The sequence below is a fragment of the Polynucleobacter sp. UB-Raua-W9 genome (assembly GCF_018687435.1).
GTDB lineage: Bacteria > Pseudomonadota > Gammaproteobacteria > Burkholderiales > Burkholderiaceae > Polynucleobacter.
This window is the reverse complement of sequence record NZ_CP061290.1, coordinates 1687945-1800215: the sequence shown is the minus strand read 5'-3', so window position 1 is coordinate 1800215 and position 112271 is coordinate 1687945. Positions and strand designations below refer to the sequence as shown.

Here is a 112271-nt window from a genome sequence, read left to right as displayed (position 1 = left end):
GCCATTACAAATTGTGCTTGGTGATTTGCACGGTCTAAATACGCTGGAATATCAGCCTGTAAAAGTGGCTGCAATGGAAGGCATTTGGGAGACAACAAAAGGTGCCCCCGCGGTTTTGTTTGCCATACCTGATGAAAGTCTGAAAGCCAATCAATACGAAATAGCTATTCCAAAGCTGGCATCTTTGTATTTAACGCATTCATGGGATGGAGAAGTAAAGGGTTTGGATGCCTTTCCTGGCGCCACCCCGCCAGTTAGCCCCGTATTCTTTGCTTTTCGCATTATGGTGGGCATTGGCATGCTGATGCTCTTTACTGCGGGGGTTGGTTTTTATCTGACTAGAAAAAGCAAAGCGCCGCCAAAGTGGTTCTTAAAAACTCTAAATGTTATGACCTTCTCTGGTTGGCTAGGAGTGCTTGCTGGTTGGTATGTGACCGAAATAGGTAGACAGCCTTATCTTGTTAGTGGGGTGCTCAAAACTGCTGATGCAGTTACAAAAGTGCCCACCAATATGATTTTAGGCACGCTGGTGATGTATGTAGTACTTTATTTAGGTCTCATTGCTTCTTATATTTGGGTGGTTTTTTATTTGGCAAGACAAGCCAATTCAGCGCAGGTGATTAATGGACAAAAATCAGGCTTAACTAATAGCACTGTAGGAGCATAAAAATGATTCCTAATTTATACGAACCCTCCGGTTGGCTACCCCTTTTCTTTTTGGTTGCAATGGGCATTGCTATGGTCGCTTACGTTGTTCTAGATGGATACGATCTGGGCGTGGGCATCTTGTTGAATCAGGCAAGTGAGTCAGAAAAAGACATCATGATTTCATCAATCGGACCTTTTTGGGATGCCAATGAAACATGGTTAGTGCTTGGAGTCGGCGTACTCCTGATTGCCTTTCCAATGGCTCACGGAATTATTTTGACTGAGCTTTATCTGCCAGTAGGCATTATGTTGGCCGGCTTAATATTGCGAGGCGTGTCTTTTGACTTTCGCGCAAAAGCACATTTGAGCCAAAAATCAGTTTGGAATTTTTTATTCTTTTTTGGTAGCTTTTTGGCCGCAGCATCTCAAGGAGTGATGGTTGGTAGAGAGGTGATTGGTTTTGATTCCGGTTACTTGGGTTGGATATTTTCTTTCATCGTTGCGCTTTGTCTGCCTGCTGGATATGCCCTATTAGGAGCCAGCTGGTTAATCATGAAGACGTCTGGTGAACTACAGCGAAAGGCTGTTGGATGGGCAAGAAAGTGCCTTTTGTTAACAGCATTAGGCGTAGGAATCATTTCGATAGCTACGCCATTCTTTAGTTCAGAGATTGCGGCTAAGTGGTTTAATTTTCCTAATATTTTTTTCTTATTGCCCTTTCCAGCTCTAACCTTGGCATGTTTTATCTTGATTGATTTGAACTTGATAAAAATGCAAAGAGATAAGCCAGCGCCAGTTTGGATTCCTTTTGCCCTGAGTGTAGCGATTTTTGTTTTGGCTTTTTTAGGAATCGCTTACAGCATGTTCCCCTATATCGTCGTAGATAAAATGACAATCTGGGAAGCTGCTTCGGCTACAGAATCATTATGGGTAATATTTTGGGGGGCTGTAGTTGTACTGCCAACCATTATTGGATACACCATTTATTCTTATAAAATCTTTTGGGGAAAAACTGAGCCTCTTAGTTATTATTAAAGCAATGTTGTTTTAAACGACAAATAGCATTGCCGGAAATCTTCTATTTATTTAGCTGTTGATTTGCTATTGATTTTTCAGCAACCATAATGCTGTCTGTGGTGAAAGGTTTAACGCCAAGCGCGGCATGAAGCTCATTTGGGTAAATCACCATGCCATTTGTGACGACTGTAGAGATTTTTCTAATATCCTCAATATTAGTAGTTGGGTCGCCATCAACAATAATTAAGTCTGCAAGTTTATTGACTTCAATAGAGCCCCTATCTCTAAGCGTATTGCTAACTTTTGCAGCATTCCATGTGGCAATTTGGAGGGCCTGTGCAGGTGAAATACCTGCTTTGACATAAAGCGCTAGTTCGCTATGCAACCCAAACCCTGCCAAGGTGTCTGTTCCTGCAACAAGTGATATGCCATCCTTATGCAATAGCCCTACAAACTCTATCATTTTGTTATACGAGTTTTTGTATCTACTCGCGGTAGCCGCATCCGGAATATTCATGGTTCCAGTTTTAAAGCTACGCTGTAAATCGGGGGGTAAATGTTCAGCAATACCAGCAAATGGCTCAGCCATTTCGCCATCTTGTTGCTTTAGAAAATCAAAAGCAGATAAGGTTGGATCAATGGTAATTTGCTTCTCTTTGAGTAATTTAATAAATGCTTTTACTTCTTGAGAATCAAGTTCTATTGACCCCGTCTGCTCGGCTGGCAAATAAAATCTTTCTAATGTCCTTGTATCGGTTTTTTTATCTATCAGAAAATTGAGCACTACTTGATTGATGTGGTTAAGTTCATTAAAACCGGATTCAATAGCTTCATCAGCCTTCATAAAACCAGGAACATGACCACCAACAGTCATGCCTTTTTCATGTGCATATGCACTAGTTTCCTTCACCAAGTCTTTAGGAAAAGAGCTATAGATTTTTAGATGAGGGTATCCATGCTCAACATACCAATCAATGGCTTTTTTTGCTTGGGCTAGATTTTCAATCATGATCCCATCGGAAGAGGAGTATTCGCTTTTACCTTCTATGAACCCTGCGGGAATAATATGCGGGAAAAGTAGTTGATTATTTGCACTCTGATTAATGATTTCTTGAACTTCTGTATTTGAATTGCCCATGTCACGAACTGTGGTGACGCCAGCAGATAGGTGATATAACCCTGACCACTTGTTGATATGGGTATGCATATCAAATAGTCCAGGCAGAAGGGTTTTTTCAGAGCCATCAATTGTTTTGCCACCAAATTCAATTGGAGAATTAATAGGAGAAATTCTGGCGATCTTTTTCCCCTCAATTAGTACATCACAGGGTTCGGTTAGAACTGCATTTTCACTATCAAATATACGAATATTTTTAATTAATAAAAAGCTATCAATCGAGTGCTGTAGTTGTTGCGCTTTTTGCTGGAGAATTTTCTGATTTGCAAGATTTTGTCTCTCGCTAAGTGTTGCAAGACTTTCCTCCCACCCCTCTTCAATCAAGTATGAATAGCCGGGAATAAGAGCCGCAAATAATCTCGGATTTTTTCCTGTGGTTGCCCAAAAAAAGTCTGGCCTTAGTCCAATGCCAACCTGCATGACCAGTTTTATGATTTGTTGCTGCAGGCCTTTTTTGATGATCACTTCATCGAGTACCTGTTGTTTGATTCCGCCCGAGGGGAGCAATGGTAAGTAATTGTTCTTACTTTTACTAAGGGCGGTAATCATCAGCGAATTTACCTCCCAAGAGGAATTCATGGGAAGATAAAAGCCGCCTTGATTTAATTTCTTGGGGCTATGTTTGATGGTAAATTGTTCTCTTACTGCACCACCCATTTCAGAAATACCCGAAACGCGATAGTTTTTCATGGTCCCATCAGAGGCTAGCGTTATGTGCTCTTTTAGGGTTGGTCCTCGCCCATTTTCTTTAAAGTCAAAATTAACATCAACTTTATTGCCATGACGTTTGACGGTTTGATGACCTGCTTTGACTCCATTTTCAAGTAGGACTACGTACTTTATTTCAGAAGACAGAGCAACAAAGCAGGACCCCATCAAAATAAGAAGCAAAAGAATTTTACGAATTAGTGGCATGAAACCTAAGTGTTGGAAGAAAACCAAAGAATTTACAATTTCTTTGTTACTTGCTCATTACATGTATTTAATTGATCGATTCTGCAACGCCAAAAAATACTCAAAGCATCTTTGGAGTCTGGGGAATGGCGGTTCGGATTATATGAGTATTAATGTCATGGTTTCATGCTCTAATGACACTCAATATGATTACTGTCGTTATTGCTTCTTATAGATATGGACACCTTGCCGCCCATTGCATCGAGTCACTGCTCTCCCAAACGATTTCTCCTGCGAGAATTTTATTTGTTGATGATGGTGGCTTTGATTGCAATCATTTACCAGCTTTATATCCTGATATTGAATACGTACTGAGGGATGAAAATTTAGGCGTTGTAGATAACTTTCAAGACATGCTTTCTAGAGTAAATACTGAGTATGTCTTATTTATAGGGGCTGATAATTGGTTGCGCTCAGACGCAATTGAAATGCTATCTAATGCCAGTGCCGATATTGTTACTTACGACGTTATTGTTACCGGAGAATTAAAGAAGGACATCTTAATGCGGATACCCATCCAAGCGTTTCCCCATCAGGGTGATTTATATTGGAATCGTCAAGAACAGCATCACGGATCCATGATGTATAGAACAGCCTTGGGTCAAAAAATCGGCTATAAAAAAAGATATGAAGATGGTGCCCACCCCCAAGAGGATTGGAACCTTTGGGATAAGATGCTTGAACAAGGTGCCTCTGTAGCTAGTATCAAAGAGGGACTTTTATTCTACAGAAGGCACCGAGAAAATTTTTTGAAATACTCTCATGAAATTTTCCAGATACCGGAGTTAGAGAAAAGTTACGACTTTGAATAATGGCTAGAACCCAGGTCAACTTCTCCCCGGGCCACCTATAAACAATAAAACTACCTACGGGTGGTTTTATTGTTTATAGGGTGTAGAGTGAAGTTTATTAGGAGAGCCACATGACAATAGCTACGCCCACCAATCAAGAGCTACAAGTTTTAGAGGCTCTGCGTGCCCACAGAAGAAAGCACCGCGCCGGTCTTCCCCTTCAAAGTTCTGCGCACATAGAACAGCCCATCGGATCATTAACTATCGGGCAAAAAATATCAGATGTGGTAGCAAAGACCGTGGGATCTTGGAAGTTCATCATTATCCAAAGTGTATGTATCTCTACTTGGATTGTTTATAACTCAATAAGCAACAGCAATACTTGGGATCCGTACCCCTTTATTCTTTTAAATCTAATGCTGTCATTTCAGGCTGCCTATACCGCACCGGCAATTATGATGAGCCAAAATCGACTCTCAGAAATTGATCGGCAACAGGCTAATAATGATTTTGAGGTTAATGTAAAGGCAGAGCTGGAAATTGAATTGCTCCATCAAAAAATAGATATGATGAAAGAGAAAGAGCTGTTCGCCTTAACAAAGGCCGTAGAGGCGCTGAGTCAAAAATTTGATAGCTATCGCAAGTAAGAGGCGGTATCTCTCGCCCATTTGTTCGAATGATGATTTGTCCTTAAAAGAACTTATCCACTAGACATCCTGATGCTGCTTGCTATCGTTTGAAACGATATTAGTTGTCACAATCATGAAATATATATTTCCATATAATTGGAAATATGAAAAATACTCAAGCTATTTCAGCATTTCTCGCACTAGGGCAAGAAACCCGGCTTAATGTATTTCGCCTCATTGTTCAGCGTGGTGATAAGGGATTAACTCCGAGCGAGATTATTGAAAAACTAGGCATTCCTAATGCCACGCTTAGTTTTCACCTAAAAGATTTGCTTGATGCCGAACTCTTGTTGGTTGAGCGTCAAAGCCGTAATTTGATTTATCGCCCAAATGCAGAACAGGTTCTAAAGTTAAGTGAGTTTTTATTAGATAACTGCTGTGGTGGTAAACCGTGTAGCCTCGTTCAACCTCTTCAGAAAGCCAAGGCCAAATGAAACAATACAACATTCTATTTTTATGCACCCATAACTCAGCCCGCTCAATTATTGGTGAGGCACTTTCTTCTACTCACCCAAGTGGCAGGTTTGTTGGCTATTCAGCGGGTTCTAGTCCAGGCACTTCTGTTAATCCCATTGCCGCCGACCTCGCAAAAGAAATGGGCTATGACTCAGCCAAGCTCAAAAGCAAAAGTTGGGATGTCTATGGGCTGCCCGATGCTCCTAAGATGGATTTCATCATTACTGTTTGTGATCAAGCTGCTGGCGAGCAATGCCCTTATTGGCCGGGCCAGCCTGTGACTGCTCACTGGGGCTTTCCAGATCCATCACAAGTTCAGGGTACAGACTTAGAAAAGAAAGCCGCTTTCGTAAGCGTTATGAATGGACTTGAAAAGCGAATTAACATTCTTGCCGCAATGCCATTGGATAAACTAGATTCAATGAGCCTAAAAGAGATTCACACAAAAGCATGAAATCTTACCTCTCTGAATTTATTGGCACAGCCCTGCTACTAGCAATCGTTACCGGCTCGGGAATTATGGGCGAGACATTGGGGGCTGGTAATGCCGCAGTCGCGCTTCTAGGAAACAGCATTGCCACCGGAGCAGGCTTATATGTGCTAATTACTTTGCTTGGGCCCATTTCTGGCGCGCATTTCAATCCAGTCGTTACATTGATGTTTTGGAAGTTGGGCCATCTCGATTTGAAAAAAATGTTGGGCTACTGGGTTTGTCAGTTCAGTGGCGCTATTGCTGGAATATGGCTGACCCATTTAATGTTCAGTCTGTCCATAATTCAAGAATCTACCAAGGTCAGAACAGGCCCAGGTATTTGGGTAAGTGAATTTGTATCAACCCTCGCATTACTCGCGGTAATTCGTATTGGTGACAAAGAGGCTAAAGATAGAGTGCCCATGCTTGTAGCCCTAACTGTCACAGCAGGCTATTGGTTTACTTCTTCAACATTTTTTGCCAATCCTGCCGTTGCCCTAGCAAGAAGTTTGACAAATACATTTGTTGGAATCGCCCCGAATGATGTTTTCGGATTTGCGCTTTTTGAAGTGCTGGCGGCATTGGTGATGCTTGTATTGTTTTGTCATTCAAAGCGGCAGTCTTAGCGATAAAATTGAGCCTCCTGGACCTAGGTCACCAAGAATCAAGATAGCCCAGTAAACAGGCCATTTTCTCTTGAGGCTCGGCTTGGTTAGATTTCATTTCTCAAGGATTTTCAATTCCCACTGTGACTAGACCGTCCATGAAAAACAGCATTACTCAATCAAATGATCTCTACCTCGCTTGCCTTTTACAAGATCGATACCATATTTGATTGTGGCTACGAATAAGATTGACCCCATCACATCTCCGCAGAACATGGCAATGAAGTGATTTAAGCTGCCCGAATCTAGGCCCCTTGTCACAAACCATAACTGATGAAATCCCGAGCTCAATAAAGAGTATGCAAGGATTGACCCCAAAAGCTGTTTGAAGGAGATATTGCTCAAATCCGGTCGAACTCGAAGGTTGTGAATTACAAAATGCCTACCTAGTAGAGGTGCCGCCGCACAGATAATCGCAATGCCCAGGGTTGTCATTGGGTCGGCGTAATAGTAGCCAATATAGTTAATGAACAAAGAGGCGATGGCTAAGCCGATGGCGCCGGAGTAATCAAATATCAGCGTCAGAAAAATACGGATGCCCGCAGGCAGGAAAATCCAATTAACCCCTCTAGCATCTTCAAGTGGCGCAGTAATGAATTGATTGAAGTAAAAGAATCCCATATAAAGCGTGATACTAAGGGCGACTTCGACGAGGGATTGGCCAAAGGCTTTGAAAATAGGCATTCAATAATTATGAGCTTTATTAGTGCACAGCATACTGGTTTTTACTACGGGGGGGGGTAAAATCTCGGCCATGAAAGCTATTAAACCTTCAGCCTATATTCGTTTTTTGAATTTTATGGATGGCCTAGATCGAATCAGTCCAGGTAAGAAACTAGATGCAACCGAAGAGCAACTCCTTAACCGCATTGCCTTGGGAGTCTCACAAGGCAGCGTGCTGCTGGTTGGCGATTTGATTTCCTTGCGTGAACTTGGTTCACAAGCGACGCTCCATGGGCGCATTCAGAATTTAGTCGCAATGGGTTACGTAAAGCTCAATGAGGACAAGGCCGATGCTCGTAGAAAGCAAGTGATTCCTACAGCAAAAGCAATGAAGCATTATGAGGATTTATCTGCTTGTTTAGAGAAGGCGCTAAAAAGTAGTTAGGTGGGATAGTCCTTTTTATGCCTTGGGTTACCAAGAAGCAATAAAGCCGCCTTAGGGCGGTTTTTTATTTTGATCTGGCAGAATTTCGCACCTTAGATTAGGATGGGGCTCTTATTTCAACTACCAAATAATCCTATTCAAATGAGCCGCTTTAATCAAAAAATTCTTACTTTAATTTTTGTATTCAGCACCCTACTTTTTGCTTCGCAAGTAAACGCTGGACTAGCAGACGATCTAAAAGATGGCCAGCATGTTTTATTGATGCGACATGCTGATGCTCCCGGCTATGGAGACCCAGCTGGCTATGTAATTGGCCAGTGTTCAACCCAACGCAACTTAGGTGATTATGGGAAAAAGCAAGCCAAAGCGATTGGCGATTGGCTAAGCAGGCAAGGTATCGAGAATGCTCGAATTTTCAGTAGCCCTTGGTGCAGATGCTCTGATACGGCTCGGCTGCTGAATTTGGGCCCTGTAAAAACAGAGTTGTCACTAAGCTCTTTTTTTGATGATATGAGCTTGGAGCAAAAGAAAACAAAAGAACTAACGCAATTTATTAAAGGTACATTAGATAAACAAGCTAACGCCCCCATTATTCTGGTTACACATCATGTCAATATTCGAGCCTTTATGGGAAAAAATATCAGTCAGGGTGATATGGTTTTGGTGAGGGTAAATAAAGATGGAGGATATCTTTCCCACACAATATATCCTAGTCGGGAGCTAGTTGATGCCTCTAAATGATTACAGCCTACTTTTAGTGAAAGATTGCCAATTCAGAATAGGTCGCGCATTCATTTGATCCCGTGAACCATCTGTAGGTAATTTAGAGCCTTGTTTTGTGCTTCCGTCGTTCATGAGAGAATGTCACCATATAAATTGATGGATGTCTTTATATGAAGCAAATATTCAAACTAGTTTCCTTGCTTTTATTTGTTGCGCTTCTAGGGGGTTGCCTTGCTAGTACCGACTCATCAGTAGGGGTCAATTGCGGCCCTAGTGAAGAAAAGCCAATCTGGGAGCGGCCGCTTGTTTGTCAGGGCAGATAATCCCCTTCATTACATATGACAAACTTTAGCGAACTCCCTGCCGATCTTCCTATTCCGCAAGATGATGGCTCTACGGATCATCTACAAGGCATGAGGCTTCCTAAGCTTTCATTGCGGGCCACTAATGGCCAGTTGATTGAAATCGGGGGCGTTAAGGGAAGGTTGGTGATTTATTGTTACCCAATGACAGGGCAGCCTAATGTGGCTTTGCCTGATGGCTGGGATCAGATTCCTGGTGCTCGAGGCTGCACGCCACAGAGCTGTGCATTTAGAGATCACTATCAAGAGTTACAGGCTCTTGGCGCTGAGGTAATGGGCTTAAGCGTTCAAACCACAGCCTATCAACAAGAGATGGTTGATAGGCTGCACTTACCATTTCCGGTTGTAAGTGATGCAAATTATGAGTTTCAAAAAGCACTGGATATGCCAACTTTTATTGCGGCAGGTATGACATTGCTGAAGCGAGTTACTCTGATAGCGAATCATGGCGTGATCGAAGCTGTTCACTATCCAATCTTTCCGAGCGACAGCGACGCAGCTTGGGTTGTAGATTATTTAAAAAAGCGTTAGTCAACACTCTCGCCCTCCAGTCTGGAATATAAAAGCTTCGCTAGAATAATTTTATTAATTTACGTTGGGGTCAGCCAGAATGAAACAGATCTTATGCAAAGTTGTTGCTATATCTATTGGCTTTAGTCTGTATGCGGCAGTCTCTCACGCAGAACCATCGATTCCTCCTTTTTATCAGGCTGTGAGCAAAATGACTCCAGAGGGTAAATTGGGACAAGTCATCAAAAAAGAACAAATACCAACACCCATTTCTGGAGCACAAGCGTGGCGAATTGCATACATCTCTTCAGACGTGAGCGATAGAAAAACCATTTCTACTGCACTCATTGTTGCGCCGATTGGTAAGGCCCCAGCAAAGGGTAGGCCGGTAATGGCGTGGGCACATGGCACTACAGGAACGGCGCAAAACTGTGGACCGTCCCAATTAACCAATCCCGCTGTTCCACTAAATGAATATTTCTTATTGAATGGAAACTCTTGGACAGATTATGGACTTCCAAGCGTAGAGGCCTTTATTAAAGAAGGCTATGTAGTTGTTGGCACTGACTATCAGGGTCAGGGCGGCGGGGGCAAGCATCAATACGCAGTAGCAATTACTCAGGCCAAAGATACGATTGACTCAATTAGAGCGGTTGGTTCTATGCCAGAAACCGGCGCGGGCAAGAAGGCAATCATTTATGGCTGGTCACAAGGTGGTGGAACTACTATTGCTGCTGCCAGCATGCCAGATTACATCTCCAAAAAAGGAACGGCATTTGACGATATTCAGCCAGTAGGTTTCGTGGCACTAGCTCCCTATGATGTTGCGGTAACAATGCCTGGAACTAGGCTTGATCAAGCGATATCAGAAAAAATGATTAGTGAGTTAACGGCAAGTTTCTCAGATAATGTTTTTAACTTTGCACATTTTTCGATGACCCTATGGGGTACACAGGCAGCCTTTCCAAATCTTCAATTAACGGATTTATTAAGCGATGATGGTGCTAAAGCAATCGATACAATTTATTCTAATAAGTGTATTCATGCATCAGCCGATACCTTGAACTATGCCTATGGCTCCGAGTATAAAAATCTCTTAAAGCCTCAGGCGCAGAATACTTTGGCATGGGCCCAAGCGTTTTTGAGGGGAAGTGTTAATCCAGTTAAGCCATTGGCCCCCGTAGTTATTTACTGGGGCACAAAAGACACGGTTGTACCGCCCGTGATGGGCGAGCTTTATCAAAAACAGATGTGTAAGCTGGGCGGCAATATTGATAGAGTTCAATTGCCGGGAGAACAAACCCATTTTTCTACGCCAGGCACCGCCGCACCTTTATATTTACCTTGGGTAAAGGATCGTATTGCAGGAAAAACTTTAGCGAATGCCTGCCCACAAAATTGACGGTAATTTAATAGTATGATTTTTCCAGACCTACTGATTCAGACCCTAGTGCTGGGCTTCCTGGGTCTGGGCGCTGGGGTTTTGGGGGGCGTTATAGGATTTGGTACTACGATTATCTTAATGCCAGCCCTAGTGTATTTTTACGGGCCAATTCAAGCAATACCCGTGATTGCACTGGTTGCCACAGTCGCAAATTTATCTCGTATCTTTTTGTGGTGGGGCGCGATCAACTGGAAGGTATGTTTTGTCTACAGTATCACTGCAATACCCGCAGTGATATTAGGCGTGAATACTTTGGTTGCTCTTAACGATCGTCTTGTTGAAATTACCCTTGGGCTTTTTCTCATTTTCCTTATTCCGATTCGTAGATGGATGCGAAAAAAGAATTTTTATTTGAAGTTATGGCAAATGAGTTTGGTGGGCGCTGGAATTGGCTATCTCACTGGAATAGTGGCGACGACAGGCGCCATTAATACACCATTCTTCTTGGCATTTGGTTTAACGAAGGGCGCCTTCTTGGGCACTGAGGCTGCAAGCACCTTATCCATTTTATTAACCAAGGGGATTACTTTTCATCAGCTTGGTTTTTTAAATGCCGCTGCAATTGTGCAGGGTCTATTGATTGGCGGCTTTGTCTTGATAGGCTCAATTTTTTCTAAACGAATTGTTTTAGCTTTACCAGAAGAGAAGTTTTTATTGCTGATGGAGCTAGTTATGCTGATCTCAGGAGCCTCCATCTTGGCGATGTCTTTTTAGGGACATTAGTAAATCGTTTGCGTCTTATTTAAAGCGATAAGCCAGGGCAACAAATAGATTGTCTTGAAAAGAGCGATTCATCACTGGGCTATTGTTAACCCCATTACCCATCCATTTGCGCTTGCCATATAAATTCACATACCAGTTATCGACTACAGGTATCTCAACCATTAAACCTGCTAGTAGGTTGTTAGTAGCCGGTGCCGAGTAGGCGCTATAGCCTGTGAGTTGGGACTCTCCAGGATTGATGCCGTAGTAGTAATTGGCATACTGGCTTGATTGCCTCTCTACTCCCACTTGTGGATAAACAATAATTTTCTGATAGGTTTCTAGTTCAGCAAAATAAAGAAACTCATAAAGAGCACCCTTGGATTTTCCAAAATCATGATAGGCGTTCACAAAGAATCCACCAATGGGAGTTTCTTGAAAGCTTCCTATACCAAGAGGTATTGGATCGCTACGATTAATCGAGGTGCCATTAAATGGCGACTTCACTTTATAGGAATCCAGATTAATTTTGCCGATGACTTCTAAGTAACCATAACCCATCTTGACGGTTTTAATGCCTACCTCATCAATGCGCACAAAAAAACGCTGATAGTCAAAAAAGGCATAGGGCAATGCTAGAGATTGCGTTCCTTCAGTTCCAATGCGCAGGTTGGAGGTGTAGACCGCTGCACCAATATCGCCGACTATATGATCTGGGAGGCTATCTGGAACATCGTCCATGGCATACAGTGGTGTCGATAGAAGGACAAGCAGCAGATAAGCAGGGGCTTTTAGGAATAGTTTCATGTTCACTACTTTAGAGGTCCAAGTTATCCAGGGCCAAGCTATCAAGATGGCTAGTGTCTGCCCAGTTTTCGACTTTCCAGCTCAATCCATCATGGCTAATCCAGTTGAGCGATGCATTTGGAACAGCTACTACCTTTTCTGAATCAAGCGCTTGATTACTTGCTATTCGATACATCATGTCTAAGGCTCCGCCATGACTTACTAGCAAAATAGTTTTGCCAGCATGACTTTTTTGAATTTCATCAAGCGCAAATTTGATCCGACTTGAAAATTGCAGGATACTTTCTCCGCCACACATCTCTTGGTGAATATCTCTGCTCAGGTGAGCTTGCCAGAGATCTGGCTCAATGTGGGGCGCCTCATTCAGGGTAAGACCCTGCAAAGCACCAAGGTTGCGTTCTCTCAGGGCACTGTGGCCAATAGCCGAAACCGAGTACAAGCTTTCGATGGCTTTAGCGGTTTGCCGAGCTCTTTGTAAGTCACTGGTGTAGAGAACATCAAATTCAAAATTCATGTTCTTCAGAGCTCTGGCCATCTGAGTTGCCTGGGCTAAGCCGCGAGTATTTAGCTCAATATCAGTGTGGCCCTGCAGGCGGCGCTCGGCATTCCAATCGGTTTCTCCATGGCGCACTAAGCAAAAGCGTGTTGTAGTCATGTAGCAATAATAAGGGCTAATTATTTCTTGAGAGTCCAGGCTCGTGGGTGATGTTCAAACCCTAAGTGTTCGTAGTATTCATGTGCTTTTGGCGCAGCCAGCAGGACGATCATGCAATCTTGGCCCAGATGATTTTGGGTTTCCTCGATCAATTGCTTGCCGATTCCTGTGCGTTGATATTCTTGGTCCACTGCTAAGTCAGCCAAGTAGGCAATATAAGCAAAATCAGTCAATGAGCGCGATATGCCGACTAACTTGTCACCATCCCATGCCGTAATAGTGAGGTTTGCATTTTTGAGCATGGACTCAAAAGTATTGATGTTATCAATGGGCCTTCGCTCTCCTAATGTTGAATGAGTGTAGAGGTCGATGGCTTGCTCTGTAGTGATGTTGGCATTGACTCGGTAGCTAATCATCCGATTCCTTTTAGGAGAGTTGATTGCCCATGATAAACATTCAAATCAAAAAAAGCCCCGAAATATCGGGGCTTGGTATTTATGCAGCAGCTGCCTGTTTACTAATTGCGCGCAAAATTTTGCTTTTCTCTTTTGGCTTATTGCTGGCCTCGAGTAGTTTATTGAGCTGAGTAGCGTTTAGTGGCCCAAGGCGTGGTTTGCCTGTTTTTGTGAGCATGGGGTCATTTTTTCTGTTTCTTTGATTTTGGCCTACAGCCATGAGTTTTCCTAGAGTAATGAAATGATGAATTCAAGAGAGATGCTCAAGAGATCCCCCTATCTAGGGCGCACAATAGTGATCACAGTTCAGAATAACAGCTTAAAAGTTCAGGCGCTATGATGAGGGCATGATTAATCTTCCAAATATCATCTTTGCCTTGGTTATGGGGTGTTTGATGTCATTAAGCATCACGCTCGCAACCACCTTTTTGCGCGTTGGGCCTGCTGCTAATTTCTTTCTAGTATGGCTTGAGGTATGGTCGGTGGCCTATCCCGTCGCCATTGTTTGCATTTTGATTTATAGACCACTTGCCACCAAGATAACCGCCTTACTGGTTGAGAAGATTATGTCCAAATAGTACTTAAAAATAAGGAATGATATATATGAAGCTTTATTTCCCTACTGTATTTTGCCTATTGGCTTTGAGTGCATGTGCAGCCGTGTACACGGATGCATCTGATGCAAATCACGTTACCTTTTTAAACAGTAGCGGCGAGACTATGGAGCAATTGACAAAAAAGGCGGCTGACTACTGTGCGCAATATGGCAAGATTGCCTCTTTTAGAAATAGCGATACGCAACTGGTTGCAGTTTTTGACTGTAAGCTAGCGCAGGTCAAAAATAAATAATTAACCAGCTAGGTCTGATTGATAAATGAGGCCGGCATGTTCTCTCAGCGCATGGAATTGAATGGATTCCCAACGTTGTTGGGCCACATCCAATTCTGATTTATGCGAGGCAAGAAAAACAGATGCACCTACAACATCTTCTGCCATCCGATGGATATTTTCTTGAATAAATTTTTTCAAAGCAACGGGATCATCTGAGCTAACCCAGCGCGCTAAGTTATAACGAGCAGGTAGCAAGCGCACTTCAGCGCCATACTCAGTTTGTAAGCGATGACTTACGACTTCAAATTGCAGCTGACCGAAGGCTCCAAGGAGCATGATGCCGCCAGCCATGGGACGGAATACCTGAATAGCGCCTTCTTCGCCGAGTTGCATGAGGCCAGTTCTGAGCTGTTTAGAGCGCAAGGGATCTGCAGATTCAACCATGCGAAAAATTTCTGGGGCAAAAAAAGGCAGGCCAGTAAATTGCAATTGCTCACCTTCAGTAAGGGTGTCGCCCAGCCGTAACAGGCCATGATTGGGTAATCCAATAATGTCACCTGGAAATGCCTCATCCAAAATGTCGCGTCTTTGTGAAAGAAAAGACAATGCATTGTTGGTGCGCACCTCTTTGTTATTACGACAAATCTTTAATTTCATGCCTCGCTGAAAGTGTCCTGAGCAGATACGTAAAAAAGCTACGCGGTCACGATGCGCTGGATCCATATTGGCTTGAATCTTAAAGACTACTGCAGAGAATTTATTTTCAGCAGGACTTACTTCGCGTTGTAGTGCTTTGCGTGATCCTGGCGATGGCGCTAATTCAACAAGCGTATTTAAAATTTCTCGCACGCCAAAATTATTGATGGCTGAGCCAAAAAATACTGGGGATTGGCGACCCGCCAAGAATGCTTCTCGATCAAAGGCAGGCATGGCTTCTTTGATAAGCGCTACTTCTGCCAGGGCATTTTCTAAATCTGCTCCAAGGCGGTCTTTGAGTGCTGGGTCATTCACATCGACTACGGCATGTGAGTCTTCTGTAACGCGATCTTCACCCGCCTTAAACATGCGCATACGCATATTAGCGATATCAATCACGCCTGCAAAAGATTTGCCCATACCAACGGGCCAGGTAAACGGAACCACCTCAATACCTAAGGCAGTTTCGATCTCATCCATTAATTCCATCGGAGGCTTAACCTCGCGATCCATTTTATTAATGAAGGTAACGATAGGCGTATTGCGAGCGCGGCATACCTCAAGTAGGCGTAAGGTTTGCGATTCGACGCCATTGGCAGCATCAATTACCATCAAAGCGGAATCTACCGCCGTTAGCACACGGTAGGTGTCCTCGGAAAAATCTTGGTGACCTGGCGTATCTAAAAGATTAATGATGCAGTAGCGATATTCCATTTGCATGACCGAGCTTGCTACAGAAATGCCGCGCTGCTTTTCAATTTCCATCCAGTCAGACGTTGCATGTCGACTGGCTTTGCGTGCTTTAACGCTTCCTGCGATTTGGATGGCGCCTGCATATAGCAATAATTTTTCAGTAAGCGTTGTCTTGCCGGCATCTGGGTGGGAGATGATGGCAAAGCTGCGACGACGTAATACTTCTGCGGCCGGAGTGCTGGAGGTGGTGGTATCGATGGTAATTCCGTGCTTATTATCTAGTTTGGAGGCAATTATAAGCGCGCTAGGCTGCCTAGAATTGCTCTTCAGGCCTTATAAATCGCCATTGACCTGGGGGCAGCGGCCCCAGTGAAATGCGCCCCATTCTGACGCGCTTTAGGCCAATAACCTTGAGCCCAACCATTTCACACATTCTACGAATCTGGCGCTTACGGCCTTCGCGCAAAACAAATCGGAGTTGATCTTCATTTTGCCAGCTCACTTGTGCTGGCTTGAGCACAACACCGTCTAGAGACAAGCCATGTTTCAGCCGATCTAAGTCTTCAAAGGAAAGCGCGCCTTCAACGCGAACTAAATATTCTTTTTCAATTGGACTGTTTTCACCAATCAATAGCTTGGCGATGCGGCCGTCTTGGGTTAGTACCAGCATCCCAGTTGAGTCAATGTCGAGCCTACCTGCAGGCGCTAGACCTTTAGTGTTAAAGCGAGGGTTGCGGCCTCTATCAAGTGGGCTGGCAAAGTAATTATCAGGCGTGATTAAGGAGGCTGCTGGTTGGTATTCTTGCTCATCATCATAGTGAGAGATATAGCCAACAGGTTTATTCAGAATTACAGTAATGCGAGAAGCTTGTTGTGCTTTAGCACCAGATTGCAATTCAATTTTTTGATGCCGATAAGCGCGAACTCCTAACTCATTGACTACTTCGCCATCAATAGTGACTAAGCCTTGCTCTATATAGGAGTCTGCTTCACGACGTGAACATAAGCCCAACTCTGACAGCAGTTTAGAAACCCGTACTTTTTCTTCCATATCTCCATTATCCGGTAATTACTCGCACCAGGCGCTAAAGCAGATTTTTTAGGTGCGGACAATATGAACGCTACAAGGCGCTTCTTCAACAATCTTTGTCATGGAGGTTCTCCAGGGCGCGACCTTATTAGGGGGTTTGTGTGATGCACCAATCAAAATGAGAGACGCATCATTGTCTTTCGCAAACTCCACAATCCGTGCGGCAGGATCAAGCGCTTCCAGAACGTGATAAGAAATTCTTTCTGGAGGAAGCTTGAGGGGTTTAGCCCACTCCATTAGCTGAACTAAGTGTCCCCGCACGATACCGCTTGCAGTTTCGCTTTCATGATTGCCCTCATAGGTCGGGGTGCTTGCGATAGTACTCAGGCAAATTAAACGACCTTCGGGATAGGCAAGCAATACGTTTTTGGCGGTGACTTGCATGCGTTCTCGTAAGTCTTGATCAGATTGTCGGGTATCAATTGCGGCAATGATCAACTGGGCATCGTAGTTACCCATACTAGGACGAGGACTTGGAGAGGGTTCGTAGCCCGCCGCTCTAAAGATGCCCTTCAGGTTTTGCCAAAAGCTGGGTGGCTCTACTCGCTCACCACGTTCTGTAATTCTGATACCCTCAGGATCTCGTAATACTTGTCGTAGTTGGGTAGCGCTTTGATAACGACCCGCCGCTTGCGGCTCTAGACATCTCAAAACTACCTCTTGTAGCCAACGGGGAATTTCTCGACGAATCGCGCGTGGCGGAAAGGGCTCTGCCCACATACGTCTTCTGAGGCCACTCATGGTTTGAGGGTTGCCAAAAGGCAGCTCACCAGTGAGTAGTTCATACATAATCACACCAATGGAATAAATATCACTGCGTGAGTCAGACCGTACGCCAGCTACTTGTTCGGGAGAGATATAGGGCGCAGAGCCAATTCCCTTGCGCATTTCCTCTGCAAGTAAATCTGGATAGCGCTCATGATGCGATAGACCAAAATCAATCAGCGTTAATTTACCTTTGGCATCAATCAGGATATTTTCTGGCTTGATATCTAAATGGATTGCATCTTGCGAATGCAGTGATTGAACTGCTTGTGCGAGATCGGCGCCAATGCGAACCACTTCATCAATCGTAAAAACTTTGCCCTCCTGAATGAGGTCTTCTAGTGGCCGACCCTCAACCCTTTCCATGGCGATGTAAGGGCGAGTTGCCATATTTCCCGCACCTAAAAACTTTGGAACATAGGGGCTTTTCAGCGAGCGCAGAATGGTCAGCTCTGTTTCAAAACCAATTAAGCTCTCAACTGGCTGATCTTTTCCTACTCGAGGTATCTTAATTAGGATGGGGCCATTAATTCCTTCTTTTGTGGCCGAGAAAAGACTCGCCATACCACCTCTATGAACTTCTTTTCCCAATACAAAGCCATCAACTACTTTACCCTCTTGAAATATGTCATCTACTGCTTCAATATCTGTGTTGATTGGCATTGATTTATTTGCCAGTAATTAAGCGATTGGCTAAGTCTTCTGGAAGTCCAGCGCGGCGAACTTTTTCTGCAGCAGAAAAATGATCATATGGAGTGCGATGAAATGTCAGCACTTCAGTTTCGGGCTCAAAAACTGCAAAGCAGGCTTCTGGATTTCCATCTCTTGGTTGACCAAGGGAACCAACAACCCCAACCCATTGGCGATGTTGTAAGACTGGAATTTCATCGCCGGGATGGGGTGCAAATCGAATTAATTTCCCAACGGCACTTTGATAAAAAAGAGCCTGTTCATGCGCATGCCCTACAAAGGTATAGTTTTTGCCGGAGTGTTGGGCACAATGCCAGGCGCTCATGCTATCGGTGACGTAGTTCCAATCGGCAGGATTTTGAGCAGAAGCATGCACAAAACAAATTTTTTCCTCGTTCACTATCAGCGGTAAATTTTTCAGAAATTCAATATGATTTTCTTTTAGCTGGGTCTTAGTCCATTCGATGGCGGTATTTGCGCTGGCATTCATTTGCTTGTGACTATCTTTATAGATGGCCTCATCATGGTTGCCCAATACAGCAATTGCTTTTTTCGCCTCTACCAATTCGGCAATGCGATCAATGATGGCTACGGGATCAGCGTTATACCCAACAATATCTCCCAAAAAGACCATGCGGTTTACGCCAAGTTCTTCAGCCCTGGTCATACAGGCCTCGTAAGCCTCTAGATTGCTATGAAGGTCGGCAAATAGCCCAATACGCTCACTCATCCCTCAATGATAGGTTAAAAGACCTTTAGATAGAAGGCTTATAGGGATTGGCTTCGTTGCCAGGAGGATTTTTAAAGCGCTTATGAACCCAATAGTATTCAGCAGGGCGCAGGCGAATTTCTTTTTCAAAATATTGGTTTAGGCGAGCAGTATCTGATTTGGGATCGGGCCCCGGAAAATCTTCCAAGGGTTTGCTGATTTCACAAAGGTAGCCAGATTCATCTGACTTTAAAGTGGTTGTCATCAGACAAACATCAGCCCCGGTAATTTTGGCTAGACGTGATACCGCAGTAATGGTATTGGTTTCAATGCCAAAAAAAGGAACGAATTCGGAATTTTTTGTACCAAGGTCAATATCTGGCGCAATGATAATGAAGTCGCCATTACGAATCTCCCGAATAATTTCTTTTGAGTTCCCTTGCCGATCAATTGAATTGCCACCAAAACGATTACGCCATTCAATAATTTTCTGATTGAAGAAGGGGCTTTTCATTCTTTGAAAAAACCCAGAAGTGCGCGGCCAATGATTTTGTTTTGCAAGAGCGCTCAAAATAATGCTGCCCTCAATGCCGGTGAAATGCATGTTAACTAAAATCCGGGGTTTTTTACTCGCTAGGTCTACGGCTGATTTCACTTCAATCATATCGGCCAGCTGTTGCTTGCTGCCCAACCAAATAATACTTTTCTCAACCAGGCTTCGACCAAGTAGGCGCCAATGTTTTTTGCGCAACAGATCAATCTCCACATTATTCAATTTGGGAAAACACAGCTGCAGGTTTGTCTTTACAACCTGATTTCGATCCCCCGGAATGCGGGCAGCAATGTAACCAAGGCCATAGCCAATCGACACCAAAAGTCTATAGGGCAACAGGGAAAGGAGCTTCAGAAAAGCAACTACTGCGTAATTAGAAAATGATTTGAGCAAATGCGGATTATTCGGAGTCGTAACGGGTTAAAGTTTTTTTGTAGCGAACTTCCATCTCTTCAGTAGAGCTACAAGACATTCCTAAATCTTTTACAAGCCCTGTATCAAGACGATAAGCCCAGCCATGCACGGTAAGATCTTGGCCGCGGGCCCAAGCATCTAGAACGATAGTGGTTTCGCATACATTGACGACTTGTTCAATCACATTGAGCTCACATAAACGATCCTGACGTTTGGGTGTTGGCAAAACTTCACCCAAGTAGCGCTCATGTTTTTGGTGCACATCCTTAACATGACGCAACCAGTTATCAGCAAGACCTACACGACGATCACTCAGTGCGGCATGTACACCAGCGCAACCATAGTGCCCAACTACCAAGATATGTTTGACTTTCAATAAGTCAATTGCGAATTGAATTACAGATAAACAATTTAAGTCTGTATGAACAACCACGTTGGCTACATTGCGATGAACAAATAGCTCACCTGGCAAAAGATCAACAATTTCATTGGCGGGTACGCGACTATCAGCACAGCCAATCCAAAGGTATTCTGGGGCTTGTTGGTTTACTAGGCGCTTAAAGAAATCGGGGTCTTTGGCGATCATCCCTTCAGCCCATGCGCGATTGTTAGCAAATAGGTGATCTAATGTTTTAGAGCTCTTCATAATCATGGTTTAAGTTTAAAGTACTTTAATGACTCCTATTTGGCTAAAACAAACCCCTAACGGAATTACGTTAAATCTGCATTGTCAGCCAGGGGCAAAGCTCACCAAAGTGGCGGGTTTACACGATGGCTGCCTAAAAATTTCTCTTCAAGCACCCGCCCTAGAAAATAAGGCTAACGAGCTTCTGTTGGCCTGGCTTTCGAAGCAACTCAAGATTCCTCAAAAACAAATTCAATTTATCTCTGGGCAAAATAGTCGAAAGAAGCGGGTGGAAATCTGGGCGCCGATTAGTCTTCAGCAGATTATTGAGACACTTAAACCCTAGCTACCAAAAGATCGCCCACAAGATTCCCAAAATTAAGACCCATTTGCCAATGTAATAAACGCTGCGATGTGAAGCTTTCAGCTTTTTGGCTTGCGCTCTGAGGTGATAGAAGTATTTAAATGCGACATTTACAAATCCAACTTTTTCACCTGCAACATTTTGGGATGCTGCTGCGCTCATAACATAGCGACCAAACCAATGATTAATCCATCGCACTACTTTCGTATAAACGGGGCGCTCAACATCGCAGAATAAAACGATGCGTTGATGATCAGTTTCATTTGCAGCGAAGTGAATGTAGGTTTCATCAAACATGACAGGTTCGCCATCTTTCCAAAAATAGCGCTCCCCATCAACCTCAATAAAGCACTTGGGATCATTTGGCGTAACAAGGCCAATGTGATAGCGCAAAGATCCTGCGTAGGGGTCGCGATGGCGCACCAGTGTTGCCCCTGGGGGCAAAGAGGCAAACATCGCTGCTTTAACGCTTGGTATGGACTTGAGGAGCGCCACTGTATTAGGGCAGTTCGCTTGCGCAGAGGGTAAGTCTTTTCCGTACCAATAGAGGTGAAAACGCTTCCAACCTGTCCTAAAGAAGGAGTTAAAGCCAATGTCGTTATAGCCGGTTGCTGCTGCAATAGCGCCATCTGCATTTAATGAGAGCGCCTCTTGGCGAATCATTTCCCAGTTATCTTGTAAAAGCTTCATTTCTGGAAATTGGCTTACAGGAATAAAAGCACTTGCTTTTACTTTGGAAAATAAATATAAAAGCGTATTGACGGGAGCTAAAAGCACCTGGTAGTCCATAAGTGATCTCACGATCCCAAAGCGAACTTTGCCTCTAAAATAAACATAAATAGCTGAGGCTACAAAAATAAAAAACACAATGTGTCGAATTTGCATGGAGATTGCCAATGTGAGGTAACTGGCAACATTTTAATTTGTCTGTAGGCTCTTGATGGACTATTTCTTATCGGGGGATGCTCATATACTGAAAGAAGATAGTTTCCGGCGCCCAGTTAGGGTTTATGTGGACATTGACTAAGGATGATCGTATGAATAGGTTTATAAAGGGGCTCTTAAGCCTTGTTTTAATTGGCCTAGTGGGTGTTTCGGCATACACATGGGTGATGCTCACTTGGAGCTATGGAAGTGGCGAGCGTGCAGGATATGTGCAGAAATTTTCGAATCGTGGCTACATATGTAAAACTTGGGAAGGTGAGTTGGCGATGGTTTCCATGCCTGGCACTATGTCAGAAAAATTCCTCTTTACGGTGCGTGAAGATGCCGTAGCGCAAAAAATAAATGCTAACTTAGGAAAAAAGGTAGCCCTAAAATATGAACAGCATATTGGCTTGCCTACAAATTGTTTTGGCGACACAGAATATTTTGTTTCCGATATAGTTGTTTTGGATGAGTAATTTGTAGTGGAATTAAAAAATTGCTGCAACGAAGCTTTATTTTTGTAATTTTTTGTGGTTAAAATCATGTAAGCGTAATGTGCGCTGACATCAATATCTATAAGGAGCTTCACTTGAACAAAGCCGAACTAATCGCAGCGATTGCTGACGACGCGGAGATCTCTAAAGCAAAAGCTGAATTTGCATTGAATTCAGCAATTGAGAACATCATCAAAGCTGTTACCAAGGGCGATTCAGTACAACTGATCGGTTTCGGTACATTTGCATCTGGCAAGCGTGCAGCTCGTATGGGCCGTAATCCAAAAACTGGTGAGCCACTCAAAATCGCTGCAGCTAAAACAGTGAAGTTTTCTGCTGGTAAAGCATTTAAGGATTCAGTTAACAAGCGCAAGAAGTAATTCTTCCTTGCTTGATAAAAAAGCCCGGCATGCCGGGCTTTTTTATTCCTTCAAGAATTCAAAAAATCAAGCTAACTATTTTTAAATTAACTTTGCACAAGGCGGCGATGGCGATGAATGCTCATCAATATGCCAGCACCAAATCCAAGGGTCACTAGGGCCGTTCCACCATAGCTAATAAACGGTAGTGGAACTCCGACAACCGGAAGTAGGCCACTCACCATGCCAATATTGACAAATGCATAAGTAAAGAAAATGAGGGTTACTGAGGCGCCCAATAAACGAGTAAAAAGGTTGGGCGCACTTGCCGAGATTGCTAAACCTCTCTTGATAAGGGCAAAGAAAAGGGTAATCAATATGAGATTGCCAAGCAAGCCAAATTCTTCCGAGAAGACTGCAAATACAAAGTCAGTATGTTTTTCTGGAATGAATTCCAAATGGGCTTGAGTTCCCTGAAACCAGCCTTTGCCGAAAAAGCCGCCTGAGCCAATGGCAATCATGGATTGAATGGTATGAAAGCCTTTTCCAAGCGGATCACTGCTGGGATCTAGCAAGGTACAAATACGGTGCTTTTGGTAGTTGTGTACCAGGGGCCAGACTATATCTTGCGCACAAATTGTGCTGCCAAAAATAATAATGAGCAGAATTCCAAAAACGCCGATACCAACAAAAGGCAAAATCCATTTCCATGGCAAACCGGCCAGAATGATCACGTAGAGTCCTGCGGCAGAGACAAGGAGTGCTGTCCCTAAGTCGGGTTGACGAGCAATTAGAAAAACGGGAATAGCCAAAATAATTAATGCTACAGCGTAGTCCCAAGTCTTCTGAATGCCTTCGCGCTTTTGGAAGTACCAAGCGAGCATGAGTGGCATCGCAATTTTCATGATTTCAGATGGCTGAATAACAATGCCAATATTTAACCAACGACGCGCACCTTTTTTAATTAAGCCAAATGCAGCAACTGCGACAAGTAATGCAACACCAAAGCCATAGATCCAAACGGCACCCATTTCTAACCACTTTGGTGGAATGCGAGAGACGATCCACATCACCACAAATGAGAGTGCAAGATTGCGCAACTCATCTGCGATTTGTACGGGCGTATTTTGACTCGCAGATAGAAATGTAAAAAAGCCAACCATTGCCAAGCCAAGCAGAATAAGGCCTAGCTGGCGATCAAGCCCAGCAAATATGCCAAAGAAAAAACTTTTTATTTTGATTAAGGGGCTCTTTTCCATTCAGGAATCTCCTTAGGCCACTTGCCCTCAATGTAGTAGTCAAGCGCCTTTCGCGCAATCGGCGCTGCATATTGCGCACCAAAACCTGCGTTCTCAACCACCATTGCAATCACGATGGTGGGTTTATCTGCAGGAGCAAATGCAATATATAAAGCGTGGTCTCGCAGAAATTCTGCAGTAGATCCATGTTTATAGTCTTTTGAATTTAAACTAAAAACTTGCGCAGTACCGGTTTTGCCGCCAACCTGATATCCAGCCCCTTTGAAGGCGGCTGCAGATGTTCCAGAGTTATTTACTTCGACCATCGCTTTTTTGACGATCTCAATATTTTCTTGGTTCAGGTCAATGCGATAGCTTTCTTTTGGTGTTGTTAAAACCCTGTTACGAGTAAATGGATCTTCAATTGCTTTTACTAGGTGCGGCTTCATCACAATACCGTTATTAGCTACGTTGGCCATTGCATGCGCTAATTGCAGAATAGTGAACGCGTTATAGCCTTGACCAATACCTAAAGAAATCGTTTCACCTTCGTACCATTTCTGCTGTTCAGGTTTTTTGAAGGTATTTTTCTTCCACTCAGTTGAAGGTAGTACACCTTTAGCTTCGCCTTGCAAATCAATGCCGGTAATTTGACCAAACCCGAGTGGCTTCATGAAGTCATGCATCATGTTTACACCCATATCGCGAGCGAGCATATAGTAATACGTGTCACAAGACTCAACAATTGACTTTTGCATATCTACGGTGCCGTGACCACCTTTTTTGTCGTCGCGAAAGGTGTGATTACCAAAGTCGAAATAACCTGGATCAAAAATAGATTGTGAGGGCGTACGCTTTTTGTTTTCTAGAGCAGCAAGCGCCATAAAAGGTTTATAGGTTGAGCCTGGCGGATAAATTCCTTTAAGCGGGCGGTTATAGAGCGGTTTTTGTGGGGAGTCATTAAGCTCTTTCCAGGTTACCGAATCAATGCCCTCAACGAAATCATTTGGATTAAAGTTGGGCTTAGAAGCGAAGGCTAGGACATCGCCTGTTTCTGGCTCGATAGCAACAAATGCACCGCGGAAATTGCCATAGAGTTGCTCTACCAAGTATTGCAATTTGATATCAACCGAGAGCACAATGTTTTTACCTGGTACAGATGGAGAGTTAGAAAGCGTTCTTACCGGTTTGCCACCCGCTGTAATTTCCACTTGGTCGTAACCGGGGACACCACGTAAAACACTCTCATAGCTTTGCTCTAGACCAATCTTTCCAACGTACTGAATGCCGGGTAAAAAAGAGGTTTGAAGAGCGTCAGAGTCATCTACTTTAGAGCTCTCAATCTCAGCCTGCATACGTTCTTTGTCGCGCTGGGAAACACGACCGATATAGCCAATTAAATGGGATGCTAATTCGTTATAGGGATACTCGCGAAAGCTCCTGGCCCGGATCTCAACCCCTGGAAAGCGGTAGCGATTAGCCATAAAACGAGCAGTTTCAGCCTCATTCAGCATGGAGCGTAAGGGAAATGTGCCCATATTTCTGGAATCTTCCAGAGAGCGCTTGAAGTTACGGCGATCTCTAGGGGAGATATCAATAATTTCAGAAAGGCTATTAATGAGCTGATCTATATTCTCCCTAGCTTCCTCTGCGTTCACATCTAAAGTGAGGGCCGAATAGTTTCGGCCAATCACAATGCCGTTACGGTCAATAATTAAGCCGCGATTTGCTGGGGCCGGGACTAGAGCGATGCGATTGCTTTCGGCCAACAAGGCATATTTACCGTGACTGATGAGCTGCAGCCACACTAGGCGAGTTACTAAAAGTAAGAAACAAAATGTTACAAATAAAGCGGCAATATGAATACGTTCTTGAAACGAATCGAGATCCGGTTTTTTAAAAGAAACCATACAAGCTCTTAGAGTGGCCGATTATGATCAACATCAATCGGTCTTCGCTGGGGCGCCAATAAGACGTGAGTTGCTAGTGGCCAAAGTAGTGCTTCGACGATGGCTTGAATAGCGCCCGTTAAGGCCCACCAATATAACTCCCCGCTCAGTAGCCAGTGCACCAATACGGGAAACAATGAAACCAGCAGGAATATCGGTAGAAGATGCAGAGCTTGTGATAATAGAGGGAGCGTAATAATGCGTCGATGCCAAGAAATGGCGATGTAAGCGACTAGTGAATAACTAAAGGCGTGCAATCCTAATAAATCGGAATTGTGTACATCCATCATCAAGCCCAAGAAGAATGCCGAGAATACGCTGACATAGCGGTGCTGATGAATATTCCAAAATATGATGCAGATGATTAGCCAATCTGGCACCCAGCCGAAGTTTCCAAGCGGCAAAAAATTGAGCAATAGCGCACAAAACAAGCTGAAATAAATAAACACCGGGCTTACTGGGCGAAGGATGTAACCGCTTTGAATATCAATCATTGCATTCCTCGCGCCCGAGTTTGACGACGACCTGGATTATTGGTTAAGGGCGTACCTGATGAGGGTTTATTGCTAACTATTGGGGCCTTAGCATCAAATTGCGGGTCGTATAAAAAGGCTAGTGCTTGACGATAACGATTGACTGCTGCCACTGGCATGCAAAATACGTTAGAGGAGTTTTTGTCAGCGTTACGCTCAATTTTGCTAATAACCGCTACTGCAAAACCTGGTGGGTAAACGCCATCAATACCAGAGGTGAGTAAGATATCACCAACCTCTAAATCGCTAGCAACAGGTAAGTAGCGCAACTCCAATGGATTGCCCCGGCCAGCACCAAAAACGGCTGCTCTAAGTCCATTTCGGGCAACTTGTACCGGAACTGCAAAGTCACGGTCTTCCAATAGCGATACTTCGGCTGAACGCTCATATAGCCGAACTACCTGCCCGAGTATGCCGGCGTCATTAGCAATTGGGTTGCCTAGCTTTAAACCATCATTGCTGCCGCGATTAATCACAATGCGCTGTGAAATGGGATTGGGTGGATTAAACAGAATTTCAACAGGCAAGGTTTCGAATGAAACTTGTTTTTGCAGGGACATCAGCTCGCGTAAATTTTGATTCTCAATCAGCAAGAATTCGGATTGATTCGCCAGCAATGAAAGTTCGGCTTGGCGAACTTTCATTGTCTGATTCTCTTGTTCAAGCGTTGAGCGAGTGGTGAAATATTCTGAAGTTACCTCATAAGCATTACGTGGGGCCATCATGATGTATTCAAGTGGACGCAATACCCAATTCGCATGATTGCGGATGGGATCGAGTGCTTTAAAGCGAAAGTCGATCAGCATCAAAGCAATGCCGACCGATAGACAGACAATCAGTTTAAGTAAGGCTGGAATGCCCTGTCTAAAAAGTGGAGGAGCGCTATGTTGCAATGCCCTGATCGACGTGTATGTCGCCTACTCGTGCGAGAACACTCCGCCTAACTTATCCATGCGCTCAAGAGCAATACCGCAACCACGAGCAACGCAAGTTAAAGGATCTTCCGGTATGTGAATTGGTAAGCCAGTTTCTTCTAGCAAGAGGCGGTCAAGGTCGCGCAATAGGGCGCCACCACCAGTAAGCATCATTCCCCGCTCAGCAATATCAGACGCTAGCTCAGGTGGAATTTGTTCAAGCGCTGCTTTAACTGCGGTCACGATTTGATTTAACGGATCGGTTAGCGCTTCAAGAATCTCATTGCTCGTTACGGTGAAGCTGCGCGGTACACCTTCAGAAAGATTGCGTCCCTTAACTTCCATCTCGCGCAATTCTGCTCCAGGGAAAGCGGAGCCAATTGTTTTCTTAATCAATTCAGCAGTTTGCTCACCAATCAACATTCCATAATTGCGACGAATGTAATTGGTAATAGCTTCATCAAATTTATCTCCACCAACGCGAACAGAGCCTTTGTAAACCATGCCGCCTAATGACATCACACCAACTTCAGTTGTGCCGCCGCCGATATCAACAACCATTGAGCCTGCAGCTTCGGAAACAGGTAGGCCAGAACCAATTGCAGCAGCCATAGGCTCTTCAATTAAAAATACTTGTGAAGCGCCGGCGCCTAATGCAGATTCGCGAATTGCACGACGCTCAACTTGGGTAGATCCACAAGGAACGCAAATGATGATGCGTGGACTTGGCCTTAATAATTTGCTTTCGTGCACAAGCTTGATGAATTGCTTGAGCATTTGCTCGGTAATGGTGAAGTCGGCAATAACGCCGTCTTTCATGGGACGAATTGCTTCAATATTCCCCGGAACGCGACCTAACATCGCTTTTGCTTCTTTTCCGACTGCCAAAATAGTTTTTTTGCCATTTGGTCCACCTTCTTGGCGAATCGCTACTACCGAAGGCTCATCGAGGACAATACCCCGATCACGCATATAAATTAAGGTGTTGGCCGTTCCTAGGTCTATGGCTAGGTCATTGGAAAAGTAGCTTCGAAAAAAACTAAACATGATGTAGTGGGAAAATAGAAGTTATTAATGAAAATATATCGGAATGATACTCTACGCCCCATGAATCTTGATGATGTCCAGCGCATTGCGCACCTTTCTAGGCTTGAGTTAAATCAGGCAGAAGCTGAGGCAGTTTTACCTCAGTTGCAGGCTATTTTTTCGCTGGTAGAGGAAATGCAGGCTGTCGATACCACCGGGCTGGAGCCCCTTGCCCACCCCATCCTCTTTTTGCGTGACTTGGCACAACCAATGCGGGAGGACCAAGTAAGTGAGCCTGATTGCCGTGCGGAGAATATGAAGTCAGCCCCGGCCCAGCAGGATGGCTACTTCCTAGTTCCGAGGGTGATTGAATGAGTTGGCACAACACCCCCATTGTGCTTATGGCAAAAGCTCTGGCCGCTAAAGAGATTTCTAGTGCCGAATTAACCCAGTACTTTTTAGACCGAATTCAGGCTGGAAAGCAGTGGAATGCATATTTGGATGTGAATGCTCACTTAAGTTTAGAACAAGCATATAAGGCAGATAAGTTAATTTCATCTGGCAAAGGTGGCAAGTTGACTGGCATTCCAATAGCGCACAAAGATGTCTTTGTAACTCGCGGTTGGAACACGACTGCTGCCTCCAAAATCCTGGCTGACTATCAAAGCCCCTTTGATGCTACGGTGGTTGCTAATCTTGGCATCCCTGATGAAAGCAATCCCCATGGTGCTGGCATGGTTTGCCTTGGCAAGACCAATATGGATGAATTTGCCATGGGTTCTTCGAACGAAAACTCCGCCTATGGCCCTGTATTAAATCCTTGGAATGCAGCCCATGTTGCTGGTGGATCTTCGGGTGGCTCTGCTGCTGCCGTTGCAGCTGGCTTAGCGCCGATTGCTACCGGCACCGATACTGGCGGCTCCATCCGTCAACCAGCAGCATTTTGTGGTCTTACGGGCATTAAGCCTAGTTATGGGCGCGTATCTCGTTACGGCATGATTGCCTACGCCTCCTCTTTGGATCAGGCTGGCCCTATGGGCAAATCTGCCGAGGATTGTGCTCTGGTGCTATCTGCAATGTCATCGCATGATCAACGCGACTCGACATCCCTCGCGGATTCAGGTGAAGACTATGGTCGTTATCTCAATCAAAGTTGGCAAGAGAGCAGCACAAATTCTGCGAAACCATTAGAAGGGTTGCGGATTGGTTTGCCAAAAGAATTTTTCGCCGAAGGCTTGGCAAGCGATGTTGCGAAGTCTGTCAATGAAGCTGCGAAGGCTCTAGAAGGCTTGGGTGCAAAATTAGTTGAAGTTAGCTTGCCTAAAACAAAATTATCTATACCAGTCTATTACGTATTAGCGCCAGCAGAAGCGTCGAGTAACTTGAGCCGTTTTGATGGTGTGCGCTATGGCCATCGTGCCAGTGAATACAAAGATCTTGGTGATATGTATCAGAAGTCTCGTACCGAAGGCTTTGGTGCGGAAGTCAAGCGCCGTATCTTGATTGGCACTTATGTGCTGTGCCACGGCTACTATGATGCTTACTACCTGCAGGCACAAAAAATTCGTCGCATTATTGCAGCTGATTTTCAGGCAGCATTTAAAGAGTGTGATGTGATTCTAGGGCCCGTTGCACCTGATGTAGCTTGGCGCTTAGGCGAAAAGTCAAAAGATCCAGTGCAAATGTATTTAGAAGATATTTATACGCTCTCAACTAATTTAGCGGGACTACCAGCAATGAGTGCGCCTTGCGGATTTAATGTAAATAATTTACCAATCGGTATGCAGCTGATTGGTAATTACTTTTCTGAGGCGCGCCTGTTACAAGTGGCGCATCAATATCAACAAGCCACCGATTGGCATTTGCGACAAGCTAGTGGGGTGGCATGATGCAATGGGAAGTCGTTATTGGTCTTGAGACCCACGCTCAACTAAAAACCAACTCAAAAATATTTAGTGGTGCTAGTACGCGCTTTGGCGCAGAGCCGAACACACAAGCATGCGCAGTGGATTTAGCTTTGCCAGGAGTGTTGCCCGTGCTTAATCGCCAGGCCGTTGAGCACGCGATTTGTTTTGGATTGGCAGTAGGGGCAAAGATTTCACCAGCAAGTATCTTTGCGCGTAAAAATTACTTCTATCCAGACCTACCCAAGGGATATCAAATTAGCCAGATGGAAATTCCGGTGGTGGTGGGCGGCCATCTTGAAATCTTGGTTGATGACGCAATAAAGATTGTTGAATTAACGCGCGCCCATATGGAAGAAGATGCAGGTAAATCTGTTCATGAAGAGGGTTTTCTTGGGCCTCATGGCGAGCCCTCCAGCGGCATTGACTTGAATCGTGCTGGCACCCCACTTTTAGAAATCGTTACAGAGCCTGTCATGCGTAGCGCTGCAGAGGCAGTTGCCTATGCAAAAGCTCTGCATAGCCTAGTAGTGTGGTTAGGGGTATGTGACGGCAATATGCAGGAAGGCTCCTTCCGGTGTGATGCCAACGTTTCTGTACGTCCAATGGGGCAAAAAGAATTTGGTACGCGTTGCGAGATTAAGAATTTGAATTCTTTCCGCTTCTTGGAAGAGGCAATCCAATACGAAGTGCGTCGCCAGATTGAGTTGATCGAAGATGGCGGGACAGTTGTTCAGGAGACTCGTTTATACGATCCTGATCGCGGTGAAACACGTAGTATGCGCAGTAAGGAGGATGCTAACGATTATCGCTATTTCCCAGACCCTGATTTGCTGCCGGTCATGATTGATGATGCGTGGATTGCAGAAGTGCGCAGCAAGATGCCAGCGCTTCCTGCGCAGCTTCGCGAGCAATGGCAAGCAAACTATGGTCTGAGCGCTTATGACACCCAATTACTGACACAAGATCGCGATACTGCAAAAGTATTTGTGGAGCTATTGACGATTGTGGGTAAGCCTTTAGCCAAAGCCGCTGCAAACTTCATTGCTGGTGAATTTGCCTCTTCCCTAAATCGTGCGGGGATTGCAACTGCTGATGCGCCACTGAAGGCTGAGCATCTAGCCCCATTAATCACCCGTGTGTCAGACGGCACTATCTCTAATAAGATCGCTAAGGATATCTTTGCAATTTTGTGGGACGAGGCTGTTGCTGGTAAGGCAATAAGCACTGTCGATCAAGTGATTGATGCTAAGGGCCTCAAACAGATTAGTGATGGTGGAGCTATTGAGGCCATCATTGATCAAGTGATTGCAGCCAATCAAAAGTCAGTCGAAGAGTTCCGCTCTGGCAAAGAGAGGGCGTTCAATGCACTTGTTGGTCAGATTATGAAGGCATCGCAAGGCAAGGCGAACCCTACTCAGGTAAATGAACTCTTGCGTAAAAAACTAAGTTAAGAAAGACATTGATGAGTGCAATAGATCCAAAACAGGTCGAGCAAGAAGAGTTGGTTGCCGAGTGGTTGAAGGCAACCCCCGGCTTCTTTGATCGCTACGCAGACCTCTTTAATGAGATTCGCATTAAGCATCCACATGAAGATCGTACGATCTCATTGCAAGAACGGCAGATGACCGTGTTGCGCACTCAAAATCAAGAACTCAATCGTCGTTTGAGTGAGATGTTGCACTTTGGTAGCCGTAACGATAAAACCCAGCAGAGCTTAGTTGCTTGGCTACTACGTTTAATGAAGGCTAACAATAAGTCCGACGTTGAGACTGCGATCATTTCTGGGTTGGCTGAGGTATTTGAAGTTGAATCGGCGCAATTGTTATCGCCTAATTCTGTATTTGGCCCTTGGATTGATACACCGCTTTGCGGTTCAGCTAAAGAGCTTGCGGCGGCGAGTGTAGATTTGCTGGCGTGTCAAACCACCATTGATCCAGAGTGGCAAAGCATGGTAGCCATCGGTTTGCCACTGGGTAAGAGTATTGGCGCAAATCAATCGCCTGCAGTACTGTTATTGGCCAGCAAAGACGAAACCCGTTTCACAGCAGATATGGGCGCTTTCTATTTGCGTCAGATTGCAGAACTAACTGCCGCAGCTTTGGATCGTATCCAGGCTTATGACATTCCAGGCGGCTGATCTTCATCCCCTCGTGCAAGAGTATTTGCACGAGCTACATGTGTTGCGTCAACTCTCACCACATACGCTCAAAGCGTACGGCATGGATCTAAGCGATCTACAAAATTTTGCTCTTGAAGACTCTATTGAGTTACTAAAGGTTAGTAATGGCCATGTTCGTCGTTGGGCTGGTCGTTTGCATTCCAAAGGCAAGTCATCTAGAAGTATTGCCAGAGCACTTTCGGCATGGCGTGGTTGGTACAACTGGTTAACAGAGAAAGATGCCAGGCGAGATGCGCATGCTGGTAAGGTGGCCAGTAATTTAGTGGCCAATCCAGTTGATGATGTGAAGGCCCCTAAACGCTTAAAGTCCCTACCTAAAGCCCTATCGGTTGAGCAAGCGCTGGCCCTAGTCAACCAGGCTGTCAGAGAGGCGCAAGAGAAAAAAGATTTGGAATCCACTCGGGATGCAGCGATTATTGATTTGCTCTACTCCTCAGGTTTACGTCTTTCAGAACTATTGGGTATTGATGTGATGCAAAGCAAAGATCGCCAACATGAATCTGCAGGTTGGTTGGATTGGGATGCTGCCGAAGTCACTGTCTTGGGTAAGGGTGGCAAGAGACGCTCGGTACCGGTTGGGGGTCCCGCAATGCACTCGCTCAATGCGTGGCGGCAAATTCGGAATGTGAGTAGCTTTACCGAGCAATCCAATGCACTTTTTCTGTCGGCAACCGGAAAGCGTTTATCACCGCGTACAGTTCAGGCCCGTCTACGTAATTTAGCAATGCGTGCTGGCTTGCCCACCCATGTACATCCCCACATGATGCGACACACCTTTGCTAGCCATGTCTTGCAATCTTCCCAAGATTTACGGGCTGTACAAGAAATGTTGGGGCACGCCAGTATTGCTAGTACCCAGATTTATACGTCATTAGATTTTCAGCACCTCGCCCAGGCATACGATAAAGCACATCCCCGCGCAAAGGCTGGTAAAGATTAAGGAACTGGGTAAGATAGTGGGTTTCTCGCTTGGGAAATGTATTACTTCTAGATTTTGATTGGATCATTCATGGCATTAATCCCAGTAACTATTTTGACTGGCTTCTTAGGAAGCGGCAAAACCACTTTGCTCAAACACATCCTCATCGAAGACCACGGCAAAAAAATTGCTGTGATTGAGAACGAGTTTGGCGAGGAGAATATTGATAACGATATTTTGGTTCAAGATCACGAAGAAAACATCGTCCAAATGAGCAATGGTTGCATTTGCTGCACGATTCGTGGCGATCTCGTTGAGGCTTTGAATGCGCTTTGGGAGCAGCGCAAAGATAAGAAAATTAGTTTTGATCGTGTTGTGATTGAAACGACTGGTGTCGCTAACCCTGGCCCAGTGGCGCAGACCTTTTTCATGGATGACGATGTTGCCGACCATTACGTCTTAGATGCTGTTGTTACCCTCGTGGATGCCAAACATGGCCCACATCAGCTAACTGAGCATGAGGAGGCGCAACGTCAGGTAGGTTTTGCCGATCAGATTTTTATGACTAAGACTGATCTTGTAACGCCAGCTGAAGTTGATGCTCTGCGTAACCGCCTGATGCATATGAACCCTAGGGCGCCTATTGCTGGCATTTCAAAGGGTGTAGTGCCTCTTCATGCGGTTTTAGACCTTAAGGGCTTCAATCTGAATGCCAAGCTAGATATTGACCCACATTTTTTGGAGCAGGATGATCACGATCATGAGCATTGTGGGCACGACCACAGTCAGGATCATGACCATAGTACCTGTGGGCACGACCATAGCCATGACCACCAGCATCACGGTCATGCAGGGCACACAGACCGCATTCAATCTTTCGTTTTTCGTAGTGATAAACCCTTTGATCATCAAAAGTTGGAAGACTTTCTGGGGGGCATCTTAGAGGTCTTTGGCGAGAAGATGTTGCGCTACAAAGGGGTGCTCTATGTGAAGGGCAGCAACCGAAAAGTCGTGTTCCAGGGGGTTCACCAGATGATGGGTAGCGATTTAGCCGGTCCATGGGGCTCCGAACCCAAGCAAACCCGCATGGTCTTCATAGGGATTGATTTGCCTAAGGACACCCTGCTGGCAGGGCTTGAGGGATGTTTGGCGTAGAAAGTTTCGGGTACAATCCGCCGCCACGGTCAATATTGGCAAATATTGGTTAAAGGGTAATAAAAGTTTGGCAGAATGGGGCAATAATGCTTCAAATCCAGGAAAGAATGAGATGACGGTAAAAACAGCAACAAAACCAGCAACTGCTGCTAAAGCTAGTAGCAAGGCTGCGAGCACTAAGACTGTAAAAGGTGCGCCATTAACTGAAGCTGAATTGCTCAAAATGTCTGACAAGGACTACATGAATGCAGCACAGTTAGATTTTTTCCGTCAAAAATTGCTAACCCTTAAAGAAGACATTTTGAAGAATGCTTCGGAGACCACAGAACACCTTCGTGAAAATATTTTGGTTCCCGATCCGGCTGATCGTGCAACGATTGAAGAAGAGCATGCATTGGAATTGCGCACGCGTGATCGTGAGCGTAAGTTGCTTAAGAAGGTTGAGCAAGCTTTGGCGCGCATTGAGTCTGGTGACTATGGTTGGTGTGAAGAAACTGGTGAGCCAATCGGCTTGAACCGTTTAATTGCAAGGCCTACAGCCAATTTATCTCTTGAGGCTCAAGAGCGTCGCGAACTCCGCCAAAAATTATTTGGCGAATAGATTTTCTTTGCGATGACCAAGCATTTGCCTACTCTTAGTGACATCTCTCCTTTATTAAAGGCGGAGATTCTTGCTGAAGCTTTACCTTATATCCGCGCTTATCACGGTAAGACTATTGTTATTAAGTACGGCGGAAATGCGATGGTTGAGGAGCGCCTTAAAGAAAGTTTTGCGCGCGACGTGATCTTATTGAAATTGGTTGGCATGAATCCTGTTGTTGTTCATGGTGGCGGACCACAAATTGATGAGGCTTTGAAAAAGATCGGCAAGACCGGAACCTTTATTCAGGGTATGCGCGTTACCGATGATGAAACCATGGAAGTGGTGGAGTGGGTTCTTGGCGGTGAAGTCCAGCAAGATATTGTCATGCTCATCAACCACTTTGGCGGTCAGGCAGTTGGCTTGACTGGTAAGGATGGGGGACTCATTCATGCCAAGAAGATGATGATTCCTAGCGATAAAGAGCCAGGCAAAATGGTTGACATCGGTTTTGTTGGTGAAATTGAAGCTATTAATCCAGCCGTTGTCAAAGCCTTGCAAGACGACGCCTTTATTCCGGTGATCTCCCCGATTGGCTTTAGCGAAGAAGGTCAAGCCTACAACATCAATGCAGATTTGGTAGCTGGCAAGATGGCTGAAATTCTGCATGCTGAGAAATTGGTCATGATGACCAATATCCCTGGGGTTATGGATAAAGATGGGCAGCTGCTCACTGATTTAACCGCAAGGGAAATCGATGCCTTGTTTGCTGATGGCACTATTTCTGGTGGTATGTTGCCAAAGATTTCTTCTGCATTAGATGCAGCAAAGAGTGGAGTGAATTCAGTACACATCATTGATGGCCGCATTGAACACTCCTTATTGCTAGAAATTCTGACCGAGCAAGCATTCGGTACGATGATTCGCTCAAGGTAACTAAATCGTGCGCGAACCTTTAGAGCCGGCAGATATCGACAACAGCAGTGCTGACGCTGGCAAGGCGCGTAAGCGTCCACGCCCTGGCGAACGTCGCTTGCAGATTTTGCAAGTGCTTGCGGAGATGTTGCAAAACCCCAAAGGCGAGCGTGTGACAACGGCGGCTTTGGCTGCCAAGATTCAAGTTTCTGAAGCTGCGCTCTATCGTCATTTCGCTAGTAAGGCGCAAATGTTTGAGGGGCTAATTTCTTTTATTGAGCAAACTGTTTTTGGCTTGATTAATCAGATTAATCAAAAAGAAGAATCTGGCCTTGCGCAAGCCCGTGGAATTTTGCAAATGCTGTTGTTCTTCGCCGAGAAAAATCCTGGCATGACCCGCGTTCTTTTGGGTGATGCTTTGTTGCAAGAGGACGATCGTTTGCAAGAGCGCATTACCCAGGTTTTAGATCGTGTTGAAGCCTCTCTGAAGCAGGCATTGCGGATTGCGCAATCCCAGGGCGGCGCATGGGCTCAAGTTGGCCAAGAAGAAGTCAGTATTCGCGCTGCCATGTTGATGAGTTTTGTTTTGGGTCGTTGGCATCGATTTGCCCGCAGCGGTTTTAAGAAGTTGCCAACTGAAGCATCTGATATTAGTTTGCGCATACTCCTCTCAGAATGAGCGAGCTATACCTCTCTAGAAATACCATCCATTTTGCCGAGCCCCTGCCTTTGCAGAGTGGCGCCATGTTACCTGGCTACAATTTAGTGATCGAAACTTATGGCAAGCTTAATGCCGAAAAAACGAATGCTGTCTTAATTTGCCATGCACTGAATGCATCGCATCATGTAGCCGGCCCTGATCCTGATGATTCAGAGGATATTGGCTGGTGGGACAATATGATTGGTCCAGGTAAGCCTGTAGATACAAATCATTTTTTTGTCATTGGTGTAAATAATTTGGGCTCTTGCTTTGGTTCTACTGGACCAATGAGTACCAATCCAGAAACTGGCAAGCCCTATGGTGCCGACTTCCCAGTGGTAACTGTTGAAGATTGGGTGAATACCCAGGCTCGCCTTGCAGATAAGTTGGGTATTCGAAAGTTTGCCGCAGTCATGGGCGGGAGCTTAGGCGGCATGCAGGCAATGGCCTGGGCTATTCAGTTTCCGAAGCGCTTAGATCACTGTGTGGTGATTGCATCTACTCCAAAGTTGAGTGCACAGAATATTGCGTTTAATGAAGTGGCGCGTAATGCCATTTTGTCAGACCCCGATTTTCATGGGGGCAATTATTACGAACATGGCGTAGTACCAAAACGTGGCTTGCGCCTTGCTCGTATGGTTGGTCACATTACCTATTTATCTGATGATGACATGGCTGAAAAATTTGGGCGTGAGTTACAGCGCCCTAATGGCGAATCGAATGACTATCGCTTTAGCTTTGATGTGGAGTTTGAGGTAGAAAGTTATCTACGCCACCAAGGTGATAAGTTTTCTACTTACTTTGATGCTAATACTTATCTGTTGATCACTCGCGCCCTAGATTACTTTGATCCATCGCGTCGCTATGACGGCAGTCTAAACCGCGCTTTGGCAGAGGTGCAAGCTAAGTTCTTGGTCGTGAGCTTCTCAACGGATTGGCGTTTCCCACCGAATCGTAGCCGTGAGATTGTGCAGTCTTTGCTGAGCAATAAAAGCGAAGTCAGTTATGCAGAGATCGATGCTCCTCATGGACATGATGCATTCTTGTTAGACGATGAGCGTTATCACAATTTAGTAAGAGCCTATTTTGCGCAAATGTTGGAGGCTAAATCATGAGCGCCATGAATAAGCGTACAGACTTTGCAGCCATTGCCAAATGGATTTCCCCTAACAGCCAGGTGCTTGATCTAGGCTGTGGCGACGGCAGTTTCTTGGAGTTCTTGCAAAAACAAAAACCTGTTCACAGCTATGGTGTAGAGATCGATGATGCGCGCGTACTTTCTTGCGTACAAAAAGGTTTGAATGTTATTCAGCAAGATTTAGAAGGCGGCCTGGCGCTTTTTGAAGACAATAGTTTTGATATGGTTGTGCTCTCACAAACATTGCAAACGATTCATCAGACTGAAAAGATTTTGCGTGAAGTTGTGCGTGTTGGTAAAGAATCAATTGTGTCCTTTCCAAACTTTGGTCACTGGTCGCACCGTTTGGCGGTAGGGCTGGGTCGGATGCCGGTATCAAAGAGCTTGCCTTATCAGTGGTACAACACACCTAATGTGCGCGTACTCACCGTGGATGATTTTGAGAAGCTGGCTTCCAGCCTTGGCCTCCAGGTAATTGATCAATGTATCTTGCATGATGGTAAACAAGTGACCTTGATGCCTAATTTTTTTGGAAGTTTGGCGCTCTTCCGCGTGCGCAGCGCATAGAATCGTGCAGAAGGCGGTTCAGTCGTGGCTTGCTGATTGTCGGGTGTATCTCGAATGGCCATGTCTACGAATGCTGTTTCTTGGCTTCTCTGCTGGGCTACCTCTCCTGCTCATACTGGGAACTTTAAGCTTTTGGTTGCGCGAGGCCGGTGTTGATCGCAGTACTATTGGCTATTTGACCTGGGTGGGTTTAATTTATGCATTCAAGTGGATGTGGGCTCCGCTAGTTGATCGTTTACAAATTCCGCTATTAACAAAGTTATTAGGTCGTCGCCGTAGTTGGTTAATATTTGCGCAAGCACTCATTATTTTGGGTCTAGTGGGAATGTCTACTCTTGATCCTAAGCTTGCTCTGAACCCTGTTGTTTGGTGCGCACTATTGGTGGCATTTGGTTCAGCTACGCAAGATATTGCATTGGATGCATTTCGAATTGAATCAGCCAATAGCGATCATCAGGCAGCTTTAGCGGCTACCTATCAAACGGGCTATCGCCTAGCCTTGATATGGTCTGGAGCAGGAGTATTGTGGTTAGCCGCAAGGGCAGAGACAGGCGGTGGCTATGATGCTGGCGCCTGGCAGTTTGCATATTTATGTATGGCTGCATCAATCAGCGTGGGTGTGATTACTACTTTACTAAGTAAAGAGCCGGTGAAAATTGATTTGCCTAAGGCTCGTAATGCTAAAGCATGGCTACACCAAACCTTGATCGAGCCCTTTGCTGAATTTCTCACGCGCTATCGTTGGCATGCGGTTTTGATTTTGTCTTTAATCGCCGTTTACCGAATTAGTGATGTGGTGATGGGTATTATGGCAAACCCCTTTTATGTCGATATGGGTTACACCAAAGATGAAGTGGCCGCAGTGAGCAAGGTATTCGGTGTTGTGATGACTTTGATTGGTGCTTTTGTTGGCGGCGTTCTGACACTTCGTTTTGGTGTCTTGCGTATTTTGTTTTTAGGGGCAGTGTTATCGGCAGCCAGCAATTTGCTGTTTGCTTGGCTGGCTACTCAGGGCCATGATTTACACGGTTTGATTTGGGTAATCTCCGCTGATAATTTAAGTTCCGGCATTGCCAGTGCGGCATTCATTGCCTTTCTATCTGCGCTTACCAACATTCGGTATTCCGCAACTCAATATGCTTTGTTTAGTTCGATGATGTTACTTCTGCCCAAGTGGTTAGCAGGCTTCTCTGGAGTCTTTGTTGATCACTTTGGCTATCAAGCATTTTTCTGTGGTACCGCGATTATTGGTGCGCCAGTTTTACTGCTGATTTGGGCAACCATTCATTTCAAGATCATTCAGATCAAAAAAGATTAAGACAGTTTTTAAGTTACAGATTCCAGTCGTAGTCCACTACTAGTGGTGCATGATCAGAGAAACGCTCATCCTTGTAGACGAAAGTTTTCTGAGCTGTATCAGCAATGCCTGGTGTACTGATGTGATAGTCAATGCGCCACCCGACATTCTTGGCATAGGCCTGACCTCTATTGCTCCACCAGGTGTAACAAGACTCTCCAGCTTCAGGCTCGAGTTTGCGATACACATCTACGTAACCAACTTTGTCAAAAAGATTGGTAAGCCATGCACGCTCTTCTGGCAGGAATCCAGAGTTTTTGAGGTTGCCCTTCCAGTTCTTCAGGTCAATTTCATGGTGGGCGATATTGACATCACCACAGAGGATAATTTCACGCCCTGACTTTTTAAGCTTGATAAGGTGGGGTAAGAAGCTATCGAGATAACGATATTTGGCCTCTTGGCGCTCGGGCGAGCTCGAGCCTGAGGGCATGTAGACCGAAATGACTGAAAGCCCTTTAAAGCGCGCTTCGACATAGCGCCCTTCAGAGTCAAATTCCGCATTGCCATAACCATACAAGACATCATCTGGCTTATGTGGCGTATAGATGCCGCAGCCGCTGTAGCCTTTTTTCTCAGCATGGTGAAAATAGCCTTGCATCCCATTGGGGTTGAGAATGGCGTCTTCTAAATCATCGCGTTGGGCCTTGAGCTCTTGCATGCAGATAAAGTCTGCATTTTGTTTGATAGCCCAGGGTAGAAAGCCTTTTTTGACTGCAGAACGGATACCGTTGAGGTTCGCGGAAATGATGCGTAACATATAGACCTATGAGCTCAAATAATTCAAATCAAGATAACTTTATTCGTTTTGCCTTGGAGGCAAAGGTTTTGTCCTTCGGGGAGTTTAAAACTAAAGCGGGAAGACTCTCGCCTTATTTCTTTAATGCGGGTGGATTTAATGACGGCGCACGTTTGAGTGCTTTGGGTCGTTACTACGCTAAAGCCTTGCAAGAGTCTAAGGTTTCCTTCGACATGCTTTATGGCCCCGCATATAAGGGCATCACATTAGCAGCTGCAACGGCTATTGCTTTGGCTGATGGAGGTTTAAATGTCCCCTATGCTTATAACCGCAAAGAGGCCAAAGATCATGGCGAAGGCGGGTCACTGGTTGGCGCTCCCGTCAAAGGCAAAGTGGTGATTATTGATGACGTGATTTCTGCAGGAACTTCAGTACGAGAATCTGTTGAACTCATTCGTGGTGCAGGGGCTGAGCCAGCGGCGGTTTTGATAGCATTAGATCGCATGGAGCGCTCGGGCAATGCAGTTGAGATTGGTGAAAAGTCGGCAGTGCAAGCGGTTGAACAAGAATTTGGCCTGCCAGTAATTGCGATCGCCAACTTAGCCGATTTGATGTCCTTTTTAACGGCATCTAGCGATACTGAGCTAAGCAATTATTTGCCTGCGGTAAAAACCTATCGAGATACATACGGAATCTAAAAAAATTTCTATTTAGATTTCAGTTTCGCCTTCAAAAACAGTCACTGCTGGACCCGTCATGATGACCGACTGAATAATATTGTTTGCAATTCCACCCCAAGCAATTTGTAGATCGCCACCACGGGTATGCACTTTTACTGGAGAGTCTAGTAGACCTCGGCGAATCCCGGAAACTACCGCCGCACAAGCACCAGTGCCACAGGCCAAAGTCTCTCCTGCGCCACGCTCGTATACGCGTAACTGGATTTCATTCCGATTCATGACTTGCATATAGCCGGCGTTTACTTTTTTTGGAAAGGCCGAATATTTTTCAATTTCTGGGCCCTCTTCAAGTACAGGTGCGCTCTTAAGATCGGCAACCACTTGAACGGCATGCGGATTGCCCATCGAAAGCACGCCAACAAAGCTATCGTGCATAGCGGGGTGATCTAAAGGAAGTGCATAAAGGACCTCCTGAAACTCTTGCATGCTTGCTAGACCGCTTGCATTAAACGGAATTTGACTGTGCTCAAAAATAGGCGCACCCATATCAACTTCTACCTGACCATCAGGATAAGACTTTAGGGTAAGGACGGTATGTGCAACCTCGACACGCAATGGATTTTTACTCGATAGACCTTGATCCAATACAAAGCGTACAAAGCAACGTGAACCATTACCGCACTGCTCCACTTCGCCACCATCGGCATTAAAAATCCGGTAGCGAAAATCTGCATCTGGACGAGTAGCTTTTTCAACAATCAGAATTTGATCTGCGCCAATGCCAAATTGACGATGCGCTAATGCTTGCCATTGCTCGCGTGTAATAAAGCCCAGCTCTTGATCAATGCCGTTGAGCACAATAAAATCATTGCCAGCACCATGCATTTTGGTGAAGCGAATTTTGCGTCCAGAATTGTTTGAAGATGTGCTCAAGAGTGTCTCGTTAATCGTAAAGGCTCGGCTCACCAGGCGGCCGATGTTTAAAGCGTTTATGTACCCAATAGTACTCTGCCGGTCTTTCTCGGACAAGCTCTTCAATGTAGTGATTTAAACGAGCCGTATCTTTTTCGACATCATCACTCGGAAAGTTTGGCAGCGGCTCGCTAATGTGGCAGGTGTAGGCTTTACGATCTTGATTTAATGTGGTGGTCATCAAGCAGACTTCTGCGCCACTTAATCTGGCCAAGCGAGAAACCGATGTAATGGTATTGGTTTGAACGCCAAAGAAAGGCACAAAAACAGAGTCACGTGGACCCAAATCAATATCGGGAGCAATAAAGATAAAGTTGCCGGTTTGAATTTCACGAATGAGGTCGCGAAGGCGGCTTTGCCTCTCGATGGACTTGCCACCAAAGCGATTCCTCCATTCAATCATCTTTTGATTAAAAAAAGGATTCTTCATATTTTGATAAAGGCCTGCGCCGCGCGGCCAGTTGTGTTGGCTGGCTAAAACAGACAGAGCCATAAAGCCGCCCTCAAGGCCTACGAAGTGTGGATTGATCAGTAAGCGCGGCTTGCGATCACCCAAGGTAATTGCAGAGTCGATGGAGACAATGTCAGTAATTTGCTTGCCGCTACCAAGCCAAATGCGGCTTCTCTCTAAAACGCTCCGACCGAGTAATTTCCAGTGTTCAGTAGCCAATACATCGATTTCTTCCTCGCTCAGATGAGGAAAGCATAGCCGTAGATTGGTTCTGACGACATCCGTACGGCCATTAGGTATATGGGCTGCAAGCCAGCCGAGGCCATAGCCAACATGGACGGTAATGGTGTATGGGAGGAAAGCAAAGAGGCGCAAGAAATTAAGCGCCAGGAAATTGAAGAGGTTGTGTAACCAGGTCATTTCAAAAGTTTATAACTAATTTCTAGGTGGCAATTCTGCACCGGCTGGATGCTTATAGCGGTTGTAAGACCAAATAAATTGTTCGGGAGCAACAAGAACAGCATTTTCAATGGCGACATTGAGTTCGGCGGCTGCGATATTGGCATCTTCAGATAAGGGCGCTAGCCGAGTGGCTTGCATTACCCAGCCTTCACCAATGCCTTTACGTTTCGCGGTAAACATCACGACCGGGGTATTGTTGCGGTTGGCTAAGCGCGCAGGTAGTGGAGTGGTGTAAGCGGGGCGCCCAAAAAATGGTACCCACACGCCTTCGCCACCACTGGGCACTTGATCTGGAAGAATCCCAATCGCCTCACCACGGTTGAGTGCTCTAGTCATTTGTCGAACGCCATGGAGATTGGTGGGTACAAAGTGCATATTGGGATAGGCGCGACCTTCTTCAACCACTTCATTGAGCCAATCTTGACGTGATGGCCTATACAAAATCGTTGCAGGGAAATGTTGTGCCAATACACGCGGGATGATTTCAAAGCCGCCAAGGTGGGGAGTCAACATCACTAAGCCATGACCCTCGTTTATGGCTACCTCCACCACATCCCAGTTATGCACCTCAACCAATTTCAGTGCTTTCTGAGGGTTGCGCCAAATCCACAAGCTGTCTGAGAACAGCATTCCAGAGGCCCTTACAGCCCTCCATAGTTTGAAGGGTAGTTTGTGAGCGCTAACTACAGCTTCATATTGCGGGCGAAAGAGCGATCGGTATTGTTGTGAGCCAACATAAGCCACGAGGCCCATACAAGCCCCAATCACTTGCACTAAAGCAAGAGGAAGCGCGGCAATGATAGTGAGGCTGAGCTTAAGAAGAGGTTTTCGCACCCCCCAATGATATTCAATGCGGCGATCAGGGCCAAATTTAAGTTCGCCTTGATGGGACAAGCCCTTTTCGGATAGAATGACACTTATCGCTGAGTTAAGACAACTTGCAGGGCGATTCATAAATTCTGCTAAAGCGTCGCCGTTGTGGTTCCTGGCACGTCGAGTTGTCCCAAAGATCGTGTTAATTTTTAAAGGAATATGCAATGGCAAATGATTACTTCTTCACCTCAGAGTCAGTCTCTGAAGGTCATCCCGATAAAGTAGCAGACCAAATTTCTGATGCAATCTTAGATGCCATCTTGGCTCAAGATCCAACAGCACGCGTTGCGGCAGAAACTTTGTGTAATACCGGCTTAGTGGTGCTTGCTGGTGAAATAACTACTAACGCTAACGTTGATTATATTCAAGTTGCGCGCAATACCTTGCGCGAAATTGGTTACGACAACACTGCTTACGGTATTGATTACAAAGGTTGTGCGGTATTGGTTGCTTACGATAAGCAAAGCCCTGATATTGCTCAGGGTGTTGATAAGGCGCATGATGATGGCCTAGATCAAGGCGCTGGCGACCAAGGCTTAATGTTTGGTTACGCCTGTGACGAGACTTCAGATCTCATGCCTTTACCAATTCATTTGTCACATCGTTTAGTGGAGCGCCAATCACAATTGCGTCGTGACGGCCGCTTGAACTGGTTGCGTCCTGATGCGAAGTCACAAGTGACTTTACGTTATGTAGATGGCAAGCCCGACTCCATTGATACCGTTGTGCTATCTACTCAGCATGATGAAGAGATTTCTCTCGACAAATTGCGTGAAGCCGTCATCGAAGAAATTATCAAACCAGTATTGCCTCAGCATTTAATCAAAGGCGCAATTAATTTTCTGGTAAATCCAACGGGCCGTTTTGTTATCGGTGGCCCGCAGGGCGATTGCGGCTTAACTGGACGCAAAATTATTGTGGATACCTACGGTGGTGCAGCTCCTCACGGTGGCGGCGCATTCTCTGGCAAAGATCCCTCTAAGGTTGACCGCTCTGCTGCATATGCTGGTCGTTATGTAGCGAAAAACGTGGTTGCCGCTGGTTTGGCAAGCAAGTGCTTAATTCAGATTTCTTACGCGATTGGCGTTGCCAAACCAACTTCGGTAATGGTGAGCACGTTCGGTACTGGCAAGCTCTCTGATGAAAAGATTGCGCAATTGGTATCTGAGCACTTTGACTTGCGTCCAAAAGGGATTGTGAAAATGCTCAATCTCTTGCGTCCTATTTATCGTAAGACTGCTGCTTATGGCCACTTCGGTCGTGAAGAGCCAGAATTTACTTGGGAGCAAACAGACAAAGCAGCGGCATTACGTGCAGCCGCAGGCTTGTAAGAAGGAAAAAGCAGTTTGTAGATGTATTAAGGCGAAATATGGCGTAATTGTTTACAATTACGCCATACCTTCAAGGAGCGTTGCAAGGAATGCTGAGACCCAGCATTTCCCCAGGCTTGAAGGGAGTGGATTCTGAGGCTACCCCCGGAGTTTGCTAATTGCAACTGCGCTCGCTAACCCATGATTCAATGGCTAGCGAGTTTCTACTCCAGCATTGGATCTTATTTAGCTGGAGCATTCATGAATACCGTTGCTGATTTAAATAACTTTGTTGCAACTCGCTGCGCAATTGCTGACATTTCTTTGGCCGACTTTGGCCGCAAAGAAATTGCGATTGCTGAAACTGAGATGCCTGGACTCATTGCTATTCGTGATGAATTTGCCACACAACAACCATTACGCGGCGCTCGTATTACGGGCTCATTACACATGACCATTCAAACGGCAGTGTTGATTGAAACCCTTGAGGCACTTGGTGCAGAAGTGCAATGGGCCTCATGCAATATTTTCTCAACACAGGATCACGCTGCTGCAGCTATTGCTGCAAATGGCACACCAGTATTTGCTATCAAAGGCGAAACGCTTGAGCAGTATTGGGACTTCACCCACCGTATTTTTGAATGGGCGGATGGCGGTTATACCAATATGATTTTGGATGACGGTGGCGATGCTACTTTATTGCTACACCTTGGTGCGCGCGCTGAAAAAGATCAAGCTTGCTTGAATCATCCAACGAGCGAGGAAGAAACTATTTTATTCGCAGCTATCAAGAAAAAATTAGCACAAGACCCAACGTGGTATTCCATGCGTTTAGAAAAAGTAAAAGGCGTTACAGAAGAAACCACTACGGGTGTTCATCGTTTGTATCAGATGTTTGCTAAAGGGGAATTGAAGTTCCCAGCGATTAACGTGAATGATTCTGTTACCAAGAGCAAGTTCGATAACCTCTATGGTTGCCGTGAATCTTTAGTTGATGCGATCAAGAGAGCTACGGATGTGATGGTGGCAGGTAAGGTTGCGGTGGTCTGCGGTTACGGTGATGTGGGCAAAGGCTCAGCTCAGGCATTGCGTGCCTTGTCTGCTCAAGTTTGGGTTACTGAAGTAGATCCAATCTGTGCATTGCAAGCAGCAATGGAAGGCTATCGTGTTGTAACGATGGATTACGCTGCTGATAAGGCAGATATTTTCGTATCTGCAACCGGTAACTATCATGTGATTACCCATGACCACATGGCAAAGATGAAGAATCAAGCTATCGTTTGTAACATCGGTCACTTTGATAATGAGATCGATGTTGCAGGTATTGAAAAATACAAGTGGGAAGAGATTAAGCCACAAGTTGACCATGTGATTTTTCCAGCCGCCAATGGCAAGCCTGAAAAGCGCATCATTATTTTGGCCAAAGGTCGTTTGGTTAACCTTGGTTGCGGTACGGGTCACCCTTCCTACGTGATGAGCTCATCATTTGCTAATCAAGTGATTGCCCAAATCGAATTGTGGAATGCGGTCGGTACAGATAAATACCCAGTTGGCGTATATACCTTGCCTAAGCATTTGGACGAAAAAGTTGCGCGTTTGCAGCTCAAGACTTTAAATGCTGAACTTACTGTGTTGTCTGATCAGCAAGCTGCCTACATTAATGTCACGAAGGAAGGCCCATACAAGGCTGACCACTACCGTTATTAATTCATTTTTTAATAGATACCTAGGCCCGAAATCATGGAATTAAGCGTCGAATTCTTTCCTCCAAAAACACCTGAAGGTGAGAGTAAGCTGCATCTTGTGCGAGAGCGTTTTTCTGAAACGCTCAAGCCATCGTTTTATTCTGTGACTTTTGGTGCCGGCGGTTCTACGCAGTCTGGCACATTAAAAGTGGTGAGCGACATTCACGCTGCTGGTGCAGTAGTTGCCCCTCACTTATCTTGTGTTGGTAGCTCGCGGGAGAGCGTGCGCGAGATGCTCAAGCAGTATCAAGATTTAGGCGTTAAACGCATTGTTGCTTTGCGTGGCGACTTGCCATCTGGCATGGGTCAGTATGGAGAGTTTCATCATGCCAATGAGCTGGTGGAGTTTATTCGTTCAGAAACCGGTGATTGGTTTCATATCGATGTGGCTGCTTATCCAGAGACACATCCGCAGGCAAAGTCTCCTGCAAGTGATATCGATTTCTTTGTACAAAAAATGAAGGCGGGCGCCAATTCTGCTGTGACCCAGTATTTCTATAATAGTGATGCTTACTTTCGTTTTGTAGATGAAGCCTATGACTTAGGCGTAGCTCAACCCATCATTGCGGGCATCATGCCGATTACAAATAGCACCCAATTGCTGCGTTTCTCAGATGCTTGTGGTGCCGAGATTCCTCGCTGGATTCGTTTGCGTCTTCAATCTTATGGCGATGATATTGCTTCTATTCGTGCATTTGGAGAAGAGGTGGTAACCGATCTCTGTGACCAGCTATTAACTGCTGGTGCGCCAGGATTACATTTTTACTCTTTGAATCAAGCGGATGCTGTTTTAGCAATTGCTGATAACTTAGATTTAACGAAGTAAGCCAGACTCTGTAAGCATCATGTCTAAAGGCTCATCGTGTGTTTGAGCCGTCCACTGCTCATCATTTAGCTTTTGCCAATTAAAACCAATTCCAATGCAGATAAGCTTGGGATTGTGCTTTCTGAGCTCAACCAGGGTTCGATCAAAGTAACCGCCGCCGTAGCCTAGGCGCCAGTAATAAGGTTTGCCATCCTCAATTGAGTTTGACCAACCTACGCAGGGAATGAGGATGCAGTCAGGATTGACTGCTGGTCTTGAGGAGTTATTGGGGCTTGGTTCGGGCACGCCGTGTTGGCTGGGAATTAATAGATCACCAACTTGCCATTGATAGAATTCAAGGTGCTTATCGGCCCGAGCATATGGAAGCGCAAGGCTTCGCCCTGAGTTTTGACTTGCCCAGGCAATTAAGCTTGGGAATAAATCAATTTCATCTTGAATAGGCCAATAAAGTGCTATTACCCTGAGGGAATTACCATCTTGAGCTAAAAAATGATTTAGGCCGGCAATGAGTTGATCTTGGACTGGAGTGTAGTTTTGCCTAACAGCAAATTCTTTGCGTTGCTTTAACAAATCTTGACGAAGAGTTTTTGGCGAATTACCGTGCATATCGTCCATTATCAGGCGAAAATTAGAACATATCGTAAACAAGTTGATTTCAGGTGAATCCTAGCAAATATATACGGGGCTAGATGGTGAAAAAGAAGTTTGTAATTCTCAAAAGTAATCAGCTCCACTGGACCAAGATTTTGATCCTAGGGCTAGTCTTGGCCATGCCAAGCGCTTTTGCAGAAAAGAGCAAAAAACCAAGTCTGCCCAAGTCTTATGAGAGCAAAGCCATCCCGGTTGAGATCACCGATACAGATCGTATGTTTATCGACCTGCGTGAAGCTGCTAGAAAAAATGATGTCTTTCGTACGCAACAGCTTTCATCTAACCTAGCAAGTTACCAATTTGATGACTATGTGACCTACTTTCGAATTAAGCCGCAATTATTTGATAGTGGTGGTGGACCGCGCAGCGATTACAGCGCTGACACCCAGGTCATTGCATTTTTAAACCAGTATCAAGGAACCGCCTTGGCTGATCGCATGCGCAATGATTGGTTATTGGTGTTGGGTAAGAGAAAAGACTGGGCACGCTTCGATGCTGAGTATGCCAAGTTTGTTTTGGATGATGATACTCAGGTGAAGTGCTATTCCTTGCTATCAAAATTATCTCAAGGGGAAAATCCAACCAAGCTAGCAATTGATTCTCGTTCAGTGCTGCTAGACCCTAGCTATTTCGGGCAAGCCTGCCAAGAGTTGGTGCCTGCGCTGGTTGCTGCTGGTGGTATGACCCCAAGTGAGGCAAAAGCAATTGGCCGCGCCGCTAGTGAAAGAGGTTTTGACACCATGGCCCGTCGTTTGGGTGGTGAAGATCCAATTGCAGACGTTGTGAAGACTGCCAAGACGGATCCATCAAAAGCATATCGAGATTTTCTACAAACCTCATCACGCTATAGCAAAGAGAATCAGGCTGTTGCTTGGGGTGTGATTGGCCAATTTTTAGCCAAGAAATTAGATTCCAATGCAGATGACGCTTATCGCTTGCAGCAAGAGCTGGGCTATAACGAATTGCTCTCGGTTGAGTCGCAGGAGTGGAAGGTGCGCGCAGGATTGCGCGCAAAAGATTGGGTCTTGGTAAAAAATGCTGTCGAGGGCATGAATCCCATAGTGCGCAGCAAAGATCCTGCTTGGGCTTATTGGTACGGACGCGCTTTAAAAGCAGAAGGTCAGGACGCAAAAGCTAAAGAGAGTTTTGAGTTGATTGCTGAGCAATATAACTTTTATGGCCAGTTAGCGCGCGAAGAATTAGGAAAATCAAATCATGCTCCAGCTCGCACTAAAGTTACAGAGCAAGAGATTGATGCGATGGCTAATCGCAAGGGTTTTATAAGAGGCGAGCGCTTGTACGCTATGAATTTGCGCTTTGAAGGCAATCGCGAGTGGAATTGGGAATTGCGCAATATGACAGACAAGCAGTTACTCGCTGCTGCTGAATACGCGAAGCGCGTTAATTTATATGACCGCGTGGTGAATACTGCCGATCGCACAAAACAAGAGCATGACTTTAGCTTGCGTTATCCCACGCCTTATCGTGAAGAGCTTTCTCCAATTGCAAGACAAATTGATTTGAATCTTGCTTGGGCTTATGGGCTTATTCGCCAAGAGTCGCGCTTCATTATGAATGCATCTTCCTCGGTTGGTGCTTCAGGCTTGATGCAGGTGATGCCTAATACTGCAAAGTATGTTGCTAAAAAGATTGGCATGCTTAACTATACCAATGACAAGTTAAGTGATGCCAATACCAATTTAACATTAGGTAGCAATTACTTAAATATGGTTTTGATTGACCTGGATGGCTCTTGGGTGCTTGCGTCTGCTGCTTATAATGCCGGCCCTTCACGCTCAAAAGCTTGGCGCGAGAAATTGACTGGCCCCACTGAAGGCGCAATCTTTGCGGAGACTATTCCCTTTAATGAGACTCGTACGTATGTAAAGAATGTACTTTCCAATGCGAATTACTATTCATCCGTGATGAATGGTCAAGCACAATCCTTGAAGCAACGCTTGGGCGTGATTACTCCTAAGGCAGCCACTCAATCTGAATTACCCTAACTAGTATTTATTAATAAGAGAGCCTATGAAATACGACATCCTTCTCATCGGTGGCAATGGATTTGTTGGTCGTGTATTGGCTGCGCAATTGCAAGCTGCGGGTTATTCAGTTCTCTTGCCCACGAGCCATCTAGCCGCTGGTCGTGAGTTACGCATGTTACCTAAGGTGCATATAGAGGATGCTGATGTGCATGATTTTGATGAACTACAGTCTTTGTGCGCACGCATTAAGCCTCATGGAGCCGTGATGAATTTAGTTGGCGTCTTGCACGATAAACCAGCGATGCCTTATGGCAAGATATTTAAGGCGGCACATGTCGACCTGCCAAAAAACATTATTACCGCGATGCAATTACATGGGCTTAAGCGGTATCTGCACATGAGTGCCTTAGGGGCAGATTCCAAGGGGCCGTCTATGTATCAGCGCAGCAAAGGTGATGGTGAGGTGGCAGTGCAAGCGAGCGATTTAGATTGGACTATTTTTAGACCATCAGTGATCTTTGGACCCCAAGATCAATTTATTAATTTATTTGCCAAGTTAACTAAACTATTTCCAGCAATGCCATTGGCAAATTATCAGGCGAAGTTTCAACCGGTGAGCGTGGTTGATGTTGCCAGTGCGTTTGTGATGACATTAAAAATGCCACAGACCATTCATCAATCTTATGATTTAGTTGGGCCTACCGTTTACACCATGAAAGAGATTGTGGAGTTTGCTGCACGCAAGGCCAAAACATCTTGCGCCATTATTCCAGTGCCCGCCTTTGTAGGTTATTTGCAAGCATTGGCATTTGAATTTTTGCCGGGACCCACTTTAATGTCGCGTGACAATATTGCTTCAATGCAATTGCCTAATGTGTTGCCAGCGAATGGACGGGACCCATTAAGTGAAGTATTCAAAATCAGTCGGCGAAGCCTGGAGGGCATGAAGTAATGAAGATCTATGCAGTTGGTGGCGCAATACGGGACACTCTCATGGGTTTGCCTGTACACGACATCGACTACGTAGTCGTTGGTTCCAGTGTTGATGAAATGATTGCTAAAGGATTTCGTCCTGTGGGCAAGGATTTTCCAGTCTTTCTACATCCAGAAACTCAAGCTGAGTATGCGCTAGCTCGTACTGAGCGCAAAACAGGTCAAGGCTATAAAGGCTTTCATTTTTACGCAGACCCTTCAGTTACTCTGGAGCAAGATTTGGAACGCCGTGATTTAACGATTAATGCCATGGCCCAAGAAATTGGTGCAGATGGAAAACAATTCGGCCCGATCATTGACCCCTTTAACGGTCAAGAGGATTTGGCTGCCAAAGTATTCCGTCATGTGTCCGATGCATTTGCAGAAGACCCTCTTCGTTTATTGCGCATTGCGCGATTCGCTGCACGTTTTCCTGAATTCAGTGTTGCCGATGGGACGATGGCAGCATTAAAGGCAATCGTTCAATCTGGCGAATTAAATGCGCTATCCGTCGAGCGGATCTGGCAAGAACTGGCAAGGGGCTTAATTGCTGCCAAGCCTATGCATTTGTTTCAGGTGCTACTGAATACGGATGCCGCAAAAATCTTACTACCAAGCACGCTTACTACCAAGCTTGCAGCAGAATCATTTCGCGAGCAATTAATTGACCATTACGATGCAACTGGCGATAGCCTTGAAGAGCGTTGTGCCATTACCTTGATGGATTTACCTGCATCTGAAATTCGCTTTTGGGCTGAATGTGTGCGTATGCCCATTGAAGTGCGTGACTTTGCTGAGATTTTTAGTGGGCTGAGGTCATTGATTAATCAGTACGCAGAAACTAGGTATCAAGCAGTTGATGTCTTGGCTTGGTTTAATCGTGCTGATGTTTGGCGTAAACCAGATCGCAGTCAGGCCTTGCTAAATCTTGCTGACAAAATCGGATTTAATGTCTCTGTGTTGACGACGGCAATGCGTAATGCACAAGCGTTGAATACAGCAGAGATTATTGCTGGCGTTGAAGCGCAAGACCGATCTAATGGTGAGCGCATTGGCAGCGCATTTGAGTCTGCAAGGCTAGCCGCAATTACTGCAGCACTTTAGTCCTGGGCTTTAGAGTCTATTTCTGCCACGCAGTCCGGGTAGGTCTTCCAAAGAATGCTCAGGTAGTAAATCCTTTAGATTTTTAGAAAATACAAAAGCCTTGAAAAGCTCACCCATCTCGGCTTCAGAGAGCAGTTTTTGTAATGAATTTGAAATCGGCAAAAAAGTGGCTGGATCACTCGGATTGCCAATCTCTAGGGCAATATCTCCAATGCCGGCATCTAGTAAGAAAGCCGCTTGATTTGTGAGATAAACATCATCTGCATTTTCAGCGAGCGCACTACGAGCAATTTGCGACCACTCTACGTGCGTTGTTAAGTCACAAAGACCTGGCAGATGGAAAGGATCTTGAATCGCGTGATGGCGGTGGTGCGCCATCAATGTGCCTTCGAGTCTTTGTGGGTGGTAGTACTCGCTTTCTGGAAAGCCATAGTCCAAGGTCAAAAATAGGCCAGTATCTAATTGCTTTGCAATTTGGCGTATCCAGGCATCAGCAGTCATATGTAGTTCAGTGACGTAGCCTTCAGAAAAATGTTCGCTTAAGAGGCTTTCAGGTAAGAGCCCTTGCTCCACTGGCAAACCCGTTTTCCAATGGAGCTTGCCATTTTCAAAGCCAACCCCATGCCAGTGCCAAAATCCATTTTGGTAAATGATGGCGTCGCAAGGAATGGCGTCGATTACTTCATTAGCAAGAATGACGCCTTTGAAACCCGTTGGTAATTCGCTAAGCCAATGACATTTTGTGGAGAGCTTCAATTCTTGAACAAGGCCACTAATACGTTCTTGTTGGCGCTGAGCTAAATCTGGAGAAATTTCGATGATGTCATAGCGATCAAGGCTAAAGTTGAGATCATGCAGGCGGCTCAAAATGGAGCTGGCAAGCTTACCGGTGCCAGCACCAAATTCGAGAATTTGGGTCGGAAGCCCTTTATCTTTGAGACCCTCAAGAATCGGCAATAGGGTGGAGCAAATGGCAGCCCCAAAGAGGGGGCTTAATTCGGGGGCTGTGGTGAAGTCGCCGCCAGCACCCAATTTGTGCGCCCCAGCGCTGTAATAGCCCATTCCAGGCTCATATAAAGCTATCTCCATATACCTAGAGAATGGCAACCAGCCACCCTGAGAGGCAATCTGAGACGCTATTTTGTCCTTGAGGAGCTCACTATGCTCCGCTTCAAGGCTGGTCAAGGTAATATCCATAGCTCGCTAGTCTAAGAGAATTTAATTGAACGCACCTTCATCCCGGAAACAGAAAGCAGTTTTAGTGACCGGCGCCGCCAAGCGCCTGGGTCGGGAAATTGCTTTGGAGTTTGCACGCCAAGGATGGGATGTGGCTGTTCATTATGGGCGATCTGAGCACGAGGCCAATGAAACCGTCACAGAAATCGAGATGATGGGAGTTAAATCTCAGGCTTTTCAGGCGGATTTGGAAGATGAGACCGCTATCAACAAGCTCTTTGCTGCAGTCGTTAAACAATTTGGAAACTTGCATTGCCTAGTGAATAGCGCATCCATATTTGAGTATGATCGCGCTAGTTCAAATTCACCACTAAATGCCAGCAGTTTGCAGAGCCACATGCAGGTTAATTTGACCGCACCGATTCTGCTATCTCAATTAATGTTTGAGTATCAGAAAAATAATGTCATTAAAGCAGATGATGAGTATTTGCCATCAGTCATTCAATTGCTCGATCAAAAGTTAATTAATCTCAATCCGGATTATTTGTCATACACCTTATCTAAAGCTGCACTAGCAACTTCGGTTGAAGTATTGGCAACAGATTTTGCTCCTCACCTCAGAGTCGTGGGCTTGGCGCCAGGAATTTCTTTGCCCTCTGGTGATCAAACCAATGATGGGTTTGCAAAAGCACATCAGATGACGCCATTAGGAAAGTCATCAACACCAAATGATGTTTCTACAGCAGCGGTATTTTTGGCGCAGGCTAATGCCATTACTGGAACCACTTTGTATGTTGACGGTGGTCAACATTTGCTACCATCATCACGCGATGTAATGTTTAAGACAAATTAAGTAGATTATTTATGCACGCTATTCTTTCTCATCCAGCTCTTATAGACTGCCGTCGTTTATTTTTGCGTGACTATGAAATCTATATCAACATCGGTGTGCATGATTTTGAAAAAAAAGCAGAGCAGCGAGTGATTCTGAATGTTGATCTATACATTCCATTTGCAATGAGTACGCCAAGGAATGATCAATTGGATGAAGTGGTTGATTATGACTTCATGCGCGAGACCATTAAGGCGCGTGCTTCTAAAGGCCATATCCATCTACAGGAGACCTTTTGCGATGACATTATTGAGGCAATGCTGGTCCACCCTAAAGTATTGGCGGCACGCGTTAGCACGGCAAAGCCAGATGTTTATCCAGACTGTCATTCTGTTGGCGTTGAAGTATTTCGGATTAAGCAAGCGTAAGTGAGTTGTCATGGGTGATATTCGTAAAGTTGTCTTCGAAGAAAATAAGCTAGAGAAAAAACTCTGCCGTTTGGTGGGTCAAGCCATCGGTGACTTTGGCATGATTGAGGATGGCGACAAAGTTATGGTCTGTGTATCAGGCGGCAAGGATAGTTATGCCATGCTAGATATTTTGATGAAGTTACGTGAGCGTGCACCGATTCATTTTGAGATTGTGGCTGTCAACCTTGATCAGAAGCAGCCTAATTTTCCTGCAGAGATACTGCCAAACTATTTAAAGAGCTTGGGCGTTCAGTTTCATATTGAAGAGCAAGATACTTACAGCATTGTGAAGCGCGTTATTCCGGAAGGAAAAACAACTTGCGGTTTATGTTCGCGTTTACGCCGCGGCATTTTGTATCGTGTGGCAGATGAATTGGGGGCGACTAAGATTGCTTTAGGTCACCATCGAGATGACATTCTGGAAACTCTGATGCTCAATATGTTTTATGCGGGCAAGCTAAAAGGGATGCCGCCAAAGTTACGCTCTGATGACGGCAAGCATATCGTTATTCGTCCTCTGGCCTATGTTCCTGAGAAATTATTAGAGCGTTATGCGGGCGATATGAATTTTCCGATCATCCCTTGTGATTTGTGTGGAAGTCAGCCGAATCTTCAGCGCCAAGTAATGAAGGAAATGCTACGTGACTGGGAGAAAAAGTACCCTGGCCGTGTAGAGAATCTGTTTCGCTCAATGCATCACATCGTTCCATCCCATTTAATGGATGGAGAAGCTTTTGACTTCCAGAATCTAGAAATTTCTACTGAGTTATCTGGTATCGCCGCAAGATCATCCGGAGATAAGGCCATTGATGAATCTGAATTAGATGAATTGGCTTGTGGCACCCTCATCCAGGGGATTTATAATCCCTCTCTATGAATATCGTCATCTTGGCTGCCGGGCAAGGAAAGCGGATGAAGTCCGCCTTGCCCAAGGTCCTGCAAACTTTGGCAGGAAAACCCCTCCTTCAGCACGTTTTAGTCACTGCTTTATCACTACAAAATAAGCAGACTAAATCTGGTCCGATTGTGGTGGTAGGGCACGGTGCCTCTGACGTCAAAGAATTCCTGGCTAATGCAAGCAAAGTAGACCCTAGTTTTAGCAAAGTCAGCACTACACTCCAGGCAGAGCAAAAGGGCACTGGACATGCGCTCTTGCAAGCACTTCCAAAACTTGATGTACAAGAGCCTACTTTGGTTTTGTATGGGGATGTGCCGCTGACCAGTAAACAAACTTTGAGTAAGCTCGCGAAGTTGGCTGACGGAGTACGAGGCCAAGATTCTGCATTGGTATTACTTACTCAAAATCTTGCCAACCCAACAGGTTATGGCCGTATTGTTCGTGACACCGATGGTTCGGTAAAAGAAATTGTTGAAGAAAAAGATGCAACATCAGCACAAAAAGCGATTTGCGAAATTAATACGGGCATTATGGTTTTACCTACCAATGCATTGAAGAAATGGCTTAAATCCTTGCGCGCCAGTAATGCTCAGGGGGAATACTATTTAACTGATGTGATTGCGATGGCCGTCAAAGATGGCGTGCCGATTCGCACAACTCAGGCTGATGATGAATTTGAAACAGTTGGCGTCAATAGTCGTGATCAGTTGGCGGCCTTAGAGCGAATCCATCAGCTCAATATTGCTAATCAGTTGATGAATGCTGGTGTGTCATTAGCTGACCCTGCACGCATTGATGTACGTGGCACACTTGAGTGTGGTACTGATGTTTTTATTGATGTGGGGTGTATCTTTGAAGGCTGCGTCACTCTGGCAGCGGGCACAACAATTGGCCCTTACTGCGTGATTCGGGACAGCGACATTGGTAAAGGCGTTTCGGTGTATGCCTATAGTCATATTAATGGCGCCAAAGTTGGCAATCAGTCAATCATTGGCCCATATGCACGTTTACGTCCAGGTACTGATTTATCAAACGATGTTCATATTGGTAACTTCGTTGAAGTGAAGAACAGCAAGATTGCTGCAAATAGCAAAGCAAACCACTTAGCTTACGTCGGTGATTCGATTGTGGGCTCTAGAGTCAATATTGGTGCTGGCACGATTACCTGTAATTACGATGGCGTGAATAAACACCAAACTATTATTGAAGATGATGTTTTCATTGGTTCTGATACGCAATTGGTTGCCCCAGTTCGTGTCGGGCGTGGCGCTACATTGGGTGCCGGCACTACTCTCACAAAAAATGCCCCCGCAAATCAGCTTACAGTATCAAGAGCGCGACAAGTGTCTTTGCAGTGGCAGCGCCCCGTTAAGCAAGAGAAAAAACCTGCTGCAAAGAAAGTAGTAATTAAAAAAGTTGCTGCCAAAAAAACCGCAAAGGGTAAAAAATAATGTGCGGTATTGTTGGCGCAGCATCTCATCAAAATATTGTTGATGTATTGGTTGAAGGCTTGCGTCGCCTTGAGTACCGCGGTTATGACTCTTGTGGTTTTGCAGTTATTAATGAAGGCGATGCAAAGCACCCCATTGAAAGAGCCCGCACTACCGCTCGTGTTTCTGAGTTAGCTGAGCAGGGTAAAGAGTTTATCGGCACTATTGGCATTGCCCATACACGCTGGGCAACACATGGCAAGCCAGATACGCAAAACGCACACCCCCATATTTCTAATGGTCTGATTGCTGTTGTGCATAACGGCATTATTGAGAATTATGAAACTCTCCGGGCAGAGTTAAAGCTTGCTGGTTATGTATTTACCTCTGAGACTGATACTGAAGTCATTGCCCATTTAATTCATCAGCAATATATTAGCGATGGTCAAAAAGATATTGCTCAATCAGTCAGAGCAGTTTTGCCTAAATTGCATGGTGCATATGCGATTGGTGTGATTGCTCAAGATAATCCAACTACTCTTGTAGGGGCTCGTGTTGGCTCGCCCCTGGTAGTGGCCCTTGGTGAGCATGAAAACTTTTTAGCTTCAGATGCACTTGCCTTGGCTGGGCGTGCCAGTTCAATGATGTACTTGGAAGAGGGGGATGTCGCCATCCTCACAGCAGAAGGCTCGCAAGTCATTGACCAATCTGGAAAGTTTGTACAAAGAGATCGCAAACCAATGCCTGCACAGGCAGACTCTGTGGACCTCGGGCCTTATCAGCATTACATGCAAAAAGAGATCTTTGAGCAACCTCGAGCGATTGGCGATACGCTGGCCAATATCACTTCTTTTGGCCCAGAACTTTTTAATGCTAATCCAGAAAACTGGAGAAAATTTGATCAAATTTTAATTTTGGCTTGCGGCACAAGTTATTACTCTGCTTGTGTCGCTAAATATTGGCTTGAAGAGATTGCCTGTATTCCAACTCAAGTTGAGATTGCTAGTGAGTATCGATATCGTACGACTGTGCCAAATCCAAATACACTTATTGTGGTGGTTTCTCAATCTGGCGAGACTGCAGATACTTTGGCGGCACTTCGTCATGCGAAGGCCTTGGGACACCAGTTCACCTTGGCAATATGTAATGTCGCTAGTAGTGCGATGGTTCGCGAAACGGGTTGGCATTTCTTGACCAAGGCTGGCGCTGAGATTGGGGTCGCATCAACTAAAGCATTTACGACCCAGTTATTGGCCTTGTACCTTTTGGCAGTCTCGCTTGCGAAACGAGCAGGCAAGATTTCTGCTGAAAAAGAAAAAGAGCTTCTTCGTGAACTGCGTCATTTACCTAAAGCGCTGCATGCCGTGTTGGCGCTTGAGCCACAAATCATTGCCTGGAGTGATGCATTTTCGAAGTGTGAGAATGCGCTCTTTTTGGGTCGTGGACTACATTACCCAATCGCACTTGAGGGTGCGCTGAAATTAAAAGAGATTTCTTATATTCATGCCGAAGCCTATCCGGCTGGCGAGCTCAAGCACGGTCCCTTGGCATTAGTGACCGAGAAGATGCCAGTTGTAACGGTTGCCCCCAATGACCTGCTTCTAGAAAAGCTGAAGTCTAATATGCAGGAAGTGAAGGCACGTGGCGGCAAGTTGTATGTCTTTGCTGACCAAGATACAAATATCGTTAGCACTGAAGGCATTAATGTCATCCGCTTACCTGAGCATTACGGCAATTTATCTCCTATATTGCACGTAGTTCCACTGCAGCTATTGGCGTATCACACTGCTTGTGCACGCGGCACCGATGTGGATAAACCAAGAAATCTTGCGAAGAGTGTGACGGTGGAATAAGGCGCAATCTTCAGTTGACTTCCCTCGCTGGTTGTGAACAAATTTAAGTATTTAAATCAGGGCTTTACGAGGCCCTGATTGTATTTTTGTGTTCAAATAACTCTTCTAAAAGAGGATATTTGTTGTAATTCATGTTTCTGTCAAAAGCTCTCCCCACTTTGCGTTTGAATTTACTTCTGCTGATTTGTGCAGGAGTTCTATCTGCTTGTGCGGTTGGACCAGACTTTAAGCAACCCGATGCTCCGAAGACTAAGTCTTATACAGAGAGTCCACTTACTCAAAAATTGACTACTGCCCCCGGCGTTCCAGGCGGCACTCCTCAAGAATTTGCTGAGGGGGAGGATATAGAGGCTCAGTGGTGGGAGCTTTATAAATCTCCAGAGCTTGATGCTTTGATTAAAAGGGCTCTTGAGCAAAACCCAAATTTAGGCGCTGCGGATGCGGCGCTTCGTGCCGCACAAGAAAACGTTAACGCACAAATTGGAGGGCAATATTTTCCAGCAGTTGGTTTGGGTGCGAGTGCAGTCAGGCAAAAACAACCTTCAGCAGTCTATGGTGTGAATTACGGAAGTGACACTTATAACCTTTACAACACTTCTGTGAATGTAACTTATAAGTTAGATGTCTTTGGTGGTGCGCGTCGCGCAGTCGAAGGCGCTAGAGCGCAAGCAGAAGTTGCTCAGTTTCAGCTGGAAGGAGCCTATCTATCATTGACTGCCAACGTTGTGACTAGTGCGGTTAAAGAAGCAGCATTACGTGCACAAATGCAGGCAACGGAAGAAATCTTGAAGGCTCAAACCAATTTGGCGGCAGTGACAGAAAAGCAATTGAAGATTGGCACGGTAAATAAAGTTGACCTCACCTCTCAGCAAACTTTAGTTGCCAACTCCCAAGTGGATCTATTTACTTACGAGCGTAATTTAGCATTTGCGCGTAATCAGCTAGCAGTACTTGTTGGTGAGCTACCTAGCAATGCCAATATTACAAAGTTTGATCTTTCTAATTTGCACTTGCCTGAAAAATTACCCCTCTCGGTTCCATCAAGCTTAGTACGTCAGCGCCCCGATGTGAGGGCTGCAGAGGCTCAGTTAAAGGCGCAGAATGCATTTGTGGGCGTGGCAACTGCAAATTTGTTGCCACAGTTCAATATCACTGGCTCGATTGGTGCCGCCTCGTTAACCTCTAATAATTTGTTTGGCCCGAACTCTTCCTTATGGACGCTTGGTGGCGGTATTTTGCAGCCACTGTTTCAGGGCGGTCAGTTATTGGCACAACGTCGCGGTGCAATAGCCAATTACGAACAAGCGGCTTTCCAGTATCAGGCGACGGTCTTAAATGCTTTTCAAGAAGTGGCAAATGCATTGCGCGCTCTTGAAACTGGCGCTCAAGCTTTGAAGGCAGCATCAGATGCAGAGCGTTATGCCTATGAAACATTGGACTTAGTTCAGCAGCAATATAAATTGGGCACTGCAAGTTACTTAGCAGTTCTCTATTACCAAAATCAGTATCAACAAGCAAAAGTGAAATCGGTCGCGGCTCAAGCAACCCGTTTTTCTGATACAGCAGCGTTATTTGCAGCATTGGGCGGCGGCTGGTGGAATCGCAGTGGTCCAGCATTTAAACCAAAAGACATAGCGAACAAAGATCAAAATGAAACTTCTGGAAAAAATTAAGAGCAAACTCATAGCGATGGTTCTTGCCTTATCGGCATGGATGAAGCTGAAAGCAGTCGAGTGGCAGTTGCGCGAGAAAGCAATCGCCCTATGGGAAAAAGCCAAAGCATTCTATGTTCGCATGGGGCAGAAATGGCGTGGCACAAAAGCATATGCGAAGTTGATGGCTATGGAGCCATTGCAGCGCCGTATGACTATCATGCTATGCGGGGTCTTTTTATTGCTCGGATTAATTTTTGCTTTCAATCAATTTAAGACTTTCATGATTAAGCATTTCATCTCGGGAATGGGCTTACCCCCAGCAACAGTTTCAACGCTAGTAATCACCACTTCTGAATGGCAGCCTAAGCTGACTAGCGTTGGCAATATTCGCGCTTTCAGAGGCGTCGATTTAAGCACTGAAATTGGCGGTCTAGTGTTAACGGTGCCTATTAAATCTGGTCAAGATGTGCAAGAAGGCGACTTATTAATTAAATTGAATGATGCGTCCGATGTTGCCCAGCTCAAATCTTTAAAGGCGGTGGCAGATCTTGCCAAGGTTATTAATGAGCGTGATAGACAGCAGTTAGCTATAGAGGCGATTAGTAAAAATGTATTTGATACTAGTGCGGCTGATGCTAAATCTAAGCTCGCACAAGTGGAGTCACAGACTGCTTTAGTAGCTAAAAAGAACTTGAAGGCACCATTTGGGGGTCGGGTAGGTATTGTGTCGATCAATCCTGGTCAGTACGTTAATCCTGGGGATAAGTTACTAACTCTACAAACCTTAGATCCGATTTTTGTTGATTTTAATTTGCCGCAAAGTAATGCTGAACAAATTCAAGTTGGCCAAGAAGTTCTAGTGACAACGGATGCATTTAAAGATGCCAGCTTCACCGGGAAGATTACAGCTGTTAGCCCAAAGGTAGATACCAATACTCGCAATATTCAAATTGAGGCACAAATTGCTAACCCAGATAAGAAAATCCTTCCAGGAATGTTTGCCAATGTAAACATTAAGGTGGGCGAGCAGGTGAAATTATTAACGCTGCCACAAACTGCTGTGACCTATAACCCATATGGCTCAACAGTATTCATTGCTAAGCTAACTGGTAAAAAAGATAAGCAGGGTAAGCCAGCATTGGAAGCTCAGCAAGTATTTGTAACTACTGGCACAACTCGCGGCGATCAAGTCGCGATCCTCAAGGGGGTCGAAGAGGGCGCCACAGTCGTTACGAGTGGTCAATTAAAGCTGAAGAACGGCACACCACTCATCATTAATAATAAGGTGCAACCTGCTAATTCACCTGATCCCAAGCCGCAGGAGTAGGTAGCCGATGAATTGGACTGACATATTCATTCGCAGGCCAGTACTTTCACTGGTGGTGAGTGCACTCGTTTTAGTTTTTGGTCTAAAGGCTATCGGATCTTTGCCAGTAAATCAATATCCGCAAACGCAGAATGCAATCGTCACAATCACCACTGCTTACTACGGTGCAGATCCAGAAACGATTGCTGGTTTTATTACGCAACCTCTGGAAGCTTCTATTGCGCAGGCACAGGGAATTGATTATTTATCCTCAACGAGTGTCAGTGGCATATCTACTATTACCGCTACTTTGAAGTTGAACTACGATTCCAATGCGGCATTAACGCAAATTCAGACACAAATTAGCGCTGTTAAAAATCAATTGCCACCGCAGGCGCAGCAGCCTGTGCTGACAGTTCAGGTAGGTCAGTCTACTGCTGCGATGTATATGGGTTTCTATAGCGACGACATCCCCAATAACGCAATTACCGATTATTTGTTGCGAGTCGTAAAGCCTAAGCTGGATTCTGTTGAAGGCGTGCAGAATGCTGAGATCACCGGCGGCAGAAAATTTGCATTGCGTGCTTGGTTGGACCGTGAAAAGATGGCGGGCCTTGGAGTGGGCGCTGATGATGTCTATAGCGCGATGTCAGCCAATAACTACCTCTCGGCAGTTGGTAGCACTAAAGGCGATATGGTTGCAGTCGACCTAGTAGCCGGCACCGATTTACATACTTTAGATGAGTTTCGTAAGCTGGTAGTTAAAAAAGATGGTGTAAACATTGTTTATCTAGATCAAGTGGCCAGTGTTACATTGGGCTCAGAGGACTACAACACCAATGTTGCTTTCAGCGGCAAAAAATCGGTCTTCATTGCGATTAAGGTAGCGCCACAAGCGAATCTACTTGATGTTGCGCAGCGGGTACGTGATGTGGTGCCCGGTATTCAGAAGCAGTTGCCGATTGGCATGACTGGTAAAGTCGTATACGACTCAACAGAGTTTATTACTAGCTCTATTGATGAAGTAGTCTCTACCTTGTTAGAAGCCTTGGTGATTGTGACCATCGTTATTTATCTCTTCTTGGGTAGCGTGCGCGCAGTTGCAGTACCGGTGATTGCTATGCCACTCTCACTCATTGGTACATTCTTTCTAATGCAAGTGCTGGGTTATTCCATTAATTTGCTAACCCTATTGGCTTTGGTATTGGCGATTGGTTTGGTGGTTGACGACGCCATCATCGTGGTTGAAAACGTTGACCGGCATATGAAGGAGGGTAAGTCGCCTCTAGAAGCCTCATTGATTGCTGCCCGTGAATTGGGCGGGCCTATTTTAGCGATGACGGTTGTCTTGATTGCGGTATATATCCCAATTGGCTTTCAGGGCGGATTAACCGGCGCCCTCTTTACGGAATTTGCATTCACTCTGGCTAGTGCAGTTGCCGTCTCTGGTTTGATTGCATTAACGCTTTCACCAATGATGTGCTCACGCATCTTTACTGAAGAGCAAGAAGCATCCTCTTTTGTGCAAAAGATCGATCAGGTGTTTGATAGGGTTCATCACAGCTATCAAACCACTCTGCGTGATTTACTCAGTACATGGCAAGTAATTATTGTGATGGGTGTAATTCTTCTCGGTGGCGTTGCTTATCTTTACGCCACTGCTCGTGCCGAACTAGCCCCAACTGAAGATCAAGGCATTGTGTTGATGCAAGCTTCTGGGCCACCTAATAGCACTGTTAATCAAATGCAGACTTACGCAGATCAAATTTATGCGATTGCAGCTGCAGAACCAGAATATGAGCAGGCTTTCCAAATTACCAGTCCAACCTCCAGCTTTGGCGGTATCTTGTTAAAAGATTGGAGTGAGCGCAGTCGTAATGCTACGAAGTTTCAAGAAGACATGCAGCAGAAATGGAATACGATTGCTGGTGCTCGCGTAGCGGCCTTTCAGTTTCCCGCCTTGCCTGGAGCCCAGGGCTTGCCAGTGCAGGTGGTTATTAACACGACTGAATCATACGAGCAGCTTAATGAAGTATCCCAAGCAGTGCTAGATAAAGCCCGTCGTTCTGGAAACTTTTTCTTTGTCGATTCTGATTTAAAGATAGATAAACCGCAGGACATATTAGTAATTGATCGTGAGAAAGTAGCCGCTTTAGGTATGACCCAACAACAAGTTGGTGCCGCCCTCTCTGCAGCTTTGGGCGGTGGTTATGTCAATTACTTCTCAGTTGCTGGGCGCTCTTACAAGGTGATTCCACAAGTCAAGCAGGTAGATCGTTTAAATCCAGATCAAATTTTAGATTACTACATTCGTACTCCAAGTGGTGCGATGATTCAGGCGCGTACGATTGCAAGCATTAAGCAAAAGGTGGTACCTCAATCCATTAATCACTTTCAGCAGTTAAATTCAGCAACAATTTCAGGTGTAAGTACACCGTTTATTTCGCAAGCGGATTTATTAGAGTACATGCGTCAAACTCTAAAAGAGGTTGCACCCAATGGTTACAGCATGGACTATGCGGGCCCATCACGTCAGTTTATGGCTGAGTCTGGTGGCTTCTTGGTTACGATGTTCTTCGCGATTTTGATTGTGTTCTTGGTGCTTGCTGCACAGTTCGAAAGTTTCCGTGATCCGATTGTGATTTTAGTATCAGTCCCGCTTGCGCTCTTTGGCGCGCTTATCTTTATTAATTTGGGATTCACCACTTTAAACGTGTATACCCAAGTGGGCTTAGTGACACTAATGGGGCTTATTAGTAAGCACGGTATTTTGATTGTGGAGTTTGCTAACGAGTTACAAGAGGCGGGACGCAGTAAGCTCGACGCTATTGTTGAGGCAAGTAGTGTGCGTCTGAGACCAATTTTAATGACAACTGCAGCGATGGTATTGGGCGTCTTGCCTTTAGTGATCGCCTCTGGCGCAGGCGCTGCTGGCCGTCAATCTATGGGTATTGTGATCTTTACTGGATTATCTATCGGTACGCTATTTACTTTGTTTGTGGTGCCTGCAATGTATCTGTTTATTGGCGCCGATCATCACCAGAAGAAATTTAAGCAAGAGTAAAGCGCGCCTAATGAAAGCTACTCAATGTCGCCTATTTAACGATATTGAGTTCTTTTTCAGCAACATCGTTATAGCAAGTTTCGTTCTCTAATCGCTTCAGCCACGCATCAATATTTTTGAGGTCTGCCCGCACGCCAGTTTCCTTTGGAAAAGTTTTATTCAGTAGAATCCAGCGGCTCACACAAAGTGCAAGTGCGATATCGCCAATATGAAATTTTTCGCCAGAACAATAAGCTTGTTCACTTAAGGTTTGATCCAGTAGGCCTAAAAGTTGATTGGTATCTTGATAGGCCTTTTGAATCGCGTGATGATTACGCTCTGCCTCTGGTGTTCTGGTGAGGCCCAAAAACGCAATACGTAAGGCTGGCCACATTGTGCCCAGTTGCCAATCTAACCACTTTTCGGAACTATATTGAGCTCGAACGTCTGACGGGAATCGTTTGTTTTTGTCCTGCTCTTTGGCAAGATAACGCATGATGGTATTGGATTCCCAAAGGGTTAGGTCATTCACCATCAATGTGGGGACAAGACCATTGGGATTCATTTTTAGGAATTCGGGCGTATGGTTAACGCCAAAGTGAAGCCCGGCATCAATGCGCTCAAAGTCCTTACCTTCTTTTAGGCCTAACTCAGCAAGACACCACAATACTTTTTGAACATTGATGGAACTTTTGCGACCCCATAAACGCATCATGGCATTTCCTTAAAAGACTATTTAAGTAGTTTTTGCTTCTGAAAAATCAAGGCCAACAAATTTGCTGCGAGCAAAAATGAGCGGTTCTTTCTCAGGGTGATTTTTTAAGTTAATCACTTTGGCAACAATGATGTTGTGGTCTCCGCCGACATGTACAGAAACGGTCTCACATTCATAGTAGGCAACGCAATGCTCAATTTGGGTCAAGCCGCTTTGGGCAAGCTTGTGAGCAATAGCAGCAAATTGATTTTCTTTCACGGTGGCAAAATGCATCGCCAAATTTTCTTGGGAGAGTTCAAGAACGTGAATGAGGTGCTTCTTACCCACTTCTACCCAAGGCATCAGGCGAGAGTGTTTTTTTAGACTCCACAGAATCAATGGCGGCTCGAGGGAGACTGTATTGAAGGAGCTTATGGTGATGCCGTGATGCCCTTGGTGTTCATCAAGGCAGGTAATGACGGTGACCCCAGTTGCAAATGAGGCAAATCCTTTGCGTAACTCTTGCGAAGTAAATGGGGTCATCAAACTGGACTTACTTTGCTTCTGCTTTAACTGCAGGAGCGATAGTTGTGCCTGGAATTGGAATTAAGACTTCATTTTCTTCAGTCTTCACGCATTTAAAGCGATATTCCTTACCTGCTTTAGAAAGAAAGCTGGCACCCTCATAAAAATCGTTTCTACAAGCCTTGGTAGCAAAGTCCATAACGTCTTGTGGATCGGCGCTTGAAGTAATGAGACGCATATTGCCCATAGACATATTAATTTGGGTCGAATAGCACCCTGTCAGGGCTAAGCCAGAAATTGCGGTTAATAGTAGAATTTTTTTCATGGAAGCCTCCATAATTAGCAATGCTCGTTAGGATAAACCTATTAGGCATTTGTTGTGGAGAAATGCCTCGTTATAAAAGGAAGAGACATGTTTAGAGCAATATTAATATATAAGGATGATCAGGGCTATCGCGCTGAGCTGGGGCAGGCAGATGAGGCCAGCCTCCCAGAGGGTGAGGTTCGGGTTAGGGTTCTCTATTCCACCCTCAATTACAAGGATGGCCTAGCTATTACTGGAAAAGGCCCAGTGGTCAGAAGCTTTCCAATGGTTCCCGGGATTGATTTTGCGGGAGAGGTATTAGAAAGCGCCAGCCCCGACTTTAAGACTGGGGATATGGTTCTCTTAAATGGCTGGGGAGTAGGCGAGGGGCATTGGGGTGGCTTGGCTCAGCAGGCCAGGGTGAAGGCGGAATGGTTAATCCCACTTCCAAAGGGATTTACGGCTAAGCAAGCCTTAGCAATTGGTACTGCTGGTTACACAGCAATGCTCTGCGTCATGGCTCTACAAAAGCATGGTCTTAAGCCAAGTGATGGCGAAGTGTTGGTGACTGGAGCCGCAGGTGGGGTTGGTAGCTTTGCGATTACTTTGCTAAGCAATCTCGGATTTACTGTGGTTGCTAGCACTGGTCGAATAGCTGAGGCGGAGTATTTAAAGAAGTTGGGCGCTACTGAAGTGATTGATCGCGCAACTCTATCTGCTCCAGGCAAGCCTTTGGCAAAAGAGCGTTGGGCTGCAGTGGTTGATAGCGTTGGCAGTCATACCTTGGCTAATGCTTGCGCACAAACCAAGAGCGATGGCGCAGTAGCCGCTTGCGGGCTTGCTCAAGGCATGGATTTTCCATCCAGTGTTGCACCATTTATTTTGCGTGGCGTAACTTTATATGGCATTAATAGCGTCACCGTGCCACGTGCAAAACGAATTGCTGCTTATGAGCAATTGAGTAAATTACTTGATCTTAAAACTTTAGATGAAATCTCGCACGAAATTACTTTGGAAGAGTCTATAAAGTATGCCCAAGAGTTGATGGCGGGTAATGTGCGTGGTCGCTTAATTGTTGATGTGAATAAGTAAAACGAGGTTGAAACTTACTCTGCAGTTTGAGGTTTGCGCGCACTCAATGTTGACCAAACCTCAAGCTTCTCAGAGTTAGAAAGATCGGACCAATCTGCAATTTCAGTGAGCGTGCGATAGCATCCCCGGCAGTAACCATTCTCGGGGTTGATTTCACACCAATTGATGCAAGGTGATGGGACTGTTGTCAAAATAAACCTAATAGCAATTCAAAAGAAAAAACTCAAATCATGACTACTCAAGATCAGAGAAAAGCGGAAAGCGCTATTCATTATCCATTAGGAGAGGCGCTTCCTGAGCTTGGTAGCACGATTGAGATTGTCCCTGGCGTTCGCTGGCTTAGGATGAAGCTCCCTTTCGCTTTAGACCATATCAATCTCTGGCTTTTGCGCGATGAAATAGATGGTGTTGCCGGCTGGACTATTGTTGACTGCGGTATTGCGAATGAGGAGACTAAGACTTCATGGGAGAAGGTCTTTGCTACTCAGCTAGAGGGTTTACCAGTCCTTAGGGTTCTCGTAACGCATATGCACCCAGATCACGTGGGTTTATCTCAATGGTTATGCGAGAAGTGGAATGCGCCTTTATGGATTTCCATGACAGATTTTTTAACCGCTCAGTGGCTCAGCTGTAAAGAAGGTGGGGCTGCAATTGGTACACGTGCTGGCGGCGGCGGATCTGCAGATCATTTCCAGAAACATGGCTTAACTAGTCCAGAGGATTTAGAAAAAATTCGGGCACGCTTTAATTACTACAGCAATATGGTTCCAGGTATGCCTCGCCAATATCGCCGCATTATGAATGGTGAAAATATTTTGATCGGTGGACATCAATGGCAAGTCATCATGGGATATGGCCACGCACCTGAGCATGCCTCAATATTTTGTAAAGATCTTGAAGTGTTGATTTCAGGTGACATGTTGTTGCCGCGTATCTCTACCAATGTCAGTGTCTTCGATGCCGACCCAGATGCAGACCCCTTAGGCTTGTACTTAGATTCGCTTGATGAATATTTGCCCTTGCCAGATGACACCTTAGTATTGCCTTCTCATGGCAAGCCATTTACAGGCATGAAGCCACGTATTGCACAACTGAAAGCACATCATGATGAGCGCTTGGCTGATACGCTCGGTGCATGTAAAAAACCGGCGCATGCTCGAGAGATTGTGCCGGTTCTATTTAAGCGTGAATTAGATATTCATCAACTTACTTTTGCGATGGGTGAGGCTATTGCCCATCTGAATTACCTACTTCGTCGAGGAAAGTTGGATCGCCGGCTTTGCGAGGACGGCGTGTTGAGGTTTTCCGTGGTTTAGCTTTTACGCTGCTTGTTTTGGTATGTGACTCTTCTTTTGGTGTCGCTCCTGTGGCGCCTGCTGCAGATACTGCATCTCCAAATGACTTTAAGGCCATCATCGTGGCGTGCTGTACTTCAAGGCCCTGAATAGTGGACTTGAGGATATTGAGGTTCAAATTTAGCCAGTTCTCAACACTTTTGAGGTCCTTGATACGCTTTTCAAGTTCTTCAACATCTAGGCCTGGAAAGGCTGCGCCAAAGCCACCAGCAGCTTTAGAGGCATCTGTGGTGAAGGGGAATTGGCCGGCCTGACCAGCTGCGCCTTGCCCCCACATGGTTTTAAACATTTCAAGGCTTTGATTAAATTCTGGAATTGTTCCAAACATACCTACTCCGAGTCAAATTAAAAGTGGCTTTTCCAATAGAATAAGGGATTCTAGAGATTTATCCCGGTTAATCAATGCAATCTAATGGTATGTCCCAGCCTTACACACGTGGTCAGGCGCTTCCCGAGCTGCTGAAGCAGCGTATTCTGATTTTGGATGGTGCGATGGGTACCATGATTCAGCAATACAAATTGACTGAGGCTGATTACCGCGGCTTGCCTGCTAATACTCGCTTTGCTGAGCATCCAGGGGATATTAAGGGCAATAATGAACTCTTGGTTTTGACCCAACCGCAAATTATTAGCAAGATACACGAGCAGTATCTGGATGCTGGTGCCGATATCATTGAAACAAATACTTTTGGCGCAACATCAGTTGCTCAAGAGGATTACAAAATGGCCGGTCTTGCGCGTGAGATGAACGAAGTCTCTGCAAGACTTGCTCGTGCAGCTTGTGAAAAATACAGTACCCCCGATAAGCCTCGTTTTGCTGCTGGAGCTATTGGCCCCACACCAAAGACAGCAAGCATTTCTCCAGATGTCAATGATCCGGGAGCGCGTAATGTCACCTTTGATGCGTTGCGCGCTTCTTATCGTGAACAGATTGAAGGTTTGTTTACTGGGGGCGTAGATTTATTTTTAGTTGAAACCATTTTTGACACACTCAATGCCAAAGCGGCGTTGTTTGCGCTAGATGAATTCTTTGAAGAGACGGGTGAGCGTTTGCCGGTGATGATCTCCGGTACGGTCACTGATGCTTCTGGGCGAATTTTGTCTGGTCAAACGGTTGAAGCATTTTGGAATAGCTTGCGTCACATTAAGCCGCTAACATTTGGTTTAAATTGCGCCTTAGGTGCCGCCTTGATGCGCCCGTATATTGCAGAGCTCGCACGTATTTGTGACGCAGCCGTATCTTGCTACCCTAATGCTGGCTTGCCTAATCCCATGAGTGATACTGGCTTTGATGAAACCCCAGAAATTACTTCAAGCTTAGTAGATGGTTTTGCTAAAGATGGCTTGGTTAATTTAGTCGGTGGTTGCTGCGGTACTACACCCGATCACATTCGCGCGATTGCTAACGCAGTTGCTAAACGTAGGCCTCGTGCTTTCTATCGCGAAGATTCTGAGGCAGCGGCATGAGTAAGTTAGATAAAAAAGCCATGCCTGCAATGAAGCTTTCAGGGCTTGAGTCATTTAACATGACTCCAGAAGTTGGTTTTGTGAATATCGGCGAGCGTACGAACGTCACAGGCTCCAAAGCCTTTGCTCGCATGATTCTGAATAACCAGTTTGATGAAGCGCTCGCAGTAGCGCGTCAACAGGTTGAGAATGGGGCACAAGTCATCGATATTAATATGGATGAGGCGATGCTGGACTCTGAGGCGGCCATGGTGCGCTTCTTAAATCTGATTGCTTCTGAGCCTGATATTGCTCGAGTTCCGATCATGATTGATTCTTCCAAATGGACCGTGATTGAGGCCGGCTTGAAATGTATTCAAGGTAAGCCAATCGTTAACTCCATCTCCCTAAAAGAAGGTGAAGAACCTTTCAGAAAGCAGGCGCGCTTAATACGTCGTTATGGTGCCGCTTCTGTGGTGATGGCATTTGATGAAGTTGGTCAAGCGGACACATTCAAGCGCAAGACAGAAATCTGTCAGCGTTGCTATCAAATCTTAGTAAATGAAATCGGCTTTCCAGCTGAAGATATTATTTTTGACCCAAATATTTTCGCAATTGCTACTGGTATTGAAGAGCATGATAACTATGCGGTCGACTTTATTAACGCTACTCGCTGGATAAAACAAAATCTTCCGGGCGCCAAAGTCAGTGGTGGCGTTTCTAATGTGAGCTTCTCATTCCGCGGTAACGATCGGGTGCGTGAAGCGATTCATACCGTATTTTTGTATCACGCCATTCAGGCTGGTATGGATATGGGCATTGTGAATGCGGGTCAGTTAGGTGTATATGCTGATTTAGATCCAGAGCTCCGTGAACGGGTTGAGGATGTGGTTCTGAATCGCTTTCAAGTGAAAGAGGGCAAAACGCCAACGGAGCGTTTACTCGATATTGCCGATCAATTTAAAGGCGGTGGCGCTAAGCAAGTAGAGAACTTGGTATGGCGTGAGGCTCCTGTGCGTGAGCGTTTAACCCATGCCTTGGTTCACGGCATCACCAATTTTATTGAAGAAGACACAGAAGAGTTACGCTCTGAAATCATGGGTACAGGTGGTAGGCCGATTGAGGTAATCGAAGGCCCGCTCATGGATGGTATGAATGTTGTTGGCGACTTGTTTGGTGCGGGAAAAATGTTCTTACCTCAAGTAGTTAAAAGTGCGCGCGTTATGAAGCAAGCTGTGGCTATTCTGATTCCTTATATTGAAGAAGAGAAGCGTCAACACGTTGCTGCTGGTGGTGAAGCCAAAGCCAAAGGCAAGATCGTGATGGCTACAGTGAAGGGTGATGTACACGATATTGGAAAAAATATTGTGACTGTCGTTTTGCAATGCAATAACTTCGAAGTAGCCAATATGGGTGTGATGGTTCCTTGTGCTGAGATTCTGAAGCGTGCTAAGGAAGAAAATGCAGATATCGTAGGCCTTTCTGGTTTGATTACGCCATCACTGGAAGAGATGACTTATGTTGCTCAAGAGATGCAGCGTGATGATTATTTCCGTGAGCGTCAAATACCACTGATGATTGGTGGTGCCACAACCTCACGCGTGCATACCGCTGTGAAGATTGCGCCGCATTACGATGGTCCGGTAGTGTATGTACCGGATGCATCACGCTCAGTATCTGTAGCATCAAGCCTACTTTCAGATGAGAGTGCTAAGAAGTTTATTCAAGACTTGCGTGATGACTATGTTCGTATTCGTGAGCAACATGCTAATAAGAAAGCTGCGCCAACCATTTCTTTGGAAGCGGCTCGTAAAAATCGCGAGCTCATTGATTGGTCTTTGTATGTCCCTGAGAGGCCAAAATTTATTGGTCGCCGCGTATTTAAAAACTTTGCACTAAGCGACATTGCTAAATATATTGACTGGACCCCATTCTTTCAAACATGGGATTTGGCTGGCAAGTTTCCGGCCATCTTAGATGATGGGATTGTGGGTATTGAGGCTCGCAAGGTATTTGAGGATGCTAAGGTCTTGCTTGATAAGTTGATCAAGGGCCAATGGTTGCAGGCTGATGCGGTAGTGGCTTTCTATCCTGCTAATACGATTGGCGACGATATTGTTTTGTATAGCGATGAAGCGCGCGAGCACCCACTATTTGTGTGGCATAACTTACGCCAACAGGCTGAGCGTCCAGTGATTGATGGGCTGCGCAGACCAAATCGTTGCTTAGCGGATTATGTTGCTCCAAAAGATTCTGGTGTGGCTGACTACCTTGGATGTTTTGCGGTTACAACTGGCCATGGCGTGGAAAAGAAAGTAGCAGAGTTCCAGGCTAAGCATGATGACTATAGTGCGATTATGTTGAAAGCTTTGGCTGATCGCTTGGCAGAAGCATTTGCTGAGCTGATGCATCACCGAGTGCGTACTGATTTATGGGGTTATGCCACGGATGAGATTCTGACGAACGATCAGATGATTGAAGAAAAGTATCGTGGTATTCGTCCTGCACCTGGTTATCCCGCTTGCCCGGCTCACGAAGTGAAAAAAGATCTACTGAGAGTCATCGGTTCCGAAGATATTGGTATGACCTTGACTGAGTCGATGGCCATGAACCCGGCTTCTAGTGTGAGCGGTTTTTATCTTGCCCATCCAGATGCGCGTTATTTTAATGTTGGAAAAATCTCAGCTGATCAGCTTGAGGATATGGCTAAACGTCGTGGTGAGTCTGTCGAAGATATCCGCCGCCAATTGGCAAGCCTAATAGATTAAACGCCCCACATCACGGGTTCGTCTTTGGCTTTAGCCTGCTTCATTAGCTCAAGAAACGGGTAGGCCCTTTGGCCAAGGCGATCAGCCAGCTTTGGTTTTTCAGCCTCCTCTTTAGTTTCATCCTGGGTCTTAGAGCGCTCCTCGAGATCTTTGAGGATGGCAGTCTCTAGAGTTGTAATCAGGGCAGGGAGTTGCTCAACCATGAGGATCCCGCGAGACTCTAGTGGACGACCCAAAATATCGAAGATCCGCTTGGTCAGATCGGCCATCATAATGACGTCTGGACCAGCTTTTGAGCGAAATTGATAGATCATTTCAATAGCTTACCACCTGATAAACTCACTCTTCTATGTTGTTAACCAATAAAAATCGTTTAATTCAGATGCTTGGCAGTGCGCTTGGGAGCCTTGCTCGGGAGCGTGGCTTAGATCAGCCCACTGCGCCACGTTTAGAGCGCCCCAAGGCCGTTGATCATGGTGATGTCGCCTGCAATATCGCTCTTCAGTTATCAAAGGCCTGGAAGCTCAATCCCAGGGAGTTGGCTCAGGCTTTGGTTGAGTGTTTGCAAAAAGAGCCTGGTTTTGACCAGCTTATTAATTCTTGTGAAATTGCAGGCCCTGGATTTATCAATTTTCGCTTAAGTAATGCTGCAAAAACAGCGGTAGTCAATGAGATCCTGACAGAAGGCCCCTATTTTGGTGAGCTACCAAAAGATCGGGCTACAGTGCCAAACGCTATGATTGAGTTTGTTTCAGCCAACCCTACAGGTCCCCTGCATGTTGGTCATGGCAGACAAGCTGCGCTTGGTGATGCGCTGGCAAATTTATTGGCAACCCAAGGGACTAAGGTGCATCGTGAGTTTTATTACAACGATGCTGGGGTGCAAATTGCTAATTTGGCTTTATCTGTTCAGGCGCGTTTAAATGGCTTGAAGCCTGGCGATTCGGCTTGGCCAGAGCAAGCTTATAACGGTGAGTATATTGCCGAGATTGCTGCTGCTTTCAAAAGTTCTCCAGAGTACAAGGATGATCTTGAGGCCATTCGTCTTTTTGCGGTTGCTTATTTGCGTAATGAGCAAGACATCGATTTGAAAACGTTCGGCGTGCAATTCGATTGCTATTACTTAGAATCATCTCTATATACCGACGGCAGCGTTGCGCAAATTGTGGGCGATTTACAAAGTATCGGCAAGACCTATGAGTCTGAAGGCGCATTGTGGTTAAGAACTACAGATGATGGCGATGATAAAGATCGTGTGATGCGCAAGTCTGATGGCAGCTTTACTTACTTCGTTCCTGATGTGGCGTATCACACTAGTAAATGGAATCGGGGTTTCCATAAGGTCATTAATGTACAAGGCAGCGACCATCATGGCACGATAGCCCGCGTTCGCTCTGGCTTGCAGGGCGTGGCACAAAAGCGCGGCTGGGATATTCCGAAGACTTATCCAGATTATGTTTTGCATAAGATGGTAACCGTGATGCGCCATGGTGAAGAGGTCAAGATTTCTAAACGCGCGGGTTCTTATGTCACCGTGCGTGATTTGGTTGAGTGGTCTGGCGGAGTTACTCCCGAGATGACTCCTGAAACAAGAGAGTTGGCATTACAACGTGGCCGTGATGCGGTGCGCTTTTTCTTGATCTCACGCAAGGCAGACACTGAATTTGTTTTCGACATTGATTTAGCCTTACAGCAAAATGACGAGAATCCAGTGTTTTATGTTCAGTATGCTCATGCGCGCATCAATTCAATCTTGCAGCAATGGGGTGGTCAAATTTCTGATTTGGCTTCAGCTGACTTATCTTTGTTGCAAAGTAAAGCATCAGACCATTTATTACGTCGTTTAGCAGAGTATCCTGAGGTACTTACCGATGCTGCTGCTGAGCTGGCTCCTCATGCGCTTGCGTTCTACTTGCGGGACTTGGCCGGCGATTTTCATACCTTCTATAACGCAGACCGTGTGCTAGTAGACGATCAAAATCTCAAGGCGGCTCGTCTGGCGCTACTATTGGCGACCCGCCAAGTACTACAAAATGGTTTAAAAGTATTAGGGGTATCTGCACCCGCTAAGATGTAGTGGCGGTGTATGAAGTGAAAATGTAAGATGAGGAAATGATGAAACAACCGAATCAACAAGCTGGCTTCATAAAGATCGACGGGAAGAACGCCCAGTATGGCGGCACTATCCTCGGTTTTGTGGTCGGCCTGGGCGCGGGATTAGGAATTGCTCTGGCGATTGCCTTGTATCTCTCTAAAAATACCCCTCAAGAAAAGCCTGGGGTTCGTGCGCCTAATCTACCGCTGACCATTAAGCCTTCCGCAGCACCCACTGAAGGCGAGGCTGCAGCTCCGATAGAGCCATTGGATTTGAATAAGCCTTTGCAAGGAAAGTCACAAACATCGGCTCCATCTGATCCAATTGGCGATTTGGTAAGCGGCAAAAAGCCAGCCGAAACTGGCTTAAAAACGGATGCCATTTATTTCCTGCAAGTAGGGGCGTTTGTAAAGCGCGCTGATGCTGACGCACAAAAAGCAAATTTAGCCATCCAAGGAATTCAAGCGCAACTGAGTGAAGTGACTGCTGATGGCAATACCTTATGGCGTGTGCGTGTAGGCCCTTACAATAATCCTGATGAGGGCAATCCTGTGCGGGATAAGTTAAGTAGCATGGGCATTAAACCAACCCTGATTAAATCTAGCAAATCATGATCTCATTTAGCAAAAGAGCCTTTACATTACTGACATTGCTGTGTCTTAGCGGACTTGTTGGTGCACAAAGCCAAAAGATCGAGGAAGGGTTCGATTACCGCATTCTTCCAATTGCACAACCCGTTGAGACCAAGGGCAAGGTAGAGGTTATTGAGTTCTTTTGGTACGGCTGCCCCCATTGCTACGACTTTGAGCCAGAGCTTACTAGTTGGATGAAGCGCCAGCCTAAGGATGTGACTTTCCGCAGAGTGCCCGTTGCCTTTCGTGATGACTTTATGCCACACAGTCAATTATTTTATGCGCTCGAAGCATTGGGTAAAGGTGATGCCCTAAATGAAAAAGTTATGTATGCCATGCATAAAGAGAACAAGCGCTTATTAACTGAGTCGGAGATTGCGGATTGGGTTGCATCGCAAGGAATTGATCGCAATACTTTTCTGGCCACCTATCGCTCTTTTGCTGTGGCCTCTAAAGCACGTGCAGCAAAGCAATTGGCGGAAGCCTATCGTATAGATGGCGTCCCAACGATTGTGATGCAAGGCAAGTACGTTACATCACCCTCGATTGCTGGCACTAAGGCTAAAGCAATAGCAGTAATGGATTATCTTGAAGAAAAAATCCGTAAAAATAAATACAAACAGTAACTACCCTACATCGGCCGCTATTTAGATTTTGACGAAGCGGCGCACTATCCAAAAGTAGATGGGATACGGCATGATTCTGAGGAATTTTAAGAATCTTGAAAATCGCTTAGGAAAGTGAATATCAAATTCTCCCCTTTGAATACCATTCAAAATTTCAGTGGCCGCCTCTTCAGCGCTAATCAGGGCAGGCATCTCAAAATCATTTTGAGCGGTTGCTTCGGTGGCTACAAAGCCAGGAGAAATCATGTGAACGCTCACTCCCTGAGGGAGTAGATCGTAGTAAAGCGTCTCGCAGAAATTAATGATGGCAGCTTTGCTTGGTCCATAGGCTAAGGCCTTGGGAAGGCCACTGTAGCCTGCAACACTTCCCACAATAGCAATATGACCTGCGTGAGCTTTAAGCATTTCAGGCAATACAAGCGCAACAGATCTCATGGGCCCCAGGAGGTTTGCATCAATCGTTTGCTCTGCGATATCAATATCAAAGTTGTCCGCCCGAAGGGGTGCATACATACCAGAAACAAATAGCAATAAATCAATCCCGCCCCATGCGCTCAAAATTGATTGGTAGCCATTTTTCAATTGCGCATCAACAGTTACATCTAATGGCACTACAAGTGCTTGCCCTGGATGACCAAGATCTGCAATTGGATGTAAGCGCTCCACTCTTCGGCTGGAGAGCGCCACTTTAGCTCCAGTTTTAATCAATGCTTTAGCGCAAGCCTCGCCAATCCCGCTGGAGGCACCAATCAACCAGACGCGTTTTTCTGAAAAATCAGGGAGCCCTTTTTGTTTCATGCGCTCAGAGCATTCGGTGATGCTTGTATGGGTTTATGGCTGAGGGTGAATTGCACAACATCAATATTACGCTCTGAAAACCCAGCAGCACAATACATCAAATAGAAATTCCAGAGCCGTACAAAAGCTTCATCAAACCCTAGGCCATGCACTTCATACAACTTTTGATTGAATCTGTCACGCCAGAGGCAAAGTGTTTTAGCGTAGTCAGCCCCAAATGCAAATTCTCCGTCAATCTGAAGTCCTGCTTTGGCAGCACTCTCTTTAAAGCTGGTGCGTGAAGGTAGCATGCCGCCAGGAAATACATATTGTTGAATAAAGTCGGTGCTATGGCGGTAACGTTCAAAGAGTTCTTCAGCAATCACAATTGTTTGAATACAAGCTTTGCCACCAGCCTTTAAGCATTTGGCAATCGTTTGAAAATATTCTGGCCAATGCTTTTCGCCAACAGCTTCAAACATTTCTACAGAGGCAATACCCTCAAATTGTTCTTGGCAATCGCGATAATCCTGAAGACGTACAGCAAAAGGTGCGGGGCGTTCGATTTGCGATTGAACTTTTTGTAGCCTATCTTCGGCAAAGGCTTTTTGCTCAGTTGAAAGCGTAAGGCCAGTAATCGCTATATTGCTACGAAGTGCTTCTTCCATGACGCCACCCCAACCACAGCCAATTTCTAAAACATGGTCGCCAGGTTTGGTGTCGAGGGACTGCAAAATGCGAGTGATTTTGGCGCGTTGGGCATCAGCGAGCGATTGTTTTTCACCCTCTGAAAACCAAGCGCTCGAGTAACTCATGGTGGGGTCTAGCCATAAGGTGTAAAAGGCATTACCTAGGTCATAGTGGGCATGGATATTCTTGCGGCTGCCAGTCTTGCTGTTATCCCGTAACCAGTGTCTGATGCGATATAGTATTGATCCATACCAGCTACCATAAATCGCTTTTTCTAAAATTCTGCGATTACGAATTGCAAGCTCTAGAACGGCTTTGAGGTCTGGAGTGTTCCACTCTCCGCGAATATAACTTTCAGCAAAGCCAATATCCCCGCGTGACAGAACTTGCTTAAATACAGACCAATCCAGAATTTGAATCTCGGCATGCAATGCGTCTGATTTATTGCCAAATTCTCTGATATTGGCATCGGGTAGTGTTACTTTTAGGTGACCACTGCTAAGTTGGGATAAGAGGCTCAGTAGAGTTTCTGCACCCAAATGAGATTGCTTCTTCTGAGCAGGCCGTTTCGGCTGCGAAAAGTTAAGACGCGAAAGTAAAGATTGACCAGGACGATTCATTTGCTAACTTCAAATTCGGGTGGAGTGGGCTTGGAGTGAAAGGGTACACCTTTTACCCATAGTTTGAATGCTTGCCAATGTATCCGAAAAATGACCCCAAGACTCATCAGTGGGTAACGCAAAAACGCTAGCCAAAGGTTAGATCGACTGAGTGGGCGACTACTACCGCTAATGCTTGTATTGATAAGCGGGAGGCCATCTTCGTGAAGCTCAATACGGCAAACAGAATTTGCACCGCTATTGCTGTCTTGCGGGAATAGGAAGCGAAAATGATAGTTGCCACGCACTGCACAAAATGGCGAAACATGAAATACCTTTTGACTGCTGAGCGTTTCACCTGAGCGCAATACCTCGCCAGAATTTTTATGCAATAGGTAACAGTGGCGCTCGCCAAAGGTATTGTTCACTTCAGCCAATACGGCCTGTACTTGGCCGTTTGCACGGGTGCATATCCAAAAACTCACTGGGTTGAATACATAACCCAATACCCTGGGAAAGGTTTGTAACCAGATTTCCCCATCAATATTTGGAACCTGGTTTTCTTGCAAAATGTTTTCAATCCACCGCAAGCTATCTGCTTGTCCTAAGCCATGGTCTTTATCAAAGAAAGAAAACAAGCCTAGGCGATTGTCGTGAAGCCCGTGCCGACTCAGAAGATCGGAAGCTTGCTGTCTTGCTCGCATCGGAATTGATAGAGTAAAAACACCATAGCCAAAGCTATTCCTAGCCGGTCTAAGTCGCTGATGTTTTACAACCCCAAAGTTAATCTTTGGCTGATTCATTTATTGCGCATCTTGTTTGGGGTGGCTCTTTAGCGGTGAGTGAATACTTTCTATTAAGGCCTCTGCAACCAACTCGCCTGAGCGTAAACCATCTTCATGAAAGCCGAATCCAGTCCAGGCGCCACAATACCAGATTGACGCCGTGCCTTGTATAAGAGGCAATTCTTTCTGAGCTTGGATAGCGCTCATATCGAACACTGGGTGTGAATAGTGAATCTCTTGATGCACTAGTTTTGGATCGGGTTCTGATGCGGGGTTCAGGCTAACAATAATTTGAATGTCTTTTAATTGTGCAGGAAGAGGCTGTAAGCGATTAATCAGGTAGTTCACGCTCACGTGCTGTTTGGATGAAATCGTCATGCCAGATTTAGCAGTGTAGTTCCAAGCAGCCCAACAACGTTTTGCTTCTGGTAAAAAGCGAATATCTGTATGGAGAATGGCACGATTTTTTTGGTAAGGAATTACTGCCAAAATATTGCGAGCCTGTTGATGAATGCCATGAACGAGATCAAGCGTTTGATCGCTATGACATGCCATCACGACCTCATCAAAAAAAGCTGAACCTGATTGACTGATTACCTCAACCTGAGATCCGCCGTCTTGATTGGCGTTAACGCGTACAACACCTTCGCGCACAATCTTTACTTTAGACTCTTTAAGGGCGGCAATGATGCGTTTGACATACTCCCGAGAGCCACCTTTGATAGTTAACCATTGTGGACGATTCTGAATTTGAAGCAAACCATGGTTATGGCAAAAGCGGACCATTGTTTGAATGGGAAACTCGAGCATTTGCTCGACTGAGCATGACCAGATTGCGCCAATCATCGGCAGAAAATAATTCTCTTTGAAGCTTTGGCTAAATCGATTGCGGTCTAAAAAATTAGCAATAGTTTCATCAGGCTCTTTGTAAAGGTGTCCCGCTTCAATTTGCTCTTGGGCTAGCTGAGTGGCCAAGCGATTAAAGCGCAAGATATCAAAAGCCATTCTCCAAAATGATGGAGATAAAAGATTTGATCTTTGTCCAAAGAAGGAGTTTAGGTCATTGCCTGCCCATTCAATATTCCGATGGGCATGTTTTTTATCGGATGTATCAATCGATACGGAGAAGGACATTTCAGAAGGCGCTACTGGGGCTTTAATTTCTTCAAAGAGGCGGACTAAGCGTGGATATGTTTTGCGATTAAAGACTAAGAATCCGGTGTCAACACCATGAGAGATTTCTTTTCCATCAATAGTGCACTTGAAGTCGACGGTGTTGCTGTGGCCGCCGATATGATCGCCAGCCTCATACAGGGTTAGGTCAAATTCAGGATGCTCTCGTAGCGCATAAGCACATCCAAGGCCAGAAATACCAGCGCCAATAATGGCAACTCTTTTTTTGCTCATTGGGGTTTTTCTGCCAAGAGTTTTTCGATCTCGGTAGTGATAGTGCTGCTGGTTGGCTTAGTCATACTGCCATACGAGTCAACAACATTGCCATTTCGATCGATCAAATATTTATAGAAATTCCATTTTGGTGTTGTGCCAGTTTTAGTAATCAACATCTTGAAGAGGGGGTTTGGGTTGCTGCCTGAAACTGAACTTTTTGCAAACATCGGAAATTTCACGTCATAAGTATTTTTACAAAAGTCAGCAATCTCCTTATTGCTACCTGGCTCTTGCTGACCAAAGTCATTGGAGGGGAAGCCTAGAACGATGAAGCCTTGATCTTTATATTTGGCATAGATCTTTTCTAGGCCCTCATATTGGCCCGTAAAACCACAAAAGCTGGCGGTGTTGACTACCAGAATCACTTTCCCCTGAAATTGGCAGAGATTTTGAGGTGTCTCATCCTGCAGGCGTGGAAAGGTCTGAGACAGTAAGGGGCTGCAGCTGGGGGCTGCATTGACAACTTGGGCTCCTAATAGGAGGGCAGTTAGGATAAAAACCCAAGTAAAAACTGTACGGGGTAAGTAGGATGACTCGCGGTGCATGAAGCGCCTTCTTTTATTGGATCGTTAGTGCCCAAGTCTAAGACATTCTGAGTAATATCGCTGGGCAGCAGCCAATGCCTTTAATATTGAGTTATGACTTCTTTGCCCCCACCTTCTTTTGAGTCTAAGGTTTGTCCTTTAGATCAGCTTGCTGCTCGTATTGCGAAGCTTCCGAGGCCACTGGTCTTTACCAATGGCGTGTTTGACATTCTGCATCGTGGGCATGCCAGCTATTTAGCGCAAGCGCGCGCTTTAGGGGCTTGCTTAGTGGTTGGCGTTAATTCAGATGCATCGGTCAAGATGCTGGGTAAGGGTGAGGACAGGCCTATTAACTCTGAGGCAGATCGTCAGGCTTTGTTGGCCGCACTTGAAAGCGTGGACATGGCTGTGCTCTTTACCGAGCAAACACCAGTGAGCTTAATTGAGAAAATTCGCCCAGATATTTATGTCAAGGGCGGTGATTATGCAATCGACACTCTTGCGGAAACCCATCTAGTCAAAACTTGGGGCGGTAAAGCGATTGCGATTCCATTTCTGTATGAGCGTTCAACTACTAGCTTATTAGGCAAGATCCGCGCTTAAAGATTTTGCAGTAGCCAGGCCCATATGCCGCGCAACACCAAGCCTTCAGTTGCCTCTATTGATAATGAAGATTGCGTTTTAGATTTACTCATCTCGGCTACCAAAATCTTGGCATTACCACCATCAATCCAAACTCTTTCAACGGGATGATTCATTTCTTTTGCTAACTGAATTGCGTATTGAATGGCGCCAATTTGCGCAGCATCACAACCACTGATGATAGCGTTGTTGGTAGATAGACCAAAACCATTGCTACTTTGATCACGAGCTGCGAGCGGCAATTGCGCGGTATTACCCTCTAAGCTTTTTTGCATTAGCTCAAGCCCAGGCAATATCCATCCGCCATAGTGAACGCCATTAGCGCCAAGCAGATCAAGCGTAGTGGCGGTACCAGCATTAATGATGAGTATGTTGGTATTGGAGAGGGCGCGAGCGCCAATGACAGAGGCCCAGCGGTCCGCGCCGAGCTTACTTGGATCTTCATAGAGGGTACGTGCACCGGCGTACTGACTATCGCCGGTGAGTTGTTTCCAAGAAACGTCATTCCATTGCGGAAATAGTGATTGAAGATTTTCCATGGCATCTTGACCGGCAACACAAGTAAAACCAATGGCATCGGGTTTAGGCAAGGTTTTTGCAATGTAATCAGCCAACTCTGATCTGTGCTCAGGTGAGGCTAGCGATTTGCTACTGATTGATCCAGAGTAAGCCCATAATTTTTTTTGTCGATCTGATGGCTGTTGTGTTGATTCGACAGCGGCCCATTTAAGACGCGTATTACCAACATCAAATAGTAAGTAAAGGCTCATGATTGAATTCTTAAGGAAACGTCGCCCGCATGAATGGCAATTGTTTTATTGTCTTGTTGCAATAGTAAAGCGCCTGCATTATCTATGCCCTGAGCAATGCCGCAGATAGGCTCTTTACCTGCGCCAGATATACATACTATCTGGCCTAGATAAGCATCCCATTTTTTCCATTGCGCCTGGTGCTGTTCAAAACCATGTTGATTAAATTCGCTTAAATGATGTTCTAGAGATGCAATGAGCTTCAACCAGAGATATTCCATATCAGGTAGCCTTGATTGAGGTGAAAGCAGCTGATCAAGGGCGCCAATCTTTAATTCAGGCTGGTTTCCTAAGCTTGTTTCAATTGCGTTCGCATTCCTCAAGTTCATGCCTATACCAATAATCATCCAGGTTGGATCCGTAGATTTTGCTTGGCCACCCTCTATCAAGATGCCGCCAAGTTTTGCATTATTCAGCAGTAAATCATTTGGCCACTTCAGTCGAAGACCTGCTTGATGAAGCGTTACTTCACTCAAATCACATGCTTGTGCAATTCCAGCAATAACCGCCAATCCAACTAAAAGACTAAGCCCGCTCAGTTCGCCTGGCTTTCTCGTAAATGGATAAGCCAAGGAAAAGCAGATAGAGTCTTCAGGGTGCGCTAGCCAAGTACGTCCAGCCCTGCCTTTGCCAGCTGTTTGTTTATGAGCAATGCGGGCTACTGGGTCAATCAGTTCGCCGGCGCGCCAGCGCTCCAAAAGGTCATTATTTGTAGATTGGGTTTCGGCAACACGTTCAAGGATGCAATTAGCAGTCATTTCGCCATTGTAGAAAGGTCTGACCTAGAATTGTGGGATGGATCAAAAAGATCAGCGCCCCCATAAGTTTGCATGGCCTTTGCAGGCTATGCCTTTGGCTAGGGCAATGAGCCTTAGTTATGCGCTATTGATCGTTTATGTCAGTCTTAACCCTTTTGATTTTGATTTCGGTAATGGTATTGACGCGTCGGCTTGGGTAGGCGCACCGCTGCCCCGGTTTATTACTTTATTTGATGTTTCCGTGAATATCTTGGCGTATATCCCTTTTGGATTTTTGCTGGTTTTTGCTGCCTATCCTCGTTGGCGTAACTTTGTGGCCTTGAGTATTGCCTTGGTTCTAAGTGCGCTACTGGCATTGAGCGTGGAAACTTTGCAATCGTGGTTGCCAACCCGCATCCCTAGTTTGATGGATTGGTGGGCAAATATGTTTGGCGGTTTATTAGGCGGCTTATTAGCCATACCCCTAGGTCCACAATGGTTATCAGGTAGCGTAATTCGACGTCGCTTTGATCAATGGTTTGGTCTCAATTGGGCCGCATGCGCACTCTTCTTATTATTTCCTTGGTCACAAATTTATCCCCAAAGTTCATGGCTAGGAACCGGCGTGTGGGGCCATGCAATTTTTGGTTCAATCGACTGGGGGACCTTGGTTATCAATCAAGTGGTGCAAGAAACTTTGATTACTGCCCTTTGTTGGCTTGGGGTTGCTTTATTGCTCTCTTCAGGTTTACGCACTAAGGCCCCGCAGTGGCGAATTCTCAATGGGTTGCTTTGCATAACTGTGGTCATGAAAACCTTTTTTACTGCTCTCCAGTTTGGTGGAGAATTCAGCTTGATATGGCTTACAGCCGGTGCATTATGGGGAATGGTGTTGGCAAGTTTCTTGCTAAGAGGCGCCCTGCGACTCAATCAAAGAGGAAGACTTATCTTGGCATTATTTTGTTTAGTGAGCGCTACTATCGCTATTCATGTGCTGCCCGATAATCCTTATTTCATCCTGAATCTGCGGCATTGGCATCAAGGGCGTCTATTACACTTTAATGAGTTAATGCAGTGGGTATCGGTGGTATGGTTACCAATAGCCTTAATTTGGATGATTTATAACGCCGCTGAACTAAAACCCAAACATTGACGAATATAATTTTTCTATGAGCTTTACACACCACCTGTTTTTTTGCTTAAACCAACGTAGCAATGGCGAAGATTGTTGTGATCGTCATAATGCATTTGCATTATTTGAGTACGCCAAAAATAGAGTCAAAGAATTGGGGCTTGCAGGCCCCGGTAAGATTCGTGTAAACAAAGCGGGTTGCTTGGATCGCTGTGCTGATGGCCCTGTGATGGTGGTCTATCCAGAGGGTATTTGGTATACCCTTGTGGACCAGGAAGATGTTGAAGAAATTATCCAATCGCATTTAGTGGCTGGGCGCCCAGTTGAGCGCTTGCAGTTGTCATAGTTATTAGAAAGTTTTTTCATGAATAGCCGTACAAAAGTAATTCATATTGAAGGCATTGTTGGCGCAATAGAAATGTCTATCGATCTGCCAGATGAATTAAAAAGCGACCCTTTCTTTCCAATCCGTGGTTTAGCATTAGTTGCCCATCCTCATCCATTGATGGGTGGCACCATGGATAACAAAGTGGCGGCGACAATGGCGCGTGCTTTTAATCAATTGGGTTATGTGAGCGTACGTCCCAATTTTCGTGGGGTGGGTGGCACTGCTGGCGTGCATGATGATGGCGTTGGCGAGTTAGAAGATCTCTTGCAGGTCACTGATTGGATGCGCACCCCATCAAGCTGGTCACAATTTGAAGCGACTGCTAATCAGGCATGGGTTCCAAGCTTAAATAATTTGCCGCTAGTAGTTTCAGGATTTTCGTTTGGTAGCTTTGTTGTTAGCCACTTGGTGCAAAGGCTTATTGATGTAGACCGGCCTGCAGAGCGTTTGGTGATGGTGGGTAGCGCTGCAGGTAAGTGGACTTTAGCCCCAGTGCCCGCAGATACGATTCTGATTCATGGTGAGTTAGATGAAACCATTCCATTGATCGATGTTTTAGATTGGGCGCGACCGCAAGAGCTCACCGTGCAAGTAGTACCTGGCGCTGATCACTTCTTCCATCGCAGATTGCACTGCATACGCAACATCATCACTGGTGCTTGGTTGGGCATGCCAGATCATCGCAAATAATAAGAAAAGATAGAGAAAAATATGGCCGAAGAAAAGTCACTCATTGAATATCCTTCTGAATTTCCAATTAAGGTAATGGGCAAAGCCAATCCAGAGTATTTACCAGCAATCATTCATATTGCAAAACAATTTGACCCAACATTTGATGAGACTAAAGTTGAGCAACGACCCTCTAAGGATGGTAATTACTTAGGCATTACCTTGCCCATTACTGCTACAAGTCGTGAGCAGCTAGATGAGTTATATAGAACTTTGTCTACACATCCATTAGTTAGCATTGTTCTGTAATTGATTTAATGTCTGCTTTAGTAAAACACCTTGGTTTAGCTGATTACGCATCAACATATGAGGCGATGAAAGCGTTTACTAAAGAGCGCAATAGCTCAACACCTGATGAAATTTGGGTTCTGGAGCACCCCCCGGTATTTACTTTGGGGCTTGCTGGTGATGCGAAGAATTTGCATTCACCTAGCAATCAGATTCCGCTTGTGCAGGTTGATCGTGGCGGTGAGGTTACGTATCACGGTCCTGGTCAGATCGTTGTTTACCTCTTGCTTGATCTCAAACGCCTAGGCATCTTCGTAAAAGAATTGGTTTCTCGTATTGAGCAAGCGGTAATTGATACCTTGGCAGATTTTGGGGTTGCCTCAGAACGGCATCCAGGCGCTCCTGGTATTTACGTTTCAGAGCAGTCCAGGGTGCCAGCAGAGTGGATTGGGGCTAAGGTGGCCGCCTTGGGCCTCAAGGTCTCTAAAAGCTGCTCATATCATGGTCTAGCCCTTAATGTGGCCACTGATCTCGAGGCTTTTAGCCGTATCCACCCCTGTGGCTATGAGGGCTTAAAGACAGTGAATATGCAAACCCTTGGGATCAAGGACAATATAGACACTATTAGCCAAAGGCTTTTGGAGCATTTACAAAAGCAACTGATGTCACATGACTACAAATAAGACCGATACCAAGACGACTATTGAGTCTCGCCAAGACCTCAATTACGACGCTACCCGTAAGCAAAAGTCGAGCGAGAAAACTGCGCGCATTCCAATCAAGATCATTCCTTTGACAGAGGTCTTAAAAAAACCGGATTGGATTCGGGTAAAAGCGGCGTCTGGCAATTCTCGATTTAACGAGATTAAAAAGATTCTTCGCGAGAATGAGTTGGTTACTGTTTGCGAAGAAGCAAGCTGCCCCAATATTGGTGAGTGCTTCGGTAAAGGTACTGCCACCTTCATGATCATGGGTGATAAGTGCACTCGTCGTTGTCCATTTTGTGACGTGGGTCACGGTAGGCCAGATCCATTGGATCAAAAAGAACCCGCTAACTTAGCGCGGACGATTGCGGCACTGAAACTGAATTACGTAGTGATCACTAGTGTGGATCGTGATGATTTGCGCGACGGCGGTGCAATGCATTATGTCGATTGTATTTCTCAATCACGCGACCTCTCGCCTAACACTCGCATTGAAGTGCTTGTTCCAGACTTCCGTGGTCGCCTTGATAAAGCACTCGATATTTTTGCTGAGCATGCGCCTAATGGTTTGCCAGATGTGATGAACCATAATTTAGAAACTGTTCCACGCCTGTATAAGGAAGCGAGACCAGGTGCAGATTATTTACACTCCCTAAAGTTATTGAAAGATTTCAAAGAACGCTTTCCCCATATTCCGACAAAGAGTGGTTTGATGGTGGGTCTTGGTGAAACCGATGAAGAAATTCTAGAAGTCATGCGCGATATGCGTGAGCACAATATCGATATGCTCACGATTGGTCAGTATCTTGCACCATCAGGTCATCACCTCCCAGTGCGCCGCTACGTTCATCCTGATGTTTTCAAGATGTTTGAAGAAGAGGCCTATGCCATGGGTTTCTCCCATGCAGCGGTAGGTGCAATGGTGCGTTCTAGCTACCATGCTGACCAGCAAGCTCACGGAGCAGGAGTTGTTTAGAGCTTGTAAGGCTAGTGTATTGCTAACAGTAATTATTTTGCTGGCGGCCTGTAGCCCAAAGTTAGATTGGCGCACAGTTCAATCACCCCAAGAGAGATATACCGCTCTATTTCCGGGAAAGCCAGATAAATTAGAGCGCCGCATTCCTTATCAAGAGCAAGAGCTTAATCAAACTCTTGAGGCAGTAAAAATCGATAACGATATTTACTCTATTAGTGCAATACAAGTACCAGTCAATCAGGCTGCTGCAACTGAAAAAATAATCACGCAGCTTAAAAATAATTTGCTTGAGAGAGCTAAGGCATCTGGTGGAGCAGTAGCTGAAGAGCGTGCAAGTTATCGAGCAAACAATCGGCAGAAGCTGCCAACGACTGATTACTTCATCACTTTTAAGTTAAATGGTAAAGAGCAACAACAGATGAGAGTGCGCTGGATAACGCGGCAAGCAAGCAATGGAGATTCTTGGATTTATCAGGTGTCGGTATTACATGCAAGCGCAAGCGCTGACGATGTAAAAGTACTTCTAGCTAAAGAAGAATTTACAAACTTCTTTAGTGAGTTTTATCCCGAGTGAACTTAAGAGATAAGAGAAAAACTTAAGAATTTTTTTCTAAAGCTGCAACTTTAGCTTCGAGTGCCTCTAATTTTTCTCTAGTCTTAGCTAGCACTTTAGTTTGTAACTCAAACTCTTCGCGAGTCACCAAATCCATTTTCTGAAAACCTTGATTCATCATTGCGCGCACATTTTTTTCAATCTCTTGCGCTGGAGAATTCCGAATAGCATCACCCACTTTGCTTTGCATGTCGCTAGCAATGCGTTGAATTTGTTCGAGGATTTCGCCGGGTTTTTGCATGATGTGGTTTCGCAGTTCTATGAAAAGTTGCTTAAAAGATACACATTCATATTTTATGTTGTGTGGCTAAAAACGGGCAAATCCGCTAGAAATGGCTCTAAAAGGTGAAAATTCACACCTATAGTGCAATCTTAAGCACCAAATAAGTGCAAATGCCTCAATAGGGGGATTTGTGACAAATCGATGAACGCTCCAACCATCAATATCGCTACATGCAATAAGCATTCAACCCATTTTTTATTACAACCAGTAAGGAGCATTACATGAAAACTTTGTACAAGACAGCAATCTCTGCGGCAGCAGTAGCGTTGTTATCAGGTGTAGCAACGACAGCAGCTTTTGCTGAAGAGGCTGCAGCCCCAGAAGTGAGCCCAATTACAGCAAACGTAACTGTTGCAAGTAACTACATCTATCGTGGTTTGACACAAACCAATAACAAACCAGCAATTCAAGGCGGCTTTGACTACGCGCATGAGAGCGGTTTCTATGTGGGCAACTGGAACTCATCTATTTCCTGGATTAGTGACAGCTACGGTGCAAATGGTTACGGCAACAAGCAAACTACACCAGGTGCTTCAGTGACTGGTCCAATTGAGATGGACTTCTACGCTGGTTTCAAAAAGGAACTGATTGCTGAAGGTTTTGCTACTGACGTTGGTGTTTTGCAGTACTACTACCCAACCTCCGGCCTGCCTAACTATACATTTGCTGGCAATGCGACCACTTTAAGTAATGCTGGTGCAGTCTCGTCCCGTCAGTTTTTGGGCTACAACCCAAGCACAACTGAAATCTATGCTGCGCAGAATTTTACTGCTGGCCCTGTAACAGGCTTCTTGAAGGTTTCATATGCAGCTACCAATTTATTTGGAATCTATAACAGTGCTGGTTCAATGTACCCAGACTTGACTGCAAACTACGACACTGGTTTTTACGGCATCACTTTGAATGCCCATGCTGGTTACCAATACGTTCCCAATAACATTACTCAAGCTGCTGCGACTGCAACTACGTCTAGCCCAGCTGGCACCTATAACCTCAGCTACGCTGATTGGAAGTTGGGCTTGACTAAAGACTTTGGCGGTGGTTTGTCCGGTTCTGCTTATTACACTGGCACTACTGCACAAAAGGTTAGCAACGTTTATGTATACGCTACGCCGCTTAACGGTAACCAAGGTCGTGGTAACGCAGTTGTATCTTTGACAAAAACTTTCTAATTTCCACCTCTGAACGGAGAAACACATGAAATTAATTACCGCAATCATCAAGCCCTTCAAGCTTGACGAAGTGCGCGAAGCTCTCTCGGAAGTGGGAGTTTCGGGCATCACCGTCACTGAAGTTAAAGGCTTCGGTCGTCAAAAAGGTCACACCGAGTTGTATCGTGGTGCTGAGTACGTAGTTGACTTTTTGCCGAAGGTAAAAATTGAAGCTGCTGTTGAAGATGGCATCTTGGAGCGTGCGATTGAAGCAATTGAAAAATCTGCACGTACAGGCAAGATTGGTGATGGCAAGATTTTTGTCTCTCCAGTTGAGCACGTCATTCGTATTCGTACCGGTGAAACCGGCGCGTCAGCACTTTAAAGAGAGGTTCAAAATGTTAACTTGGATGAAAAAACTCCTAGCTGGCGGCGTGATGGCTTTGGCTATTGGTGCTACTGGTGTGATTGTTACTTCGCCAGCGCATGCTGATGAAGTTAAAAAACCAGCAGTTACTGCTCCTGCCGCAACTCCTGCTGCTGCAGAACCTGCGCCTGTTCTTTGCTCTGAAAAGTGCAATAAAGCCGACACCGCATGGATGATGGTCTGTACAGCATTAGTGCTGTTAATGACGCTTCCTGGTTTGGCTTTGTTCTACGGTGGTTTAACACGTAGCAAAAACATTCTGTCGATCTGCATGCAATGTTTCATGGTGTTCTCTTTGATTACAGTGCTGTGGGCTATTTATGGCTATAGCTTTGCATTCACAGAAGGTGGGCCATTTGTTGGCGGACTTGATCGTTTGTTCTTGGGCGGTATGACTCCGGACTCAGTAGCAGCAACCTTTAGTAAAGGTGTTGTGATTCCTGAGTTTGTGTTCATGGCTTTCCAGGCAGTGTTCGCAACCATTACTTGCTGCTTGATCATTGGTTCCTTTGCTGAGCGCGCTAAGTTCTCTGCAATTTTGATATTCATGATCATTTGGTTCACATTTAGCTACTTGCCAATCGCTCACATGGTTTGGTTCTGGCCTGGTCCTGATGACATCAAAGATGCTGCATCACTTGAGGCTATTACTGCTCGTGCTGGTTGGTTGTGGCAAAAAGGTGTTCTCGACTTTGCTGGCGGTACCGTTGTTCATATCAATGCTGCTGTTGCCGGCTTGGTAGGTTCATACGTTATCGGTAAGCGTGTTGGTTACGGTAAAGAAGCAATGAAGCCACACAACTTAGTCTATGTAATGACCGGTGCCGCTCTCTTGTGGTTTGGTTGGTTTGGCTTCAATGCCGGTTCTGCACTCGAAGCAAACGGTAGCGCAGCATTGGCTTTCGTGAATACATATTTGGCTACTGCTGCTGCTGTTTTGGGCTGGTCTGTTGCTGAGTGGGTTCTCAAAGGTAAGCCATCCATGTTGGGTGCTGCTTCTGGTTGCGTAGCTGGTTTAGTTGCTATTACTCCTGCTGCTGGTTTTGCTGGCCCAATGGGTTCAATCGCAATCGGCCTATTTGCTGGTGTAGTTTGCCTCTGGGGTGTTACCGGTCTCAAGAAAATCTTGGGCTCTGATGACAGCTTAGATGTATTCGGTGTACACGGCGTAGGCGGTATCTCTGGTGCGTTGTTGACCGGTGTATTTGCTGATCCAGCATTAGGCGGCTCTGGCATCTGGGATTACGTAGCAAATGCTGTTGCTCCTGACTACTCTATTGCTAGCCAATTGTGGATCCAGGCTCAAGGTGTGATTACCACTTTGATCTGGTCTGGCGTGGTTTCTTACATAGCATTCAAATTGATCGATATCGTGATCGGTTTGCGTGTGAAGGAAGAAGAAGAGCGCGAAGGCTTGGATATCAGCTCACATGGTGAGTCTGCCTACGAGTCTTAATCTGTAGATTTACCCCTCACTGGGCGGCTTTCATTCGCTGCCTGGTTTTAAGCGCGGGATCCTAGGATCCCGCGTCTTTCTTTTAATAATCTTACAATGGTGGAATGGTTCCACATCTCATCACAGCTCTAAGCGGTCCTTTGCTCGAATTAGAGTCAAAGGTTCTAGAAGCGACCCCAACTATTGAGCGTTGGTTCAGATTGGAATGGCAAGAACATACCCCGCCGTTCTACTGCTCAGTTGATTTACGTAATTCAGGATTTAAGCTGGCCCCGGTAGATACCAATCTCTTCCCAGGTGGGTTTAATAATCTCTCGCCTCAAATGTTGCCCTTGGCAGTTCAAGCGGCGATGGCTGCAATTGAAAAGATCTGCCCGGAAGCTAAAAATTTATTATTAATTCCGGAGCGCCATACTCGCAATACTTTCTATTTGCAAAACATTGCGCGTTTGTCCTCTATCTTGCGTCAAGCTGGCTTGAATGTCCGCTTGGGTACTTTTTCGGAAGAGATTAAAAAGCCAACCTGGATTGAGTTGCCAGATGGTAATCGTCTATTAATGGAGCCCCTATCTCGTTTAGGCCTCAAGAAGCAACGCCTAGGCCTAAAAGATTTTGATCCTTGCTCTATTTTGTTGAACAACGATTTGTCTGCTGGGATTCCGCCGATTTTGGAAAACTTGCATGAGCAGTATTTGCTGCCTGGATTGCATGCAGGTTGGCACGTACGTCGCAAGTCGAATCACTTTGCCGCTTATGAAGAGGTTGCTAAGAAGTTTGCTAAGGTCGTTGATATCGATTCCTGGATGATTAATCCTTATTTTGCAAGTTGCTCGAATGTGAATTTTCATGAGCGCAAGGGCGAGGAAGAATTACAAGCTGCAGTAGAGCAAGTCCTGAAAAAGACGGCCAAGAAATATCGTGAATACGGCATTAAAGAAAAGCCTTATGTCGTAGTCAAAGCGGATGCTGGTACTTATGGCATGGGTGTCATGGTGGTTAATGATCCCTCACAATTAAAAGGCTTGAACCGTAAAGACCGCAATAAGATGAGCGTGGTTAAAGAGGGCCTGGAGGTAAGCGATGTTCTCATCCAAGAGGGTGTCTATACCTTTGAGAAAGTCAACGAGGCAGTCGCAGAGCCGGTGGTATATATGATTGATCGCTACGTCATTGGCGGCTTCTATCGGGTTCATACTGATCGTGGTCCAGATGAAAACTTAAATGCGCCTGGTATGCATTTTGTGCCCCTGGCGTTTGAGCAAAACTCGATGCCAGACATGAGTGCTAAGCCTGGTAGCGCAGCTCCAAACCGGTTCTATTTATATGGGGTGGTTGCGCGCCTAGCCTTGCTAGCGGCTTCATTGGAGCTTGAGCGCACAGATCCAGATGCCGAAGCGGCCTAATTGATCTAGAAGACTATGGACTTTTTATTCATCGCTGATCCCCTTGAATCTTTTAAGTTTAAAAAAGATTCTACTTTGGCGATGATGCGTGCCGCTCAGGAGTTGGGCCATCGTTTATGGTTTTGTCAGAGCCGCAATATTTTGTGGAAAGATGATCTTGTTGTTGCAGACTGCCAAGCGTTAGTTGTTAAACCAAGCTCTACTTCTTGGTTTGAGCTTGGGGCGATGGAGTCGCGCTCGCTTAAGTCGTTTTCCGCAGTGCTGATGCGTACCGATCCACCATTTGATATTGAGTATCTCAATACGACATGGTTGTTATCAGCTGCAGTCCGTCAGGGTGCGAAAGTATTTAATAACCCTGCAGCTGTACGTGATCACTCAGAAAAGTTATCTATTACTGAATTCCCGGAGCTCATTCCACCGACATTGGTCACTCGTGAACTCAGTGCAGTCGAAGCGTTTCATCAGACGCATCGCGATATCGTGATTAAACCCTTGGATGGTATGGGCGGTATGGGAGTGTTCCGCGTGGGTTCTGATGGTTTAAATCTAGCCAGCATTGTAGAAACGCTTGGTGAGAACGGAGCTAGAACCTTGATGGTGCAGCGCTTTTTGCCAGAGATAGCCCAGGGTGACAAGCGGGTATTGTTAATCGGCGGCGAGGTTGTGCCCTTTAGTTTGGCGCGTATTCCGCAGGGTAGCGAGATTCGCGGTAATTTAGCAGCCGGAGGTAAAGGCGTTGCTATGCCTCTCACAGATGCTGAAAAGAAGATTGCAGAAAGACTGGCGCCTATTCTGAATCAGCGTGGTTTATTCTTGGTTGGACTAGACTTAATCGGTGGTTACCTTACAGAAATCAACGTTACTAGCCCTACTTGCTTTGTTGAAATTACAGAGCAAAGTGGGTTTGATGTTCCACAGTTTTTCTTAAAAGCGCTTGAGAAGGCATTGTCATAACATGGTTGGAATTGTCATTGTTGCCCACACGCCAGTTGCGAGTGCAATGCTCGGATTTGCTGAGCACACCTATGGCGTAGTGCCTGAGCGCGTAAGGGCAGTTGATATACCTCCTCATGAAGATACCAAAGCCAGCTTTGATCGAGTAATGAAGGCGGCTTACGGAGTGAATACAGGGAGTGGCGTACTCATTCTGACTGATGTGATGGGGGCAACCCCAGCGAACGTAGCATCAAGGCTGGAAGCGCTTGGTCCCTTATCAGGATTAAATGCCCCTGTGATTGTGCTTGCGGGTTTAAATCTGCCAATGCTGATGCGCTGCATTACTCATCGTGGCGAAGGTTTAGAGGAATTGGCACAAAAGGCGCTTGCTGGAGGTCAGCATGGGATCTTGCGTCTAGGTGCCAAGGTTGAAGAACAATAATTAAGGAGCCCCACACGTAATGCCAGTCGCAGAAATCGAAATCATTAATAAATTAGGCTTACATGCTCGCGCTTCTGCCAAGCTCTCTCAATTGGCTGCGCAGTTTCCGTGTGAAATACTGTTGTCACGCAATGGGCGTCAAATCAATGCTAAGAGCATTATGGGTGTCATGATGTTAGCGGCTGGTATTGGCAGCACAGTAACACTCGAAACAGTTGGCGATCGGGCCGATGAGGCAATGCAAGCTCTGACAGAATTAATCAATAACCGCTTTGGTGAAGGCGAGTAAAAAATGACTTTTGCCTTGCACGGAATTCCGGTATCAAAAGGGATTGCAATTGGCAAGGCCGTACTGATTTCTCATGCAGCATTAGAGGTTAGTCACTATTTAGTTGAGCCAGGCAAAGAAGAGTCTGAGGCGCGAAAGTTACTAGATGCTTTTGATCAGGTTCGCCAAGAGCTCAACCAACTGCGCGATGGTCTCCCAAAAGATGCACCACAAGAAATGGCTGCGTTCTTAGATGTGCATGGCATGATTCTTGCTGATCCGGCCTTAGCCGAGAAGCCGATCATGTTAATTCGCTCTCAGCGCATGAATGCTGCCTGGGCTCTCACAACTGAACTAAATGATTTGTTGGAGCAGTTTTCTGAAATTGAAGACCCTTATTTAAAAGAGCGTGCCAACGATATTCGTCAAGTAGCTGAGCGAGTAATTAAAGCCTTAAATGCGCAGAAAAAAGATGCGCTCGATAGCGCTGACATGATGTCCCCGAGTGATTTAGGTGTTGATTCGATTATCGTGGCTCACGATATTGCGCCTCACGATATGTTGCGCTTTAAGGAGTTCGCCTTTACTGGTTTTGTAACGGACCTCGGCGGCAAGACCTCTCATACCGCCATTGTTGCTCGTAGCATGGAGATTCCTGCGGTAGTAGGCGTGCGCCATGCTAGCGAAATGATTCGCCATGGCGATTGGTTGGTCTTAGATGGTGAGCAAGGGGTTGTAGTCGTAGCTCCAGATGAAAAGTTGCTTGAGGAATACCGCAAGTTACAAACTCAGGGCATCAAAGAAGCTCGTAAGTTACAGCAGCTCAAGCATGCTAAGACTGAAACAGCGGATCGCGTTCAGATTGAGTTATTTGCCAACATTGAGTTACCCGAGGACGCCATTCAAGCTGTGAAATTAGGCGCCGTCGGTGTTGGTTTATTCCGCTCCGAGTTTTTGTTCATGGATCGCCAGCAAGCGCTGCCCGACGAGGAACAGCAATTTTTAGAGTACCGCCGTGTGGTGGATTTGATGCATGGCCTGCCTGTCAACATTAGAACAATTGACGTTGGTGCCGATAAAGCATTGGGTGCTGGTGGTAGTGATGTATCTCAAACGGGTACATCCCCATTGGGCTTGCGGGCAATTCGTTGGTCTTTAACTGAGCCAGAAATCTTTTTAACCCAGTTGCGAGCGATCTTGCGGGCTTCTGCATACGGTCAAGCTCGCATCATGATTCCGATGTTGGCTCACGCCAAAGAGATTGATGAAACTTTCCGCTTAATTGAAAAAGCGAAGCAACAACTTCATCAACGTGGTCAGGCGTTTAATGCCAATATTCAGGTGGGCGCCATGATTGAAATCCCGGCCGCCGCTTTGGTCCTACCTCTATTTATCAATCGTTTCGATTTTTTATCTATTGGCACAAATGATTTAATTCAGTACACCTTGGCAATCGACCGTGCTGATCATGCTGTGGCCCATCTGTATGACCCGCTGCATCCAGCAATTTTAAATTTACTGGCCAATGTGATTGAGCAAGCGAAACGCGCCGATGTGCCCATTGCGGTATGTGGCGAGATGGCTGGAGACCCTTCCTTGACGAGATTGTTACTCGCCCTGGGATTGACGGATTTCTCGATGCACTTCAGTCAGCTGCTATTGGTTAAGCGTGAAATCTTAAAAGCAAACGTGGGTTTATTAAAGGCCCGTGTTCCAAGGGTCTTGAAGGCCTATGAGCCGGAAGACCAGGCTAAAGCTTTAGAGCGCCTAATGGCTTAATGCGCTTTGCCGCAAACCGAGCATTCGGGATTGCGGGAGATTTTAAATTCATCTACTTGGGTAGTGCGCGCATTCCACAGCAACATACGCCCTATCAAGACTTCTCCAAAACCCACTAGCACTTGAATGGCTTGAGCCGCTTGCATTGCACCAACAATACCTACCAGCGGTGAAAAAATTCCCATCGAAGAGCAACTTACTTCTTCAAAGTTTTCATCGGGTGAAAAGACGCAGGCATAACAGGGGGATGTGGAATTGCGCGGGTCAAATACGCTGATCTGTCCATCAAAGCGAAGTGCCGATCCAGAAACCAATGGAGTTTGATGGTTTACACAGCCAGCATTAATGAGGTGGCGCGTTGCAAAATTGTCGGTGCAATCTAAAACGACATCAACGCTTGGCAATAATTCATCCAGGAGCGACGACGTTGCTTTAGCCTCAATCGTTTCAATATGAATACCCGAGTTTAATTTTTGCAAGAACGCTTTTCCTGAATTGACCTTACTCTTGCCTACACTTTGTTCGGTGTGCATGATTTGGCGTTGTAGATTAGTCAGCTCGACTTGATCATGATCCAGCAGGGTGATATGGCCAATACCGGCAGCAGCTAGGTATGGCGCTGCCGCACTTCCAAGGCCGCCAGCACCAATGACTAGAGCATGAGATTCTAAAAGCTTTTCTTGGCCTGCAACATCGATTTCTTCAAGCAGTAAATGCCTTGAGTATCGAAGTAACTGCTCATCATTCATCTGCAGGCCAGAAAATGAAAATTACTCGAGCTTGGATGAAGAGCGCTTCACCGGCTGACCGTTAATGAATGCAACTGCCTGTGAAAGCATGAAGTCATCTGCACTACCAAGTTCAGGCGGCTTTTTGTTTTTATCTTTTTCTTTCTCTTCAGGAGTTTTCTTCGCATTTTTATCTTCAATGCGCTGTAACTCTTCGAGGCGACGTTGTTCGCGATCTTTAATCAGCTTATCTTCAGCAGATTGCTTATTGCGTAGATGCTTTTCACTATCAATTTCACGAGTAATAAGGACATCGTCTGGATCACCATCTTTGTTTTGATCCACGGGGATATCAGGTTTAACACCAAATGCCTGAATCGATTTTCCGCTTGGCGTGTAGTAGTAGGCGGTTGTGATCTTGAGGGCAGAGTCATTGGTCAGTGGGCGTACAGTCTGAACGGAACCCTTACCAAAGGTTGTCTTACCAATAATGGTTGCGCGTTTGTAGTCTTGTAATGCGCCAGCAACAATCTCAGAAGCGGAGGCTGAATAGGCATTAACCAAGACAACCATTGGTAACTTCTTGAAAATCTCTGGTACACCGGCTAATGGGTCGCCGGGCTCACTTAAGCGATACATGGCTGGCGTGGCATTAAATACTTGTTTAGAGTCAGGCGCCTGACCTTTAGTGGAAACCACCACCACATCCGCAGGCAAAAAAGCTGCAGCCACACCAACCGCGCCTTGCAGAAGGCCGCCACCATTATTCCGGAGGTCAAGAATGATGCCTTTGAGTTTTGGGTCTTGAGTGGCTAAATCGGTTAATTTTTTAGCGAGGTCTGGGACGGTACGCTCTTGGAAACTCGTTACTCGAACCCATGCAATGTCGTTATCCAGAATTTTGGCTTTGACAGACTGCACTTTAATTTCTGCGCGAGTAATAGTGACTGGAAAGCTGCGCTCTTCACTCTTACGATATACGGTTAAGGTAATTTTAGTACCTGGTGTGCCGCGCATGGTACGCACCGCTTTATCCAGCGACATACCGCGTACGGGCTTGTCATCTAAGCGGGTAATGAGGTCGCCTGCCTGTAATCCAGCACGTGCAGCAGGGCTGTCTTCAATCGGATTGAGAACCTTTACAACACCATCTTCGGAGGTGATTTCTATTCCGAGACCAGCAAACTTTCCTGAAGTTGCCTCTTGCATTTCAGCAAAATCTTTTTTGTCGAGAAAGGTTGAGTGCGGGTCAAGGCTGCTAACCATTCCCTTGACAGCATCAGTTAATAGTTGCTTGTCTTCAATCGGTTCAACGTACTCACGCTTGATTTGCGCAAAGACGTTAGAGAGTGTGCGAAGCTCATCAAGTGGCAGTTGCGCACCTTGCTGAGCGGTTGCTGAAAGTTGAATGGTGGCTGCTACCCCAGCAATCAAGCCGACTGTAATGAGAGCGAAATTCTTTAGAAATTGGCGCATGTTTCTTTTTTGACCCTAGTCCAGATAAAAGTGTTGAATGGGTTTGAGATTGTCATCAAGCTCATACACAAGTGGTACGCCATTAGGAACATTCACTTCCATAATGGCTGCGTCAGACATTTGGTCCAAGTATTTAATTAAAGAGCGGATGCTATTGCCATGCGCAACTAAGAGTACACGTTTTCCAGCTTTAAGAGCTGGTGCAATCGACTCATTCCATAGAGGTAGCACGCGCTCTACATTGTCTTTGAGACACTCCCCTAAAGGAATGTCCGAAGTATTTAGTTTTGAATAGCGCTGGTCATTTATAGGATTGCGCTCATCACTAGGCTCTAGTAATGGCGGGCGAACATCATAAGAGCGGCGCCAGATATGAACTTGTTCGTCACCATACTTAGTCGCAGTCTCTGCTTTATTGAGACCTGTGAGCGCACCGTAATGGCGCTCATTCAACCTCCAGCTATGAACAACAGGAAGCCACATTAAATCCATAGCGTCTTGAACATGCCAAAGAGTGCGAATGGCGCGTCTTAAAACTGAGGTGTAGGCCACATCAAACTCATAGCCTGCTTTTTTAAGGCTTTCACCGGCTGCTAGGGCTTGTTCTGCGCCTTTTGGGGTCAAGTCAACATCTGCCCAGCCAGTGAAGCGATTTTCAAGGTTCCAGGCGGATTCGCCATGACGAATAAGGACAAGTTGTTTCATAGAGCCATTCTATAATCCGGTGATGAACTTTCTCACTCAAATTGATAATTTAGCGCTTATTGCCCTGCTTTTAGTTTCGGGCGCCGCGCTCTTCCTACCCTCATTATCTACGCTTATTGGCGGAAAGGGCTTGTCGCCTACCGAAGCTACGATTTGGATTAATCGTCGAAAGGCCTATGTTTTGGACTTGCGCCCTGAAGAGGCTTATAAGGCAGGCCGACTCCCTGGGGCCAAATTCATTAGTACATCCGAGATCTCGGCTGCGATTGAGAAGCTCAAGTTAGACCGCAAGCTTCCGGTAGTTCTGGTTTGCGAAACCGGGGCCTATTCTCGTAAGGCTATTGCCGAGGTTCAAAAGTTAGGGTTCGCTGAGGTTGGAGCTCTTGAGGGTGGCGTCCATGCTTGGAAACAGGCATCCCTTCCCTTGGTTAAGTAATGTCTATGCCCCCAGTAACCATGTACAGCACCCAAGTTTGTCCATATTGCGTAATGGCTGAAAAGCTATTGCTCAAAAAAGGCGTGAGTAATTTAGAAAAGATTTTGATTGATCGTGATCCTGCGCAGCGTGAGCTCATGATGACCCGCACTGGTCGCCGCACTGTTCCGCAAATTTATATTGGTGACACTCATGTTGGTGGATACGATGATCTTGTGGCTTTAGATCGTGCAGGTAAGCTCGATCCCTTATTGGTTTAATGTATTAATTCGTCAAGAAAGATAGCAATGACTGAACAATCTACCGCACCTCAAGCAGGGGCTGATAACTCAAATGAACCTGGATTTCGGATTCAGCGCATTTATCTTAAAGATCTTTCATTGGAACAGCCTAATGCGCCACAAATTTTATTGGTTGCTGCAGAGCCTCAAGTAGAAGTAGAGGTTGATATTGCTGTTAGCCCATTAAGCGAGAGCATTTTTGAGGTGGCGATTATCTCTACCGTTACTGCCAAAGTAGACTCAAAAGTGCTGTTCTTAGTTGAGGCTAAGCAAGCTGGCATTTTTGAATTCAGTAACATTCCACCGCAACAGCTTGATCCGATGCTGGGTATTGCCTGCCCAACCATTTTGTACCCATACCTTCGTTCAAATATTGCCGACATCATTAGTCGCGCCGGCTTCCAGCCCATTCATCTGAATGAGATTAATTTCCATGGCATGTATGAGCACCGCCTCATGCAAGCTCAACAGGCAGCTGGCACAGAGAGTGGCGCCACTGATGAGAGCAAAATTATTCTTCCCCACTAGCTCTAAACAAGGGGCTCTTAGATCATGAAAGTGACCCTGATTGGTGCTGGAGCTTGGGGAACGGCGATGGCTGCACAAGCGGCGCGCCACCTCAATAATGGAGATGTTTGCTTGTGGTCTCGCAGCAAAGATCAACTGGCAGATATTGAGAGGAGCGGCGAGAACCGCTCCTATCTGCCTAACATTCAGTTGTCCAAAAACATTGCATTAGAGAGCAATCTCTCTGTCGCTATTCAAAGACTTTCTCCTGATGATCTATTGGTGATTGCAACGCCAATGTCCGGGCTTTCAGAAACAATTGCTCAAGTATTAAAAATTGCTGAGCATCCTCTCAATATTATTTGGTTATGTAAAGGTTTGGAGCCAACTACAGCATTGTTGCCGCATCAAGTGGTTGAGCGTGAGGATCAGTTACATAACCATGGCATTTGCCATTCTTATGGCGCATTATCTGGACCCAGCTTTGCATCAGAGGTCGGCGCCGGGATGCCATGTGCCTTAACAATTGCCAGCACTTCCGCTGATTTGTGTGTTGTAGCGCAAGCTGCGTTTCATCATGGCAATATGCGCGTTTATTCAAGTGATGATTTGGTGGGTGTGGAGTTAGGTGGCGCGATTAAAAATGTTTTAGCAATTGCCGCTGGTATTGGCGATGGCTTGGATTTGGGTTTAAATGCTCGGGCTGCTGTTCTTACGCGCGGTTTGGCTGAGATGATGCGCTTAGTGAAGGCAGCCGGTGGTAGACCAGAAACCTGTATGGGCCTCACGGGAGTTGGCGACCTCATATTGACGGCAACAGGAGATCTTTCTCGTAATCGACGCGTAGGTCTCGAACTTGCCTCCGGTAAATCATTAAAAGAGATTTTGTCTGGCCTAGGCCATGTTGCTGAAGGGGTCCTTTGCGCTGCTGCAGTAGGAGATTTGGCGAAGCGCCTGGGTGTTGAGATGCCAATTACTACAATGATGGGTGAAGTGCTTGCTGGCAGACTTTCACCACCAGAAGCACTCAAGAAGCTAATGGGCCGGGACCCAAAAATAGAGGCTTAGTTCGCCCCGGCCAAGCTTTCATTTGCCGCCTGCCAGACCATTTTGGCGCCAGGCCTCATACACCACAATCGCTACCGTATTAGATAAGTTCAAACTACGACTACTATCTTGCATTGCCAGGCGCATTTGATTATTTTCTGGGATGGAGTTACGCACTTCGTCAGTAATACCTTTGGTCTCGGAGCCAAACACAAAGTAATCGTGAGGGGTGTATTTGCCTTCATGAAACCTTCCACTTCCTTTTGTTGTTAAAGCAAATAGGTGTTTTGGGTCCGGTTGTTCATCTTTAAGAAATTGCGCCCAATTGGCGTGAACCTTTACTTTCGCGAACTCATGATAGTCGAGCCCTGCTCTGCGCAGTTTGGCATCTTCCATTGGAAATCCTAGGGGCTCAATCAAATGCAGCGTAGCTCCGGTATTGGCGCATAGTCTAATGATGTTGCCGGTATTTGGTGGGATTTCAGGCTCGAATAAAACAATATTAAACATGTGGCGCTCTTGCTGTTCTGAGTAAAACCCAGTTGGTGACGTGTGATGCACCATTGTCCTTCAGAACGCGTGCGATTTCATTAAGAGTGGCTCCACTGGTCATCACATCATCAAAAACAATGACGTTTTCACCCTGTAAAAGCGGCATAAAGTTGTCATCAAGATAAAACATGTCTCGTATTGCTAGGCGTCTGGCAGAAAGCCCACCTCCTGCTTGTTTAATTTCATGATGATGGCGCTTTAGTGCGCGAGGTAATTTCTGGATACTTGGATTGCAATGAATTCTGCGCGCAATCTCCCAGCTTTGATTAAAACCCCGTGAGGATAATTTCTGTGTACTCAGGGGTACGGGCAGTAGAAAACTTGCATTGCTATTTTCTAACTGCTTCGGAAGCAGTTGATTCCACACATTTGCTAGTCCATGGGCATGAGCAAGACGTTTCTGATACTTCAGTTGATGGATTGCATTTTGTAGTGCACCTTCATAGCGATCTAGGCAATAAGTTTTATCAAAATAAGGTGGATTAATTTTGCATTGTTTACAGCGCTGCTCTTTAAGCTCTGGCATTTTTAGGGTGATGCCACACTGAAAGCAACATTCAAAATTGAGTAAGCCATCCGTCCTTAAGGATTGCAAACATTGTGCGCAAATTGAGTTCAGTTGATGGCGCTCACAGACGATGCAGGCGCTTGGCAGAACTTGCTGGCTAATAGATTGAAAAATCTTCTCTAGAAAACGCATGGGGCGCTGAGTATACTGAGTCAATGACCCAGCCGATCAGATGGTTACAAGACGAAATTGCAGACCGCATGTTGCAAAAACTCGATGTCGTCAAACTCGATGTCAAGGATGTTCTTATCGTTCCGGATTTTCCTGGAAAGCATTTAGCTTCTTTTGCAAAACGCTATCCCAATGCAAATATTCATAGTCTGTCTGAAGAGGGAATTTCTGGTTTTGACATGTGGCGCTCAAAAGCTTTATCTAATTGGCGCTCTTTGTTTAATAGGAATGCGGAACCCATAGCTAGTTACCTAGCAAATGATAAATTTAATCTTCCAGACAATTCTGTTGATTTGGTGTTCAGTGATCTCTTGTTGCAAGACTTGCCTGATCCACGACATTTTTTGCAAGAGTGTTGGCGTATTTTGCGAGAGGGCGGCTTAATCGCTTTTAGCTATTTAGGGCCTGATACCGGAAACGAATTGCGCGCTCTTGAGCTGGGCGTACTGAAGTTAAAAAATTTATTGAGTCCTTGGGATATGCACGATATGGGGGATGCTCTTCTCGGAGAGCGTTTTTCGGATCCTGTAATGGATATGGAATTTATAAGCCTTGATTACCAGTCTGATGCGCTATTAATGGCTGATGCAGGTGCATTGAAATTGCTACAAATGCCAGCAATTGAACAGTTCAAAAGCGGAGTTTTGCCGCAAAAAATGACATTAGAGGTGGTGTATGGACACGCTTGGGTGATAGGAAAACATCTTACGAAAGCACGGGACAACATCGCCTATATTGATATAAATCAAATTGGGCGCAAGACTAGGTCAGATTCTGCTTAAGTGTGAGTGCTTACTATCATTTTAACCATTGCCAAGATTGGATTAGCTTGGGTTAGGTCGGTTTGTTGTTGAGCTCAATTAACCCTATAATTACCGCTGGATGTATTGGCTTTAGACCGCTTTTTGGGCATTTTGTGGCGTTTTTAGCCACTTTGCTCGCGACAATAAACAGAGAATAAGATGAATTTATTTGGAAAAGTCATTAGGGCTTCGCTCTATTTAGTAGCAGCCTTTGGCACTGCTTTTGCACAGGCATCTGAAAATATGCCGGGTGGCCCAGCTGTTAATCAGTTAAATTTTGCTGCACCTGCAACCAAAATCATGCAAGAGATCCACTGGTTGCATTGGATGATGTTGGCGATCTGTGCGTTGATTTTTATCGGAGTATTTGGGGTGATGTTCTATTCCATCTTGAAACACCGCAAATCATTGGGTCATAAATCAGCCTCTTTCCACGAGAGCACAACCGTTGAAATCATTTGGACAGTCATTCCTTTGCTCATCGTTATTGGCATGGCATTGCCTGCAACAAAAACTGTTGTGGCAATGAAAGATACAACCAATTCAGATGTCACCATTAAGACCACTGGTTATCAGTGGAAATGGGGTTACGACTACATCAAAGGCGAAGGCGAAGGCATTAGTTTCTTATCCACCTTAGCTACATCACGTGAAGCAATTAACAACTTGGCACCTAAGTCAGATACCTATTTGATGGAAGTGGATAACGAAATGGTTGTGCCAGTGGGCAAAAAAATTCGTTTGATCACAACTGCAAATGACGTGATTCATGCGTGGACTATTCCAGCCTTTGGTGTAAAGCAAGACGCGATCCCAGGCTTTGTTCGTGATACTTGGTTTAGAGCTGAGAAAATTGGTACATTCCGCGGCCAGTGTTCTGAGTTGTGTGGTGCAGAGCATGCCTTCATGCCTATCGTTGTAAAAGTAGTTTCACAAGAGGACTACACGGCTTGGGTTGCTCAGAAGAAAAAAGAAATGGGTGCTGGCGGCGATGACCCTTCCAAGGTTTACACCTTAGATGAGCAAAAAGAACGTGGTGCAAAAGTGTATGCAGCGAATTGTGCTGCATGTCACCAGCCAAATGGTAAGGGTGCGGGCGCATTCCCAGCGCTAGACGGTAGCAAAGTGGTGAATGGACCAAAGGAAGGTCAATACAACATTCTGCTCAACGGTAAAAATGCAATGCCTAAATGGGCTGGCGTAATTTCTGATGGCGATATCGCCGCCGTTATTACCTACACCCGTAACTCATGGGGTAATAAGACGGGTGAGGTAATTCAGACCCAACAAATTATTACCGCACGTGGCGGCAAGTAATCCAAATTAACTAATACAGATAAAACGAAACCGGAGTAATTCATGAGCACAGTCTCTACTACCCACGATCACGCACACGACCACGCGCATGATGATCACACGCCACACGGATGGCGTCGTTGGTTGTTTGCAACAAACCACAAAGACATCGGCACGATGTATCTGATCTTCTCATTTGTTAGCTTACTGGCTGGTGGTGTAATGGCCATGGGAATTCGTTTGGAGTTATTCCAACCAGGCCTGCAGTTTTTCCGCCCGGAGTTCTTTAATCAGCTAACAACCATGCATGGCTTGGTAATGGTATTTGGTGCGATCATGCCGGCATTCGTTGGCTTTGCTAACTGGATGGTGCCTTTGCAAATTGGCGCGTCTGATATGGCGTTTGCCCGTATGAATAACTTCAGCTTCTGGATTTTGCCGGTGGCTGCAACCTTGTTGTTGAGCTCATTCCTAGTTCCAGGTGGCGCTCCAGCAGGTGGTTGGACCATCTATGCGCCTTTGACCTCACAGATGGGTCCTGGTATGGACATGGCTATTTTTGCCCTCCACTTATTGGGTGCTTCTTCCATTATGGGTTCGATCAATATCATCGTGACCATTTTGAATATGCGTGCCCCTGGCATGACTTTGATGAAGATGCCAATGTTCTGCTGGACTTGGTTGATCACTGCTTACTTGTTGATAGCTGTAATGCCTGTATTGGCTGGCGCTATCACCATGGTATTGACTGACCGCCATTTTGGCACTTCATTCTTCTCTGCTGTTGGCGGTGGTGACCCAGTCATGTTCCAGCATATCTTCTGGTTCTTTGGGCACCCAGAGGTTTACATCATGATTCTTCCTGCCTTTGGAATCGTCAGTGAAATCGTTCCAGCATTCTCCAGAAAAACATTGTTTGGCTACAGTTCTATGGTTTATGCAACATCGTCTATTGCGATCTTGTCATTCATTGTTTGGGCTCACCACATGTTTGCAACAGGCATGCCAGTCACTGGTCAGCTGTTCTTTATGTATGCAACGATGTTGATTGCTGTTCCAACTGGTGTGAAAATTTTCAACTGGGTTGCAACGATGTGGAAAGGTTCGATGACCTTTGAAACTCCAATGTTGTGGGCTATTGGCTTCATTTTCGTATTTACGATGGGTGGCTTTACAGGGTTGATCTTGGCAATGGCGCCAATTGATATTGGTTTGCAAGATACCTATTACGTAGTTGCTCACTTCCACTATGTGTTGGTAGCAGGTTCATTGTTTGCAATGTTTGCTGGCTTCTACTACTGGTGTCCTAAGTGGACAGGTCGTATGGCCAGTGAAACGCGTGGCAAGATCCACTTCTGGGCTTCCATGATTTTCTTTAATATCACCTTCTTCCCAATGCACTTCTTGGGCCTCGCTGGTATGCCACGTCGTTATGCAGACTACCCTACTCAGTTTGCTGACTTCAATTCTATTGCCTCGATTGGAGCGCTAGGTTTTGGTTTAGCGCAGGTGTACTTCTTGTTCTGCGTAGCATTGCCTGCGTATCGTGGTTATGGTGAGAAGGCTCCGGCCAAGCCTTGGGATGGTGCTAAGGGTTTAGAGTGGACTGTGCCTTCACCAGCGCCACACCATACCTTTGAAACACCTCCTAGTGCAGAGCAGTTGCGTGAAGCAGGAATTTAATACGTCTTCCAAACAAGCCCTAGCTGCGAATAATCGTCGCCTAGGGCTAATTCTTTTGAGCATTGCCGCAGTCTTCTTTGTCGGCATTGTGATGAAGTGGAGCGTTTTGGGTTAATCCCACTTTGCCAATATGACAGCTACTTATTCTGCTAACCGCCAAATCTTATTGAAGCTGCTGATTGCTTCAGTCATGATGTTTGGTTTTGGTTATGCCTTGGTTCCGATGTACAAGGCCTTGTGTGAGGTCACTGGCATTAACGTAGTAACTAGTAAAAATGATTATGGTGTCAGAGCCTTTAGTCCAAATAAGGTTGGCAATACCCAGGTTAACTATGCGCGCACTGTAACCATTGAGTTTGATTCCAATAGTCGTGGACCATTTACATTCAAGCCTGTGAAGAACTTCTTGGAGGTTCATCCCGGTGAAATGACTGAAATTGTGTATGAAGTGACCAATAATCTCGGTCGTGTAGTGCGGGCTCAGGCAATACCGAGCTACGCCCCTAAAAGTGCAACAGAGTTTTTTACTAAATTAGAGTGTTTTTGTTTTCAGGAACAAACGCTAGCAGCAAATGAAACAAAGAAGATGCCAGTAGTGTTTGTGATTGATGCGGGCTTACCCGATGACGTTAAGACAATCACTTTGTCATATACCTTCTTTGAGTTAGGACTAGGCGGTACGCCGCCTGCCCCTAAGTCGAAGGTAGTTTCATGAAGAAAAAAAGCAGTTTTATGCAGTCTATGAAAGCCGTGATGTGGGGTTTCTTGGGAGTGCGTAAAAAAGCAGGTTTGCAGGAAGATGTAGCGTCACTAAGTTTTGTACACATTATCATTGCAGGTGTTGTTGGCGCCCTCATTTTTATGGGTGTTCTGCTCTTGATAGTGAAAGCAGTTGTGTCCAATTAATTATTTTTTGATTGAATAGAGAGAATAAGATGTCATCCAATTCAACCCCATACTATTACGTCCCTGGACTATCTAGACATCCCGCTATGGCAGCTATTGGCTTAATCGCTTTTGGCTTTGGCATGTCTGGATGGGTAAATCACACCTCTTGGGGTGGCGCCTTAAGCTTGGTTGGTGTCGCATGGATTCTGTTCGTGCTCTATAACTGGTTTGGCGACACGATCGCCGAGTCGAATTCTGGTAAGAATGGCGTCAACGTTGATATTTCTTATCGCTGGTCGATGGCTTGGTTCATTTTCTCTGAGATCATGTTCTTTGCCGCATTCTTTTCTGCGCTCTTCTATGCACGCAATATTGCGATGCCTTGGATGGGTGATGTTGAGAGCAAATTACTTTGGCCTAACTTCCAGGCTGTTTGGCCTAACGATGGCCCCGCTGGTTTGGTTGAGAAATTTACCACCATGGGTCCTTGGCCAATTCCAACTGTGAATACTTTGCTGCTGTTGAGTTCTGGCGTGACGATTACTATCGCCCACCATGCATTGGTTGAGAACCACATGAAGAAAGCCATTATTGGCTTGGCGGCAACAGTTGGCTTGGGCTTCATCTTTTTGTGCTTCCAGGGCTATGAGTACTACCATGCCTACCATGAGCTCAATCTGAAATTGACCTCTGGTATCTACGGCTCAACCTTCTTCATGTTGACTGGTTTCCACGGTTTCCACGTATTTCTTGGCGGCACCATGTTGGCAATTGTTTTGCGTCGTATGATTCGTGGCGATTTCACTGCTAAACATCACTTTGCCTTCGAGGGTGCTGCTTGGTACTGGCACTTTGTTGACGTTGTCTGGCTTGGTCTGTACATCGCTGTCTATTGGATGTAACTGGGATAAAAAAATCGGGGCGCTAAGCCCCGATTGATTTTTAGGCGTTCTATTTTTAAGTGGCTAGTTTAGTTTGTGCCTACTTTGATGCCGGTAGATTCAATCAGACCAAAGTAATGGGCTAGCAGAATCCCGATGAATAGTGCGAGCGATAGACCGATGCGCAGCATGAGCGAGTGAACCATTCTGGAGCTATTACCCCTATCTTTCATCATGTAATAGAGAGCTGACCCTAAGCTAGCAACAATCATTAGTAGGACAATCGGAATAATCCACTTCATCTTAAATCCTTCACTTGAATAATCTTTTTACAGCCCTCATTGCTAAGCGCATAGTTGCTACTTTATCAGCCTTGCTGGTCATTGCAATTGGCTGTGCTGCTGGTATTTGGCAGTTGAGTAGGGCTGAGGGCAAGATTGCCTTGGCCGCTAATTTATTAGCTAGGCAACAGATGCCAATTTTGAGTGCAAATGCGGGCCCTTTGACTTTAGAAGAAGCAAGCGAGCGTCGCATGATTGCTCGTGGTCAATATATCCCACGTGCGGCTATTTGGTTGGACAACCGACCAAGACCAATCCCTTCTGTTGGGGGCAATTCCTCGCAGTCTGGTTTTTACCTTTTGATGCCTTTGCAGCTTCAGGGGCGCGATGAGATTCTTTGGGTAAATCGGGGTTGGGCTCCGCGTAACAATGAGAATCGTGAGTCTTTGCCTCCGATTAAAACGCCATCTAATCTAGTCAATATTGAAGGTATTGTCTTTGCCCATCCGGGTAGGGTTTATGCCTTAGGCGAAAGCAAGGCTGCCATCGATACTGGCAAGCCCCGAATTGAGCAGAATTTTGATTTGGTGGGTGAGGGCAAATTGCGCGGTTGGGCTCAGAGCCCTTTTATTTTGCGAGAGGTTGATACTGGTATCGATGATGGCCTATTGCGCGAGTGGGCTCCCCTGACGACCGGAGTCGATCGCCATTATGCTTATGCATTCCAGTGGTTTGCATTAGCGCTTGTTGGCTTCTTATTTTGGTTGATTACTGGCCTGCGGCAATATAGGTGGCGGGGTTTGAATGGGGATCAAGAGTGAGTGATAAAGAATTATTAATTCCAGCTTCACAGATAGACGCATCCGCTATTAATGCGCGCACTCGTCGTGGTCGCATTCAGATGCTGTTGTTATTGCTTGCTTGTGCCTCTCCGGTTATAGCTTCATATTTTGCCTATTACGTTATTAAACCTGAAGGTGGAAAAACAAACTTTGGCACTTTGGTCTACCCAGCTCAAGAATTGAATGCGATGTGGCTTAATGTTCCGCTGCAAGGTAAATGGACTCTTTTGATTGCGCGCCCTGCCGGTGAATGCCAAATCAAAGATGAAAAATGTATTGAAGCGCTCTTTCTCATGCGTCAGGTGAGGATTGCAATGGGTAGAGAGAGTAAGCGTGTTCAACTCGTCTGGATCAATACCGATGGAAAGCCTGTTGATCCTGAAGTTGCCAAGGCTTATGACGAGCAGGCTGCTGGATTTAAGGTTATAGGGCTTCCAGGAGATCCTAAGATAAAGGCCGAGTTTGAATCTTGGTTAAATAAAGAGGGTTCAGGGCAGCAAATTCAGTTGATTGATCCAAGTCCGGCGAAGATGATGTATTTCCCAGTTACCAATTCGCCGAAAGAATTTGCCGGCATCAAAAAGGATTTAGAAAAACTCTTGAAGTTAAATCACAAGGGTGAGAATTTGTAATGCCTACTTTTGTTTTGTTCTTGGAGTTGGCTACTATTGCGATCATATTTGCAGGACTTCCCTTGGCTTATCTTTGGACGAGGCCAGGCTATAGCTTTTTCCAAAAACTCAATTGGGTATTAGTCTTTATGACGTTTGATCTGATTGTGTTTGGCGCATTTACCCGTTTAACCGATTCAGGGCTGGGTTGCCCTGATTGGCCGGGATGCTATGGGGTCTCCAATCCCTTTCATGCACTTGGCGAGATTCAGTTGGCCGAGACCGCTTTGCCTACTGGCCCTGTCACCGTAATAAAGGCCTGGATCGAAATGATTCATCGCTATTTAGCAATGACAGTAGGCGCCTTAATTTTGGTTCAGGTAGCCCTCGCTTTTGGCAAGGTAAAGTCTTTGGGAAAATTCCCTTTGCTGGGTAGTTTGGGTCTACTCTTGTTGGTATGTGTTCAGGGGGCTTTTGGTGCATGGACCGTGACCCTCAAATTACAGCCCATCATCGTGACAATTCATTTGATGTTGGCTTTGCTTTTATTGGCCTGCTTAACTACTTATGCACAGCAAGCTTGGGAGCAGAGCACTTCTGCTGTCCTTACTCTGCGCATACGCCCTTTACCAGCCCAGCTTCTCTGCATTGCTTTTGTAGTTCTGACCATCCAAATCTTTTTAGGCGCTTGGGTCAGTACTAATTATGCAGTATTGGCCTGCCCGGATTTCCCTACTTGCCTTGGAAGTGTCTGGCCAGAAACTCATTGGAGGGAGGGCTTCACCCTGTGGCGTCAATTAGGTCTTAATGCGCAAGGTGAATTTATTTCTCCAGTAGCTTTACAGACAATTCATTGGGCACATCGCTTATTTGCTATTTTGGTTTTGATTGTCTTGGGTGCGTTGGGCTGGAAAGCTCTGCAATTGGCAAACCCGGTGTTATCAGAACTGAAGCGCTTTGCAAAACTTTTAATCGCATTGCTTCTGCTACAAATCCTTACCGGAATATCCAACGTCGTATTTCAGTGGCCATTATTTGCTGCTTTATTGCACACCGCGGGTTCTGCCGCTTTAGTATTTTGTTTAGTCAGGATGAGTTATTGGGCGTCTTGGGCCCCATCCCCTTCAAAGAAGATGGCAAAGCGATGAACACACCTAAAACCTCTGCGCCTGTCGCAATGCCACGTTGGCGTCAGTACTGGGTTTTAACAAAACCCAGGGTGACTCAGCTTGCCGTTTTTTGTGCAGTGATTGGCATGTTCTTGGCGACGCCAGGTATGGTTCCTTATCCCGTTCTATTCGGTGGAATTATTGGTATCTGGTTATTGGCGGGCGCCGCATTTGCTGTGAACTGTTTAATTGAGCAAGCCGTAGATGCAAAGATGAAGCGTACCTCTTGGCGCCCCTCAGCCACTGGCGAGGTGACACCATTTCATATTATTGTTTTCTCTATCATTCTCGGTTCGCTCGGAATGGTCATTCTATGGAACTTTTGCAACCCCCTCACTATGTGGCTGACTTTAGCAACCTTTGTGGGATATGCTGTGATTTACACCTGGCTACTAAAGCCAGCAACGCCACAAAATATTGTGATTGGCGGCCTCTCTGGAGCAATGCCTCCAGCGCTAGGCTGGGCTGCGGTAACTAATACGCTATCTGCCGAAGCCTGGCTTTTGGTCTTAATTATTTTTGTT

At 45.6% G+C, this 112271-nt stretch carries 126 protein-coding genes and 1 riboswitch (2 of these 127 only partly in view); of the genes, 82 read left to right on the top strand and 44 right to left on the bottom strand.

Going from position 1 to position 112271, the window contains the following annotated elements:
* Together AOC07_RS09210 and cydB are read left to right on the top strand one after the other, a co-directional pair.
* A protein-coding gene (locus tag AOC07_RS09210; RefSeq protein ID WP_215357623.1) for a cytochrome ubiquinol oxidase subunit I crosses the window boundary here: on the top strand, positions 1-667 show its final stretch. 686 nt of this gene lie to the left of the window's left edge; the window shows 667 of its 1353 coding nt (coding positions 687-1353); its start codon lies off the left edge, out of view; it ends in the stop codon at positions 665-667.
* 2 nt (positions 668-669) lie between these two features.
* Complete coding sequence (gene cydB, locus AOC07_RS09205; protein WP_215357621.1) at positions 670-1683, top strand: cytochrome d ubiquinol oxidase subunit II; 1014 nt, start codon at positions 670-672, stop codon at positions 1681-1683.
* A gap of 43 nt (positions 1684-1726) precedes the next feature.
* On the opposite strand, the gene AOC07_RS09200 is transcribed toward cydB, so the two are convergent.
* Complete coding sequence (locus AOC07_RS09200) at positions 1727-3757, bottom strand: amidohydrolase family protein (protein WP_215357619.1); 2031 nt, start codon at positions 3755-3757, stop codon at positions 1727-1729.
* 185 nt (positions 3758-3942) lie between these two features.
* On the opposite strand from AOC07_RS09200, the gene AOC07_RS09195 reads away from it, so the two are divergent.
* The 5 genes from AOC07_RS09195 to AOC07_RS09175 all read left to right on the top strand — a co-directional run bounded on the left by AOC07_RS09195 (position 3943) and on the right by AOC07_RS09175 (position 6830).
* Positions 3943-4608 carry a glycosyltransferase family 2 protein gene (locus AOC07_RS09195; protein WP_215293384.1) on the top strand — a complete coding sequence of 222 codons (666 nt, stop codon included), beginning with the start codon at positions 3943-3945 and terminating at the stop codon, positions 4606-4608.
* Between the two features lie 110 nt (positions 4609-4718).
* Positions 4719-5234, top strand: a complete 516-nt coding sequence (locus tag AOC07_RS09190) for a DUF1003 domain-containing protein (protein ID WP_215293383.1) — start codon at positions 4719-4721, stop codon at positions 5232-5234.
* Between the two features lie 146 nt (positions 5235-5380).
* Positions 5381-5710: a helix-turn-helix transcriptional regulator gene (locus tag AOC07_RS09185; protein ID WP_215357617.1), complete on the top strand. Its 330-nt coding sequence runs from the start codon at positions 5381-5383 to the stop codon at positions 5708-5710.
* Positions 5707-6186 carry an arsenate reductase ArsC gene (locus tag AOC07_RS09180; RefSeq protein ID WP_215357615.1) on the top strand — a complete coding sequence of 160 codons (480 nt, stop codon included), beginning with the start codon at positions 5707-5709 and terminating at the stop codon, positions 6184-6186. The genes AOC07_RS09185 and AOC07_RS09180 overlap by 4 nt, the downstream gene beginning before the upstream one ends.
* Positions 6183-6830, top strand: coding sequence for an MIP/aquaporin family protein (locus tag AOC07_RS09175; RefSeq protein WP_215357614.1), 648 nt, complete (start codon positions 6183-6185; stop codon positions 6828-6830). Before AOC07_RS09180 ends, AOC07_RS09175 begins: the two co-directional genes overlap by 4 nt.
* Before the next feature lie 150 nt (positions 6831-6980).
* Here AOC07_RS09175 and AOC07_RS09170 read toward each other — a convergent pair whose 3' ends face one another.
* The gene (locus AOC07_RS09170; protein ID WP_251371673.1) at positions 6981-7553 is read right to left on the bottom strand and encodes a hypothetical protein; all 573 of its coding nucleotides are present in this window, start codon (positions 7551-7553) and stop codon (positions 6981-6983) included.
* A gap of 70 nt (positions 7554-7623) precedes the next feature.
* On the opposite strand from AOC07_RS09170, the gene AOC07_RS09165 reads away from it, so the two are divergent.
* The 5 genes from AOC07_RS09165 (at position 7624) to AOC07_RS09145 (ending at position 11730) form a co-directional block, all read left to right on the top strand.
* A complete protein-coding gene (locus AOC07_RS09165) occupies positions 7624-7977 on the top strand; it encodes a MarR family winged helix-turn-helix transcriptional regulator (RefSeq protein WP_215357613.1) in 354 nt (117 codons plus the stop codon).
* Between the two features lie 141 nt (positions 7978-8118).
* Positions 8119-8718 carry a histidine phosphatase family protein gene (locus tag AOC07_RS09160; protein WP_215357612.1) on the top strand — a complete coding sequence of 200 codons (600 nt, stop codon included), beginning with the start codon at positions 8119-8121 and terminating at the stop codon, positions 8716-8718.
* 320 nt (positions 8719-9038) lie between these two features.
* Positions 9039-9593: a peroxiredoxin gene (locus AOC07_RS09155; RefSeq protein ID WP_215357611.1), complete on the top strand. Its 555-nt coding sequence runs from the start codon at positions 9039-9041 to the stop codon at positions 9591-9593.
* Positions 9594-9672: 79 nt separating this feature from the next.
* Positions 9673-10974 carry an alpha/beta fold hydrolase gene (locus AOC07_RS09150; protein WP_215357610.1) on the top strand — a complete coding sequence of 434 codons (1302 nt, stop codon included), beginning with the start codon at positions 9673-9675 and terminating at the stop codon, positions 10972-10974.
* Positions 10975-10989: 15 nt separating this feature from the next.
* Positions 10990-11730 (top strand): sulfite exporter TauE/SafE family protein, encoded by a 741-nt coding sequence (locus AOC07_RS09145; protein WP_215357609.1) that lies wholly within the window; start codon positions 10990-10992, stop codon positions 11728-11730.
* Between the two features lie 24 nt (positions 11731-11754).
* On the opposite strand, the gene AOC07_RS09140 is transcribed toward AOC07_RS09145, so the two are convergent.
* The 4 genes from AOC07_RS09140 to AOC07_RS09125 form a co-directional block, all read right to left on the bottom strand.
* Entirely contained in the window at positions 11755-12525 is a 771-nt protein-coding gene (locus AOC07_RS09140; RefSeq protein WP_215357608.1) for a MipA/OmpV family protein, read from the bottom strand.
* Positions 12526-12535: 10 nt separating this feature from the next.
* Complete coding sequence (locus tag AOC07_RS09135; protein ID WP_215357606.1) at positions 12536-13180, bottom strand: histidine phosphatase family protein; 645 nt, start codon at positions 13178-13180, stop codon at positions 12536-12538.
* Positions 13181-13200: 20 nt separating this feature from the next.
* Positions 13201-13596 carry a GNAT family N-acetyltransferase gene (locus AOC07_RS09130; RefSeq protein WP_215357604.1) on the bottom strand — a complete coding sequence of 132 codons (396 nt, stop codon included), beginning with the start codon at positions 13594-13596 and terminating at the stop codon, positions 13201-13203.
* Positions 13597-13675: 79 nt separating this feature from the next.
* The gene (locus AOC07_RS09125) at positions 13676-13813 is read right to left on the bottom strand and encodes a hypothetical protein (RefSeq protein ID WP_215293370.1); all 138 of its coding nucleotides are present in this window, start codon (positions 13811-13813) and stop codon (positions 13676-13678) included.
* A 169-nt stretch (positions 13814-13982) separates the two neighbouring features.
* Here AOC07_RS09125 and AOC07_RS09120 point away from each other — a divergent pair, with 169 nt between their 5' ends.
* Together AOC07_RS09120 and AOC07_RS09115 are read left to right on the top strand one after the other, a co-directional pair.
* Positions 13983-14213, top strand: coding sequence for a DUF2798 domain-containing protein (locus tag AOC07_RS09120; RefSeq protein ID WP_215293369.1), 231 nt, complete (start codon positions 13983-13985; stop codon positions 14211-14213).
* Positions 14214-14238: 25 nt separating this feature from the next.
* Positions 14239-14484 (top strand): hypothetical protein, encoded by a 246-nt coding sequence (locus AOC07_RS09115; protein WP_215293368.1) that lies wholly within the window; start codon positions 14239-14241, stop codon positions 14482-14484.
* On the opposite strand, the gene AOC07_RS09110 is transcribed toward AOC07_RS09115, so the two are convergent.
* From AOC07_RS09110 to can, 6 genes are read right to left on the bottom strand one after another with little or no spacing between them, the layout of a single operon-like run.
* Positions 14485-16113, bottom strand: a complete 1629-nt coding sequence (locus AOC07_RS09110) for a peptide chain release factor 3 (protein ID WP_215358555.1) — start codon at positions 16111-16113, stop codon at positions 14485-14487.
* Positions 16114-16168: 55 nt separating this feature from the next.
* Positions 16169-16906 (bottom strand): pseudouridine synthase, encoded by a 738-nt coding sequence (locus tag AOC07_RS09105; protein WP_215357602.1) that lies wholly within the window; start codon positions 16904-16906, stop codon positions 16169-16171.
* Between the two features lie 48 nt (positions 16907-16954).
* A complete protein-coding gene (locus AOC07_RS09100; protein WP_215357601.1) occupies positions 16955-18373 on the bottom strand; it encodes a protein kinase in 1419 nt (472 codons plus the stop codon).
* A 4-nt stretch (positions 18374-18377) separates the two neighbouring features.
* Positions 18378-19130, bottom strand: coding sequence for a metallophosphoesterase (locus AOC07_RS09095; protein ID WP_215357600.1), 753 nt, complete (start codon positions 19128-19130; stop codon positions 18378-18380).
* 25 nt (positions 19131-19155) lie between these two features.
* Positions 19156-20055: a lipid A biosynthesis acyltransferase gene (locus AOC07_RS09090; RefSeq protein WP_215357599.1), complete on the bottom strand. Its 900-nt coding sequence runs from the start codon at positions 20053-20055 to the stop codon at positions 19156-19158.
* A 7-nt stretch (positions 20056-20062) separates the two neighbouring features.
* A complete protein-coding gene (gene can / locus AOC07_RS09085) occupies positions 20063-20728 on the bottom strand; it encodes a carbonate dehydratase (RefSeq protein ID WP_215293363.1) in 666 nt (221 codons plus the stop codon).
* Between the two features lie 22 nt (positions 20729-20750).
* Here can and AOC07_RS09470 point away from each other — a divergent pair, with 22 nt between their 5' ends.
* Positions 20751-21047 (top strand): DUF167 domain-containing protein, encoded by a 297-nt coding sequence (locus tag AOC07_RS09470; protein ID WP_215357598.1) that lies wholly within the window; start codon positions 20751-20753, stop codon positions 21045-21047.
* On the opposite strand, the gene AOC07_RS09075 is transcribed toward AOC07_RS09470, so the two are convergent.
* The gene (locus tag AOC07_RS09075) at positions 21048-21944 is read right to left on the bottom strand and encodes an aspartyl/asparaginyl beta-hydroxylase domain-containing protein (RefSeq protein ID WP_251369728.1); all 897 of its coding nucleotides are present in this window, start codon (positions 21942-21944) and stop codon (positions 21048-21050) included.
* A 158-nt stretch (positions 21945-22102) separates the two neighbouring features.
* On the opposite strand from AOC07_RS09075, the gene AOC07_RS09070 reads away from it, so the two are divergent.
* Together AOC07_RS09070 and AOC07_RS09065 are read left to right on the top strand one after the other, a co-directional pair.
* Positions 22103-22468, top strand: a complete 366-nt coding sequence (locus tag AOC07_RS09070; RefSeq protein WP_215294379.1) for a hypothetical protein — start codon at positions 22103-22105, stop codon at positions 22466-22468.
* A 113-nt stretch (positions 22469-22581) separates the two neighbouring features.
* Entirely contained in the window at positions 22582-22866 is a 285-nt protein-coding gene (locus tag AOC07_RS09065) for an HU family DNA-binding protein (RefSeq protein ID WP_087908896.1), read from the top strand.
* Between the two features lie 86 nt (positions 22867-22952).
* Here AOC07_RS09065 and rodA read toward each other — a convergent pair whose 3' ends face one another.
* The 5 genes from rodA to AOC07_RS09040 are packed head-to-tail and all read right to left on the bottom strand — an operon-like array spanning position 22953 to position 28526.
* On the bottom strand, positions 22953-24104 hold the full coding sequence (gene rodA / locus AOC07_RS09060; RefSeq protein WP_215357597.1) for a rod shape-determining protein RodA: 1152 nt from the start codon (positions 24102-24104) through the stop codon (positions 22953-22955).
* Positions 24086-25993, bottom strand: a complete 1908-nt coding sequence (gene mrdA, locus AOC07_RS09055) for a penicillin-binding protein 2 (RefSeq protein ID WP_215293359.1) — start codon at positions 25991-25993, stop codon at positions 24086-24088. Before mrdA ends, rodA begins: the two co-directional genes overlap by 19 nt.
* Positions 25994-26001: 8 nt before the next feature.
* Positions 26002-26526, bottom strand: a complete 525-nt coding sequence (gene mreD, locus AOC07_RS09050; protein ID WP_215293358.1) for a rod shape-determining protein MreD — start codon at positions 26524-26526, stop codon at positions 26002-26004.
* Positions 26523-27458: a rod shape-determining protein MreC gene (mreC, locus tag AOC07_RS09045; protein WP_215293357.1), complete on the bottom strand. Its 936-nt coding sequence runs from the start codon at positions 27456-27458 to the stop codon at positions 26523-26525. The genes mreD and mreC overlap by 4 nt, the downstream gene beginning before the upstream one ends.
* A 24-nt stretch (positions 27459-27482) precedes the next feature.
* Positions 27483-28526 (bottom strand): rod shape-determining protein, encoded by a 1044-nt coding sequence (locus tag AOC07_RS09040; RefSeq protein ID WP_215293356.1) that lies wholly within the window; start codon positions 28524-28526, stop codon positions 27483-27485.
* A 60-nt stretch (positions 28527-28586) separates the two neighbouring features.
* Here AOC07_RS09040 and gatC point away from each other — a divergent pair, with 60 nt between their 5' ends.
* From gatC to AOC07_RS08980, 12 genes are all read left to right on the top strand, one after another.
* The gene (gene gatC / locus AOC07_RS09035) at positions 28587-28880 is read left to right on the top strand and encodes an Asp-tRNA(Asn)/Glu-tRNA(Gln) amidotransferase subunit GatC (protein WP_215294378.1); all 294 of its coding nucleotides are present in this window, start codon (positions 28587-28589) and stop codon (positions 28878-28880) included.
* On the top strand, positions 28877-30394 hold the full coding sequence (gene gatA, locus AOC07_RS09030; RefSeq protein WP_215293355.1) for an Asp-tRNA(Asn)/Glu-tRNA(Gln) amidotransferase subunit GatA: 1518 nt from the start codon (positions 28877-28879) through the stop codon (positions 30392-30394). The genes gatC and gatA overlap by 4 nt, the downstream gene beginning before the upstream one ends.
* A complete protein-coding gene (gene gatB / locus AOC07_RS09025) occupies positions 30394-31863 on the top strand; it encodes an Asp-tRNA(Asn)/Glu-tRNA(Gln) amidotransferase subunit GatB (RefSeq protein WP_215358552.1) in 1470 nt (489 codons plus the stop codon). The genes gatA and gatB overlap by 1 nt, the downstream gene beginning before the upstream one ends.
* Before the next feature lie 11 nt (positions 31864-31874).
* Entirely contained in the window at positions 31875-32549 is a 675-nt protein-coding gene (locus tag AOC07_RS09020; RefSeq protein WP_215357596.1) for a DUF484 family protein, read from the top strand.
* Positions 32530-33531, top strand: coding sequence for a tyrosine recombinase XerC (locus AOC07_RS09015; RefSeq protein WP_215357594.1), 1002 nt, complete (start codon positions 32530-32532; stop codon positions 33529-33531). The genes AOC07_RS09020 and AOC07_RS09015 overlap by 20 nt, the downstream gene beginning before the upstream one ends.
* A 69-nt stretch (positions 33532-33600) precedes the next feature.
* Positions 33601-34665 (top strand): GTP-binding protein, encoded by a 1065-nt coding sequence (locus tag AOC07_RS09010; RefSeq protein ID WP_215357592.1) that lies wholly within the window; start codon positions 33601-33603, stop codon positions 34663-34665.
* A 223-nt stretch (positions 34666-34888) separates the two neighbouring features.
* Complete coding sequence (dksA, locus tag AOC07_RS09005; RefSeq protein ID WP_215294376.1) at positions 34889-35266, top strand: RNA polymerase-binding protein DksA; 378 nt, start codon at positions 34889-34891, stop codon at positions 35264-35266.
* 12 nt (positions 35267-35278) lie between these two features.
* Entirely contained in the window at positions 35279-36181 is a 903-nt protein-coding gene (gene argB / locus AOC07_RS09000; RefSeq protein ID WP_215357590.1) for an acetylglutamate kinase, read from the top strand.
* Between the two features lie 7 nt (positions 36182-36188).
* Positions 36189-36839 carry a nucleoid occlusion factor SlmA gene (slmA, locus tag AOC07_RS08995; RefSeq protein WP_215293350.1) on the top strand — a complete coding sequence of 217 codons (651 nt, stop codon included), beginning with the start codon at positions 36189-36191 and terminating at the stop codon, positions 36837-36839.
* On the top strand, positions 36836-37975 hold the full coding sequence (locus AOC07_RS08990; protein ID WP_215357588.1) for a homoserine O-acetyltransferase: 1140 nt from the start codon (positions 36836-36838) through the stop codon (positions 37973-37975). Before slmA ends, AOC07_RS08990 begins: the two co-directional genes overlap by 4 nt.
* Positions 37972-38565, top strand: coding sequence for a methionine biosynthesis protein MetW (gene metW, locus AOC07_RS08985; RefSeq protein WP_215293348.1), 594 nt, complete (start codon positions 37972-37974; stop codon positions 38563-38565). The genes AOC07_RS08990 and metW overlap by 4 nt, the downstream gene beginning before the upstream one ends.
* Before the next feature lies 1 nt (position 38566).
* Entirely contained in the window at positions 38567-39883 is a 1317-nt protein-coding gene (locus tag AOC07_RS08980; RefSeq protein WP_371816732.1) for an MFS transporter, read from the top strand.
* Between the two features lie 13 nt (positions 39884-39896).
* Here the strand turns inward: AOC07_RS08980 and AOC07_RS08975 are convergent, their stop codons facing one another.
* On the bottom strand, positions 39897-40679 hold the full coding sequence (locus AOC07_RS08975; RefSeq protein WP_215293346.1) for an exodeoxyribonuclease III: 783 nt from the start codon (positions 40677-40679) through the stop codon (positions 39897-39899).
* Positions 40680-40687: 8 nt separating this feature from the next.
* On the opposite strand from AOC07_RS08975, the gene pyrE reads away from it, so the two are divergent.
* Entirely contained in the window at positions 40688-41356 is a 669-nt protein-coding gene (gene pyrE / locus AOC07_RS08970; protein ID WP_215357586.1) for an orotate phosphoribosyltransferase, read from the top strand.
* A gap of 12 nt (positions 41357-41368) precedes the next feature.
* On the opposite strand, the gene dapF is transcribed toward pyrE, so the two are convergent.
* From dapF to AOC07_RS08955, 3 genes are read right to left on the bottom strand one after another with little or no spacing between them, the layout of a single operon-like run.
* The gene (gene dapF / locus AOC07_RS08965; protein WP_256437846.1) at positions 41369-42271 is read right to left on the bottom strand and encodes a diaminopimelate epimerase; all 903 of its coding nucleotides are present in this window, start codon (positions 42269-42271) and stop codon (positions 41369-41371) included.
* Positions 42272-42281: 10 nt separating this feature from the next.
* Positions 42282-43181 (bottom strand): lipid A biosynthesis acyltransferase, encoded by a 900-nt coding sequence (locus AOC07_RS08960; RefSeq protein WP_215357585.1) that lies wholly within the window; start codon positions 43179-43181, stop codon positions 42282-42284.
* 15 nt (positions 43182-43196) lie between these two features.
* Positions 43197-44177, bottom strand: a complete 981-nt coding sequence (locus AOC07_RS08955; protein ID WP_215357584.1) for a lysophospholipid acyltransferase family protein — start codon at positions 44175-44177, stop codon at positions 43197-43199.
* A gap of 83 nt (positions 44178-44260) precedes the next feature.
* On the opposite strand from AOC07_RS08955, the gene metK reads away from it, so the two are divergent.
* The 3 genes from metK to metF all read left to right on the top strand — a co-directional run bounded on the left by metK (position 44261) and on the right by metF (position 47977).
* A complete protein-coding gene (gene metK / locus AOC07_RS08950) occupies positions 44261-45427 on the top strand; it encodes a methionine adenosyltransferase (RefSeq protein WP_215357583.1) in 1167 nt (388 codons plus the stop codon).
* A 66-nt stretch (positions 45428-45493) separates the two neighbouring features.
* Positions 45494-45606, top strand: a riboswitch (S-adenosyl-L-homocysteine riboswitch).
* A gap of 61 nt (positions 45607-45667) precedes the next feature.
* Positions 45668-47113, top strand: coding sequence for an adenosylhomocysteinase (ahcY, locus tag AOC07_RS08945; RefSeq protein ID WP_215358547.1), 1446 nt, complete (start codon positions 45668-45670; stop codon positions 47111-47113).
* Between the two features lie 33 nt (positions 47114-47146).
* Positions 47147-47977 (top strand): methylenetetrahydrofolate reductase [NAD(P)H], encoded by an 831-nt coding sequence (gene metF / locus AOC07_RS08940; RefSeq protein ID WP_215293341.1) that lies wholly within the window; start codon positions 47147-47149, stop codon positions 47975-47977.
* Here metF and AOC07_RS08935 read toward each other — a convergent pair.
* Positions 47966-48592, bottom strand: coding sequence for a 5-formyltetrahydrofolate cyclo-ligase (locus AOC07_RS08935; RefSeq protein ID WP_215357582.1), 627 nt, complete (start codon positions 48590-48592; stop codon positions 47966-47968). The genes metF and AOC07_RS08935 overlap by 12 nt on opposite strands.
* Before the next feature lie 74 nt (positions 48593-48666).
* On the opposite strand from AOC07_RS08935, the gene AOC07_RS08930 reads away from it, so the two are divergent.
* Genes AOC07_RS08930 through AOC07_RS08920 form a run of 3 tightly spaced genes read left to right on the top strand, consistent with a single transcriptional unit; the run spans position 48667 to position 52692 of the window.
* The gene (locus tag AOC07_RS08930) at positions 48667-50634 is read left to right on the top strand and encodes a transglycosylase SLT domain-containing protein (protein WP_215293339.1); all 1968 of its coding nucleotides are present in this window, start codon (positions 48667-48669) and stop codon (positions 50632-50634) included.
* 25 nt (positions 50635-50659) lie between these two features.
* Positions 50660-51568 (top strand): complex I NDUFA9 subunit family protein, encoded by a 909-nt coding sequence (locus AOC07_RS08925; protein WP_215357581.1) that lies wholly within the window; start codon positions 50660-50662, stop codon positions 51566-51568.
* Complete coding sequence (locus AOC07_RS08920) at positions 51568-52692, top strand: polynucleotide adenylyltransferase (protein ID WP_215357580.1); 1125 nt, start codon at positions 51568-51570, stop codon at positions 52690-52692. The genes AOC07_RS08925 and AOC07_RS08920 overlap by 1 nt, the downstream gene beginning before the upstream one ends.
* A 9-nt stretch (positions 52693-52701) precedes the next feature.
* On the opposite strand, the gene AOC07_RS08915 is transcribed toward AOC07_RS08920, so the two are convergent.
* The gene (locus tag AOC07_RS08915) at positions 52702-53889 is read right to left on the bottom strand and encodes a class I SAM-dependent methyltransferase (protein WP_215357579.1); all 1188 of its coding nucleotides are present in this window, start codon (positions 53887-53889) and stop codon (positions 52702-52704) included.
* Between the two features lie 25 nt (positions 53890-53914).
* Here AOC07_RS08915 and AOC07_RS08910 point away from each other — a divergent pair, with 25 nt between their 5' ends.
* The 8 genes from AOC07_RS08910 (at position 53915) to AOC07_RS08875 (ending at position 65376) form a co-directional block, all read left to right on the top strand.
* Positions 53915-54721, top strand: a complete 807-nt coding sequence (locus tag AOC07_RS08910; protein WP_215357578.1) for an SDR family oxidoreductase — start codon at positions 53915-53917, stop codon at positions 54719-54721.
* A gap of 11 nt (positions 54722-54732) precedes the next feature.
* Positions 54733-55128 (top strand): dihydroneopterin aldolase, encoded by a 396-nt coding sequence (locus AOC07_RS08905; RefSeq protein ID WP_215357577.1) that lies wholly within the window; start codon positions 54733-54735, stop codon positions 55126-55128.
* 10 nt (positions 55129-55138) lie between these two features.
* Positions 55139-56047: a tRNA 2-thiocytidine(32) synthetase TtcA gene (gene ttcA / locus AOC07_RS08900; protein WP_215293333.1), complete on the top strand. Its 909-nt coding sequence runs from the start codon at positions 55139-55141 to the stop codon at positions 56045-56047.
* A complete protein-coding gene (gene glmU, locus AOC07_RS08895; protein ID WP_215357576.1) occupies positions 56044-57519 on the top strand; it encodes a bifunctional UDP-N-acetylglucosamine diphosphorylase/glucosamine-1-phosphate N-acetyltransferase GlmU in 1476 nt (491 codons plus the stop codon). Before ttcA ends, glmU begins: the two co-directional genes overlap by 4 nt.
* Entirely contained in the window at positions 57519-59351 is a 1833-nt protein-coding gene (gene glmS / locus AOC07_RS08890; protein ID WP_215357575.1) for a glutamine--fructose-6-phosphate transaminase (isomerizing), read from the top strand. The genes glmU and glmS overlap by 1 nt, the downstream gene beginning before the upstream one ends.
* Before the next feature lie 131 nt (positions 59352-59482).
* Complete coding sequence (locus tag AOC07_RS08885) at positions 59483-61024, top strand: efflux transporter outer membrane subunit (protein WP_215293330.1); 1542 nt, start codon at positions 59483-59485, stop codon at positions 61022-61024.
* Positions 61025-61193: 169 nt separating this feature from the next.
* A complete protein-coding gene (locus AOC07_RS08880) occupies positions 61194-62333 on the top strand; it encodes an efflux RND transporter periplasmic adaptor subunit (protein WP_215358545.1) in 1140 nt (379 codons plus the stop codon).
* A gap of 7 nt (positions 62334-62340) precedes the next feature.
* Entirely contained in the window at positions 62341-65376 is a 3036-nt protein-coding gene (locus AOC07_RS08875; protein ID WP_215357574.1) for an efflux RND transporter permease subunit, read from the top strand.
* A 31-nt stretch (positions 65377-65407) separates the two neighbouring features.
* Here the strand turns inward: AOC07_RS08875 and AOC07_RS08870 are convergent, their stop codons facing one another.
* From AOC07_RS08870 to AOC07_RS08860, 3 genes are read right to left on the bottom strand one after another with little or no spacing between them, the layout of a single operon-like run.
* Positions 65408-66070, bottom strand: a complete 663-nt coding sequence (locus tag AOC07_RS08870; RefSeq protein WP_215357573.1) for a glutathione S-transferase family protein — start codon at positions 66068-66070, stop codon at positions 65408-65410.
* Positions 66071-66091: 21 nt separating this feature from the next.
* Positions 66092-66592, bottom strand: coding sequence for a flavin reductase family protein (locus AOC07_RS08865; RefSeq protein WP_215357572.1), 501 nt, complete (start codon positions 66590-66592; stop codon positions 66092-66094).
* A 10-nt stretch (positions 66593-66602) separates the two neighbouring features.
* A complete protein-coding gene (locus AOC07_RS08860; protein ID WP_215293326.1) occupies positions 66603-66899 on the bottom strand; it encodes a hypothetical protein in 297 nt (98 codons plus the stop codon).
* Positions 66900-66986: 87 nt separating this feature from the next.
* On the opposite strand from AOC07_RS08860, the gene AOC07_RS08855 reads away from it, so the two are divergent.
* On the top strand, positions 66987-67970 hold the full coding sequence (locus AOC07_RS08855) for an MDR family oxidoreductase (RefSeq protein WP_215357570.1): 984 nt from the start codon (positions 66987-66989) through the stop codon (positions 67968-67970).
* A 14-nt stretch (positions 67971-67984) separates the two neighbouring features.
* Here the strand turns inward: AOC07_RS08855 and AOC07_RS08850 are convergent, their stop codons facing one another.
* Positions 67985-68161 (bottom strand): DUF1289 domain-containing protein, encoded by a 177-nt coding sequence (locus AOC07_RS08850; protein ID WP_215293324.1) that lies wholly within the window; start codon positions 68159-68161, stop codon positions 67985-67987.
* A gap of 39 nt (positions 68162-68200) precedes the next feature.
* Here AOC07_RS08850 and AOC07_RS08845 point away from each other — a divergent pair, with 39 nt between their 5' ends.
* Positions 68201-69286, top strand: a complete 1086-nt coding sequence (locus AOC07_RS08845; RefSeq protein WP_215357568.1) for an MBL fold metallo-hydrolase — start codon at positions 68201-68203, stop codon at positions 69284-69286.
* Here the strand turns inward: AOC07_RS08845 and AOC07_RS08840 are convergent.
* A complete protein-coding gene (locus AOC07_RS08840; RefSeq protein WP_215357566.1) occupies positions 69198-69653 on the bottom strand; it encodes a PhaM family polyhydroxyalkanoate granule multifunctional regulatory protein in 456 nt (151 codons plus the stop codon). The genes AOC07_RS08845 and AOC07_RS08840 overlap by 89 nt on opposite strands.
* Before the next feature lie 74 nt (positions 69654-69727).
* Here AOC07_RS08840 and AOC07_RS08835 point away from each other — a divergent pair, with 74 nt between their 5' ends.
* Positions 69728-70792, top strand: coding sequence for a homocysteine S-methyltransferase family protein (locus tag AOC07_RS08835; protein WP_371816716.1), 1065 nt, complete (start codon positions 69728-69730; stop codon positions 70790-70792).
* Positions 70789-73539 carry a methionine synthase gene (gene metH, locus AOC07_RS08830; protein ID WP_215357563.1) on the top strand — a complete coding sequence of 917 codons (2751 nt, stop codon included), beginning with the start codon at positions 70789-70791 and terminating at the stop codon, positions 73537-73539. The genes AOC07_RS08835 and metH overlap by 4 nt, the downstream gene beginning before the upstream one ends.
* On the opposite strand, the gene AOC07_RS08825 is transcribed toward metH, so the two are convergent.
* On the bottom strand, positions 73536-73853 hold the full coding sequence (locus tag AOC07_RS08825) for a DUF1840 domain-containing protein (protein ID WP_215293317.1): 318 nt from the start codon (positions 73851-73853) through the stop codon (positions 73536-73538). The genes metH and AOC07_RS08825 overlap by 4 nt on opposite strands.
* Positions 73854-73888: 35 nt before the next feature.
* Between AOC07_RS08825 and argS the strand changes: the two genes are divergently transcribed.
* The 3 genes from argS to AOC07_RS08810 are packed head-to-tail and all read left to right on the top strand — an operon-like array spanning position 73889 to position 76892.
* Positions 73889-75616, top strand: a complete 1728-nt coding sequence (gene argS / locus AOC07_RS08820) for an arginine--tRNA ligase (protein ID WP_215357562.1) — start codon at positions 73889-73891, stop codon at positions 75614-75616.
* A gap of 35 nt (positions 75617-75651) precedes the next feature.
* Positions 75652-76248, top strand: a complete 597-nt coding sequence (locus AOC07_RS08815) for an SPOR domain-containing protein (RefSeq protein WP_215357561.1) — start codon at positions 75652-75654, stop codon at positions 76246-76248.
* On the top strand, positions 76245-76892 hold the full coding sequence (locus AOC07_RS08810; protein ID WP_215357560.1) for a thiol:disulfide interchange protein DsbA/DsbL: 648 nt from the start codon (positions 76245-76247) through the stop codon (positions 76890-76892). The genes AOC07_RS08815 and AOC07_RS08810 overlap by 4 nt, the downstream gene beginning before the upstream one ends.
* A gap of 21 nt (positions 76893-76913) precedes the next feature.
* Here AOC07_RS08810 and AOC07_RS08805 read toward each other — a convergent pair whose 3' ends face one another.
* Genes AOC07_RS08805 through AOC07_RS08785 form a run of 5 tightly spaced genes read right to left on the bottom strand, consistent with a single transcriptional unit; the run spans position 76914 to position 81737 of the window.
* Positions 76914-77690 (bottom strand): SDR family oxidoreductase, encoded by a 777-nt coding sequence (locus AOC07_RS08805; protein WP_215357559.1) that lies wholly within the window; start codon positions 77688-77690, stop codon positions 76914-76916.
* Positions 77687-78979: a cyclopropane-fatty-acyl-phospholipid synthase family protein gene (locus AOC07_RS08800; protein WP_215357558.1), complete on the bottom strand. Its 1293-nt coding sequence runs from the start codon at positions 78977-78979 to the stop codon at positions 77687-77689. Before AOC07_RS08800 ends, AOC07_RS08805 begins: the two co-directional genes overlap by 4 nt.
* On the bottom strand, positions 78976-79761 hold the full coding sequence (locus tag AOC07_RS08795; RefSeq protein WP_215293304.1) for a DUF1365 domain-containing protein: 786 nt from the start codon (positions 79759-79761) through the stop codon (positions 78976-78978). Before AOC07_RS08795 ends, AOC07_RS08800 begins: the two co-directional genes overlap by 4 nt.
* Complete coding sequence (locus AOC07_RS08790) at positions 79762-81150, bottom strand: NAD(P)/FAD-dependent oxidoreductase (protein WP_215357557.1); 1389 nt, start codon at positions 81148-81150, stop codon at positions 79762-79764. It abuts the gene before it with no gap.
* Positions 81147-81737 carry a glutathione peroxidase gene (locus AOC07_RS08785; protein WP_215357556.1) on the bottom strand — a complete coding sequence of 197 codons (591 nt, stop codon included), beginning with the start codon at positions 81735-81737 and terminating at the stop codon, positions 81147-81149. Before AOC07_RS08785 ends, AOC07_RS08790 begins: the two co-directional genes overlap by 4 nt.
* A 93-nt stretch (positions 81738-81830) precedes the next feature.
* Between AOC07_RS08785 and rfaE2 the strand changes: the two genes are divergently transcribed.
* Entirely contained in the window at positions 81831-82319 is a 489-nt protein-coding gene (gene rfaE2, locus AOC07_RS08780; protein WP_215357555.1) for a D-glycero-beta-D-manno-heptose 1-phosphate adenylyltransferase, read from the top strand.
* Here the strand turns inward: rfaE2 and AOC07_RS08775 are convergent.
* A complete protein-coding gene (locus AOC07_RS08775) occupies positions 82316-83128 on the bottom strand; it encodes a type III pantothenate kinase (protein ID WP_215357554.1) in 813 nt (270 codons plus the stop codon). The genes rfaE2 and AOC07_RS08775 overlap by 4 nt on opposite strands.
* Positions 83125-83925, bottom strand: a complete 801-nt coding sequence (locus tag AOC07_RS08770) for a biotin--[acetyl-CoA-carboxylase] ligase (protein ID WP_215357553.1) — start codon at positions 83923-83925, stop codon at positions 83125-83127. The genes AOC07_RS08775 and AOC07_RS08770 overlap by 4 nt, the downstream gene beginning before the upstream one ends.
* Before the next feature lie 37 nt (positions 83926-83962).
* Between AOC07_RS08770 and AOC07_RS08765 the strand changes: the two genes are divergently transcribed.
* Genes AOC07_RS08765 through AOC07_RS08735 form a run of 7 tightly spaced genes read left to right on the top strand, consistent with a single transcriptional unit; the run spans position 83963 to position 88635 of the window.
* Positions 83963-85057, top strand: a complete 1095-nt coding sequence (locus tag AOC07_RS08765; RefSeq protein ID WP_215357552.1) for a VanZ family protein — start codon at positions 83963-83965, stop codon at positions 85055-85057.
* A gap of 16 nt (positions 85058-85073) precedes the next feature.
* Positions 85074-85382 carry a ferredoxin gene (locus AOC07_RS08760; RefSeq protein WP_215357551.1) on the top strand — a complete coding sequence of 103 codons (309 nt, stop codon included), beginning with the start codon at positions 85074-85076 and terminating at the stop codon, positions 85380-85382.
* Between the two features lie 18 nt (positions 85383-85400).
* Entirely contained in the window at positions 85401-86114 is a 714-nt protein-coding gene (locus tag AOC07_RS08755; RefSeq protein ID WP_215357550.1) for an alpha/beta hydrolase, read from the top strand.
* A gap of 21 nt (positions 86115-86135) precedes the next feature.
* Entirely contained in the window at positions 86136-86402 is a 267-nt protein-coding gene (locus tag AOC07_RS08750) for a DUF493 family protein (RefSeq protein ID WP_215293292.1), read from the top strand.
* 8 nt (positions 86403-86410) lie between these two features.
* Positions 86411-87064, top strand: a complete 654-nt coding sequence (lipB, locus tag AOC07_RS08745) for a lipoyl(octanoyl) transferase LipB (RefSeq protein ID WP_215357549.1) — start codon at positions 86411-86413, stop codon at positions 87062-87064.
* The gene (gene lipA / locus AOC07_RS08740; protein WP_215293290.1) at positions 87051-88061 is read left to right on the top strand and encodes a lipoyl synthase; all 1011 of its coding nucleotides are present in this window, start codon (positions 87051-87053) and stop codon (positions 88059-88061) included. Before lipB ends, lipA begins: the two co-directional genes overlap by 14 nt.
* Positions 88024-88635: a hypothetical protein gene (locus AOC07_RS08735; protein ID WP_251369638.1), complete on the top strand. Its 612-nt coding sequence runs from the start codon at positions 88024-88026 to the stop codon at positions 88633-88635. Before lipA ends, AOC07_RS08735 begins: the two co-directional genes overlap by 38 nt.
* A gap of 22 nt (positions 88636-88657) precedes the next feature.
* On the opposite strand, the gene AOC07_RS08730 is transcribed toward AOC07_RS08735, so the two are convergent.
* Positions 88658-88915 carry an accessory factor UbiK family protein gene (locus AOC07_RS08730; protein WP_215293289.1) on the bottom strand — a complete coding sequence of 86 codons (258 nt, stop codon included), beginning with the start codon at positions 88913-88915 and terminating at the stop codon, positions 88658-88660.
* Positions 88916-89178: 263 nt separating this feature from the next.
* Between AOC07_RS08730 and AOC07_RS08725 the strand changes: the two genes are divergently transcribed.
* The 8 genes from AOC07_RS08725 (at position 89179) to ptsP (ending at position 96822) form a co-directional block, all read left to right on the top strand.
* On the top strand, positions 89179-90129 hold the full coding sequence (locus tag AOC07_RS08725; protein WP_215357548.1) for a TorF family putative porin: 951 nt from the start codon (positions 89179-89181) through the stop codon (positions 90127-90129).
* 25 nt (positions 90130-90154) lie between these two features.
* Positions 90155-90493, top strand: coding sequence for a P-II family nitrogen regulator (locus tag AOC07_RS08720; RefSeq protein WP_011903792.1), 339 nt, complete (start codon positions 90155-90157; stop codon positions 90491-90493).
* 13 nt (positions 90494-90506) lie between these two features.
* The gene (locus AOC07_RS08715) at positions 90507-91991 is read left to right on the top strand and encodes an ammonium transporter (protein ID WP_215293287.1); all 1485 of its coding nucleotides are present in this window, start codon (positions 90507-90509) and stop codon (positions 91989-91991) included.
* A 104-nt stretch (positions 91992-92095) separates the two neighbouring features.
* On the top strand, positions 92096-93394 hold the full coding sequence (gshA, locus tag AOC07_RS08710; protein WP_215293286.1) for a glutamate--cysteine ligase: 1299 nt from the start codon (positions 92096-92098) through the stop codon (positions 93392-93394).
* A 15-nt stretch (positions 93395-93409) separates the two neighbouring features.
* On the top strand, positions 93410-94351 hold the full coding sequence (gshB, locus tag AOC07_RS08705; RefSeq protein ID WP_215357547.1) for a glutathione synthase: 942 nt from the start codon (positions 93410-93412) through the stop codon (positions 94349-94351).
* A gap of 1 nt (position 94352) precedes the next feature.
* Positions 94353-94775 (top strand): PTS sugar transporter subunit IIA, encoded by a 423-nt coding sequence (locus tag AOC07_RS08700; RefSeq protein ID WP_215293282.1) that lies wholly within the window; start codon positions 94353-94355, stop codon positions 94773-94775.
* A gap of 19 nt (positions 94776-94794) precedes the next feature.
* The gene (locus AOC07_RS08695) at positions 94795-95064 is read left to right on the top strand and encodes an HPr family phosphocarrier protein (protein WP_215293281.1); all 270 of its coding nucleotides are present in this window, start codon (positions 94795-94797) and stop codon (positions 95062-95064) included.
* A gap of 3 nt (positions 95065-95067) precedes the next feature.
* Positions 95068-96822: a phosphoenolpyruvate--protein phosphotransferase gene (gene ptsP, locus AOC07_RS08690; protein ID WP_215357545.1), complete on the top strand. Its 1755-nt coding sequence runs from the start codon at positions 95068-95070 to the stop codon at positions 96820-96822.
* Here the strand turns inward: ptsP and AOC07_RS08685 are convergent.
* The 3 genes from AOC07_RS08685 to gpmA are packed head-to-tail and all read right to left on the bottom strand — an operon-like array spanning position 96819 to position 99731.
* Entirely contained in the window at positions 96819-97571 is a 753-nt protein-coding gene (locus tag AOC07_RS08685) for a HesA/MoeB/ThiF family protein (RefSeq protein ID WP_215357543.1), read from the bottom strand. The genes ptsP and AOC07_RS08685 overlap by 4 nt on opposite strands.
* Before the next feature lie 21 nt (positions 97572-97592).
* Complete coding sequence (locus AOC07_RS08680; RefSeq protein WP_215293276.1) at positions 97593-99026, bottom strand: S41 family peptidase; 1434 nt, start codon at positions 99024-99026, stop codon at positions 97593-97595.
* A gap of 15 nt (positions 99027-99041) precedes the next feature.
* Complete coding sequence (gene gpmA / locus AOC07_RS08675) at positions 99042-99731, bottom strand: 2,3-diphosphoglycerate-dependent phosphoglycerate mutase (protein ID WP_215293274.1); 690 nt, start codon at positions 99729-99731, stop codon at positions 99042-99044.
* Positions 99732-99753: 22 nt separating this feature from the next.
* Between gpmA and AOC07_RS08670 the strand changes: the two genes are divergently transcribed.
* Genes AOC07_RS08670 through AOC07_RS08655 form a run of 4 tightly spaced genes read left to right on the top strand, consistent with a single transcriptional unit; the run spans position 99754 to position 102023 of the window.
* Complete coding sequence (locus tag AOC07_RS08670; protein WP_215293272.1) at positions 99754-100167, top strand: rhodanese-like domain-containing protein; 414 nt, start codon at positions 99754-99756, stop codon at positions 100165-100167.
* Positions 100168-100172: 5 nt separating this feature from the next.
* The gene (gene grxC / locus AOC07_RS08665; protein ID WP_215358543.1) at positions 100173-100427 is read left to right on the top strand and encodes a glutaredoxin 3; all 255 of its coding nucleotides are present in this window, start codon (positions 100173-100175) and stop codon (positions 100425-100427) included.
* 27 nt (positions 100428-100454) lie between these two features.
* Positions 100455-100976 carry a protein-export chaperone SecB gene (gene secB, locus AOC07_RS08660; protein WP_215357542.1) on the top strand — a complete coding sequence of 174 codons (522 nt, stop codon included), beginning with the start codon at positions 100455-100457 and terminating at the stop codon, positions 100974-100976.
* Positions 100977-101000: 24 nt separating this feature from the next.
* Entirely contained in the window at positions 101001-102023 is a 1023-nt protein-coding gene (locus AOC07_RS08655; protein ID WP_215357541.1) for an NAD(P)H-dependent glycerol-3-phosphate dehydrogenase, read from the top strand.
* 18 nt (positions 102024-102041) lie between these two features.
* Here AOC07_RS08655 and trmL read toward each other — a convergent pair whose 3' ends face one another.
* Positions 102042-102512 carry a tRNA (uridine(34)/cytosine(34)/5-carboxymethylaminomethyluridine(34)-2'-O)-methyltransferase TrmL gene (gene trmL / locus AOC07_RS08650; protein WP_215357540.1) on the bottom strand — a complete coding sequence of 157 codons (471 nt, stop codon included), beginning with the start codon at positions 102510-102512 and terminating at the stop codon, positions 102042-102044.
* On the bottom strand, positions 102505-103254 hold the full coding sequence (locus tag AOC07_RS08645; RefSeq protein WP_215357539.1) for a ComF family protein: 750 nt from the start codon (positions 103252-103254) through the stop codon (positions 102505-102507). The genes trmL and AOC07_RS08645 overlap by 8 nt, the downstream gene beginning before the upstream one ends.
* 23 nt (positions 103255-103277) lie before the next feature.
* On the opposite strand from AOC07_RS08645, the gene AOC07_RS08640 reads away from it, so the two are divergent.
* The 7 genes from AOC07_RS08640 to AOC07_RS08610 all read left to right on the top strand — a co-directional run bounded on the left by AOC07_RS08640 (position 103278) and on the right by AOC07_RS08610 (position 108865).
* Positions 103278-104075 carry a methyltransferase domain-containing protein gene (locus AOC07_RS08640; RefSeq protein WP_215357538.1) on the top strand — a complete coding sequence of 266 codons (798 nt, stop codon included), beginning with the start codon at positions 103278-103280 and terminating at the stop codon, positions 104073-104075.
* A 180-nt stretch (positions 104076-104255) separates the two neighbouring features.
* Complete coding sequence (gene coxB, locus AOC07_RS08635; protein ID WP_215357537.1) at positions 104256-105413, top strand: cytochrome c oxidase subunit II; 1158 nt, start codon at positions 104256-104258, stop codon at positions 105411-105413.
* Positions 105414-105455: 42 nt separating this feature from the next.
* Complete coding sequence (gene ctaD, locus AOC07_RS08630) at positions 105456-107075, top strand: cytochrome c oxidase subunit I (RefSeq protein WP_215293261.1); 1620 nt, start codon at positions 105456-105458, stop codon at positions 107073-107075.
* Positions 107059-107190, top strand: a complete 132-nt coding sequence (locus AOC07_RS08625; protein ID WP_215293259.1) for a cytochrome oxidase small assembly protein — start codon at positions 107059-107061, stop codon at positions 107188-107190. The genes ctaD and AOC07_RS08625 overlap by 17 nt, the downstream gene beginning before the upstream one ends.
* A 15-nt stretch (positions 107191-107205) precedes the next feature.
* Complete coding sequence (locus AOC07_RS08620) at positions 107206-107790, top strand: cytochrome c oxidase assembly protein (protein WP_215293257.1); 585 nt, start codon at positions 107206-107208, stop codon at positions 107788-107790.
* A complete protein-coding gene (locus AOC07_RS08615; protein WP_215293255.1) occupies positions 107787-107981 on the top strand; it encodes a DUF2970 domain-containing protein in 195 nt (64 codons plus the stop codon). Before AOC07_RS08620 ends, AOC07_RS08615 begins: the two co-directional genes overlap by 4 nt.
* Positions 107982-108010: 29 nt before the next feature.
* Positions 108011-108865 (top strand): cytochrome c oxidase subunit 3, encoded by an 855-nt coding sequence (locus AOC07_RS08610; RefSeq protein ID WP_215293253.1) that lies wholly within the window; start codon positions 108011-108013, stop codon positions 108863-108865.
* 68 nt (positions 108866-108933) lie between these two features.
* On the opposite strand, the gene AOC07_RS08605 is transcribed toward AOC07_RS08610, so the two are convergent.
* Positions 108934-109146: a twin transmembrane helix small protein gene (locus AOC07_RS08605; RefSeq protein ID WP_215293251.1), complete on the bottom strand. Its 213-nt coding sequence runs from the start codon at positions 109144-109146 to the stop codon at positions 108934-108936.
* 14 nt (positions 109147-109160) lie between these two features.
* Here AOC07_RS08605 and AOC07_RS08600 point away from each other — a divergent pair, with 14 nt between their 5' ends.
* The 4 genes in view from AOC07_RS08600 to cyoE are tightly spaced (each overlapping or abutting the next) and all read left to right on the top strand, a layout consistent with a single transcriptional unit that may run on beyond the window.
* Complete coding sequence (locus tag AOC07_RS08600; protein WP_251371671.1) at positions 109161-109946, top strand: SURF1 family protein; 786 nt, start codon at positions 109161-109163, stop codon at positions 109944-109946.
* Positions 109943-110599 (top strand): hypothetical protein, encoded by a 657-nt coding sequence (locus AOC07_RS08595; protein WP_215293249.1) that lies wholly within the window; start codon positions 109943-109945, stop codon positions 110597-110599. The genes AOC07_RS08600 and AOC07_RS08595 overlap by 4 nt, the downstream gene beginning before the upstream one ends.
* A complete protein-coding gene (locus AOC07_RS08590) occupies positions 110599-111726 on the top strand; it encodes a heme A synthase (RefSeq protein WP_215293247.1) in 1128 nt (375 codons plus the stop codon). Before AOC07_RS08595 ends, AOC07_RS08590 begins: the two co-directional genes overlap by 1 nt.
* Positions 111723-112271: the 5' portion of a heme o synthase gene (gene cyoE / locus AOC07_RS08585; RefSeq protein ID WP_215293245.1), read on the top strand. 345 nt of this gene lie beyond the right edge of the window; the window shows 549 of its 894 coding nt (coding positions 1-549); the start codon lies at positions 111723-111725; its stop codon lies beyond the right edge, outside the window. The genes AOC07_RS08590 and cyoE overlap by 4 nt, the downstream gene beginning before the upstream one ends.

Coding starts and splice junctions, on each gene's coding strand:
- AOC07_RS08860 (WP_215293326.1), bottom strand. CDS start 66,899: ATGAAAAAAATTCTACTATTAACCGCAATTTCTGGCTTAGCCCTGACA.
- AOC07_RS09115 (WP_215293368.1), top strand. CDS start 14,239: ATGAAGCTTTATTTCCCTACTGTATTTTGCCTATTGGCTTTGAGTGCA.
- gshA (WP_215293286.1), top strand. CDS start 92,096: ATGGTTCCACATCTCATCACAGCTCTAAGCGGTCCTTTGCTCGAATTA.
- AOC07_RS08840 (WP_215357566.1), bottom strand. CDS start 69,653: ATGTTTGGAACAATTCCAGAATTTAATCAAAGCCTTGAAATGTTTAAA.
- AOC07_RS09180 (WP_215357615.1), top strand. CDS start 5,707: ATGAAACAATACAACATTCTATTTTTATGCACCCATAACTCAGCCCGC.
- ctaD (WP_215293261.1), top strand. CDS start 105,456: ATGAGCACAGTCTCTACTACCCACGATCACGCACACGACCACGCGCAT.
- AOC07_RS09140 (WP_215357608.1), bottom strand. CDS start 12,525: ATGAAACTATTCCTAAAAGCCCCTGCTTATCTGCTGCTTGTCCTTCTA.
- pyrE (WP_215357586.1), top strand. CDS start 40,688: ATGAGCTCAAATAATTCAAATCAAGATAACTTTATTCGTTTTGCCTTG.
- AOC07_RS08785 (WP_215357556.1), bottom strand. CDS start 81,737: ATGCACCGCGAGTCATCCTACTTACCCCGTACAGTTTTTACTTGGGTT.
- AOC07_RS08725 (WP_215357548.1), top strand. CDS start 89,179: ATGAAAACTTTGTACAAGACAGCAATCTCTGCGGCAGCAGTAGCGTTG.
- secB (WP_215357542.1), top strand. CDS start 100,455: ATGACTGAACAATCTACCGCACCTCAAGCAGGGGCTGATAACTCAAAT.
- AOC07_RS08930 (WP_215293339.1), top strand. CDS start 48,667: ATGGTGAAAAAGAAGTTTGTAATTCTCAAAAGTAATCAGCTCCACTGG.
- AOC07_RS08845 (WP_215357568.1), top strand. CDS start 68,201: ATGACTACTCAAGATCAGAGAAAAGCGGAAAGCGCTATTCATTATCCA.
- AOC07_RS08750 (WP_215293292.1), top strand. CDS start 86,136: ATGGCCGAAGAAAAGTCACTCATTGAATATCCTTCTGAATTTCCAATT.
- AOC07_RS08865 (WP_215357572.1), bottom strand. CDS start 66,592: ATGACCCCATTTACTTCGCAAGAGTTACGCAAAGGATTTGCCTCATTT.
- AOC07_RS08770 (WP_215357553.1), bottom strand. CDS start 83,925: ATGACTGCTAATTGCATCCTTGAACGTGTTGCCGAAACCCAATCTACA.
- AOC07_RS08765 (WP_215357552.1), top strand. CDS start 83,963: ATGGATCAAAAAGATCAGCGCCCCCATAAGTTTGCATGGCCTTTGCAG.
- can (WP_215293363.1), bottom strand. CDS start 20,728: ATGATTATGAAGAGCTCTAAAACATTAGATCACCTATTTGCTAACAAT.
- AOC07_RS08795 (WP_215293304.1), bottom strand. CDS start 79,761: ATGAATCAGCCAAAGATTAACTTTGGGGTTGTAAAACATCAGCGACTT.
- AOC07_RS08730 (WP_215293289.1), bottom strand. CDS start 88,915: ATGCAAAAACCCGGCGAAATCCTCGAACAAATTCAACGCATTGCTAGC.
- AOC07_RS09185 (WP_215357617.1), top strand. CDS start 5,381: ATGAAAAATACTCAAGCTATTTCAGCATTTCTCGCACTAGGGCAAGAA.
- AOC07_RS08620 (WP_215293257.1), top strand. CDS start 107,206: ATGACAGCTACTTATTCTGCTAACCGCCAAATCTTATTGAAGCTGCTG.
- coxB (WP_215357537.1), top strand. CDS start 104,256: ATGAATTTATTTGGAAAAGTCATTAGGGCTTCGCTCTATTTAGTAGCA.
- AOC07_RS09020 (WP_215357596.1), top strand. CDS start 31,875: ATGAGTGCAATAGATCCAAAACAGGTCGAGCAAGAAGAGTTGGTTGCC.
- AOC07_RS08700 (WP_215293282.1), top strand. CDS start 94,353: ATGGTTGGAATTGTCATTGTTGCCCACACGCCAGTTGCGAGTGCAATG.
- glmU (WP_215357576.1), top strand. CDS start 56,044: ATGAATATCGTCATCTTGGCTGCCGGGCAAGGAAAGCGGATGAAGTCC.
- lipB (WP_215357549.1), top strand. CDS start 86,411: ATGTCTGCTTTAGTAAAACACCTTGGTTTAGCTGATTACGCATCAACA.
- AOC07_RS08885 (WP_215293330.1), top strand. CDS start 59,483: ATGTTTCTGTCAAAAGCTCTCCCCACTTTGCGTTTGAATTTACTTCTG.
- AOC07_RS08605 (WP_215293251.1), bottom strand. CDS start 109,146: ATGAAGTGGATTATTCCGATTGTCCTACTAATGATTGTTGCTAGCTTA.
- AOC07_RS08925 (WP_215357581.1), top strand. CDS start 50,660: ATGAAATACGACATCCTTCTCATCGGTGGCAATGGATTTGTTGGTCGT.
- AOC07_RS08825 (WP_215293317.1), bottom strand. CDS start 73,853: ATGATCTATCAATTTCGCTCAAAAGCTGGTCCAGACGTCATTATGATG.
- AOC07_RS09040 (WP_215293356.1), bottom strand. CDS start 28,526: ATGTTTAGTTTTTTTCGAAGCTACTTTTCCAATGACCTAGCCATAGAC.
- AOC07_RS08905 (WP_215357577.1), top strand. CDS start 54,733: ATGCACGCTATTCTTTCTCATCCAGCTCTTATAGACTGCCGTCGTTTA.
- AOC07_RS08715 (WP_215293287.1), top strand. CDS start 90,507: ATGTTAACTTGGATGAAAAAACTCCTAGCTGGCGGCGTGATGGCTTTG.
- trmL (WP_215357540.1), bottom strand. CDS start 102,512: ATGTTTAATATTGTTTTATTCGAGCCTGAAATCCCACCAAATACCGGC.
- AOC07_RS08735 (WP_251369638.1), top strand. CDS start 88,024: ATGCTGACCAGCAAGCTCACGGAGCAGGAGTTGTTTAGAGCTTGTAAG.
- AOC07_RS09155 (WP_215357611.1), top strand. CDS start 9,039: ATGACAAACTTTAGCGAACTCCCTGCCGATCTTCCTATTCCGCAAGAT.
- AOC07_RS09100 (WP_215357601.1), bottom strand. CDS start 18,373: ATGCCAATCAACACAGATATTGAAGCAGTAGATGACATATTTCAAGAG.
- AOC07_RS08670 (WP_215293272.1), top strand. CDS start 99,754: ATGAACTTTCTCACTCAAATTGATAATTTAGCGCTTATTGCCCTGCTT.
- mrdA (WP_215293359.1), bottom strand. CDS start 25,993: ATGGTTTCTTTTAAAAAACCGGATCTCGATTCGTTTCAAGAACGTATT.
- AOC07_RS09150 (WP_215357610.1), top strand. CDS start 9,673: ATGAAACAGATCTTATGCAAAGTTGTTGCTATATCTATTGGCTTTAGT.
- lipA (WP_215293290.1), top strand. CDS start 87,051: ATGACTACAAATAAGACCGATACCAAGACGACTATTGAGTCTCGCCAA.
- AOC07_RS08935 (WP_215357582.1), bottom strand. CDS start 48,592: ATGGACGATATGCACGGTAATTCGCCAAAAACTCTTCGTCAAGATTTG.
- AOC07_RS08755 (WP_215357550.1), top strand. CDS start 85,401: ATGAATAGCCGTACAAAAGTAATTCATATTGAAGGCATTGTTGGCGCA.
- AOC07_RS08975 (WP_215293346.1), bottom strand. CDS start 40,679: ATGTTACGCATCATTTCCGCGAACCTCAACGGTATCCGTTCTGCAGTC.
- AOC07_RS09095 (WP_215357600.1), bottom strand. CDS start 19,130: ATGAGTGAGCGTATTGGGCTATTTGCCGACCTTCATAGCAATCTAGAG.
- rfaE2 (WP_215357555.1), top strand. CDS start 81,831: ATGACTTCTTTGCCCCCACCTTCTTTTGAGTCTAAGGTTTGTCCTTTA.
- AOC07_RS09105 (WP_215357602.1), bottom strand. CDS start 16,906: ATGGAAGAAAAAGTACGGGTTTCTAAACTGCTGTCAGAGTTGGGCTTA.
- AOC07_RS09175 (WP_215357614.1), top strand. CDS start 6,183: ATGAAATCTTACCTCTCTGAATTTATTGGCACAGCCCTGCTACTAGCA.
- dksA (WP_215294376.1), top strand. CDS start 34,889: ATGTCTGACAAGGACTACATGAATGCAGCACAGTTAGATTTTTTCCGT.
- gshB (WP_215357547.1), top strand. CDS start 93,410: ATGGACTTTTTATTCATCGCTGATCCCCTTGAATCTTTTAAGTTTAAA.
- glmS (WP_215357575.1), top strand. CDS start 57,519: ATGTGCGGTATTGTTGGCGCAGCATCTCATCAAAATATTGTTGATGTA.
- ttcA (WP_215293333.1), top strand. CDS start 55,139: ATGGGTGATATTCGTAAAGTTGTCTTCGAAGAAAATAAGCTAGAGAAA.
- AOC07_RS08760 (WP_215357551.1), top strand. CDS start 85,074: ATGAGCTTTACACACCACCTGTTTTTTTGCTTAAACCAACGTAGCAAT.
- mreD (WP_215293358.1), bottom strand. CDS start 26,526: ATGATTGATATTCAAAGCGGTTACATCCTTCGCCCAGTAAGCCCGGTG.
- AOC07_RS08835 (WP_371816716.1), top strand. CDS start 69,728: ATGCAATCTAATGGTATGTCCCAGCCTTACACACGTGGTCAGGCGCTT.
- cydB (WP_215357621.1), top strand. CDS start 670: ATGATTCCTAATTTATACGAACCCTCCGGTTGGCTACCCCTTTTCTTT.
- AOC07_RS09015 (WP_215357594.1), top strand. CDS start 32,530: ATGACATTCCAGGCGGCTGATCTTCATCCCCTCGTGCAAGAGTATTTG.
- AOC07_RS08960 (WP_215357585.1), bottom strand. CDS start 43,181: ATGACCTGGTTACACAACCTCTTCAATTTCCTGGCGCTTAATTTCTTG.
- AOC07_RS09195 (WP_215293384.1), top strand. CDS start 3,943: ATGATTACTGTCGTTATTGCTTCTTATAGATATGGACACCTTGCCGCC.
- AOC07_RS08955 (WP_215357584.1), bottom strand. CDS start 44,177: ATGAATCGCCCTGCAAGTTGTCTTAACTCAGCGATAAGTGTCATTCTA.
- AOC07_RS08655 (WP_215357541.1), top strand. CDS start 101,001: ATGAAAGTGACCCTGATTGGTGCTGGAGCTTGGGGAACGGCGATGGCT.
- AOC07_RS08810 (WP_215357560.1), top strand. CDS start 76,245: ATGATCTCATTTAGCAAAAGAGCCTTTACATTACTGACATTGCTGTGT.
- grxC (WP_215358543.1), top strand. CDS start 100,173: ATGCCCCCAGTAACCATGTACAGCACCCAAGTTTGTCCATATTGCGTA.
- AOC07_RS08645 (WP_215357539.1), bottom strand. CDS start 103,254: ATGCGTTTTCTAGAGAAGATTTTTCAATCTATTAGCCAGCAAGTTCTG.
- AOC07_RS08855 (WP_215357570.1), top strand. CDS start 66,987: ATGTTTAGAGCAATATTAATATATAAGGATGATCAGGGCTATCGCGCT.
- AOC07_RS08880 (WP_215358545.1), top strand. CDS start 61,194: ATGGAGCCATTGCAGCGCCGTATGACTATCATGCTATGCGGGGTCTTT.
- AOC07_RS09135 (WP_215357606.1), bottom strand. CDS start 13,180: ATGACTACAACACGCTTTTGCTTAGTGCGCCATGGAGAAACCGATTGG.
- gpmA (WP_215293274.1), bottom strand. CDS start 99,731: ATGAAACAACTTGTCCTTATTCGTCATGGCGAATCCGCCTGGAACCTT.
- gatB (WP_215358552.1), top strand. CDS start 30,394: ATGCAATGGGAAGTCGTTATTGGTCTTGAGACCCACGCTCAACTAAAA.
- metW (WP_215293348.1), top strand. CDS start 37,972: ATGAGCGCCATGAATAAGCGTACAGACTTTGCAGCCATTGCCAAATGG.
- AOC07_RS09145 (WP_215357609.1), top strand. CDS start 10,990: ATGATTTTTCCAGACCTACTGATTCAGACCCTAGTGCTGGGCTTCCTG.
- gatC (WP_215294378.1), top strand. CDS start 28,587: ATGAATCTTGATGATGTCCAGCGCATTGCGCACCTTTCTAGGCTTGAG.
- AOC07_RS09125 (WP_215293370.1), bottom strand. CDS start 13,813: ATGCTCACAAAAACAGGCAAACCACGCCTTGGGCCACTAAACGCTACT.
- AOC07_RS08790 (WP_215357557.1), bottom strand. CDS start 81,150: ATGAGCAAAAAAAGAGTTGCCATTATTGGCGCTGGTATTTCTGGCCTT.
- ahcY (WP_215358547.1), top strand. CDS start 45,668: ATGAATACCGTTGCTGATTTAAATAACTTTGTTGCAACTCGCTGCGCA.
- AOC07_RS09190 (WP_215293383.1), top strand. CDS start 4,719: ATGACAATAGCTACGCCCACCAATCAAGAGCTACAAGTTTTAGAGGCT.
- AOC07_RS08610 (WP_215293253.1), top strand. CDS start 108,011: ATGTCATCCAATTCAACCCCATACTATTACGTCCCTGGACTATCTAGA.
- AOC07_RS09010 (WP_215357592.1), top strand. CDS start 33,601: ATGGCATTAATCCCAGTAACTATTTTGACTGGCTTCTTAGGAAGCGGC.
- AOC07_RS08875 (WP_215357574.1), top strand. CDS start 62,341: ATGAATTGGACTGACATATTCATTCGCAGGCCAGTACTTTCACTGGTG.
- argB (WP_215357590.1), top strand. CDS start 35,279: ATGACCAAGCATTTGCCTACTCTTAGTGACATCTCTCCTTTATTAAAG.
- AOC07_RS08720 (WP_011903792.1), top strand. CDS start 90,155: ATGAAATTAATTACCGCAATCATCAAGCCCTTCAAGCTTGACGAAGTG.
- metF (WP_215293341.1), top strand. CDS start 47,147: ATGGAATTAAGCGTCGAATTCTTTCCTCCAAAAACACCTGAAGGTGAG.
- AOC07_RS08800 (WP_215357558.1), bottom strand. CDS start 78,979: ATGAATCGTCCTGGTCAATCTTTACTTTCGCGTCTTAACTTTTCGCAG.
- metK (WP_215357583.1), top strand. CDS start 44,261: ATGGCAAATGATTACTTCTTCACCTCAGAGTCAGTCTCTGAAGGTCAT.
- AOC07_RS08615 (WP_215293255.1), top strand. CDS start 107,787: ATGAAGAAAAAAAGCAGTTTTATGCAGTCTATGAAAGCCGTGATGTGG.
- gatA (WP_215293355.1), top strand. CDS start 28,877: ATGAGTTGGCACAACACCCCCATTGTGCTTATGGCAAAAGCTCTGGCC.
- AOC07_RS08920 (WP_215357580.1), top strand. CDS start 51,568: ATGAAGATCTATGCAGTTGGTGGCGCAATACGGGACACTCTCATGGGT.
- metH (WP_215357563.1), top strand. CDS start 70,789: ATGAGTAAGTTAGATAAAAAAGCCATGCCTGCAATGAAGCTTTCAGGG.
- AOC07_RS09160 (WP_215357612.1), top strand. CDS start 8,119: ATGAGCCGCTTTAATCAAAAAATTCTTACTTTAATTTTTGTATTCAGC.
- AOC07_RS09200 (WP_215357619.1), bottom strand. CDS start 3,757: ATGCCACTAATTCGTAAAATTCTTTTGCTTCTTATTTTGATGGGGTCC.
- argS (WP_215357562.1), top strand. CDS start 73,889: ATGTTGTTAACCAATAAAAATCGTTTAATTCAGATGCTTGGCAGTGCG.
- AOC07_RS08695 (WP_215293281.1), top strand. CDS start 94,795: ATGCCAGTCGCAGAAATCGAAATCATTAATAAATTAGGCTTACATGCT.
- AOC07_RS09070 (WP_215294379.1), top strand. CDS start 22,103: ATGAATAGGTTTATAAAGGGGCTCTTAAGCCTTGTTTTAATTGGCCTA.
- AOC07_RS09165 (WP_215357613.1), top strand. CDS start 7,624: ATGAAAGCTATTAAACCTTCAGCCTATATTCGTTTTTTGAATTTTATG.
- AOC07_RS08815 (WP_215357561.1), top strand. CDS start 75,652: ATGATGAAACAACCGAATCAACAAGCTGGCTTCATAAAGATCGACGGG.
- AOC07_RS09130 (WP_215357604.1), bottom strand. CDS start 13,596: ATGATTAGCTACCGAGTCAATGCCAACATCACTACAGAGCAAGCCATC.
- AOC07_RS08680 (WP_215293276.1), bottom strand. CDS start 99,026: ATGCGCCAATTTCTAAAGAATTTCGCTCTCATTACAGTCGGCTTGATT.
- AOC07_RS08775 (WP_215357554.1), bottom strand. CDS start 83,128: ATGAGCCTTTACTTACTATTTGATGTTGGTAATACGCGTCTTAAATGG.
- AOC07_RS08685 (WP_215357543.1), bottom strand. CDS start 97,571: ATGAATGATGAGCAGTTACTTCGATACTCAAGGCATTTACTGCTTGAA.
- AOC07_RS09170 (WP_251371673.1), bottom strand. CDS start 7,553: ATGCCTATTTTCAAAGCCTTTGGCCAATCCCTCGTCGAAGTCGCCCTT.
- AOC07_RS08915 (WP_215357579.1), bottom strand. CDS start 53,889: ATGGATATTACCTTGACCAGCCTTGAAGCGGAGCATAGTGAGCTCCTC.
- AOC07_RS09470 (WP_215357598.1), top strand. CDS start 20,751: ATGACTCCTATTTGGCTAAAACAAACCCCTAACGGAATTACGTTAAAT.
- rodA (WP_215357597.1), bottom strand. CDS start 24,104: ATGGAAAAGAGCCCCTTAATCAAAATAAAAAGTTTTTTCTTTGGCATA.
- AOC07_RS08870 (WP_215357573.1), bottom strand. CDS start 66,070: ATGATGCGTTTATGGGGTCGCAAAAGTTCCATCAATGTTCAAAAAGTA.
- AOC07_RS08640 (WP_215357538.1), top strand. CDS start 103,278: ATGACCCAGCCGATCAGATGGTTACAAGACGAAATTGCAGACCGCATG.
- AOC07_RS08590 (WP_215293247.1), top strand. CDS start 110,599: ATGCCTACTTTTGTTTTGTTCTTGGAGTTGGCTACTATTGCGATCATA.
- AOC07_RS08805 (WP_215357559.1), bottom strand. CDS start 77,690: ATGAAACAAAAAGGGCTCCCTGATTTTTCAGAAAAACGCGTCTGGTTG.
- AOC07_RS09120 (WP_215293369.1), top strand. CDS start 13,983: ATGATTAATCTTCCAAATATCATCTTTGCCTTGGTTATGGGGTGTTTG.
- AOC07_RS08990 (WP_215357588.1), top strand. CDS start 36,836: ATGAGCGAGCTATACCTCTCTAGAAATACCATCCATTTTGCCGAGCCC.
- ptsP (WP_215357545.1), top strand. CDS start 95,068: ATGACTTTTGCCTTGCACGGAATTCCGGTATCAAAAGGGATTGCAATT.